The organism is Sphingomonas soli NBRC 100801, assembly GCF_001591025.1.
GTDB classification, from domain to species: Bacteria; Pseudomonadota; Alphaproteobacteria; order Sphingomonadales; family Sphingomonadaceae; genus Sphingomonas; species Sphingomonas soli.
In genome coordinates, this window is the sequence record NZ_BCTZ01000007.1 from 1 (window position 1) to 93,118 (window position 93,118).

The window sequence follows — 93,118 nt, forward strand, 5'->3', positions numbered from 1 at the left end:
GGGGGGGGGGGGGGGCCGTTAAATCGGGAGCCCCCTCTCCCCGACCCTCTCCCGGCAAGCGGGGAGAGGGAGCAGAAGAGAGAAGCGCCCGCGCCGCCTCGTTCGTGTCCCATGCGACGACGCTGGCTCCGCCCGCCAGCAGCGCGCGCACCGTCGCCAGCCCCGAGCGCGCAAGCCCAAGCACCGCATAGCGTTTCCCGCTCCAGGACCGGGAGACGATCACCGCAGCTTCAGCGTCGCGAGCCCCGCCAGCGCCAGCACGAACGCGATGATCCAGAAGCGGATCACGACGGTGGGCTCGGACCAGCCGAGCTGCTCGAAATGATGGTGGATGGGGGCCATCTTGAAGACGCGCTTGCCGGTGCGCTTGAAGAAGAAGACCTGGATAATGACGCTCAGCGCCTCCATCACGAACAGGCCGCCGACAATGCCGAGCACCAGCTCATGGTGCGCGGTGACGGCGATCGCGCCGAGCGCGCCGCCAAGCGCGAGGCTGCCGGTATCGCCCATGAACACCGCAGCGGGCGGCGCATTGAACCACAGGAACGCCAGCCCCCCGCCGATCATCGCGCCGCAGAAGATGGCGAGATCGCCCGCGCCGGGAATGTGCGGAATGCCCAGATAGGTAGCGTAGATCTTGTTGCCGGCCAGATAGACGATCAGCATGAACGCCATGCTGGCGATCACCACCGGCATCGTCGCCAGACCGTCGAGCCCGTCGGTCAGGTTCACGGCATTGCCGAACGCAACGATCGTGAAGGCGGCGAAGGGGATGTAGAGATAGCCGAGATCCGGGTGGATCCAGCTGAAGAAGGGCACGTAGAGCGTCGTGTCCCCCGTCTGCATGATGATGATCCAGCTCGCGATGCCCGCGATGATGAATTCACCCAGCAGGCGCACCTTGCCCGATACGCCCGCAGTGCTGGCCTTTCGCACCTTGTCGTAATCGTCGAGGAATCCGATCATGCCGAACCCGAAGGTCACGAACATGCAGGCCCAGACATAGGGGTTGCGCAGATCCATCCATAGCAACACCGACAGCATCAGGCTGGTGAGGATCATCAGCCCGCCCATCGTGGGCGTGCCGCGCTTGGCGAGGTGGCTTTGCGGGCCGTCGTCGCGGATCGGCTGCCCCTTGCCCTGACGGACGCGCAGCCAGCCGATAAAGCGCGGCCCGATGATCAGCCCGATCAGCAAAGCCGTGGCCACCGCGCCGCCGGAGCGGAAGGAGAGATAACGGAAGAGATTGAAAATGCCCGGAAAACCCAGCCATTCTGCAATAAGATACAGCATCAGGCAGGAGCCCTTTCCGTGAGCGCCGCAACGACTGCCGAGAGCCGCACGCCATTCGAACCTTTGACAAGAACCGCGTCGCCAGGAGCGAGCACTGCTTCCAGTCGCTCGCGGGCGGTCGCCGCGTCGGGCACATGGACGAAATCCACGCGCCCCTCAAGCGCTTGTGCGAGGGGAGCCATCGCCTCGCCGACAAGGATTGCATAATCGACCGCAGCCGCTTCGACCGGCCCGGAAAGCTCCGCGTGAAATGCGTCCGAATGTTCGCCCAGCTCGCGCATTTCGCCCAGCACCGCGATCTTGCGGCCGGGCTCGCGCGCCAGCACCTGGAGCGTGGCGCGCATCGAAGCCGGATTGGCGTTGTAGCTCTCGTCGATCACCAGCGCGTCGCCGCCACCCGCAGGCACATTGATCCGCGCGCCACGCCCGGTGAGACCGCCCAGCTCGGCCAGCGCAAGGCCGGCGAGTTCAAGATCGCCGCCCACCGCCTGGACCGCCGCGAGGATAGCCATCGCGTTCGAGACCCAATGATCCCCCGGCTGCGACAAAGTGAAGCTGAGTTCGCGATCGCGCACCCGGGCGGTGATGAAGGTGCCCCCGCCCCGCGCACGCATCGATTCCAGCACATGCACATCGGCGCCCTTGCCGATCCCGAAGGTCACGATCGTGGCGGCATGAGGCTTTGCCGCAGCGACCAGCCGGTCGCGGTGCGGACTGTCATAGGGAATGATCGCCGTACCGCCCGGCTCCAGCCCCCGGAAAATCTCGCCCTTGGCGTCGGCAATCGCCTCCTCGCCGGAAAAGAAGCCCATATGGGCCGGCGCGATCGTGGTGACGATCGCGACATGAGGGCGCACCAGCCGGGTCAGCGCAGCCAATTCGCCGGCATGGTTCATCCCCATCTCGAACACGCCGAAGCGCGCCGTGGCGGGCATGCGCGATAGGCTCAGCGGCACGCCGACATGGTTGTTGTACGATTTCACCGAACGATGTGCATAGCCGGGCTCGATCCGGTCCAGCGCAGCGAACAGAGCTTCCTTGGTTCCGGTCTTGCCCGCAGAGCCGGTGACGCCGATCACCTTGCCGGACATCCGGGCGCGCGCGGCCCTGCCCAGGGCGTCGAGGGCGGCGGTGGTGTCCGCCACCAGGATATGCGGATGCGGCGCCGGCGCGTGAACGACGGCACCCGCCGCCCCCTGGCCGAATGCCTGGTCCAGGAAGCGATGACCGTCGCTGGTCTCTCCCTTGAGCGCCAGGAACAGATCGCCGGGGCCAACCTCGCGAGAATCGAACGTGACTCCCGAAACCTGGAAGTCTTCGCTCGCCGTGCCGCCGGTGGCGGTGGCGATCTCGGCGGAGGTCCATAGCCTCATGCCGCGCACTCCCGCGCCACGCCGACATCGTCGAACGGCAATATGCGGTCGCCGACGATCTGGCCCTGTTCGTGGCCCTTGCCGGCGAGCAGCACGATATCGCCCGCTTCCGCCATCGCGATGGCCGCAGCAATCGCCTCGCGGCGCCCGCCGATCTCGATCGCATCCGGCGCGCCCTTCAGAACTTCGGCGCGGATCGCGGCAGGATCTTCCGAGCGGGGATTGTCGTCGCTGACGATCACGACGTCCGCACCGGCCGCAGCAGCCCGCCCCATCGGCTCGCGCTTGCCGGTGTCTCGATCGCCGCCCGCGCCGAACATCAGGATCAGCCGCCCCTGGGTATGCGGCTTGAGCGCGGCGATCGCCGCCTCAAGCGCATCGGGGGTATGGGCGTAATCGACATAGACCGGCGCGCCGCTCTTTGTGATTACCGCGCGCTCCAGGCGCCCGCGCACCGGCTGGAGCCGGGCAAGATTGGCGATGGTCGCAGCGACGTCGCCGCCGGTGGCGATGACCAGGCCGGCAGCGGTGAGCGCGTTGGCGGCCTGATAGGCGCCGATCAGCGGCAGCATAACCTGATAGGTCGAGCCGCCCGCTTCGATCGTGAGCTTCTGCCCCAACAGGCTGGGATCGCGGCCTACCAGCCGGAGCGTTTCGCCATGCTCGCCCACGGTGATCAACCTGTTGCCGCGCGCGCGCGCCAGTTCCTCGACACGGGGGGAATTGGGATCGTCGGCCCAGACCACCGCCGTGCCATCCGCTGCCAGCACATCGGCGAAGAGCCGCAGCTTGGCGTGGAAATAGGCGGCCATGTCGCCGTGATAATCGAGATGATCGCGGCTGAGATTGGTGAAGGCCGCCGCCCTGACCGGCAGCCCTTCGGTACGGTATTGCGACAGCCCGTGCGACGATGCTTCGAACGCGACATGCGTCACGCCCTCCCGCGCTAGGCCCGCCACATTCGACAGGAAGGTCACGACATCCGGCGTGGTCAGGCCGGTCGAGACGCTTTCGTCGGACGTGGTGACGCCCAGCGTTCCGATCGATGCGGCGTGATACCCGGCCATGCGCCACAATTGGCGCGTCATCTCCACGGTCGAGGTCTTGCCGTTGGTTCCGGTCACCGCGACGGCGGTTCCGGGGAAAGGCGCGAAGAATTTGGCGGCCAGCGCGGCGAAGGCCTCGCGAGGATTGTCGTCGGCGATGTGCAGCGCACCCTCGACCACGACCTCGGGCCGGGCGACGATCGCCACCGCGCCTGCCTTTACCGCCGCGGGAATAAAGTCCTCGCCATTCACCCGCGCACCCTGGAATGCGCCGAAGATCGTGCCTGGCGCGACCTTGCGGTGATCGATCGCGAACCCCGTTACAACTGCGCTCTCCCCGCCCCCGGTCAGCGCCCCCAGTCTCATTCGGCGGCCTTCTTCGCTTCGGGCTTCGTGCCCTTGGGCCCGGTCCAGATCAGCGGAATCAGTTCGCTCACGTCGATGTCGCGCGTTTCGTCGGGCGTCACGCCCAGGATGGTGCCCGTGCGGGCGATAACGCGCGCGACGACGGGCGCGGCGGTCCATGCCGCAGTCGTGCGGCGAACCTGGGCAGTGGGCTTCGGAGAATCGAGCATCGCCAACATCACATAGCGCGGTGCATCGATGGGGAAAGCCACCGCGAAGGTCGAAACGTTCCTGCTCTTGTCGTAACCACCGCCCGCAGCCGCTTCCGCAGTACCGGTCTTGCCACCCAGGCGATAGCCCTTCGCCTCGCCATTGCGCCCGGTGCCCCGCAGCACGATCAGGCGCAGAAGCTGGCGCATCCGGTAGCTGGTCTCTTCGCTCAGCACGCGCTTGCCCGGGACAGCCTTGCCCGGCTCAACCTTGAACAGGGTCGCCGGGCGGGCAATGCCGCCATTCACCATCGTCGCATAGGCGCTTGCGAGGTGCAGCGGGGTCACTGCGATGCCGTGTCCATAGGCCGTGGTCATCACCGTGGTCCGCGCCCAGAAGCTCGGCCAAAGCGGCCGCGCATTATCCATCAGCTCGATCGCCGGACGCTCGCCAAAGCCCAGTTGCTTGAAGATATCCTGCAGCCGCGCAGCGCCGATCTCGTCGGCGATGCGCGCGGTGGCGATGTTCGACGAATAGATCAGCGTTTCCGGGATGTTGAGCCAGCGAAACTGCTCATCGCCGGGATCGTCGCGAATCTTGAAGCGGCCCACCTGGATCGGCTGCGTCGCATCGAACCGGCGCGACATCGAGGTTATCACCCCGCTCTCGATCGCCGCGGCTACCGCGATCGGCTTAAAGGTGGAGCCAAGCTCATAGACGCTCTGCGTCACGTTGTTGCGCGGCGGGATCGCGCCCAGCTTGTTGGGATTGAAGCTTGGCAGCGAGACCATCGCCATCACTTCGCCCGTGGAAACGTCAAGGATCACCCCCGCCGCGCCGCGCGCTTGAAACACGGTCATGGCATTGCCCAACTCGTTTTCGAGCGCAGCCTGCACGCGGGAATCGATCGAAAGCACGGCAGGCTTGCCGCGTTGCTCCGGATCCATCAACTGCGCGTCGAGCACCTTCTCCATGCCCGAGACGCCGCGTCCCTTGTCGTTCAAATAGCCCAGGATGTGCGCGGCCATATCCGATTGCGGGTAAAGCCGCTCGGGTTCGCGCTGGAATTCGATCGCCGGCTCACCCAGCGCATTGACCGCATTCACTTCCTCGGGAAGCGCGCGGCGCTTGATCCATGCGAAGTTACTGCCCGAGTTGAGCAGCGCATAATAGGAGCCGGCAGTCTTTTCGGGGAACATCTCGGCCAGCTTCTGCGCCAGCGCGCCCCTGTCCCCGATCACCTGATTGGGATGCACCGCGATCGCCCAGGCATCGATCGAACGCGCCAGCGGCGAGCCGTTGCGATCCACAATGTCGCCACGCGGGGGAACGAGCGTGGCGGCAAAGTCGCGCGCCCGCGCAGGTTCCGCCCACAATGCTAGCAATGCCAGCTTGCCGATCACCACCAGCGATCCAAAACCGAACAAAAGCGACAGGATCATCAGCCGCACCTGCGCGGTGGCGACGAGCGCCTGCCGGGCACCGCCCGAGCCGCGCGCACGCGCGGGCGGGGCGACGACGACGATCAACGCAGAGACTTCTTCTCGCGCGCCGCCAACTGCTGAAGATCGCTCATCGTCGACGCGCTCAGAATGTTCTTGTCAGCCATCGCCACGACAGTCTTGTCGGCCTTCTTCATCAGGTTGCGCAGTTCCTTGTCCTGCTGCGCGGCGCTCTTTTCCTTGCCGGGGCTACGCACGGGCTCGACAGCGGCAGTGTGCACCACCGCAGGCGCCGGCTCCACGCGCGCACCCGCCGGAACCACCAGCGACGCCATCTGTACTTCGGCCGGACGATCGAGATCCGCAAGCGCTTCCTCGCCCGCCAGATATTGCTGCGGCGCAGGGGCGGCCATCGCAAGCACATCGCCATTCCAGCGCTGGAGCTGGGCGAGATTGGCGCGCGTATCAAATTCGGTCTCCAGCCCGCGAATATCCTTCTGCGCCTGTACGATCGCGGCCTTCACCGCTTGAAGCTTCGAGCGCTCAGCCGCGCCGTGCGAGTTCACCATGTAGCAGGTCGGCGCCACGACGACGCCGAGCAGGAACCAGCCTAGCCCCTTGAACCCCTGGCCAACCATCAGCTTACTCCTTCACTCGCCCACGCCGCAGCCGAGGTCCGCCGCGCGACGCGGAGGGTGGCCGAACGTGCGCGGGGGTTACGCGCTACTTCCTCGTCGCTGGGGCGGATCGCCTTCGCGGGAGCTTCAAAACTGGGCTCGGCCTTGGCGGCCTTTGCCGGAAGATGGCGCGAACCGGCCGGCTCGCCGCCGCTGCGCTCCCGGAGGAAGCGCTTGACCAACCGGTCCTCAAGGCTGTGGAACGTCACCACCGCGAGGCGCCCGCCTGGCCTCAACACGCGCTCTGCCGCCGCCAGCCCTTCGGCCAGCTCGTCCAGCTCACGGTTGATAAAAATACGCACAGCCTGGAAGGTCCTGGTCGCCGGGTCCTTCTTGTCGTGCGCCTTATGTCCTAACGCTTTCCTAACCACGTTTGCGAGTTCGGAAGTGCGCGTAAGGGGTCTTGCGGAGACGATCGCACGGGCCACCCTGCGCGAACGCGGCTCGTCGCCGTAATTATAGAGGACGTCTGCAATTTCGCCTTCGTCGGCCTCGTTCAACCACTCGGCCGCGCTAACGCCCTCGCCCGACATACGCATGTCGAGCGGGCCATCCTGCTGGAAGGAGAAGCCACGCTCCGCCTGATCGAGCTGCATCGACGAGACACCGATATCCATTGTGACGCCGTCCACGGGAACGAGATCGCGCGCAGCGAGCTCGCTCTCCATCTGGCTGAACGGCGCCTCGATCAGGATAAGACGCCCGTCCGCAGCGGACACGAGGGTTTGGCCGCTCCCGATCGCATGGGGGTCGCGATCGAAAGCGGCCACCTCGGCACCCCGCTCGAGGATGGCGTTGGCGTAGCCGCCCGCGCCGAAAGTGGCGTCGACATGACGCTCGCCGGGCACAATGGCGAGCGCGTCGATCACTTCCGCGAGCAGTACGGGGACATGTGGTTCGGAAGGCGAGCTCACAGCTTCACCCCCTTGGTTTCGCAAAGATATTCGCAGACTTCGCGCAGCTCGGGATCGATATCCGGCGTCGACATCAGCCGCTCCGGCGACCAGATTTCGAAGCTCTCGCCCGATCCGTAGAAGAGCGCCCATTTGTCGATACCCGCCTTCTTCTTGAAGAAAGGCGGGATCACGAAGCGGCCGCTATCATCGAACGGCGCCTTTTCAACCAGACCGAATGCGCGGCGCTTGGCCTGGGCGTTAGCCTTCTGACCCTCGTCGCCGGGGGTGAGATCGGGATTGTCGATGCGCTGATACTTCTCGCGCGACCAGCCCAGATCATGGGCGGAAAGGCAAGGATCGAACGGGTGGGCGCTGATAACGATCTGGCGAATGTCGGAATTGCGTTCGGCGGCGGCGCGCAGGTCTGCGGGAATAGCGACGCGACCTTTCTGGTCGACCGCCTGAAGCGCAAATCCTTCGAAGAGCTCCCTTGTCGCCACCACACCACCCCAGTGCGGGCACAACTCCTCCGTCTCCGGAATCAGCCCTTTAGGCCGCCTCCAGGTGCATTCCCTGACGGTGAAAGGGTGTGCCCCCTCTTAAGCCTCTTGTTTAACACAAGCGCTCGGGGACACAACGGGTGAAACGGGGATTTGGTGGGAAATCACCCCACTTTTTACATGATCTGAAGGATGTTCTCAATAACCTCTTCGTATGTTCATGACACGTTCCAATCGCTCCAAACGACATTGTAGGTAAATCGGCAGGTTTGCTCGCGGTGGGGCAAAATCCCGGACCTGCCCGCAAATATCGCGCAAGTGGCGCTGAATCCCCGATTTCTCCGCGCCGAACCTAGCATGCCGCAGATTCGAGCGCACCCTCACCAAACTTCAAAGAATCGCAGAAATGCAGCGAGTCGGCGCGACAGGCCGTTCGAGCCAGCCGCGGACCGCTCGGCGCGCGCTTCGATATCAGAAGGCAGTCAGGGTTGCTGGCGTCGCGCCTGCTCGCGGAGCTTGGCCGCGGCAGCCGCTTCGGTCGAGGTCGTGCTTGGCGTCACGCCCATTTCGGCGAGCGGCTCGTCCTTACCCTTTTCGACGATCGTGTTGGCTCCGGTTCCATCGCTGATATTGGCGACAACCGATGCGTTGGGCGCGCCGATGGCGGCCACCGGCACGTCCCGGTTTGCCGAAGAGAAGATCGCGCTCGCAAGCCCGATCAGCACCAATACGATGAGCAAGCCGGTCATGCCGACACGGACCCGCTGCATCGCCTGGGCAGATTCCTGATGAGATCCCGGCTTCATAACTGTGGCATAAAAGTAACGTGTTAACGGTAGCTTGTCGAGGCTCAGCCTCGGTTCGCCGCGAGCCATGATGGCACAGGCAGTCCCTTCGCCTCCAGCCACTCGCCATTATACAACGTTGAAAGATAACGAAATCCCGTGTCGCAAAGGATCGTCGCGATGCGCTTGCCCGGCCCCAGTTGCCGCGCAAGGCGGACTGCGCCGGCCACGTTGATCCCGGAAGACAGGCCCAGGCATAGCCCCTCCTCGCTCAACAGGCGGGCGACCCATTCCATCCCCTCGGCATCCGAGACGCGGAATTGCGTATCGATCGGCGCGCCTTCCAGATTGGCGGTGATCCGCCCCTGCCCGATCCCTTCGGCCACCGAACTTCCTTCGGCGCGAAGCTCGCCGCACGCATAATATTCGTAGAGCGCCGCGCCATGCGGGTCCGTCAGCGCGATGCAGATATTCTCGTCCCGGGCCTTGAGCCCCAGCCCCACGCCAGCGATCGTGCCCCCTGTGCCAGCCGAGCAGGTGAAGCCATGGATTCGGCCCTCCATCTGCTCCCATATCTCTTCCGCCGTGCCCAGGATATGCGCGCGGCGATTGGCGATATTGTCGAACTGGTTGGCCCAAACGGCATTGGGCGTCTCCTCGGCGATGCGGCGCGAGGTGTGAACGAAATGGCCGGGGTTCGAATAAGGCGCGGCCGGCACCAGCACGAGTTCGGCGCCCAGCGCGCGCAGCGTATCCATCTTCTCGCGCGATTGCGTTTCGGGCATCACGATGATGGTCTTGTAGCCCTTGGCGTTCGCAACCAGTGCCAGCCCGATGCCGGTATTGCCCGCGGTTCCTTCGACGATCGTCCCACCCGGTTCGATCTGCCCTCGCGCCTCCGCATCCTCGACGATCGAGAGCGCCGCGCGATCCTTTACCGAAGCGCCCGGGTTCGCGAACTCGCATTTGCCGTAAATGTCGCAGCCTGTGGCTTCGCTCGGGCCCTTCAGGCGCACCAGCGGAGTGTTGCCGATCAGTGCGAGCGTGTCGGATGTCGTGTGCATGCCGCCTAGATGGAGCGCATCGCCCCCGGGAGCAAGCAAGCGATGCTTATCGCAAGCCAATCGGATTTCTGTGCGATCCGGGCGACCAGGCAAGCGCTCAAAAGGTTCGGAAGCAGTTGGCCGACTAGCGCGTGACGCCCGCCGCCTTCAGGTGCTTGTCGAGCCCGCCGAACAGCCACAGGAAGAACATCCGGTAATCGCTGAACAGTGACCAGAGCGGATAGGTGAATGTCGCCGGGCGGTTTTTCTCCACACCGAAATGCGCCGCCCAGGCGAATCCGTATCCCGAAAGCGGGACCAGCGCCCACCACCATCCGCCCGCTCCCAGCGCGATGAACAGGAACCACAGGCTGAGCACGGTGCCCACATAGTGAATCGCCCGTGTCTGCGGCTTGGCATGCTCGCGCAGATAAAAGGGCCAGAATTCGCGATAGGTGGTGATGGTGCGGGCCATGTGCGCACGCTATCTCAGCCCTATGGAGCCGCGCAAGCACAGCTTTCCGCCCGTCGTCGATCCCGCCGTCCGCCTGCTCGTGCTCGGCTCGCTTCCCGGCGAGCGCTCGCTGGCCGAGCAGCGCTATTACGCGCATCCGCAAAACCAGTTCTGGCGGCTCATCTCGCACGCCGCGGGCCGCGATCTCGCTCCCATTCCCTATGATGCGCGCCTGGACGCATTGCTGGCGGCGCGCATTGGGCTATGGGACGCGGTCGCCAGCGCCACCCGTCCGGGCAGCACCGATGCCGCGCTCCGCGATATCGAGGGTCATGATATTGCCGCGCTCGCCGTGTCCCTGCCCGATCTGCGCGCCATCGCGTTCAACGGCGGAACGGCGCTCCGCCACGGCCTGAAGCAGTTGGGTGAAACCGCCGCGCGCTACGAAATTGTGGCGCTTCCTTCCAGCAGCCCGCTTCACACGATCGGCCTTGCCGCCAAGCTCCCCGCCTGGGAGGGGCTTCGCCGATTCCTGTAAATTGGGGCGCGCGGATCGCGCCGCGATGCAGCGGATTGGCGATCGCCGGATTAGCCGGCCGCGCGCGTCCGTCCGGCCAAATCACCGCCGGGCCAGCCTCAGGGAATGTCCGGACTCCGCCGATTCATCTTCGCGCAACAAAAGCTAAGCTATAACGCACCGCACAAAATAATGTGACTTTATATCACGAATCGCTTGACGATACTTGCCCTGTCGGAGAAACCGGTCCCGCTATGAACAAACTGCCTCTTATCGCCGCCGCCGCTGCGCTTCTGTCGCTTGCGGCTTGTGAAAACAAACCCGAAGAAGTCAGCAGCATCTCGCCGGATCCGATGAAGACGGAACTCGCCAACCGCGCGCCGGTCGTGCTTCCGCCGTCGATCAGCGCGAGCAAGCAGATGCGCTGCGGCGACAACAGCCTTGTGTTCGTCGATTTCTTCCAGGGCGACACTCAGGTTCAGGTCCGCACCGCCAAGGACGGCGCAGGCACGATCCTGAAGGCCCCCGCGGCTGGCGAACCCTATGTGGCGGAGGGCGGCTACAAGCTGACCGGTACGCCCAAGAGCGCCACGGTAGTCACGCCGAACGAAGGCACGCGCACCTGCAAGGCGTAAGCTCTTCGCTTTCTCACCAATTTCAGGGCCGGCGGAGATTTCCGCCGGCCCTTTTTCATGCCAGCTTGGCTGTTGATGCAGATCCGGGCATGAAGCGATGAGCCGTCCCCTCCCCCCCAAATTCGAGCTCGATCCCGATCTCGTGCTGCGCGCCTATGCGATGGGCGTGTTCCCGATGGCGGATCACCGGCAGGCCCCCAATGTCTATTGGGTCGAGCCCAAACTGCGCGGCATCCTTCCGCTCGATCGCTTCCGTCTTTCGCGCTCGCTCAGGAAGACGATCCTCGCCGACCGCTTTCGCGTCACGGTCGATCAGGCGTTCCAGCAGATCATGCAACTCTGCGCCGAATCCACCAGCGATCGCCCGGATACCTGGATCAACGGGCCGATCGAGCGGGCATTTGTCGAGCTGCACCGCCGCGGCTTCGCACATTCGATCGAATGCTGGGACGGAGATCGCCTGGCCGGCGGGCTATACGGACTGGCGCTCGGCCGCGCATTCTTCGGCGAATCGATGGTGACGCGCGTCCGCGACGCATCGAAGGTCGCGTTCGCCCACCTGGTCGCGCGGCTGAAGGCGGGCGGCTTCACCTTGCTCGATTGCCAGTTCCAGACCGATCATCTCGCCACGCTGGGCGCGATCGAAGTGCCGCGCGACGATTATGTCGCGTTGCTGGTGTCCGCCTTGGGCGAAGATTCGGCGGGGCTCGCAGCGGGCTCGCCATCCGTCTCCGGCGACTTTTTCTCGCTCGACCGCGCGCCCGATCCGGCAGAAGGCGCCGAAACCGTATCCGGCCCGCTATCCTTGAAAGTCATCGCGCAGCTCTTGGGCCACACATCGTAGATTCCGTGCTGGACCACGTTGAGCGCCGGACGCTCCTTGAACAGCCAGCCCGAAAAGACACGGATCCATTTCTTGTCGAGCTGCTCGACATCGACCTGGACGAACGCGCCGGTCAGCTGGTCTTGCTCCCAGGGCGCGGTCTTGTCGCATGCGCGCAGGCGCACGATCACATTGTCGATCCGCACTGCCTGGCCCGGCTTGAGCTTGAACTCGCGGGTTACCCCGTTGCGCTTGTTGAGGATGCCGAGCACGGCCTCACGCTCCGCCATCGGAGTCGCGGCTGCATCTTCCACGCTGCCATCGGCGCGTACGCTGATGACCTCCGCATCGTCGGTGCGGCCGGCACCGGTGGTGACCACCTCATCGGTCGCCGCATTGTTTCCCGCGCCGCCGCCGGTGCACGCAGCCGTTGCAAGCGCCAGCAACGCGGCTGCATGCGGGCCGCGAAAATTCATGCGCCGGGGGTCCAGGCCTCGTAATCGCCGGTGGCCGCGGCGCGGCGTGCGCCCTTTTCCAGCGCGCCGGGCGGGCGATAGGCCAGCTCAGTGCCGGTGAGGTTGGCTTCGGCCTGCTTCTCCCACGCGCGCGGTGCGGGAAGCGCCGCGTCGGGCGCTTCATCGATCTGGTGATGGAGCCAGCTGAACCATTCGGGCGGGACACGGCTGGCGTCGTTCGCGCCGCTATAGATCACCCAGCGGCGAGGCAGACCGTTCGCATCGCTTCCGCCCTGCCAATAGACGTTGCCGAGCGCGTCTTCGCCAATCCTGTCCTTGCCGCGCAGGCCCATCCAGGTGCCGAAGGTGGCGCCTTCCCACCAAGTGAACGCGTTCTTGAAGATACCCATGCCTGCGCGATTAGCGGCGCGCGCAACGTGAGGCAATGCAGAAGCGCGCGCGTGCCAAATCCCTATCCAGTCACCGGCCCTACCAGGTCACCTTGTCGCCGGGCGCGATGCCAAGCTCAGCCGCCTTGCCGCCATTGATCTCGAGCACAGCGCTCACTGGCTCGCCCGATTTCACCGGCTCTTCCGAATAGGGGACGGTATTATCCGCGATCGAGGCGATCGTGCCGTCGGGGCGGATAAAGATGATGTCGAGCGGGCTCGGCGTGTTCTTCATCCAGAAGCTCGCCTCGCGCGGGCCGCCGCCTTCCGCGGGATAAGGGGTGAAGATCATGCCGCCATCGGCCGGGATGCCGGTGCGGAACATCAGCCCGCGCTCCTGCTCGGCAGCAGTGCGCGCGACATCGACGTTGAAGACCCGGTCACCGCTTTTGGTTTGCACCGTCACGGTCAGCCGGGCCGCATTGGCCTCAACACCGGCACTGGCCCCCGCATCGCTCTTACATGCCGCGTTGCCGAGCAAAGCCAATGCGGCAAGCGCCGCTGCAATCCCACGCTTCGGAATCATGATACTCTAACCGGTCCTTTCGACCGCCACAGCGAGCGGCCCCTTATCGCCATCGACGATACGTGCCCGAAGGGGCTGACCGGCCTCGATCTCATCGATTCCGGCGCGGCGCAGCGTCTCCATATGGACAAATATATCCGCCGAGTCGCTTCCACGCACCAGAAATCCGTAACCTTTCAGCCGATTGAACCATTTTACCGTGACCGGCTCGAATTCTCCGGCGGAGGCAATCATCTCGAGCCGGTCCGATCGTTCCGGCGCGCGCTTCGGCACCTCTACGGCTTCGCTCAGGTCGATCGACCGAATCTCGCGCGCCTGCAGACCGCGATTGCGCTGCACTGCGGTGCATTGCACCCGCGCCCCTTCGGGCAGGCTGCGGCGGCCATGCTCCTGCAGCACGGTGAAATGAATCAGGATGTCGCCGACGCCCTCGTCGTCAGCAACAAGAAAACCAAATCCCCTCGTGACATCGAACCATTTGACTACGCCAGAGTAAACCTGCCCCCCGGATGCCGCATCGGCATCGAACGCATTATTTACCGGCGACTCAACGGCGAAGTCTCTCGACGCAAGCTGCGGGTCAGCACGCATTATCATTGTCCCCCAGCGGAGAACTTTAACACAAGATTTTCCATAAATGGAATTGCTTTGTATCAATCGGGCCTAACCGGCCTCCAGCAAAGCTTCCGGATCGTCTCCCGGCATCATTTTTACAATTTTCCAGACCAGCGCGGGCGCGTGCCCCGCCCGCATCATCGCAGCGACCTGCTTTTCCTGTTGCGGGCGGTCCGCAACCTCGCGGGCATAGGGTCCGATCCGCTTTCGCCGGGCAAAGGCGATGGCGCTGGCAGCCGTGTTTTCCTCGATGATCGGCGCGACCGCCTCGGCATCCTCGGCCTCTATCCCGTCGAAATGCAGCGCCTGGATCACGCGGCGCGCGCCCAGCCCGCGCCGCCCCATCGCCCCGGCCCTGGATTCGGCAAAGGCGCGATCGTCGACATAGCCGAGATCGGCCATGCGCTGGGCGAGCGCGACCACATCCGGAGGCGTCTCCCCACCCCACCCCCGCTCGCGGATCTTTCGGCGCAGATAATCGCTCAGCTTGCCGCGCGTGGTGGCGTAGCGCTCGACATAGCGGAGCGCGAACCACTCCAGATCAGAGGGGCTTAAAGGGGCAAGAGGGCGTCTGCTCCGTTGCATGCGCCATGATTGTGCCACAGTGGCAACGGATTTTGAACGCCAGTGCATTGCAGAGGCTATTGTAATTTTTTACGTCGTGGGGGCACGGCGAGCCTTCAGACAGGGCCACGGACAAAAGCATGAATTTGGAAGTTTCGGGATCGCACGAGACCAGCGCGGACCAGGCAAAGCCGGTACCGACCCCTACGGATGACACTCTGCCGCGCCGTCTGGCCGACTTCCCCACGCTGGGCGAAGCGCTGGATTATGCCGCGCAAGGCGTTCGCGGACTCAATTTTCACGACGCACGCGGTACGCTCGTGCGCCCCTATCCCTATTCGGAGCTGCGCGCCGATGCGCTGGATCAGGCGCGCCGCCTGATCGCTGCCGGTGTAAAGCCGCAGGACCGTATCGCGCTGATCGCCGAGACGGGTCCCGAATTCGCCTCGCTGTTCTTCGGCGCGGTATATGCGGGCGCATGGCCGGTGCCGCTGCCTTTGCCCACCAGTTTCGGCGGCGCGCAAAGCTATATCGATCAGCTCTCGGTCCAGTTGCAGAGCAGCGATCCGCGCATGCTCATCTATCCGCCCGAAATCGGCGCTATGTGTGCTGAGGCCGCTCGCCAGTGCAATGTCGAGGGCATCGCATGGGACGAATTTGCGACTCGCGAAGCACCGGGGGTCGAACTGCCCAAGGCGGAGCCGTCGGACATCGCCTATCTGCAATATTCGAGCGGCTCGACCCGTTTTCCGCATGGCGTGGCGATCACGCACAAGGCGCTGCTCCACAATCTCTCCGCGCATTCGCACGGCATGCATCTGGGCGAAGGCGACCGCGTCGTATCGTGGCTGCCCTGGTATCACGACATGGGGCTGGTGGGCTGCCTGCTCGGCCTCATCGCCAATCAGGTATCGTGCGACTATCTGAAGACAGAGGATTTCGCCCGCCGTCCGCTGGCCTGGCTCGATCTGATCAGCCGCAATCCCGGCACTTCGATGAGCTATTCGCCCACATTCGGCTACGATATCTGCGCGCGCCGCATGTCGAGCCAGACCAAGGCGAGCGACCGCTTCGATCTCAGTCGCTGGCGCGTCGCAGGCAACGGTGCCGACATGATCCGTCCGGATGTGATGCAGGCGTTCGTCGATGCCTTCGCCGATGCCGGGTTCAAGGCCAGCGCCTTCGTTCCCAGCTACGGCCTCGCCGAAGCGACGCTCGCCGTCTCGATCATGCCTCCGGGAGAGGGCATCCAGGTCGAGCTGGTCGAGGAAACCCAGCTTTCGGGCGGCGTCTCGCGAGAGGATCGCCCACAGCGCTACCGCGCCATCGTCAATTGCGGCAAGGCCGCGCGCGACATGGAAATCCAGGTGCGCGAGGAAGACGGCACGCCGCTGCCCGACAAGGCGATCGGCAAGGTCTGGTGCCGTGGCCCCAGCGTTATGGTCGGCTATTTCCGCGATCAGGAAGCGACCGATGCCTGCCTGGTTGATGGCTGGCTCGATACCGGCGACATGGGCTATCTCTCTGACGGCTATATCTACATCGTCGGCCGGGCGAAGGACATGATCATCATCAACGGCAAGAACCACTGGCCCCAGGATATCGAATGGGCCGTGGAGCAGTTGCCGGCGTTCAAGCAGGGCGATGTCGCCGCCTTCGCGATCACCACGCCGGGCGGCGAGGAAACCCCCGCCGTGCTCGTCCAGTGTCGCACCTCGGACGAGAAGGAGCGCGTTCGCCTGCGCGACGAGATCCGCGAGCGCGTCCGCACCGTCACCGGCATGAATTGCGTAATCGAACTGGTGCCTCCGCGCACCCTGCCGCGCACCAGCTCGGGCAAGCTTTCGCGGGCAAAGGCGCGCAACCTCTACCTCAACGGCGAGATTAAGCCCTACGATTTGGCGGCGTAGGAACCGCAGCGCTCTCCCCACAAAGCGCGCACTCAAAAATATCCTTCCCCGCACCCGAACCTAACCTCTCGCTAACCTCCCCTCCGGTACATTCCGGAGTGTGACACGCCAGACGACCTCACAATTCGCCAGGCCGCGCATCGACGCGCGCGCATTGCTGGGCCTGTACGATCCGGCCGACACCACCGATTGGGGGCCGATTCGCGCCGCGCAGATGCACGCCGGCAGCCAGCTTGCCTTGTTCATGCTCGCGGCCAATCTGATCGGCGCTGCGCTGGTTACCGTGATACTCGCGCCGCTAGTGCCCGAATGGCAGCTCGCAAGCTGGGGGGCGCTGGTCGCCGCCGTCGGCGTCGCCGTGGCGTTTCGCCGCCTTGCCTCGCGTCACCGTTCAGCTGTCACCGCAACCCTGCGCGACGTGCGCGACACTGTGCTGGACGGGATCGCGCTGGGCGCCGTCTGGTCGATCCCCCCCCTCGCCTTCGGCCACTCGGTCGATGCCGGTACGGCGCTGGGCCTTTGGATCATCCTATCGCTGCTGATGTCCGCATCGGCAGTCGCAATGGCGGCGCTGCCACTGGCGACGATCGCGTTCGTTTCGATCGTCGGCGCCTCGATCGTTGCCACGCTCGCCATCATCGCCACACCCATGCTGGCGGCGGCGGCGGCGCTGTTCACCGTGCTGCTCATCATGGCAACGTTCAGCCGGGGCATGTCGCTAGTGGTGATCCGGGCGGGTGAGATCGCCATTTCGGAGCGCGACGAGACGCTCAGCTTGCTTTTGCGTGAGACCGAAACCGAAGAAGTCGGCGCAGGTGCCGACTGGCTCTGGGAGATCGACGCGCAACGCCGCGTCGTCCGCGCCAATCCGCGCTTCTCCGTATCGCTGGGTGCCGATCCCAAGACGATCAACGGCACGCCGTTTCTCCAATTGCTTGCCGGATCGACATGGGAAGCGGGGAATTTCGCCGCGGGCCTGCGCGAACTGGCGGAGAAGCTGAAGGCGCGCGAGGCCTTTCACGACATCTTGCTCCCCGTCGAGGTGCATGGCGAAGAGCGCTGGTGGGAGATATCGGCATCGCCCCGCTTCGATGATGGCGGCAGCTTCTGCGGGTTCCGCGGCGTCGGCTCGGACGTGACGGAGCGGCGCAAGTCTGCCGACAAGATAAACCGCATGGCGCGCTTCGACACGTTGACCGGTCTGCCCAACCGTCTGCTGATCAACGAGACTCTGGCACACGCGATGAGCGAGGCGGAAAAATGGGGTTCGCGCTGCGCTTTCATGATGATCGACCTTGATCGCTTCAAGGCGGTCAACGACACGCTGGGCCATCCGATGGGCGACAGGCTGCTCGGCCGGGTGTCCGAGCGGCTGAAGCAGCTTATGACCCAGAACGAGATGATTGGCCGTCTGGGCGGCGACGAATTCGCCGTAGTCGTCCGCGACGCCAACGACACGGCGCGCGTGGAGCGGCTGGCCCAGGCAATCGTCGATGCGCTTTCGCATCCCTATGAGGTCGATGCCCATACGCTCTATATCGGCTGCTCGATCGGCCTGGCCACCGGCCCGCGCGACGGGCGCACCGCCGAGATGCTGATCCGCTCGGCCGATCTCGCCCTTTATCGATCGAAGGACGCCGGCGGCGGCGTCTTCCATGCCTATGAGCCCCAGCTTCACATGGCGGCCGAGGAACGCCGCGTGCTCGAGATCGCGCTGCGCAACGCCGTCGACAATGGCGAGATGCACCTCAATTACCAGCCGGTCGTCAGCGCCGAAACCGGCCAGCTGACCGGCTTTGAAGCGCTTCTCCGCTGGGTCCACCCCGAATTTGGCAACATTTCCCCCGCCAAGTTCGTGCCCCTCGCCGAGGAAGCCCGACTGATCGCGCCGATCGGCGAATGGGTTTTGCGCACCGCGTGCGACGAGGCCGCGCGATGGGACCTCCCCGTACGCGTTGCGGTCAATGTCAGCCCCGAGCAGCTCCACAACCCGGCCTTTGTAGGCATCGTCACGCAAGCGCTGGCGCAATCGGGCCTGCCGCCCGAACGGCTCGAACTGGAAGTGACCGAAGGCGTGTTCATGCGCGAGGGCACCATGGCGATCCAAGTGCTGGAAAAAATCCTCGATCTCGGCATTCGCCTGAGCCTCGACGATTTCGGCACGGGCTTTTCCTCGCTCGGCTATCTCGCACGCACCCGGTTCAGCTCGATCAAGATCGACCGCAGCTTCGTCCAGGGCGCATCTCAGGGCACTAAGGAAGCGATCGCGATCATCCGCGCAGTGGTGGCGCTTGCAGACAGCCTGGGCATGGCGACCACGGCGGAGGGCGTCGAGACGGAGGAGGAGCACCACATGGTTCAGGCGCTCGGCTGCACCAAGGTTCAGGGCTATTATTTCGGGCGCCCCCTCCCCACCCATGAGGCGCGCGCACTCGCAATGCGGCCAACCGGTGGCAGCGTTGCTGCGTGAGGCCTTGCGGGTGCCGCGCCACCCCGCTAAAGGCCCTCACCGCACAGGGGCGTAGCTCAGCTGGTTAGAGCGTCGGTCTCCAAAACCGAAGGCCCTCGGTTCGAATCCGAGCGCCCCTGCCACGATCGTCCGATGATCCCGACCAACCCCCAGCGGGATTTATGCCGGAGTATAAAGGACTTATGGGTACGCTGTCTTAAGCCCCCGTCCCGAATCAATCTAACAGCCGGCCATGCTGCCCCCGTCAGCAAGTTAAGGTTGTCAATCGGCTCATTGTAAGCCTGGCTTCATCCATGCATCCCGAACCCGGCATTGGTGAGGGGATAGGAATGGCTTGGTCGATACGCATCGCTGCGCTCATCTCGATATTTGTCGCAGGCACGGCTTCCGCGCAAACAGCGCCCATTACGGCATGGGATCTTTTCCGATCGCAGCATCCGGTCCTGACGCCCTCGCAGGACCGCGATATCGATGATCCGATTCTGCGGGGCGCGATTGATCTCCACGCCCATTTCGGGCCCGATGCCTACCCGCGCCAATGGGACGCATTCGAAATCGCGCGCCGGATGGCGGCGCGCGGGATGCGCGGGGTGGTGCTCAAGAACCATTTCACCGAGTCCGCGGGCACGGCTTACCTGGTGCGCAAGCACGCTGGTGTGCCCGGCCTGGAAGTATTTGGCGGACTCTCGCTCAACTCCGAAGTGGGCGGGATCAATCCCGAGGCGGTACGCTATTTCGCGGCGGTGACGGGCGGCTATGCCAGGGTTGTCTGGTTGCCGACCCACGAATCCGAGCACGAGGTCAATCATGAGAAAGCGAGCTACCCTTCGGTCAGCGTCTCCAAGAACGGCGTCCTCCTGCCCGAGGTGCTCGAGGTGCTCGACGTCATCAAGGAAAAGCGCCTAACGCTGGCGACCGGACACGTCACGCCCGCTGAGATGCTGGCCATCATGACCGAGGCGAAGAAGCGCGACTTGGGTCCGGTCATCATCACCCATCCGAATATGGGTCCGAAATTCACCAACCCGACGATGGGGGAGTTGCAGGAAGCGGTGGCGCTGGGTGGCTATGTCGAGTTCGTCGCCAGCGAGCTGCTCGGCAAGCGAAGCGACGAGTTCATCGCGATGATCCGGACCATCGGTCCGGCTCGTTCCTTCGTCGCGTCGGACAGCGGGCTGGTCGGTCTGCCCAACCATACGGACGCGCTCGGACTCACGATAAGGGTGCTGCGCACGGCAGGGTTCACCGAGGATGAACTCGATCTGATGTTCCGCAAGAATCCGGCGATCCTGCTTCGCCTGAATTCATGATCTCGCGAAAGGAACCGTGATGAGTGACCTGCGCCCAGACCCCAGCACCTTCCGGACCCGCCTGTTGGCACGTGAACCGATGATCGGGACGTTCATGAAAGTCCCGGCGTCGCAGAATACGGAAATCCTCGGCCTCGAGGGTTTCGACTTCGTGGTCCTCGACGAGGAGCACGCGCCTTGGACACGCGGCACGCTCGACGCGGCGCTGCTGGCGGCACGCGCTTATGGCACAGCGGGAATCGTCCGCATCGCCCGGCCCGATGCAAACAGCATCCTGTCCGTGCTCGATGACGGCGCGATCGGGATCATGGTGCCGCATGTCGATACCGCGCAAAAGGTCCGCGATGTCGTGTCCTGGGCGCGCTATCTGGGTGGCACGCGGGGCTCGGGCGCCAGCCGGGGCGGTGAATATGGCAAGCGCGGCGGAGACAATTATCGCATCTCCGATGCCATCACGACGGTTATCTGCATGATCGAGGACAGGCACGCGCTCGACGAGATCGATGAGATCGCGGCGGTAGAGGGCGTGGACGCATTGTTCCTCGGGCGCGCCGATCTCGCCCTGTCACTGCGCAACGCCGAAGGTTCGGCACCCGGCATCCAGGAGGCGGTCGAGCGGATCGTGGAGGCGGCGAACCGCGCCGGAAAGCCCGTCGCCGCGGTCGTGCAGTCCATGCAGAGCGACGAGACCACATGGCTTCGCGGCCTCGGCATCACCGCGCTCATGGTTGCGTCCGACATCGGCTTGCTGCGCCAGGCCGCCAGCAGCGCCCTGCGCGAGTTCAATGCATTGATGAGGCCCGGCGAATGAGCAACGGCTTGCGCCGCGAAGCGTGCCTGATCGATGGGGCATGGATCGCAGGCGATCGCTGGATCGAGGTAGACAATCCCGCCACCTGCGACACGATCGGTCGCGTCCCGTCGCTGGGCGCCAGCGAGACCGAGCATGCCATCGCCGCGGCGGCCCGCGCGATGCCGGCATGGGCCGCCCGCCCCGCGCGCGAGCGCGCGGCGATGCTCCGCCGCATCGCCGATCTCATGGCGGAGCATGCGGAACCGCTCGCACGCCTGCTCACCGAGGAACAGGGCAAACCGCTGGCCGAGGCACGCGGTGAAATCGCGTATGCCGCCTCCTTCTTTGAATGGTTCGGTGAGGAAGCGAAGCGCGCGTACGGCGACGTTATCCCCGGCCACATGGAGGACAAGCGTCTGCTCGTGCTCAAGCAGCCGGTAGGTGTGGTTGCCGCGATCACGCCCTGGAACTTCCCCAGCGCGATGATCGCTCGAAAGGTAGCGCCAGCCCTTGCCGCCGGCTGCGGCGTGGTGGTCAAGCCATCCGAACTGACGCCGTTCAGCGCGCTTGCGATCGGCGTCCTGGCCGAGGCGGCGGGTCTGCCGGCAGGCCTGCTCAATATCGTCACGGGCAACGCGCAGGAAATCGGCGCGGTGCTGCTGGCCAGCCCGGTCGTGCGCAAGATCAGCTTCACCGGATCGACGGCTGTCGGCATCAAGCTGATGGAAGGCGCCGCGCCCACGGTGAAGAAGATGAGCCTAGAGCTTGGCGGCAACGCGCCGTTCATCGTGTTCGGCGACGCCGATGTCGATGCGGCGGTGGATGGGGCGATCCTCTCGAAGTTCCGTAACGCGGGGCAAACCTGCGTGTGTGCGAACCGGATCTATGTTCAGTCGGGAGTATATGATCACTTCGTCGACAAGCTTGCCGCCAAAGTGTCGAGGCTGGAGGTCGGAGCGGGTGACGAGGACGGCGCATCTATCGGCCCGCTGATCAACGCTGCGGCCGTCGAGAAGGTCGAACGTCACGTCGCCGATGCGGTGTCGCTCGGCGCGAGCATTGTCACCGGAGGAGCCCGGCATGGCAGAGGCCCGCGATTCTTTACCCCCACCGTGTTGCGTGATGTCACGGCTGCGATGCTCGTCCAGCGCGAAGAGACCTTCGGCCCGCTCGCGCCCGTCATCCGCTTCGAGCGCGACGAGGAGGCGATCGAACTCGCCAACGCCAGCGAATTCGGCCTCGCCGCCTATTTCTACGCGCGCGATCTGAGCCGCGTCTGGCGCATAGCCGAAGCGATCGAGGCCGGCATCGTCGGGGTCAACACCGGTCTCATTTCTACCGAGGTGGCGCCGTTCGGCGGCGTAAAGTCATCGGGCCTTGGGCGCGAAGGCTCGCGCTATGGGCTCGAGGACTATCAGGAGCTGAAATATGTCTGCCTGTCTATCTGACCGGCGCGAGCGTCAGCCCGCGAGATAGCCACCATCCACCGGGATGATCGCGCCGGTGACGAAACGTGCCGCGTCCGATGCGAGATAGACTGCAAGTCCGCTGATCTCTTCGGGCCGTCCCTGCCTGCGCATCGGCGTTCGCGCCACGATCACAGCTTCGCGCTCGGGGGTCTTCTCTTCCGCCGCGAGCAGCGTCGTCTCGACAAACCCCGGTGCGATGGCATTTACCCGGATGCCCTCTGCGGCCCATTCCACCGCCAGCGCCTTGGTCAATTGCATCACCGCGCCCTTCGATGTGGCATAAGCGGCAGCGTTGGCCGGCGCGACGAAGGACCGGATCGAAGCGAGGTTAATCACCGTGCCCTGCGTCTCGCTAAGTTGCGCATGGAAAGCGTGACAAAGGTTGAACGGTCCATCCACGTTGGTAGAAATCGTGCGTCGCCATCGCGTCAGTGCGCCTTCCGTATCGATCCTGCCCTGAAGCAGGATGCCTGCGCTGTTGACCAGGATCGATACCGCGCCGAACTCGGCCCGCACTCTCTCGGCCAGCGCCTCGCAGGCGTCGTGATCCGAAACATCGAGCGCGAATGCGTGCGCGAATCGTCCACCGCGCGTAATGCTGGCGGCGGCATCATCGACCTCGTCGGCCTGGATGTCGGTGAGCACCACCACTGCACCGGCCTCTGCCAGCCCTTCGGCGATCGCCCGTCCGATCCCACGCGCCGCGCCGGTGACCAGGGCCACCCGCCCTTCCAAAAGGCTCATATGCTTGCATCCCTCATAAGCGGTTCGGCATCCAGCCGGACGATCCCATCCAGTCCCGGTTGCGACGCCGGATAACGGCGCAGGACCAGCGGATCGTGGCCGGGGATGATATGCGCCGGAGAACTCGCGAGTGCGCGCATCCGGTCATATCCTTCGAGCATCTCGACCACGTTCTGAACAATCGGAAACGGCCGGGCCTGCTCGAAATTGGCGTAGAAATGCGCGGCGTCCGAGCCGAGAACCACCCAGCCCCGCCGCGTCTTCACGCGCGTCACCTGCAAACCGCCGGTATGCCCGCCCACCCGGTGAACCGAGAGGCCGGGCGCGATCTCGCTATCGCCATCATGGAAGTTCACCCGCCCATCGAACACGCGCCGGACCAGGGCCGTCACATCCTCCACGTCGAAGGCATGTCGCAGGAAGGGATGGCACATGCACCGTCCGGTACAGAACGCCATCTCGCTATCCTGCACATGGTATCGGGCATGGCCGAACATGTCGGAATTGCCAGCATGATCGAAATGCATGTGTGAGATGATGACGTCGGTGATCGATTGTGGATCGATGCCGATCGCCTGCAGTCCCTGGTCCACGGGGCGTAGCAATGCGCGATTGCGCTTTCGTCCGGTGGCCGCGTCGAACCCGGTGTCGAGCAGAAAGGTCCGCTCCGCGCCCACGATCGCCCAGACGAAATAGTCGAGCGGCATCGGCCCGTCATGCTCGTCCCCGCCGATGAAGTTCGCGGCGGCGTTGCGGTCGAAATGGCCATAGCGGATCGCGTGGATCTCATATTCGTCGCTCATGCGGATACTCCGGGCATGCAGCCTCAGGCGATTTCCACGCCCGCCCATTGTTCGACGATCTGGGAGAGGTGCGTGAAATCCGATTGCGGGCCATGCCGCGCCTGCGTGATCGTCAGCATGTCGCGCACCACGCTGCCGATCAGCATCGGCACGTCATTGGCCTGCGCTTCATTCAGGCACATGCGCACATCCTTGAGCGCCAGACCCGTCGCGAAGCCAAAATCGAACGTTCGCGGCAGCACCGCTCGGGGGAATTTGTCCGCAGTCGCGCTGTTCGCCCCGCTCGATGCGTTGAGGACATCGATCATCGTCTTCGGATTGAGCCCGGCCTTGACGCCAAGGGCCACGCCTTCCGAGGTCACGACCAGGGCGGCGGCGGACAGCATGTTGTTGACGAGCTTCATCATCTGACCCTGCCCGGCAGCGTCGCCGACACGGAACACCCTGCCAAACGTCAGCAACAGGGGCTCGATCTCACCCCAATATTCAGCCTTGCACGCCGCCATAAGCGAGAGACGCCCCGCAAGTGCCCCCGCCCGTCCGCCGCTGACCGGCGCGTCGACAAACGCGATTCCGGCCTCCTCCAGCCTTGTGGCGACATCGGCGGAGGCCTGAGGTCCCGATGTTGACAGATCGACGATCATCCGTGGCCTGCCATGGACCAGCCCTTCAGCGCCCAGCGCCACTTCGCGCATAACCTCCGGCATGGGCAGGCTGAGAAACACGACGTCGCAGCTTTCGCCGACTTCCCTGACAGACTGCGCCATCCGGCCGCCGGCTTCGATCAGCGAGGCTCCGGCCCCCTGAGCCCGATCGAATCCCATCACCGCATTGCCAGCGGCAGCCAGCCGGGGAGCCATCGCGCTTCCCATGCTACCGAGTCCGACAAAGCCGATCATTTCGCGTCGCGCCATTTCCGATTCACTTTCTTGCTCGAACCCCGCGACACCCGCGCTGGCGCTCGTTGTTTTCCGTTCTGCTCCCGCTCAGTCCTGCGCTGGAGGCATGGGATATTCGTCAGCGTTGAGCACCCAGCCGGGCTTGCTCGAGAAATCCAGGCGCGGGGGCGAGAAGATATCCACCAGCTGACTTTCACCCTCGCCATATGCCGATGTGTGCAGCACCGGCGGGGGGATCACGGTGATCGATGGAGAGCCGACCACCGCGTGCTCATCCTCGCGCCAATCGTGATAATTAATCGTCCACGGCCAACGCATATGGTGAGTCCAGGTCCCGGACAGCGCCAAGGAGCATTGCTCGAAATCGTCGTGCGAATGTGGCGAAAGCTTGGTCAGGTCCCGCGCCGCGAACCGCGCGCCGGGCATGTTCACCATCATCGTCGTGCAACGCCAGATTTTGCCGGCACGTCCCTCCTGCTTGGGCACGTCGAGCGAATAGACGCGGATCCTGAAGCCATCGACCGGATCCGGCCAAGGCTCGAACGGGGGAATGTTCGGGTGCGGCTCTGCATAAGACCCGGCGTTCGCGCACTTCGCGGCCAGATCCTCCGAACGTGCGGAGAACAGGCGTACGACCCGCCCGCCCTTCGGAAAGACCAGCCGGCTCGATCCGGGCGGCACGATGAACAAGGCATAGCCGTCGCTGCATTCTTCCTGCGCACCCGCCGTCGCGATGACCGGCGTGTCAGGATAGGGCAACAGGAGCATGAACTCGTCGATCTGACCGACACGGTCGAACACCGCCCCCGGCTCGAGTTCGCTATAAGCGACGATGAAGTTCTGCCCGCGCGCAAACCAGGTCTTGCCGTTCGCATCATCCTCGGTCGGTGGATCGCGATAGAAAAGGCCATATTCCGCCGCCGCGGCAGGAAGCGCTGGCGGCGCTGCGCGCTTGGGCGCCGACATAAGCGCCGAACGGGGATCACTCGGATCGTACATGGGACTCCTCGATTTTGGCGTCAGGCGGCGATGCCGGGGCCTGGGTTGCATCGCTGCCCGCAAGCGAACCGGCCGCCCAGGCGCCGGCCTCGCGCACAACCTGCTCCGCCTGCGCGATCATCCCGATCATCGAGGCGAAGCCGTGACTCATGGAATCGTACCGACGCAGCTCGACGGGTACTCCCGCCCCCTCCAGGCGCTCCGCGTAGGCAAGACCTTCGTCATGCAGCGGATCATGTCCGGCGATGACAATGAAGGTCGGGGGCATTCCTGTGAGATGCTTCGCACGCAGCGGCGATGCATGTGGATGCGCGCGCTGTTCCTGCGTGGCGTAATGGTCCCAGAACCAGCGCATGTCCCGGGTCGTCAGCGAATATCCGTGCGCCTCGCTGCGCCGATAGGAAGCCGTCTCGAAATCGTGATCGGTCACCGGATAGAAAAGGATCTGCCCGCGAAGTTCGGGCCCTCCGACCTCGCCGGCGCGCAGCGCGCACGCCGTGGCTAGGTTCGCCCCGGCACTGTCGCCGGCGACCATGACCGGCAGCGCGAATGTGCCCGCAGCCCATGCCACCGCAGCCCAGGCATCATCGAGCGGCGCTGGAAACGGATGCTCGGGCGCGAGCCGATAATCGACGTTGAGCACCGCGCAGCCCGATGCATCGACCAGGACCTGGGAGACAGCATCAGCGCTCTCGAGATCGCCAAGCACCCAGCCGCCGCCATGAAGATAGACAATAACGCCCATTGGCCGGCAGCGCGGGACATACAGGCGCGCCATGATGGCGCCGCGCGGACCTGCAAACGACACGTCATCGACCCGCCCATTCTTCGGGCCGCTCGCCAATGCGCCAGCCGCGCGACGGGCGGCCGCGAGCTCACGCGCCACGGCGGGAGTGCAATCGGCGATCGCCGGCAACCCGGCCTTCGCAACCTGCGCGAGCAACTTCCTTAGAACAGGATCAAGCGGCTCCACCACTAGCCTCCCCACGGCGCGAGCCGGATATGGCTTCCGAAATGCGCCGTGAGGATGCGGCGTTCCATACATTTCATCGAGTTGCCGCCTCCTTCCGACGCGTTCTTTCGCGGTCGCTCCGCGTTGGCATCGGGGGCTGCGGGACTCCGAAATGCTATGGCATCCCCGGACCCCCAGCCCCCGACGATCGAGACGGCCTAGAACTTCGCGCGGACGCCAAGGCGATAGGCGCGCCCGACCACATCGTAGTGGAGCGGGTTGCCGAAGAGGCGGAGCTGGCCGGGGGGATATTTATCGAAGACGTTGCTTACGCTGCCATAGACCTCAACGCCCTCGATTCCGGGGCGAATTGTCGCCGAGAGATTGAGGTAGAAGCGCGAATCGACCGTGTTGATGTTCACGCTGTTCGCCGCGTTCACATTATATCCGGCCTGCTCCGGCCCGACCTTGGTCGGATCGAGGATCGCCTCCGGAATATAGCGCGCATGCGCGGTGAGCGACCAGCTCGGCCGCGAATAGGTGATCACCCCATCCAGCTTGTACCGCGGCACACCCAGCACGTTGCCGAGCGCCCCGGAATTGCCCGTGACGCCATCAAACTTGGTCTCCACGCCCGTGGCGCTGATCGAGACCAGGCGGAAGACGTAATTGGCGTTCAACTGGAAATCCAGATTGCCACCCAGCACGTCCGGCACGCGATAGTCGCTGACAATTTCCAGACCCCGCGCCTCAAGCTTGCTCAGGTTTTGGAAGTTGGTGAGCACCGTCGTCACGGCGCTGGCCTTGTGCGCGCCGCTGAAGGTGATCAGGTTGCACGCCAGGTTCTGCGAGAAGCAGGCCGTGAGGATGTTGGGTGCGGTCAGCGCATCGATCGCCCCGTCCACGTCGATCTTGTAATAATCGACCGCAACGCGCAGCCGCGGGATGAAGCCGGGACGCAGCACGACGCCCGCCGTCATGGTCTCAGCCGTTTCGAGGCCCAGATTCGGGTTGCCGCCCGACACGATATTGACCGGATGCGATCCCCCGCCGAACGGATCGGCAAGCGGCGACAGCAGCGTGATCGTGTTGGGGTTCGATTCCGCGGCGGTTGGCGCGCGAATATCATGCGAGCGCGTCACGCGGAACATGATCGCATCGCTGGGCTCATAGACGCCGCCCAGCTTCCAGGTGGTAGCGTTGCCCGCCGTGTTATAATGGGTGCGGCGCACCGAACCGTCGATCGTGAGCGACTTCGCCAGCGGCTTGTCTGCCAGAAGCGGCAGGCTTGCCTCGACATATCCTTCGATCACCTTGCGATCGACCATAGGCAGCGCATTGACCTGTGGCGTCACAAAGGCGTTGGCGGCGGTCAGCGCATCGGTGGTGCCCACCGCAGTATCGCGCCGCCACTCAAAGCCCAGCGCGACCTGCGCCGGACCCGCGCCCAGATCGAACAGCGAGCCGCGAACGTTCGCCGCGATCGAATCCTGCTTGATCGTGCGCGTCTGGAATTCGGTGAGGAAGTATTTCGACAGCACTTCCGGGGTCATGCTGTTCGTGCCCAGGAAGTTGATCGGGATGCAGCCATCGGCGGGGTTCGCCACCGAGGAGGAGCAGATCACCGGAGCGCCCGAAGGCGTGCGGTAGATCGTGCCGGTATATCCCGCCGGCGGCGTGATCGCGGCAGCCGCCTGCCCGTCCACCGCCTTCAGGCGCACATTGCTCACATCGACCCGGCTATGGGTTTCGCCATGGATGTAGGATGCATCCCAGTCCCAATCGCCGAACAGGCCGCCCTTGAGCGCCAGCACCGCGCGGAAGACATCGTTGCTGCTAACTGCCTTGAGCTGCTTGCCGGCCTCTTCCTTCGCCGCGAACACGTTGATCGCCGTGATGTTCGGATTGGCTGCCAGGAGCTGCGCACGGACGGCAGGCGTGATGAACGGGTTGTCGATCGAAATGCCGACCGATCCGCCCACCGGCGTCTGGACCAGACCCGAAGCCTGGACCGGGCCGCCATGGACGCGGCTGAACATGACCTCGGCCGATACCTTCAGATCATCGGTGAGTTCATAATCGACATGCGCGAGACCCGATGCGTGCCAGGTGGGTGCCCGCAGCGGCGCGCCGTTGAAGCCGTAATTCGGGCGAACGCTGGGATCACCGCCCTGCATGAACGTGCCGCTGAGCAGATTGCCGAACTGGAACGGCACAAGCGCGGTACCCGCTTCATTGAACTGCAGATTGCGGAGCGCAGTCGGCAGCGAATTGGCGCCGGTATTGTTGACCTGCTGACCCAGCGTCGTGCGCACGCCGCCCACGGTCTGCACCACGCTGGCGAGAACACCGCTGGGGTTCATGACGAAATAGACGTCCGGAAGCACCAGCGTCGCCGGCAGGCCGTTCGTGCTGACGCCGCCGATATAGCCCGGGTTCGGAATGTAATTGACTGCACGACGGCAGAATTCGCGCGCAAGACAGCCGCCGATGCCGTAATTCTTCTGGAATTCACCGCCCACGATGAAGTGGCCGCGATCGTTCGCGAAGGACGAGCCGTAAGCGAGCGAAGCCGACACGCTCTTATTATCGCCCTGCTCGCTGATTCCGGCGCTGAAATTTGCCTTGAGCCCGGTCATCTTGACGTCGAGGATCAGGTTGACGACGCCCGCCACCGCGTCCGCGCCATAGGCGGCAGAGGCACCGCCGGTGACGACTTCGGTCCGCTGGATCAGCGCCGAGGGGATGCCGTTCAGATCGACCGCGCCGTTATCGGTGCTTGGCACGAAGCGGCGGCCGTCGAGCAGCGTCAGCGTGCGGGTGCCGCCAAGGCCGCGAAGATCGACCGAGTTCGCGCCGATCGCGCCGCTCACGCGGAAAAGATTGGATGTCGGCGTGGTCGATGCGCGGAACGACGGGATCTGGTTGAGCGCTTCCGAAACGGAGGGCAGCGCAAGATTCTCCATGCGCTCGCTGCTGATCTGGTTGACCGGGGTGGGCGAATCGAAGCTGTTGCGCCCGATGCGCGACCCGGTGACGATGATCTCGCCTCCGCTACCCGCTTCCGGATCCTGCGCGCTGCTGGCTTCTACCGGCTCTGCGGGCGCCGTCTGCGCGATAGCCGGACTTGCGAACGCCGCGATCGCGAACGCGATGGTCGAGCCACCCCGCGCCAGATACTGGTTGAACTTCTTCATCGCTCCCCTCCCCTTTAGGATGCAGACCTCCATCATTTGGATTGGTCCTAATTGGCCCGATCTAGGTACCAGCCCGGGCAGGCGTGACGTAGCCGGGTTTTTGCGAATTCGTTGTTGCCGTTACGCGAAGGTTGATCGGCGACGCCCCGCGATCGGTGGCCGGGCAGGCACTTGCCGTGCCCGGCCCCGTGCTCAGCCCGTGTACAGAGGCCGGCCCGCAGTTTCCTCGGTTCGCATTCTCCACACGAGCATTGCCCCGAGCGCGCTGAAGCCGAACACCGCCAGCACAATCCCGATCGACGCGCCTTCATTCAGGATGAAGCCCACGAACAGCGGCATCAGCATGGAGGCCGCGCGACCGACCGAACTTCCATAGCCCAGCGCGAGCGCACGGACGTTGGTGGGGTAGCTCTCTGCGGTGTAGGGCCAGAGGGCAAAGGTGCCGTAGAACATCGTGACCTGCGCGACGAAGAACAGCGCGAAGATGTGATACGGCTGTGTCGGGGCGAACGTCGCCATGATCAGCAGAGGCGTTGCAGCGCAGATCAGGCCACCCATTGCCATCGGGCGACGCCCGAACCGATCGATCAACACGCCGCCGAGCACCAGCGCGATCCAGTGGAACACGCTCGTCGTGGCCGTGAAGGTGAGCGCCTGCGCGACCGGAATATGGAATACCTTCACATAGATGGACGGCACCCAGGTCGTCATCCCGAAGCTCGTCGCCATGGTCATGAACCACAGCAAGGTGATCGTGAGCGTCTTGCGCCGGTACGGCGCGGAGAAGAGCGTGAACAGATTTGCGCTGCGGGGCCTGCGTGCCGCCTCACGGGGAGTCTCCTCGACGAAATCGACCGGCTCCGCGCCCAGCTTGCGCAGCGCGTTGTTCGCCGCATCGAGCTTCCCGCGGCGCATGAGCCAGCGGGGCGATTCCGGAAGGGTCAGCCAGACCAGCGGGATCAGGATCAGCGGCAACGCGCCCAGCCCGAGCATCCAGCGCCACCCCAGATAGCCGATGACGAAGGGGCTGGAGATCGAGGCGACGCCATAGCCCGAAAGCGCGAGCGTCTGGAAAATGCCGAAATAGCGGCCACGCGTCCTGGTTGGTGCGATTTCGTTGATGTAGCTCACGGCAACGGGCAACGCGCCACCGATCATGATCCCCTGGATCAGGCGGAAGATGAGCAAAGTCACATAATCCTGCGCGAAGGCGCATGCGACCGCCAAGAAGGTCATCCCCACCGCGGCGCAGGTATAGACGGGCAAGCGGCCCAGCCTTTCCGCGATACCGCCCAGCGTGACGGCCCCAAGGAATTGCCCGGCGTAACAGGCCGAGATCAAAATACCCATGACAAGCGGATTGAGCTGCCACTCGATGGAGAGCGTGGGCATCACATACGCCATCGCGATGCTGTCCCACGAATTGAACAGCGTGATGACGCCCAGCAAGATCGGTGCCCACCAATTGTGGCGGAAGGTCTTCAGATTATCCAGGGTCGCGGTGATCACCGCTTCATTGGCGGAATCGCTGCTGGCCGCTTCAACAGGCGTCCCATGATGCGCGCCTGCGCTGCCGGACGGACCCGGTGCATCGCCGCTCGAACTCATTCTCCCCTCCACCTCAGCTTTTCCAGCCCGTCTAATCACGCGGGGATGGCAAACGAAAATGGGCGGACGGGAGCGGATATGGCCGCTGCGATGCGCCGATCGCGGCGGGCCTGGCACCGGGCCAACTAGTCCCTGACCGGCGGACGCGTCCGATCGAATGATTCAAGCGGGATGGGCGCAGCAATTATTGGACAAATTCGATAATTCAGGGAAATTCCCAGAATAAGCCAGAACATCTCTGCGCGTGATTTTACATGTATTGAGTGCGTCACTGAATTTTGACTTGACACATATTTATGTCTCCGGAAGACAATGCAGCGCATTTTTCAAATTATTCCGCAAATAACGATCGCATGCGATATTTACTTAGATTTGCGACGCCATATTCGTGCGCGCCGCAAATTCTATGCTTCGCAATTTAGCAACGTGAAAAGGGTCAGACGGGACATTGCCCCGCCTGACCCTCCCCCCCGCCTCCCTAGCGGAGGCATCGGCGCAGCGCTTCAGCCCGCCGTATCGAGTTGATCCAGGCTGCGGCGCGCCATTTCCCGGCTGGTGAACACCCAGAGCAGCAGCACGATGAGCGTCGACACCGCGAGCGCCAGGAATACGCCGCTGACCGATCCGGTGAACGAGAGCACGCCCGCCACCATCAGCGGCGTGAGCGACGAAGCCGCGCGCGCCACGGCACTCGCCAGCCCCAGCGCCGTCGAGCGGACATGGGTCGGGAACACCTCCGCAGTGTAGGGCCAGAGCAAGGTGAAGCTCGATCCCGACGTGACCCAGCCCAGGCCGATCAGGAAGATCGACAGCATCGCCCCGTGATTGCCCAGGAACGAAAGCGCGAGCGTGGTGATGAGCGTGGCCGACGCGATCGCGACCCCGGTCGGACGGCGGCCGACGCGATCGAGGATGAAGGCGAACACGATCGGCGTGCAGCCATAAGCGACTCCGATCCAGGCCGCGATGTTCAGCGACTGGGGCACGGTGAGGCCGAACACGTCCACATAGAGCGTGGGCGTCCAGGTCGCGAAGGACTTCGACACCAGCGCCGTGCAGAACCACATCAGGCAGGTGAACAAGGTGAGCATCCGGATGCCCGGAGCGAACAGCGCCGCGAGCGGCGCGCGCGGCGGCTGCGCGGTGGGGCGCAGATCGACGTTTGCGCCGTGGATCGGCCGCGCGCCGAGCTTGACGAGCGCCCGGTTGGTTTCCTCCAATCGGCCCATGCGCGCCAGCCAGCGCGGCGATTCCGGCAGGGTCAGCAGCACGAACGGCGTCAACAGCGCCGGGAACGCGCCGATGAAGAACATCATGCGCCAGCCCAGGGTGGGGATGATGAAGGCGCTGGCGATCGCGCAGAGCGAGAAGCCCGAGATCATCAGGAACTGGAAGGTCGAGAAATAGCGTCCGCGCGACGCGGTGGGCGCCATCTCGTTGATATAGGAAGCGACGACCGGCGTAGCGCCGCCAAAGCCCACCCCCTGCATGAAGCGCAGCGCCGCAAACCACATCGGATCATTGACCAGCCCGCAGGCGACCGAAAGCACGCTCATCAGCACGACCGCGATGTTGAACACCGGCATGCGGCCAAAGCGCTCGGCCAGCGGCCCGAACAGGAGCGCGCCGAGCATCTGGCCCGCAAAGCCGGCCGAGAAGATCAGCCCGATCTGCCCCGCCGACAGGCCCCATTCCTCGCGCAGCGAAGGCATGACGAAGCCGGCGACCGTCAGATCCCAGCTATCGCCCATCATCATCAGGCCGAGCGCGATCGGCGTCCAGTAGCGGACCTTCCAGCTCTTCGCCTCATCGAGCCGTTCGGTGACGGCTTCGGGCAGGCTCTGCTGCTCGCTGGTGGAACCTTCGCTCATCCTGTCCTCCCCGGCCCGCGGCCGTTATGTTTATCGTGCCGGCATCGCCTATCGCCCGGTGCGGGCGTAAAGGCGATGCGCGGTGCCGTGTAGAAACTGCCGCCGCTCAGCGGGAGACAGCAATGCAGCCGATTCGCGCGCGGCCTGTGTCATCTCGGCATAGGTCTGCAACGTGTTGCCGAAATCGGACCCCCACATCATGCGCTCCGCACCCACCAGATCGGCAAATCGCCGGACGAAGCGGGCCGCGTCCACCCCCTGCTGCCCGAACAGGCGGTAGTTGATCGACGTCGCCTTGAAGAACACGTTGGGGATGTCGAACAGCGGTCGCAGCGCCGGGGACGGGCCCTCGCCCGCTTCGTCCATGCCCGGCCAGCCGAGATGATCGAGCCCGAGGATGACATCGGGGAAGCGGCGGGCGAGCGCGGCGATGCGATCGATCGCCGCGAGCGCGGGGCCCTGGGGCGTGTACATCAGCGCGACCGGCAGCCATTGCTCCGATGCAACCTCCCAGGTGCGGATCGCGGCGTCGGAACAGAGCCAGGGATAATCCCCCTCCGGCCCCGCGCCGCCGGTCAGCCGCAAGCCGACGATGTTGCGCTCCAGGATGAACTGGCGGAGCTTGCCCGGGGTCGCCGGATCGGCCGCGTCGAGGATGACGACGGCCGACAGCCGGTCCGGAAAGCGATCCGACGAATCGAGCAGGAAGCTGTTATCGGTCTTGTAGATGCTGCTGTACTGGACGCCTGCGCCCGCCTCGACGCCCTGCGCGTCCCACTCCGCGAGCAGGCGCTCGGGCGTGATCGGGTTGGTCGCGATGCGGCGGTGCAGCTCCTCCTCAGAGTGGAAGGAATTGCGCGTGTTCACCGGATACCGCGCGACATCGCCAGTATAGACATGGGCGTGCGCGTCAAAGAGCATGTCGTCCGCGAAGGGCGAAGCCGGCTGGGATGCGATGGACCGCATCGCGCTCAGCGGATCAGCGCCGCGGCGGGCGCGGGCTCGGAATCGGGTTCTGCCCCGCACACGACAAAGCCGCGATAGCCATCCCGCGTCACATCGTCGCAGATCTCCCTGTAGCGATTGAACCCGCCGACATAGGGCATGAACACCCGCGCCTTTCCGGGCACGTTCGAGCCGGTGTACCAGGACTCGGCCAAGGGATAGAGCGTCGCGTCGGCGGTTTCGTTGACATGCTCGACCCAATCGTCCTCCGCCCCCGGCTCGGGCTCGATCAGGCCCAGCCTCTCGCCGGCCAGCATGCCGATACAGCCCGTGATCCAGTTCACATGCTGCTCGATCGCGCAGACCATGTTCGCCTTCACCGAAGGGCTGCCGGGCCCGGTGACGATGAAGAAATTGGGAAAGCCGGTGGTCATCAGCCCCAGATAGGTGCGCGGCCCGTTCGCCCATTTCTCCCTGAGCGGCATCGCCTCGCGCCCGCGAATGTCGATGTCCATGAGCGCCCCGGTGATCGCATCGAAGCCGGTGGCGAAGACGATCGCGTCGAGCGGATATTCCGCACCCTCGGTCCGCAGCCCCGTTGGGGTCAGCGTCTCGATGGGATCGGACTTCACGTCGACGAGCGTCACGTTCGGCCGGTTATAGGTCTCGTAATAGCCGGTATCGAGGCACAGGCGGCGTGCGCCGATCGGATAGTCGCGCGGCGTCAGCAGCTCGGCGGTGGCCGGGTCCTTCACCGTCTCGCGAATCTTCCTGCGGACGAAATCGGCGGCGGTATCGTTGGCCGCCTTGTCGGTCAGCAAATCCTTGTACGAATAGAGGAAGCTGACGCTGCCGCCCTTGCGCCACTTCGCCTCATAGACCGCGTTCCGCACCTCCTCGCTATCGTCGAGGGCGTTCTTCGTGGGAGCTGCGTGGCCCGCAATGCCGAATGGCGTATCCTGCGCCTGCTCGCGCCAATAGCCGTAGCGGCTTTTGTGCGCCTGCAGATCCTCCGCCGCGAGCGGATGATTGCGCGCCGGCACCGAGAAATTCGGAGTCCGCTGGAATACGAAAAGCTCGCGCGCCTCCTGGGCGATCAGCGGAATGATCTGGATCCCCGATGATCCCGTGCCGATCACACCGACGCGAAGGCCGGTGAAATCCACCGGCTCTTCGGGCCACAGCCCGGTATGATACCATTTGCCTTCGAAGTCCTTCAGCCCGGCGAAATCGGGCAGACGGGGCAGTGACAGGTTTCCCGTCGCCATGATGCAGAAGCGCGCGGTGCAGGAATTGCCATCGCTCGTCTCGACGGCCCAAAGCCCGGCTTCTTCATCCAGGATCGCGGACAGCACCCGCGTGTTCGTCTGGATATCGCGGCGCAGATCGAAGCGATCGGCGACATGTTGGATATAGCGCAGGATATCGCCCTGCGCCGAATAGCGCTCGGGCCAGTTCCACTCCTGTTGAAGCTCGTCCGAGAAGGAGAAGGAATATTCGACGCTGTCGACATCGCAGCGCGCGCCGGGATAGCGATTCCAGAACCAGGTTCCCCCGACATCGCTGCCCGCTTCGAACACGCGCACCCGCAATCCCAGCGCCCGCAACCGGTGCAACGCGTAAACCCCAGCGAAACCGGCCCCAACGATGACGACATCATAATCGGATGCGGCATGCTCTTGCCCGCCATCGACCTCGCTATCCGTCACTTGCTCTCTCTCCATCATGATTGGCACCCCGCCGCCCTGCTGCGGCGGTAGAGAAATCCGAATGCCGCCTTGCGAGACCGGCGCACACATGAGCGCCCCGGCGCGGGCAGCGCCCCGCCCCCGGGCGATGCGAACGGGCACCCCGTATCCGGACCGGGCAAGCCCGCCATGAAATGCGCCGCCCGTCCATGCACCCTGGCGTCCCGAGGCTCAGAAACGATCATGCGCGCCTGCCAACGCAAAAAACGAATTCGGTTATCGAAATCGGCGGTAATATGGATTCGACATATCGTAAATATAGATCGATCGTACCAAGCAATGCTGAGCACATCTCAATCGAGTTGGCGGGAAACCTTCCAAAAGCATCTTTGAAAGTATAGTGGCAAATGCACAGCTTATTTTCACAGCACACTTATTGTATTTGCAATATGCCCGAACAATATAGTATAGATGTGTAAATTGCTCCCTGCGCAAGCAGCTATTCGTGATTTAGCAACATCGCGCTGACGCCCTTGTGCTATCAGGCTGCCACGCGGCCGTGATGGCCCCGCGCAGGCCGGACAACCGGCCTCGCTTCGATAAGGCTTGGTGGAGTGCGCATGTCCCAAAACGATGTCGTTCTGGTGATCGGCGGTGCGAACGGCATCGGCGCAGCCTGCTGCGAAGTGATGCATGCGCATGGCTGGTCGATTCTCGTCGCGGACAAGGACGAGGCAGGAGCCGAGGCCACCGCAGCCAGGCTGGATGGACGATCATTCGCGCTCGACGTGACCGATATCGCCGCGATCGAGAGCCTGGCGGATCGGATCGATCGCGACATAGGCCGTCTCGCGGCGCTGGTCGTGTCGTCGGGCATCTTCCAGCCCAATGTTCCGGTGGAACAGGCTCCGGCGGACCTGTTCGACACCATCACCGCCGTGAACCTGCGCGGCACCTATCATGCCAACCGCATATTCGGGGCGCGGATGGCGGCGCAGGGAGGGGGCGCCATCGTCAACATGGCCTCGGCAACGGCGCACGCCTCGAGTCCGAACAACATCTACGGGCCGGGCAAGGCCGCGATCATCAACATGACCAAATGCTTCGCCGGAGAATGGGGCGGCCGCGGAGTGCGCGTGAACAGCGTTTCGCCCGGCATCGTGCTGGTTCCGCGCATCCGCGGACTGAAGGCAAAGGGCGACCGCTATCCCCCGGACCTGGACGAGCAGATGGCGCTGCGCCGCTGCGTGGAGCCGCGCGAAGTCGCCGAGACTGTCGAGTTCCTCGCATCGTCCCGCGCTTCCGGCATCACCGGCACCGACATCGTCGTCGATTGCGGCTGGGCGACCGGCGCACTGTGGAACGCATATCTTGGCGGGCTTCGCTGACCGGGCAGTTCGCCCGAACGAGATTTCAAACAGGGAACCGAACACTATGGACCGGACGGCGCAACTTCTCGCCATTATGGAATTGCAGCGCGGAATCGCCGATTTCTGGCATGACGTGGACACCGAATGGGGCCGGAAGGCCGCACAATTCTACGCCGAGGACGCCGTCTATGAAGCCGAGCCGCTGAAGCTGGTGGGACGCGAGGCGATCCAGCGCTTCTATAGCTGGCGCGAAGATCGGGGAGACCGGACGGCCGTGCACGGCGTGCTGAACTTCCGCGCCGATTTCGAGGACGAGCACCATGCCGTCGCGACCTGGTACATGTTGCTATATGCCTGTGACGGCACACCGCCCCACCCCGCCGAACCCCCGACGCGGATCAGCCGCGTGACCGAGAATTACCGCTGGGACGCAGGCGAAGACCGCTGGCTGTGCACACGCCGCTATGTCGAGAATCTGTTCCGGGGAGGCTCGCAGCTCAACGCGCCCGCAGCGTTGAACAAGGGAGCCGTCCTGCCCTGACCCGAAGAGCCGGGAGCGGCGCTTCAGCCGCCGCTCACGGCGTCCAACTGCTGCGTGAGCTGGAGCAGCTTGCGCGCGGCGATCCCCGCATTGGGCCAGGACGTATAGAAAGCGAGATGGGTGATCATTTCGCCCAGCTCCTCACGCGTGATGCCGTTTTCAAGCCCGGTCTGCATATGGCCGATCATCTGATCGGGGCGGTGCATCGCGATCAGCGCCGCGATCGTGATCATCGACCGGTCGCGCTGCGAAAGCCCGCCGCGCTCCCAAAGATCGTCGTAGAGCACCGACTGGGTATATTGGTTGAAGTCCGGAGCTACCTTGGCGAGCTCCGCGCCCTTCCCGCCATAAGGCCGCATCATGCCGGCTGCTCCGCCGCGCGATCGCGCGCTTCGAGCACTTCCATCAGCTTCGCGACCGCAGAATTGGCGGAGGGCCAGGCGGCGTAGAAAGCGAGATGCGTCATCGCCTCCGCGATTTCCTCCCGGCTCAGCCCGTTATCCAAGCCGTGGTTGAGCTGGGCGGCGAGTTCGTCCGGCCGATACATGGCGAGCAGCGCTGCGATGGTAATCAGGCTGCGATCCCGCTTGGAAAGCCCCGGACGTTCCCAGATCTCGTCGATCAGCAAATGCTGGGTATAATCGCAAAATGCCGGGATCACCGCGCGCAGCGCTTCGTCGTCCGCATCAAGCTGTTTCTGCAATTCCCGCTCCTTCGTTCGGCTCGACCGGCGGCGCATCCTTGATGAGCTCGCGCAGCATTTTCTCCACCACATCAGCAACCAGATCGACGGCGCGGCGGCGGTTGCTGCCGATGCTCACCACCAGCTTGATCGGAATTGCGGGATCGACGATCCGCGAGGCGCGCAGGCGCTCGGCATGCACGTCGCCGGCGATCCAGCCGAGCCGGGCGGCGGCGCTTCCCGCCAGCATCGGCAGGATCAGATAACCCACCCCGTCCTGCACCATCGCGGCGCGGCTGCCAGGCGTGTTCGCCTCTGCCACCACCGTCAGGCTCACGCGCTTGCGCGCTGCGGTGGCGTCCAGCGAACGCCGCCATTCGGTGTGCTGAGACGGCAGCAGCAACGGAAGGCCCGCCAGGCTGGAAAAGGATATCGTCTTGCGCGCGGTCGCTTCGCTTGTCGGCAGACCGACAAGGTAGGTGTCTCCCGACCCGATCTCGCGATCGTCATGGCCGAGCGCCCGCCCGCTGCGCATGAAGATGGCGAGATCCGTGCGCCCTTCCTTCAGATCGGTGCGGATATTGTCGCTGACCGCGTCGCCGATGGTGAGGCGGATATTGGGGTGTATCCGCCTGATTTCATTCACCAGCGGCCCCGACAGATAGCTTGCGATCTGCGGGCCGACGGCGATCTTGACCTCTTCGTCGGCCTCGATGACCTGCCGCTTTCCGCTCCCGATCATTTCCTGTGCGGCCGCGATGATCGTCTCGACATGCGGCATCAGCTGCTCGCCAAGTTCGGTAAGCCGAACCCCGCGCGCATTGCGATGAAACAGGCGTCCGCCACATTCATATTCCAGCGCGGCGAGCTGGCGGCTGACCACCGATTGCGCACAATTGAGGCGCAGCGCAGTCTGATAAAGACTGCCGGTTTCGAGAATGAGCTTCACCATACGAAGTTGGACAAGTTCCACGCTACGACATCCAGATCGTTGTTAATTTCCCGCGGGGAACATCGCACATCGGCAGCCAGCGTCCTACCCCGGCTCCTCGCCGGGCGGCGCAAGAGCGCGCCGCGCCGGCAAAGGCGCCGAACGGGAAGCTAGCCCTTGGCGGCATCCAGCTCGGCAAAAGTCTCCCGGGCGATGCGCGTGGAATCGATGCCTGCGGGCACGCCGCAATAGACCGCCACCTGCAGCAACGCCTCGCGAATTTGCTCGCGCGTCAGCCCGTTGTTGAGTGCCGCCTTGACGTGGAGCTTGAGCTCGTGCGGCCGATTCAGCGCGCTGATCATCCCGAGATTCAGGATGCTGCGTTCCTGGAGCGTCAGCCCTTCCCGGGACCAGACATGCCCCCAGCAATATTCGGTCGACAGCTCCTGCATCGGCATCGAGAAATCGTCTGCGCCCGCCATGGACTTCTCGACGAAATCCGCGCCGAGCACCTGCTTGCGCAGGGCCAGGCCGCGATCGAACTTTTCACTCTTCATGGTCTTCTTCCTCCATTCAATCGTTAGACACGCCGCCAGTCGAGCCAGCGAGAGAGCGTGACGCCGCGTTCCTCGACGGGCGGCACATGCAGCCTGAGCAGATCGCCATGGCATTCGATGCCACGCATCAGATCGGTGCCCACGTGGTTCTGATGGGTCGAAACCTCCACATGGTGGACGATGCGATCCGGGCCGGTCAGCGTGAAGCGGCCGGCATAGGCATCGAAGGTGCGCGCGGATTCCGCGAGCTCCTCAAGCGTCGCGCCACGGCGATCCTCGCTGATCGTGCGGCGGCGTTCGCCGAGCGGGATGGCCACCGCCATGCGGCCGCCGGCCAGATAATGCAGAAAGCCGTTGGGGCTCGTGCCATATAGCGGATTGGGACGAACGACTCCGCCGCGGTCTTCGAACGCCCGGGTAAGCTGCCAGCAGCCAAGGATATCGGCCATGCGCACGGCGCGGTCGCCCGCCGCACTCATCGCGCGGCCATCCGGGTTTCGCGTATCACCGCGTCATCCAAACACATAATCGGCGGGACTGAACGAGCCGACATGCCGGTAATATCGCTCTGCCCGCCACGGCATGTTGACGCTCGTCCGACCGAACCGGTTCACATAATAGGAGCTCTTGCCGGCGCTGGCCCAGATCAAGGCATCGGCGGCCGCATCGATATCCCGGTTATAGGCGTCGAACTTGTCCTGCTGCACCTCGACACTTCGGGCACCGCGTTCCAGCATGGTGGCGATACCCTGGGCGGCGTACCGGCCCCAGATCTCAAGCCATTTGGGCATGGATCCGGAGCGCGGCTGGCTGTTGGGGCCGTACAGCATGAACAGGTTGGGAAAACCGGGCATGGCGAGCCCGAGATAGGCCCGGGCACCGTCATGCTGCCATGCCGCGGAGATCGCCGTGCCCCCCCGCCCGACATAGTCGACCGGCCAGAGATAGTCCTCGGTAACGAACCCGGTGGAGAGGACCACGATATCCACCGGATGCCGCGTGCCGTCATCCGCGATCACCGCATCCGCCTCGACCCGCGCGACCCGCGACGCCACCAGCTCGACATTGGGCCGCAGCAACGCCTCGTACCAGCCATTGTCCTTGACCATCCGGCGGGTCCAGGGCGCGTGATCGGGAATACACTTGGCGAGCAGTTCCTCATTGCCGCCCAGCCGATCGCGGATGGTGCCCACCAGATATTCGCGGAGCCGGGCGTTGCGTTCGTTCACGCCTCCCCGCGCGGTCCATTCGGGATCGAGCTCCTGCAATCCCGGCAGATCCTGGGTCGAATGCCAGTGGAAGCCGAAGCACGCCCAATTCGCGTAATAGGGGACGGTCTCGAGCAGCCATTGCTCGCCGTCTGGCACCCTGTCGTGATAGCCCACCGCCGGCTGGACCCAGTTCGGCGAGCGCTGGAACACCACCACCTGCCCCGCGGTTTCCGCGATCCGGGGCACGAGCTGGCAGCCCGTGGAGCCGGTGCCTATCACGGCGATGCGCTTGTCCGCGAGATCCAGGCGGGCCGGCCAGGCGGTCGTGTGGAATTTCGGACCCTTGAAATCGTCCAGACCCGGAATGTCGGGGATGAGCGGCTTGTTGAACAGGCCCGCCGCGCTGATGATGGCGCTCGCCCGCATCGTCCGCGGCATGCCCTTCTCACGATATTCGACGTCCCAGCATTTGCCCTGCTCGTCCCATACGGCGCGGCGGACCTCGACACCCATGCGGAGGCGATCGGCAACGCCGAACTTTCTCGCGACATGCTCGATATAGTCGCGCACTTCCGCCCCCGGCGCGAAGAGATGCTTCCAGGGATAGGTCTGCTCGAAGGTATATTGGTAGAAGCGGTTGGGGATATCGACGCGGACATCGGGATATTGGTTGGCCTCCCAGGTCCCCCCGGCCCGCTGCTGACGATCGAAAATCGTGAACGGAATGCCGAGCTGCTTCAGATATATCGCGCTGGCGATCCCCCCGAAGCCTGCGCCGATGACCAGGACGTGGAAGCCTTCGGGAAGCGCCGCCCGGATCGACGCAGCGCGCCCCGCGAACGCATCGATCGCGCTGGAGAAAGCGAGCTGCTCCGAGCTGAGGGCGAATTCATCGTCATTTACCTGCCTTCCGGCAAACATCTCGACGAGCTGCCGGACCTCATCGGGTTGGGGTGCCGCAGGCTGGGCAAGCCGCTTGCCCAGATGCTCGACCGCAAGCTCGACCAGCGCCGCGCGGTCGCTGGCGCGAACCATGGTCGCGGAAGAGGCCCCGCCGTTCATCGGCACCTGCTCGACGCCGATTGCCGCAAAGGCCGGGTCGCCCGTCGCCTGAAACAGCGCAAGCCGCAGTGCATTCAGATTGCACGCCTCGACTGCCTGCCGGACGAACTCCGCAGACGTGCCGACAATCGCAGTCTCGGAAAGGCGCGTGACCATTCAGGCCGAGCCCAGGCGCTTGGCGATTTCTTCGGACGATGCATGCGTGCCCTTCACCCCGCCCCGGAACAGCGGGTTCCACGTCCGGCGTTTGATCAGCCAATCGCCATCCTGAAGTACATAGACGTCCTCCAGCCTCGATATCGCGATCGGCGGCGCGCTGACCTGAGGCGGCTCGCCGTCATGGGCATAGATCATGCAAATCCAGGACGACTGCACGCACGTGTCGCTTTCGAAGGTGCACATGAAATTGCTGATCGCGTGGACCACGACGCGCGGCCCGCGGTCATGGCGAAAGGCGTAGAAGGCCGCGATCTCGGCTCGACCGTTATAGGGGGTGCTGCCGTTCCGGATCTCGAAAACCGCGTCTTCGGTATAATATTCCGCAGCATTGCGGCCCCAGTTGAAATCCACGTCATGCCAATATGCCACGAGCTTGTGGTGCAGATCGGCGATCACGTCGCGCTTCTCGGCGGGGGTCACGCGGGCTCCTCTCTTCATTCCGCTCACTACGGATCCAAGGATAATTAGAAACCAGCGCACAGAATTGTCAATTCGCGTATCGGCAACTTATAATTTGCGCAGAACAACATACCAATTTACTTAAAGCATCTGTACCACTCTCGAGGCTCGCACGAAAACATCTCTTTGATTACTTATTTAAGTATTTCGCGCAACATCGAAGATATCAACTTCAATCAGATCACATAATACAATAGAGTACTTTATTTATTCATATGCAGGAGGGGCATGATGGCAGGCTCGAAAAACACTCGATCCCCGGTAAGCCGCTTTTCGCCGGCCGCGCTACTGGCGCTGATTGCATCAGCCTTCCCTGCCGCAGGCGCCTTCGCTCAGGACAAGCATGCCCCCGCCCCGCTATCGATCGCCCGGCAGGGCGCGTTCGAGGCCGGCGGGAGCGAGCTGGGAGAGGGCGCGAACTCCACGTCTTGCGATCACGGCCATGTCGAATATCAGATTCCCGTCCGCCCGCGCGCGACGGCATTGTTCCTATGGCACAGCTCCACCGCAGCGATGTGGCAACGCCGCTGGGATGGTGGCGAAGGCTATCAAAGCATCTTCCTGCGCCGCGGCTTCCCGACCTATATCTGGGATGGGCCTCGCGTCGGGCGCGCGAATTATGGCTGCGAGGCCTACGCGTACACGCCCCTGCCCGGTCGTGATGCGGAGAGCTTTGTCGGCTGGCGCCTCGGCCCGACCTTCGGGAAATGGTTCCCGGGCGTGCAGTTCCCGACCGGCGACACCGATGCGTGGAACCAGGCGGCGCGCGCTCGATACGCCGAGTTCGACACCGTCGCCAACGCTCAGCTTGAGGCGGCGGCAGCCGCAAACGCGCTGGAGCGGATCGGCAAGGCGGTGCTCGTCACCAATTCGGCAGGCGGACTACGCGCGATGCTAACGGCTTTGCGGAGCGACAATGTTGCGGCGATCGTCGCGTACGAGACGCCCGGCTTCGTCTTCCCCGAAGGCGAAGGGCCGCAGCTCGCGCCCGGAAAATTCGGACCCGTCTATGTCTCCGCAGGAGAGTTTCGCAAGCTGACGCGGTTCCCGATCCAGCTCGTCTGGGGCGACAATCTGGATCGATCGCCGCTCTGGAAGAATAACTTCGAGATAGCCCGTTCATGGGTGGAGATCGTCAACAGGCATGGCGGCAAGGCCGAGATTCTGCATCTCCCGGACCGAGGCCTGAAGGGGAACACCCACATTCCCTTTGCCGACATGAACAATGTCGCGGTTGCCGATCTGCTCAGCGAATTCCTGCGCAGGCATCGCCTTGATGGGCGTGTACACGCACCGCACCGGCGTTGACGGTCGCAGTCGGGGCGGACTCCAAGCCGAAGCGTGCTTCGAGCAAGTAGTACGATTTCCTGCCCCAGCACCTCGGACCACCCGAGTGCCGGTTGCGGATGATTTCAACGCCCTGCCCCGCAAAACCGACTGGGCGCGGGGCGATGCGCCGCTTCTCTGTTTCCTGATTTCGCGATCCCGCCGCGCTTTTTCGCGCTGGCGGAGCTGTTCGAAAAATTTTCCGACCAAATTAATGACTTCTGACAATCTTCGGAAAGACCATCTCAAGTTGCTGGTGCAAGCTTGTGCGCTGCTGGCTACAGGGTCTTTCCGCAAGCAAAAGGAGCCGGATCGGCGTCACGACGCCTCTCCAGCTCCTTTCTGTCTTCTGCTCCCGATCGCGGGACGGACTCGCCTCGTCAGCCAGCCTTAGCGCAGCTTGTGGATCTCATCGTCATTGCCGGTCATTTCCCAGCGGATCAGCGAGATCGGGATCGAGCCAGCCGCCCGGAAACGATCGTGGAACGACTTGATGTCGAACTTGTCGCCTTCCTGCATCGCGACATCGGCCATCAGCTTCTCGAGCTCGACCTTGCCCATATAATAGCCGATGCCATAGCCCGGCTGGCGCAGATACAGCTCGATATCGAACTGCGCGACCGCGTCGCCCGGCTTCATCCATTTGGGCGTGCGCTCGATCAGCGATGCATTGGCCTGCGCCCAGGTCCACTCGTTCGCCTGCATCTTGATCTCGGGGATCACCCGCGCCGCACGCTTGGCGCCCAGGATATAGTCCATCTCGCGCGTCTTGGGTCGGTCATCCAGCAGCCCCGCCTGCAGGATGAATTCCTCCAGATAAAAGGCCCAGCCTTCGTTGCGCAGGCCGTTGACGAAGAACAATCGCTGGCCGCCTCGAATCGGGCGCGTGTCGCGCGCCGCCTGCAGCCCGTCAAAGGCGTGCCCCGGCAGGTTATGCGCGCGCAGCGGCAGACCGTCGCGGAATTCGGACTGGAAGAAGAAGTGCAGGTTCAGCGGCTTATCGAACAGCCCCGGCTTGGACGGGTCCTTCTCGAACGGGAACTGATACGGCCCCTCTTCCGGATTATGCTTCACATAATCGGGGATCGTCACCCAATCGCCGTCGCGCAGGAAGCGCAGCAGCTCGCCATCCTCCGCCATGCGCTTGGCATCGAATTCCTCGCGCGTCTGCACCGGCTCGGGCATGGGGATATCGCGGTTGCGATGCTCCTCGATCTTCAGGAACGCGACCTGACGCTGATATTCGCGCTCGCCGATCACGGCGACCTCTTCAGGCGTGTAAGGCAGCAGCAGCACGTTCTTGAGGTACCAGGCGTAGTTGTCACGGCCTACGCCGCCATGCGCGGGCAACCCGGCCTCGATGCTCTCCAGCCACTTCTTGAATTCGGCAGCGGCTGCCTGCGCAAGCTTGGCAGGAGCCACAAGCGAGGGTTGCAGCTTCGCCGCTTTCTCCGCCAGCTCGCCATAGACGTTCACTTCCACCTGCTTTTGCAGGATGCCAAGGCGGGCGAGATCGCCGCGCGGCGCGGTCAGGTTCACGCGCGCCTGACGCAGCGCTTCCGGTACCGCGTTCAGCTGTGCGGCCAGCGTCTTCGCTTTGTCAGCCGCAATCGGCAGCTTGGGGATGCCGATCGCGCCGTGCATCTTCGGGCCAAAGCCGAGATTGGTGGTCGAGTAAAAGGCCGGGTCGCGCTTCCAAGGTTCGACGACGCGGAACTGGAACTCCATGCCGTTCATCTCGGCGCGCAGCACCATATAATCGACGCGCTGTGCGACCGGCCAGGCGCTGTCATCGATCGCAGCAAGCCGCGATTGGTACTGGCGCAGCTCTGCAAACTGCTTTGCAACCGCTGCCGGCGAATAGTCCGGCACGCCCTTCACCATCGCTGGCGGCACGAAAGCGCGGAATTCCTTCGCCAGCGCGACCAGCGCTTCATAGCCCTGTGCGGGTGCCTCGGCCTGCGCCATGGCCGGTGCCACGAACGACACCGGCGCAATCGGCAGAGCCATCAGAACGGCAGCAAGACCCAGTTTCTTCTTCATTACGCGAACTCCCCGAATTTACTGCCGTTTCGCTCGATCAGAGCTTGTTGAAAAAGCGCGAGAGCCGATCCATCGCCTCGCGCACGCGCTCTTCGGATTCCGATCCGAAGCACACCCGCAGATGCCCTTCCCCGCCCGGGCCATAGAAGCTGCCCGATTCCACCACGACATGTGCTTCGTGGAGGATCGCGCTGGCGAGTTCCTGTGAGGAACGGCCGGTGCCGCTGATATCGGGGAAGGCGTAGATTGTCGCTTCAGGCTCGGCGCAGGTCACGCCGGGCATCTGGTTCAGCGCCTGCACGACGATATCGCGCTTGCGGCGATCCGCCTCGACCAGCGCGTGCATCGCATCCTGCGGCCCCTCAACTGCCGCGCGCGCACCTTCCTGGATGAAGACGTTGACGTGTGTCACGTCGGTCATGGTGATGCGCAGGATCGCGGGCATCAGCTTCGCATCGGCGGTCAGATAGCCGATCCGCCAGCCGTCCATCGAATAGGCCTTGGTGAAGGCGAAGCAGGTGATCGTCCGCTCGCGCATCCCCGGCAGGCTGGCGATGCTGACATGCTTCGCCTGACCATAAGTGATGTACTCATACACCTCGTCCGACAGAACCAGCAGGTCATGTTCGATCGCCAGATCGGCGACGTGCTGCAACTCCTCGCGCGTGTAGACGCGGCCAGTCGGGTTCGCCGGATTGACCAGCACGATCATCCGGGTGCGATCGGTGATCTTCGCGGCGATCTTCTCTTTCGAGATGGCGTAGCCATTGGCCTTGTCCAGATCGGCGAACACCACCTTGCCGCCAGCTAGCTCGGTCTTGCCGACATGCTGCGGGTAATAGGGATCGAGCAGGATCACTTCGTCGCCCGGATCGATCGCGGCCATGAATGCGGCGAAGGATGCGTGCGTCAGCCCGTTGCAGACGAGCACTTCGTCCACCCCGTAATCCAGCCCGTTAAACTCGGTGAGCTTCTTGACCAGCGCCTGACGGAAGGAGAGCGTGCCGCGGAAATCGCCATAATGGACGATGCCCGCGTCCAGCGCGGCCTTGGTCGCTTCCTTGATATGTTCGGGCGTATCCGAATGCGGTCGACCAAACTCCAGGTGGATGAGGTCTACCCCCGACGCCTCGAGCTTCGAGGCCTCCTCGTACATCCCGAAACTCTTCTTCGAACCGCCCGTAAGGCGCTGCGCCGGCCACTTCATTTCAAGACCCTTTCACGACTCTCATACACGTGATTAATTATGTGATATAGGATATTTCAAGCTTGAAATTTTAGACTTGAAATAATTATGTTCCGGGCGTTAGGTGAGACAGAGGGAGTCGCCGCGGTGGAGTTTGGTAAGTGAAAATCGCATGCGTTGGCGGCGGTCCAGCAGGCCTCTATTTCGCAATCTCGATGAAGGTTCGCGACAGCGGCCACGAAGTGCACGTGTTCGAACGCAACCGCGCGGACGACACATTTGGCTGGGGCGTGGTTTTTTCGGACCAGACGGTCGAAAACCTCATGGCCAACGATCCGGTCAGCGGCGAGACGATCCGCAACGAATTCGCCCATTGGGACGACATCGCCGTCCATATCCACGGTGAGACCATCCGATCCTCCGGGCACGGGTTTATCGGCATCGGCCGCAAGCGGATGCTCGCGATCCTTCAGGAGCGCGCGCGTGATCTGGGCGTGCAGCTACATTTCGAGCACGAAGCGAGCAGCGATCTTGCCGACTGGGCGGACTATGACCTGGTCATCGTTGCCGATGGTGCGAACAGCCGCCTTCGCGATCGCTACGCCGAGCATTTCGACATCGATATCCAGCCGCGCCGCAACAAATATATCTGGCTCGGCACGCACAAGGTGTTCGACGCCTTCACCTTCGCCTTTGAACAACTGCCCGAGGGCTGGGTCTGGGCGCACGCCTATCGTTTCGATGACAACCTCTCGACCTTCATCGTCGAGATGGCACCCGAAACCTGGGAAGCGCTGGGCCTCGACAAGGCGGGACAGGACGAAGCGATTGCGTTCAGCGAGCGCGTCTTCGGGAAGCATCTCGACGGCAACAAGCTGATGTCCAATGCCAGCCATCTGCGCGGATCGGCGGCATGGCTCAACTTCCGCCGGATCGTCACCGGCCAATGGTCGTACGACAAACTCATCCTGCTCGGCGACGCGGCGCACACTGCGCATTTCTCGATCGGATCGGGCACCAAGCTCGCGCTCGAAGACGCGATCAAGCTCGCCGAAGTGCTCAACCGCCCCGGCCTGGGCCGCGAACAGGCGCTGGCTGAATATCAGGCGGAGCGCAGCGTCGAAGTGCTCAAGCTCCAGAACAGCGCGCGCAACTCCACCGAATGGTTCGAGACGCTCGACCGCTATCTCCCGTTCGAGCCGATGCAGTTCGCCTATTCGCTGCTCACCCGCTCGCAGCGCGTGAGCCATGAGAATCTGCGCCTGCGCGACCGTGCATGGCTGGAAAGTGTGGAGCGCTGGTTCCAGGCCCAGGCCCCCGGCGGCAAAGGCGAAAAGGCGGTGCCGCCCATGTTCGCGCCTTACAAGCTGCGCGAAATGTCGCTCCAGAACCGCGTCGTCGTATCGCCCATGGCGACCTATTCGGCGAAGAACGGCATGCCGAACGACTTCCACCTCGTCCATTACGGCGCGCGCGCTCAGGGCGGCGCGGGACTCGTCTATACCGAGATGACCTGCGTCTCCCCCGACGCGCGGATCACGCCCGGATGCCCCGGAATGTACGCGCCCGAGCATGTCGCGGCATGGCGGCGGATCACCGATTTCGCCCATACGAACAGCGGCGCGAAACTCTGCCTCCAGCTCGGCCATGCCGGTTCCAAGGGTTCGACCAATATCGGCTGGCAGGGCATGGATCAGCCGCTTGCCGAGGGGAACTGGCCACTGATCGCCGCGTCGGACGTGCCGTGGAGCCCGACCAACGCCGCGCCCCGCCCGATGACGCGCGCCGACATGGACGAAGTCCGCGATCAATTCGTCGCCTCGGCACGCATGGCGATCGACGCCGGCTTCGACATGATCGAGCTGCACGCAGCCCACGGCTATCTACTCTCCAGCTTCATCACACCGCTGCAGAACAAGCGGACCGACGAATATGGCGGCGGCCTGGAGAACCGCCTGCGCTATCCGCTCGAGGTATTCGAAGCGATGCGCGCCGTCTGGCCGGCCGAACGGCCGATGTCGGTCCGTATCTCGGCAAACGACTGGATGGGCGATCTGGGCGTTACCCCTGACGAGGCAGTGGAAATCGCCCGTGCCTTCGCGGCAGCAGGCGCCGACCTGATCGACGTCTCCGCAGGCCAGACCTGGGCCGAGTGCAAGCCCGTCTACGGCCGCATGTTTCAGACGCCCTTCGCCGATCAGATCCGCAACGAGGCAAAGGTTTCGACCATGGCGGTGGGCAACATCTTCGAGACCGACCATGCCAATTCGATCCTCGCCGCTGGCCGCGCGGATCTGGTCGCGATCGGTCGCCCGCACATGATCGATCCGATGTGGACGCTGCGCGCCGCCGCCCAGCACGGCTATCGCGGCGCGCCTGTGCCGCCTCCGTATCTGAGCGGCATGAGCCAGCTTGCCCGCAATCTGGAGCGCGCCGCCGAGACCGGCGCGGCATTACGGAGCTGAGCCATGCGGCTGTCTAACGTCCATGCGATCGTCACCGGCGGTGGGTCTGGCATCGGCACAGCCATCGCCCGCGCGCTGGCCGCGGAGGGGGCGTGGCTCACGCTGATCGGGCGCCGGCAGGAAGCGCTCGATGCAGTCGCCGCGACGATCCCCGGCGCGATCGGCGTGACTGCGGACGTGACCGACCGCGCCTCGATCGACACCGCCTTTGCAGCCGCCCGCGCGGCGCACGGCCCGATCGGCATCCTCGTCAACAACGCCGGCATCGCACCCACCGCCCCCTTCGCCAAGGTGACCGCCGAAAGCTGGCGCGCTACGATGGCGACCAACCTGGATGCGTTGTTCCATTGCTGTCAGGCCGCGCTTCCCGATCTGCTCGCCGCCCCGGCGGGACGCATCGTCACCGTGGCGTCGACCGCCGGGCTCAAGGGTTACGGCTATACCGCCCCTTACGTGGCATCGAAGCATGGCGCGATCGGGCTGATGCGTGCGCTCGCCACCGAATTCGCCGCCACCCCGCTCACCGCCAACGCGCTCTGCCCCGGCTTCACCGATACCGATATCGTCGCTACGGCGATCCAGACGATCACCAGCCGAACCGGTCGCACCGAGGCTGAGGCACTGGCCGAACTGACGCGCCACAACCCCCAGAAGCGGCTAATCACTCCGGACGAAGTCGCCGAAGCAGCGCTCTGGCTCTGCCTGCCGGGCAGCGGATCGGTGACCGGTCAGGCGATCCCGATCGCAGGTGGAGAAGTGATGTGACAGCACCCCAGGTAAACGCGCACGAAGGATTGCCCGATGATCGCGACAATGTGCGCCTCTGGCTGCGCCTGCTCACCTGCACCCGGATCATCGAAAAGAGCGTGAAGCGCGGCTTCGCGGACGAATATAACAGCACCCTCCCCCGCTTCGACGTGATGGCCGCGCTGGAGCGCCGACCCGAGGGGATGACTATGGGCCAGCTGTCCAAGGCGCTGCTCGTTTCCAACGGGAATGTCACCGGCGTCGTCCAGGTGCTTGTGCGCGATCGCTATGTCAGCCTCACGCCCTCGCCCACCGATGGCCGCTCGTCGGTTGCGCGGCTCACCCGATTGGGCCGCGATCATTTCGCGGTGCTCGCAGAGGCGCATCGCAACTGGGTTGAAACGATGCTCGCCGGGCTGGGCCGCGAAGACCGCAGCCAACTCTATCAAAGCCTGGGCGTGCTCAAGGACCTGCTCGCCGACAACGGGGAAACAGAATGACCTTTGATCCAACCAGCTTCGCGCCCGAACATTTCGGCTGGGCCTTTGCCAACGGCGTCGCAACCGTCACGCTCAACCGGCCCGAGCGCAAGAACCCGCTCACCTTCGATAGCTATGCCGAGCTCCGCGATACCTTCCGCGCGCTCGTCTATGTGCCGGAGGTTAAGGCCGTGGTCGTCACCGGCGCGGGCGGCAATTTCTCCTCGGGCGGCGACGTGCATGAGATCATCGGCCCGCTCACCGAAATGGCGATGCCCGAACTGCTCGCCTTCACCCGCATGACCGGCGATCTGGTAAAGGCGATGCGCGCCTGCCCGCAGCCGATCATCGCCGCGATCGACGGCATCTGCGTGGGCGCGGGCGCGATCATGGCGATGGCATCCGATATGCGCCTCGCCACCCCGGCGACCAAGACCGCATTCCTGTTCACGCGCGTCGGCCTGGCGGGTTGCGATATGGGCGCGTGCGCGATCCTGCCCCGCATCATCGGTCAGGGCCGCGCGTCGGACCTGCTCTACACCGGCCGGGTCATGACCGCTGAGGAGGGCGAGCGCTGGGGCTTCCACAACCGCCTCGTATCGGCGGATGCGCTGCTCGACGAAGCGCTGGCGCTGGCGCAGAGCCTCGCTACCGGCCCCACCTTCGCGCATGGCATCACCAAGACCCAGCTCAACGTCGAATGGGCCGTCAGCGTCGAAACGGCGATCGAGATGGAAGCGCAGGCTCAGGCAATCTGCATGGCGACCAAGGACTTCCGCCGCGCCTTTGAAGCCTTTGCTGAAAAGCGCTCTCCGGTGTTCGAGGGCAACTGATGGCAGACCGCAGCTTCCTCGACTGGCCCTTCCTCGACGATGGCCACCGCGCGCTGGCCGCCGATCTGGAGGCGTGGTGCGTTGCCAGTCTCTCCGCGCATCACGGTGCGGACGTGGATGCCGAATGCCGCCGGCTGGTTCGCGCACTCGGGGATGGAGGTTGGCTGCGTTACTGCGTTCCGGCAGCCTGGGGCGGCATCCGTGAGACGCTCGATATCCGCTCGCTCGCGCTGATCCGCGAAACGCTCGCGCGCCATTCCGGCCTCGCCGATTTCGCCTTCGCGATGCAGGGCCTCGGCTCGGGCACGATCTCGCTATTCGGCACCGAAGCGCAGAAGCAGGCCTATCTCCCCGCGGTCGCGCGCGGCGAAAAGATCGCCGCCTTCGCGCTTACCGAGCCGGGCTCGGGCTCCGACGTTGCCTCCATGTCGACCTCCGCCGATCGCACCGCGGATGGCTGGCGGGTCAATGGCGCAAAGACCTATATCTCGAACGGCGGCATCGCTGATTATTACGTGCTGTTCGCCCGCACCGGCGAAGCGCCGGGTGCCAAGGGCGTCTCCGCATTCCTCGTCGACGCGGATACACCCGGCCTCAACGTCACCGAGCGGATCGACGTGATCGCCCCCCACCCTCTCGCCACCCTCGAATTCACCGATATGGCGCTGCCCGCAGACGCGCTCCTCGGAGAGGCCGGGCGCGGCTTTGCCGAAGCGATGGCGACGCTCGATATCTTCCGCACCACGGTGGGTGCCGCCGCGCTGGGCTTTGCTCGCCGCGCGCTCGACGAAGCCACCGCCCGCGCCCGCGTGCGCAAGCTTGGCGAGGGCACGCTAGCCGACAACCCGGTCACCCAGTCCAAGCTCGCCGAGATGGTGCTCGATATCGATACCTCCGCGCTGCTCATCTACCGCGCGGGCTGGCTCCGCGACGTGCAGGGTCAGCGCAACACGCGCGAAGCCGCGCTCGCCAAGCTGCACGCGACTGACAGCGCGCAGCAGGTGATCGACAAGGCAGTCCAGATCTTCGGTGGCCTAGGCGTCACCGTCGGTGCACCGGTCGAGGCGCTTTACCGCGAGGTCCGCGCGCTCCGCATCTATGAGGGTGCGTCGGAGGTGCAGAAGATCGTCATTGCCCGCCAGCATCTGGCGCAGAGCGCCGACTGATGTTCCGCGTGACCTTTCCGCTGCGCTTCGCACACTGCGATCCGGCGGGCATCGCTTATTATCCGCGCTGCCTGGAGCTGTGCGACGCCGCGATCGAGGATTGGACGCCCGCGATCCTCGGCGACGATCGGCGCAGGATGCACATGGAACGCGGGCTTGGCCTCCCCACCGTCAGCCTCACCTCAACCTTCATCGCGCCCAGCATATTGGGCGATCTGCTCGAATTCGCCGTCCGCCTCGTCCGGGTCGGGCGGAGCTCGATCGAGCTTGAAGTAGAGGTCACGTGCGGCGGTGCGCCGCGCTTCAATGTCCGGCTCACCCAGGTCCTGATCGAGCTTGCCGGGGGCACATCGCAGCCCTGGCCATCCGAATATCGCCAACGCCTTGAAATGGAATGCCAATGACCGTCCACCAGACCCTCCTCCCCCCCGGCTGGAAGCGCCCGCGCGGCTATGCCAACGGCATCTCCGCCAGCGGCCGCACGATATACACCGCCGGCGTGGTCGGCTGGGATGCGGAGGAGCGCTTTGTCGCATCCAGCCTTTCCGGCCAGTTTCGCCAGGTGCTGATCAACACGCTGGCGATCCTCGCCGAAGCGGGTGCCGGGCCCGAGCATATCGTGCGGATGACCTGGTACATCACGAGCCGCGATGAGTATCTGGACGAGATCGCCGAGATCGGTGCCGCATGGCGCGAACTGATCGGCCGCAACTATCCGGCGATGGCCGTGGTTGAGGTTGCGGCTCTGGTCGAGATCGAAGCAAAGCTAGAGATCGAAACAATTGCGGTCGTCCCCACCGCAGCCTGAGGAATGGAAATGCAGAAATTTGACTGGGCCGATCCCCTCCTGCTCGATGCGCAGCTGGAGGATGAGGAGCGGATGATCCGCGACACCGCACGCGACTATGCGCAGGCGCAGCTCGCGCCGCGCGTGATCGAAGCGTTCGACAAGGAAATCACCGATCGCGAGATATTCCGCGAGATGGGAGAGCTGGGGCTTCTCGGCCCGACGGTTTCCGAAAAATATGGCGGCGTCGGCGCTTCCTATGTCGCTTATGGCCTCGTGGCGCGCGAGGTTGAGCGCGTCGATTCCGGCTATCGCTCGATGATGAGCGTGCAGTCGAGCCTCGTCATGTACCCGATCTACGCCTTCGGCTCGGAAGAGCAGAAGCTCAAGTACCTGCCGAAGCTCGCCAGCGGCGAATGGGTCGGCTGTTTCGGCCTTACCGAGCCGGATGCGGGCTCCGATCCGGGCGGGATGCGCACCCGCGCCACAAAGATTGACGGCGGCTATCGTCTCAACGGGGCAAAGACCTGGATCTCCAACGCCCCGATCGCCGACGTCTTCGTGGTCTGGGCCAAGTCGGATGCACATGGCGGCGCGATCCGCGGCTTCGTGCTGGAAAAGGGCATGAAGGGCCTTTCCGCGCCGAAGATCGAAGGCAAATTGAGCCTGCGTGCCTCGATCACCGGCATGATCAATCTCGACGAAGTCGAAGTCGGCGAAGATGCGCTGCTTCCCGAAGTAGAAGGCCTCAAAGGCCCCTTCTCGTGCTTGAACCGCGCGCGCTACGGGATCAGCTGGGGCGCACTCGGTGCTGCCGAATTCTGTTTCCACGCCGCCCGCCAATATGGCCTCGATCGTCACCAGTTCGGTCGCCCTCTCGCCGCTACCCAGCTCTTCCAGAAGAAGCTGGCGGATATGGAAACCGAGATCACTCTCGGCCTCCAGGCGTCGCTCCGTGTCGGCCGCCTGATCGACAGCGGCAATTTCGCGCCCGAGATGATCTCGATCGTCAAGCGCAACAATGTCGGCAAGGCGCTCGATATCGCGCGGGCCGCGCGCGACATGCATGGCGGCAACGGCATCTCGGGCGAGTTCCAGGTGATGCGTCACCTGATGAACCTCGAAACCGTGAACACTTATGAGGGCACGCACGACGTCCATGCCCTGATCCTTGGCCGCGCGATCACCGGGATCGCCGCCTTCTAGGAATGATGGGCGGCCGGATCATCCGGCCGCCCGCTTTCTCACTTCACCAGCAGGATCCGGTTGCCCGGCGGATAGGCCCATTCGAAGCCGCGCTCGGTGACCACGCCATTATCCTCCAGCGGAATCTTGATCTTGCGCCCGCCCCATTCCGGCACCGGAGTGTAGAGGAACGATTCGATCGACAGGAAATTGCCGGCACGCAGCGTGTAGGTCATGCGTAGCGGGTTGAAATCGGCCATGGACGGGCCCGAACCATGGCCCAGATCGCCCACCGAATGGCTGCCGATCACCACATCCGAAACCTTGAGATCCTTGCTCGGATCGTCGTAGCGGCCCAGCACGAAGCCCGGCGTTTCCGCCACACGCTTGTTCACCGCAGCCAGTGCTTCTCCGGCGGTAATGCCCGGACGGATTACGTCCAGGATCATCTGGCGTATCTCGCGCGCTTTGTCATAGGCACGCTGCAGCCCCAGCGGCGGAGCATTCTCGCCCGGCTTCAGCACATAGCTCATGCGCTTCATATCGGTGTAATAGAACAGATAATTGGCGCCCCAATCGACCGTGATCAGGTCGCCGGGCTTGATCACATGATCGCCCGAAGTCGGGCCACGCTCACCCGGCCCAAGGATATAGACGCTCGGCAGCCCGAAGCTGCTTCCCAGCCCTTCCTTGTGAAGCTGTTCCATCATCCACCATGCGACATCGCCGGTGGTGGTGTGCCCCGGCACGATCACTTCGTTTGAAAGCGCACGCTCCAGGATCGTCCGCGAATACTCGCCCGCCTTGGCGAAGGCCGCGATCTCGTTGACCGAATGCCGGGCGCGGAAATCCGAGACCAGTTTTTCGGCTGAAACCAGCCGCTCCGCCAGGGTTGGCCCCAAAGTCTGGGCCAGCCTGGTCCGAAGCGAATGGCTCAGCCCATCCGCAGCACCGATCTCGGTCGCGACATTGATCCCGATCCGCTTCGGATTGCGCGCCTCGACGAACTTCCTCAGCTCCGCCGGCGAGAGCTTGAGATCATAAAGCGGGCATTGGTCGAACGCCGCCCCGCCAATGCCCATCGCCGCGCGCTCGATCCGCCCGCTGCCGCTACGATCGGTGAACACATAATAGCCGACATCGCCGATATAGCCGCCGCCGAGCAGCGCGGCGTTGGGATCGTCATGCCCCTCGCGCCCCGCAACGATCCACATGTCCACGCCGTTTTCGCGCATCACCTCAGGGAGGATCAGGTCGAGCTTGTCCTTGCGGATCTGGCACATCTGGTCCCAGCGCCGCTTCGCCTCCTGGCCCTGGGCCGGCGTCGCCGCGAGCAGGGGCAAGATGGCGAGCGGGAGGGCAAGCCGGCTCAAACGCTTCGACGACACGCTGTTTCTCCCATGGTGTTTCTCAGCGGCGAAGCTGACAGAAGCGCCGCCCCAATGAAACAATAATCACGCGATTTTCGTTGATATATGCCCGCTCGCCCGGCAATGGGCATCGGCATCGAGACGCTCGGATGCGAAGTCAGCGTGCCGGAACAAGATGGGGGAAGCCGAAGTCGAGCATCGGGCGCGACGGCGGACCGATAGGTGTGAATGCACATGCTATCGGCCAAATCGCGTCCCCCGATCTGTCTGATCCGGCGCAATGTCTTGATCCTGGCGAATGATTGGGTGAAATATGGCTATTAGCGCAACGAAGAACGCGGCAGGAACGGCAGAGGAACTGATGGACAATCGCACTGTCTATGACCCCAGCAGCGCGAATTTCCGCCTGGAAAACTCGCCATTCTATCTAATGGCGCACGCCGATTTCAAATATCACGAGGATATGGATGTCGTGCTGCACAAGCATGGCGTGTCCAAGCCGATCTACCGTGTCATGACGGTGTTGCGCGAGCGCCAGCCCGCCAGCATCGGCGCGATCGCAGAGGCGGCGCTGACCAAGCGCTCGACGATCAGCCGGATCATCGATCGGATGGTCGAACAGGGCCTCGTCACCACCGAACCCAATCCGGAAGACCACCGCATCACCGAGGTAACGCTGACCCCCGCCGGCCAGCAGACCCTGCGCAAGCTGACCCCGATCGTCGGCCGCCAGTTCAGCCGGGCGATGAACGGCGTGAGCGACCGTGACATCGCGCATCTGCTGCGCACGCTGCAAAAGATCAGCGGGAATCTGAGCAAGCTCCCCATCGAATAAAAAAGCCCGGCTCGATCGCTCGAGCCGGGCTTTTCCTACACGTCGCCACCCACGAGGGAGGGATAGGAGGGTGGCGCGTGCTTATCGGGACTTGCCGTCCACAACCACTTTGCCGTCGGCGATCACATAGCGAACGTCGCGGAGATTCTTCAGCGAATCGAGCGGGTTGCCGCCGATGATCAGGATATCGGCGATCTTGCCCGCCTCGATCGTGCCCAGCTTGTCGCCGATCCGCATGATCTTCGCGCCAACGCTGGTCGCAGAGGCGAGGATATCGGCGTTGCTCATGCCCGCCTCGCGCAGATACTCCAGCTCGCGGAAATAGGCGTCGGGATAGCGCCATTCATTCTCGAACGGGATATCGGTGCCCACGCCGATCGGCACGCCGGCGCGATATGCCTCGTTCACGCGCTTCAGGTGATGCTTCTGGTCCATCACGAAGCGGCGCGAATGGGTATGGTAGAAATTGCCGGACGGGATACCCGCGGTCGGATAGCCGCCCTGCAGCAGATTATCGAAGGCGATGATCGTCGGCACGAATGCAGTGCCATGCTTCTTCATCAGTGGCACCGCCTTGTCGCTGATCAACAGCGGATGCTCGAGCGTATCCACGCCCGCCTCGATCGCCCAATCGGTATAGACGCCATAGCTGTCGATCGCGACCGGCACGCCGGCCTCGTGCGCCTCGTCGATCGCCGCTGCGATCTCTTCCTTGGTGCCCGGCGCGCCAAGCTTGATCCAGTCTGCCAGCATGCGGATCTGCTCGCGCACGGCCTTGCGCCATTCCCACGGGCCGTTGGCACCCTTGGATTCGCCGCCCAGATTCGGCTTCTGGCGGCCGGTCGCGGTGGAGGTAACCTCATCGCCATGGCCGCTGGTGCTGGAAATGATCCGGCCGCTCCAGAAAACCCGCGGGCCGCGAATGATCCCGCGGTCCACACCTTCCTTGATGCGCAATGCAACGTCGCCCATCGTGCCAACGTCGCGCGCGGCCGTGATGCCGGCGGTGATCAATTGCTCCGCCAGCGCCGTGCCGCGGATCGCCGCTGCCGCCGGGCTGTCCGAATATTGCCCCATGTCGGGGCCGCGCTGCTGGGTGAAATGGATGTGCAGGTCGATCAGACCGGGCATGATGTACATGCCGCTCGCGTCGATCGTGCGTGAGACATTCGCCGGGATCCGCGTTCCCGCCGGACCCGCCGATACGATGCGATCGCCCTGGAGCACGACCACCGCATTCGGGATCGCGCCGCCCCAGCGGCCGTCGAGCAGCGTGCCGCCGGTCACCACGATGATCGGCTCCTTGCTGCGATCCACCGGAGGGATCGGCACGCGCCGCATATCGTCGCTGGTGTCCGGGATCGCCCTGCGCTGCTCCTCCGTCACGGCGCGCTGGGCATGTGCGAGATGCGGCGTCACCGCGCCCAGCATGAACGCCGCCGAGATCGCCACACCTTGTAACAGCCGGGTCCGCAAACCGGATTTTGCCACCGAATCAGCCACGCCGCGCTCCCCAATTATTCCCATTTACATATGATTTAAAGCGTGATTCTCTTGACGAAACAAGAGGCATTTGCAACCTTTCGGTTTCGGCGCCCCTCCTGAAACGGGTCGTCAGGGGAATGTGCTCGATGAGGCAGATACGGCTAGATCAAGGCCCGCCATCGCGCCCGTCGGGGCAGCCGCGCATCAGTGCGGTCGAGCTTGGCGACGCGCTTCAGCACGCAATGGCGCTCGCCCGCGAAGGCCGCACCGGCCCCGCCGAGACGATCTTGCAGCGCCTGCTCGAAATCTCCCCGGAAAACCCCGATGCGCTTCAATTGCTGGGGATGATCGCGCGCAAGACGGGGAGAAACGTCGATGCCGCTTCCCTCTTCCGGCGATCCCTCGCAGCGTTCCCCGCGCAACCGCATGTGCACAACAATCTCGGTAACGCGCTTGTCGATCTGGGCGAGCCGGGCGACGCGGTACACGCCTATCGTCAGGCGCTGCGCCTTGCTCCCCAATATGATGAAGCACGAGTCAATCTCGCGATCGCATTGCTTGCGGCCGCAGACGCTGCCGCCGCTTGCGCCGCGCTGATCCCTCTCGTTGCACGCGATCCACGCAATGCCCGCGCCTGGGCGACTTTGGGCCAGGCGCGGCGTGAGAATGGGCAGTTGCCGGAAGCGATCCTCGCGCTGCGCACCGCGCTTTCGCTCCGCCCCGATCATGTGCCGACAATGCACAATCTCGGCGTCGCACTTCGTATGGCCGGTCAGCCGGAAGAAGCCCTCCCCCTCCTGAACCGCGCGTGCCAGGGCGATCCTTCAAGCGCTGAGATCGCGTACAATCTCGGCCACTGCCTTCAGGATCTGGAGCAGGTCGATTCGGCGATCCGCGCGTATGAGCGGGCGATCGTGCTTCGCCCCACCGATCGTGCGGCCCATCAGTCGCTGAACGGCCTTTTATGGCGACAGGGCCGCACCGATCACTGGCTGGCCAGCTACCGCACCGCCCTCGCGCAACATCCCGGCGATCACGGGCTTCTGTACGATCTCGCCGACCAGCTTCTTCTCGCTGGAGACGCCAAATCGGCGGCCGCCCTCCTCGCGCCCCACAGCACGTCCGCCAGCCCTTCGCTGCACTACCAATACGGTCGCGCGCTCTGGTCCTCGGGCGCGCCCGATGCCGCGCTCGCCCAGTTCGACGCTGCCGGGGATTTCGTCCCCGCACTTCGTGAAGGCGCCCGCTCCCGCATCATCCTCGATCGCCCCGAAGAATCGCTTCCCCGCATCGAGGCGGTTCTCGCCGCCGATCGCTACGATCAGCAGGCGCTCGCGCTTCAGGGCATTGCATGGCGCTTCACCGCAGATCCGCGCGAGACGTGGCTCAATGATGTCGAGCAGTTCGTCTCCGCTGATCTGCTGACGCCCACGGACGGCGATGTCTCCTCCTTCAACGCCCGGCTCGACGCCGCGCTGACCGCGCATCACCGCGATCATCAGCACCCGCTCGATCAGACGCTGCGCGGCGGCACCCAGACCAGCGACGATCTGTTCGCCCGTCCCGATCCGCTGATCGCCGAGGTGCGCGCGATGATCGAGGCGCGCATCCGCGCATGGCTCGCCGCCCTTCCCCGCGATGCCAACCATCCCTTCCTGTCCCGCAACACCGGCCGCTTTGCTTTCTCCGGTTCATGGTCGGTCCGGCTGCGCAGCACCGGTTTCCACGAGAACCACATCCATCCCGAGGGCTGGATCAGCGCCTGCTATTATGTCGCTTTGCCCGAAGCCGTGACGCGCGATCAGCAGGGCTGGCTCAAGTTCGGCGAGTCCGGCCTGCGCCTTGGCCAGCGCGAGCGCATCGCCCGGATGATCCGCCCGGAACCCGGCCTGCTCGTGCTGTTCCCCTCCTATTTTTACCACGGAACGGTGCCGTTCGAAGACGCCGGCCACCGAACCACAATCGCTTTCGACATCGTGCCCGCATGACCGCGCACACCCATCCACAGGGAGAGAAATGATGACCAGTCAAACGCTTGCCAATTTCGCGGCAGACATCGCATCCGGCGCTATCCGCACAATCGATCTCACCCAGACGCTTTCGCCGGAAACCCCCACGCTGGTGCTCCCGCCCGAATTCGGCCAGTGCGCCGGTTTCAGCCAGGAGGAAATCTCGCGCTATGACGAGCGCGGCGTCGCCTGGTATTGGAACAACTTCACCGTCAGCGAGCATACCGGCACCCATTTCGACGCGCCGATCCACTGGATCACCGGCAAGGATCTGGCGAACAACGCTGTCGATACCGTCCCGCCTGCCGACTTCATCGCACCCGCCGTGGTGATCGATATCTCGGCAAAGTCGGCGGAAGACCCCGATTACCTCCTCACCGTCGCCGATATCGAGGCCTTTGAGGCCGAACATGGCCGCATCCCGCCGCGTAGCTGGATCATGCTGCGCACCGATTGGTCGAAGCGCGACGTGGATGCCTATACCAATCGTCGCGAGGACGGCGCGCACACCCCCGGACCGTCGGCCGAGGCGGTCAAGTTCCTGATCGACGAGCGCGACGCCCACGGCCTCGGCGTCGAGACGATCGGCACCGATGCGGGCCAGGCCCATCTGCTCGATCCCGCCTATCCGGCGCACACCCTGTTCCACGCGGCGGGACGCTACGGGCTCCAGTGCCTCGAAAATCTGGATCTGCTTCCGCCGGCGGGTGCGGTGGTCATTGCCACCCCGCTCAAGATCAAGGGCGGCTCGGGCAGTCCGCTCCGTGTCCTCGCGCTGGTGGCTGGCTGAACACATGGCTGAGCGCTCGTTTAAAGCAGAAGTCGAACAGCTCCGGCTGGGAGAAGGCCAAGTCTTCCACGGTGAGGGCATCCTTGCCGTCACCAAGGCCTTGCTCCAGGCCGGCGTGGCCTATGTCGGCGGCTATCAGGGTTCGCCGATCAGCCATTTGATGGACGTGTTCGCCGATGCGAACGAACTGATGGGCGAATTGGGCGTCCATTTCGAGAGCTCAGCCAGCGAAGCGACCGCCGCCGCAATGCTCGCGGCGTCGGTCAATTATCCCCTGCGCGGCGCCGTCGCTTGGAAATCGGTGGTCGGCACCAACGTGGCGTCCGATGCACTCTCCAACGTCGCATCGGGCGGCGTGACCGGCGGCGCGCTCGTCATCCTTGGTGAGGATTATGGCGAGGGCTCCTCGATCATGCAGGAGCGCACGCATGCCTTTGCGATGAAGTCGCAGATGTGGCTGCTCGATCCGCGCCCCAGCCTGCCGCTGATCGTCGATATGGTCGAAAAGGGGTTCGAGCTTTCCGAAGCGTCGAACACCCCCGTCATGCTCGAACTGCGCATCCGCGCCTGCCACGTCACGGGCAGCTTCGTGGCCAAGGACAACCAGCGCCCGAAGCTCACCGTCGGCGAAGCGGCGGAATCCCCGGTGCGCGATACCGATCGCATCGTGCTCCCGCCCGCCAACTTCCTCCACGAAGTCGAGAAGATCGAACAGCGCTGGCCCGCAGCGATTCGGTTCATTCAGGAGCATCAGCTCAACGAGCATTTCGGCACCGATCAGGACGAGATCGGCATCATCGTCCAGGGCGGCCTGTTCAACTCGGCGAACCGCGCGCTCGAACTGCTCGGCCTGTCAGACGCCTATGGGAACGCCGCGCTCCCCATCTACGTCCTCAACGTCGCCTACCCGCTGATCCCTGATGAGGTCGTGGAGTTCTGCGCGGGCAAGAAGGCAGTGCTCATTGTCGAGGAGGGCCAGCCCGAATTCGTCGAGCACGAACTCAACACGCTCATCCGCCGGGCCGATCTGCAAACACGCATCGTCGGCAAGGACGTGCTGCCGCGCGCGGGCGAATATAGCGGCGCCGTGATCCGGGACGGCATCGCCAAGTTCCTCCGCGCTTATGCGCCGGATCGTGCACCCGCTGAAGAACCCGCGCCGCCCCCCGCTCTCCCGCCCAGCGCGATCCCGCAGCGTCCCGCCGGATTCTGCACCGGCTGTCCGGAGCGTCCGATCTTCTCGGCGATGAAGCTGGTGCAGAAGGAACTCGGCGACTTCCACGTCTCCGCCGATATCGGCTGCCACCTCTTCTCGATCCTGCCGCCCTTCCATATCGGCAACACGACGATGGGCTATGGCCTGGGTACCGCGGGCGCTTCCGCGTTCAAGACGCGGGAGAAGCGTACGGTCGCGATCATGGGCGATGGCGGTTTCTGGCATAACGGCCTTACATCGGGCATCGGCAACGCCGTCTTCAACCAGGACGATAACCTCACGATCATCGTCGATAACGGCTATTCGGCCGCGACGGGTGGGCAGGACATCCTCTCCTCCCGCGCCAAGCCGCCGGGGCGCAAGACCAACAACCCGATCGAAAAGGCCGTGCGCGGCATCGGCATCGGCTGGGCGCGGACCATGACACGCACCTATGACGTTGCCGCTATGCGCGACGCAATCCGCGAAGCGCTCACGAGCAAACAAAAAGGTCCGAAAGTTCTCGTTGCCCAGTCCGAATGTCAGCTCAACCGCCAGCGCCGCATAAAGCCCCTGATGGCAGAGGCCATCAAATCCGGCCAGCGCGTGGTGCGGGAACGCTTCGGCGTCGATCCCGACACCTGCACCGGCGATCATAGCTGCATCCGGCTTTCCGGCTGCCCCTCGCTCACGATCAAGCCCAATCCCGATCCGCTGCGGCAGGATCCGATCGCCCATGTCGAAAACAGCTGTGTCGGCTGCGGCGTGTGCGGCGAGGTCAGCCATGCCGCCGTCCTCTGCCCCTCTTTCTACAAGGCCCAGATCATTACCAATCCCGATCGACGCGATCGCTTCCGTCAACGCGTGCGTAGCTGGGTGATCGGCGCGCTTCAGCGCCGCTCGGCGCGCGCCATCGCCGCGAGGGCCTTCTGATGGCCCAGCGCAATCGCTTCACCATCGCCGTGCTCGGCTTGGGCGGTCAAGGCGGCGGGGTGCTTGCCGACTGGATCGTCCAGCTTGGCGAAAAGAACGGCTATATCGCACAGGGCACCTCGGTGCCCGGCGTCGCCCAGCGCACCGGCGCGACGACCTATTATATCGAAATGATCCCAGCGGGCGGCCCGGCCCAGCCTGTGCTGGCGCTCACGCCCGTCCCCGGCGACGTCGATGTCGTCATCGCCTCCGAACTGATGGAAACCGGGCGCGCGATCCTGCGCGGCTTCGTGTCGAAGGATACGACGCTGATTGGCTCCACCCACCGCGTCTACGCCATCTCGGAAAAGTCGGCGATGGGCGATGGCCGCGCCAGCAACGATCGCATCCTTGCCGCCGCAGCCGAGCGCTCGAAACGATTCGTCGGCTTCGACATGGAAGCTGCGTCCGAACGCGTAGGCACCGTGATCAGCTCGGTGCTGTTCGGCGCGCTCGCGGGCAGCGGCGCCCTCCCCTTCGCGCGCGAAGCCTATGAGGCTGCGATCCGCGCGGGTGGCAAGGGCGTCGACGCCAGCCTGAAGGGATTCGCCGCCGGGTACGACGCCGCACAGGGCAAGCTTGTCGAAGCCGTCGATGCGCCTACCGCGCCCGAGCCGACGACCGAAGCGGGCCGCACCCTCGCCGCCCGCGTGCGTGCGAGGCTCCCCACCGCTGCGCACGGCTTCGCGATCGAAGGCGTCCGCCGCCTGATGGACTATCAGGACGCGGCCTATGCCAGCCTCTACCTTGATCGGCTGGAGCACTTGGGCAGCGACCCGGTTCTGCTGACCGAGGCTGCTCGCCACCTCGCTTTGTGGATGTCCTATGAGGATACGATCCGCGTCGCCGATCTGAAGGTGCGCGCCAGCCGTTTTGCCCGCGTCCGTGGTGAGGTGAAGGCAAAGGACGATCAGATCGTCCAGCTCACCGAATATATGCACCCGCGCCTCGAAGAGATTTGCGAGACGCTGCCCGCTGGCATCGGTCGCCGCATCCTCGCCAGCCAGAGCTGGTCGCACCGCCTCGAGCGCTTCTTCACCAAGGGACGGCATGTCGAAACTACCAGCCTGCGCTGGTTCATGATGCTCTCGATCCTCGCCGGATGGCGGCGTTTCCGTCGTGGCACTTTGCGCTACGAACTTGAACAGGCGCGCATCGAGGATTGGCTCACGCTCGTCCGCGCGGCAGAGCCTGCAACCGCGCTCGAGCTCGTAAAGTGCCAGCGCCTGATCAAAGGCTATGGGGACACGTTCGCACGTGGCCTCGCCAATTATGGCCGCATCACCGATCGCTATCGCACCGCATCGCTCAGCGCAGCGCAGCTCCGCGCCCTTCGCGAAGCGGCGCTTGCCGATGAAGAGGGCGTAGCGCTCGAACAGGCGCTCGCCTCCTGATCAAAAAAAGGCCCCATCACTCCGGCCTATGGCGCGGGGTGATGGGGCGGATCAGCAAGCGGCGATGCCGGCGGGCGTTAGCGCCGCGCTTCGATCCAATTGTTCACCGTCACATCCAGCAGCGTCATCGGCAGCTGGCCCTGCGCCAGGATCAGGTCGTGAAAGGCACGGATGTCGAACTTGTCGCCCAGCGCCTTTTCGGCCCGCGCGCGCAACTCGACGATCTTCAACTCGCCGACCTTATAGGCCACCGCCCCTGCCGGAGCGCCGATATAGCGGTCCAGCTCGGTATCGATGTTGATGTCGGCCAGCGCGGTGTTCTCTGTGAAGCAGGCACGCGCCTTTTCGTAGCTCCAGCCCATCACATGGATGCCGGTGTCGACCACCATGCGGCACGCACGCCACATCTCGGTCGATAGGCTTCCGAACTTCTCATAGGCATCGCGGTACACGCCCATCTCATGCCCCAGCCGCTCGGCATAAAGCGCCCAGCCCTCGCGGAAGGCGAGCAGATCGCGCGCGCGGCGGAACGAAGGCAGCGATAGGTTCTCGTTGTTCAGCGCTCCATGCGTGTGATGGCCAGGCGCAGACTCATGCAGGCTGAGCGCAGACACCTCATACAGCGGGCGTTGATCGAGATGCGAGGTGTTCACCACAAAATGCCCGGGAAATCCCTTTGAAAAGTCGCCCCCGCCCCCGCCGCGTGCGGTTGTGTAGCCCTCTTCCAGCTCGCGCGGCACCGGCACGATCGTGAAGGGCTGGCGCGGCAATACGGAGAAATAGCGCGGCAGCACGCCATCGATCCGCTTGGTCGCCGCCGCATATTTCTCGATCAGCCCCTCGCGGGTCGTCGCATAGAATTGCGGATCCGTGCGCAGGAACTTGAGCCAGTCGGCAAAGCTGCCTTTGAAGCCAGTGGACGCGATCACCTTGTCCATCTCGGCGCGAATGCGCTTCACTTCGGACAGGCCCGTCTCGTGGATCTGCTCGGCGGTCAGGTCGGTAGTGGTGTAATAGCGGACGAGGAAGTCGTAATATGCGCGCCCGCCCGGCAGCGATCCGATGCCCAGCCCCGGCCGGGCCTTGGCCCGATAGGGACCGTCGATGAAGCCCATCACCGCGCGTTGCGCGGGGCGGATCTCGCGCTCGACCACCGTCTTCGCCTCGGCGAACAACACCGGATAGTTCCGCAGCGGCGCGACGAGCGGATCGTCCGCCACGGGCGTAGCGATCTGCTTGCGTAGCACGGCCACGGCCACGTCGATCACGCGGCCTGGGTTGGTCCATCCCGTCTTCATGCCGCGTTCCAGATTGGTCCGCTGCTCGGCAAAATAGCCGGGGATCCCGCGCATCCGCGCAATCCACGCCCGCCCTTCGGCTTCGTTCTTCACCACCGTCGCCCGCGCGACCGAATAGGGCGTGTTGTAAAAGCCCTCATGCGCCACAAACGCGAAGCGGCGTTCGTCGAAATCGATGCCCTCGATCCGCCACGCGATCAGCTGGCGAAGATAGTCGCGGTTCATCCGGTCGTCGCCAGCCAGCTGTCCCTCGGGCAGCCCCGCCAGCGCATGATCGATGCGCACCAGCTCCGCGCGACGCGTCGCCATCGCCCGTGGCGTCTCGACGGGCCAGCTATCGCGCGCGAAGGCGGGATCGGAACGCCCCGCTTCCATCGGAAAGTCCCTGGAGAAGCGCTCGTAGCGCGTGACCAGCTCGCTGAAATCCGGTGCAGGTGCGCCGGGATCGGGCAAGGCCGCCCCGGCCAGGAGAGTGGCCCCGAGGGGCAGCAACAGCATACACAGGACGCGCTTCATCGAACAAACTCCGAAATCACGCAGGCACGCGGCGCCTGCTCAGTTGGAAAGCCGGGCGATCGACATCAGAAGCTTGGGCAGCATCGCCGCGCCGGCGTGAAGCCGGATTGGCTGCGGCACGCGCGGCGTGACCGAAAGCGCCTCGCGGCTGTTCGTCGCGATCGCGGCGGCCATTTCGATGCCGAGTTGCGTGTTGATGCCGATCCCGCGGCCATTGTCTGCCTGGATCGCGAGCGCGCCATCGCCAAGATCGTATAATTCGGGCAGGAACGACGGGTTGACCTGCGCCACGCCTTCCCAGATATAATCGATCCTTGGCTCCGCGATCGCGGCGAAATGCTGCTTCAGCCTGCGCGCGGCTTCACGCAAATGCGCTTTTTCGCCCCTGACCAGGAACGAATTCGGAAATGCCGAGATCAGGTGCCCCTGCGCATCCAGCCGCGCCGTGAACAGATAGGGCACCTTGTCGGTAAACGCCCCGCCATTGGGCAGGATCGCCTCGCGCTGCCGCGTGTCGAGCGGCGCGGTGGCGAACTGGACGACGTGCAGCGGCAGCACGGTCCGCTCGAGCGCCGGGTGCAGGCGCGCATTGCCACCATTGGCGGCCAGCACCACGCGCCGCGCCGAGACCGCACCGGAAGGTGTGCGAGCGACCCAGCGGCCGCCCTCGCGTGCAAGCGTCTGGACCGGACTTTCGGCGAACAGCCATGCCCCTTGCCCCTGCGCCGCACGGGCGATGCCACGAACATAGCCCAGCGGATTGATACTCCCGCCGTCGCCAAAGCGCAGCGCGCCGCAATAGCGATCCACGCCGAACTGCTCCCGGGCCTCGCGCGCTTCTACGAAGCGCACGTCATAGCCGCGTACCTGCCATTGATTGGCATAGGCGCGCTGGCTGTGCGCCAGCTGCTCTGTGTGCGCGGGCGTGAAAAATCCCTCTGGCCGGGCATCACAATCCAGGCCGTGGCGCTCGATCAGATCGAACACCGCACGGGCGGAGCCGCCGATCATCCGGGTCAGCCGCTCGCCCTGCTGGCGGCCAATCACCGCGCCGATCGTTTCCGGCGTGTGGCGGATATAGTCGGGGGCAACGAGCCCGCCGCTCCATCCAGTCGCCTGGCTGCCCGGCTGCCCCCCCTCAAGCAACACCGTATCGATACCGGCCTCCGCCAGGTGCAGCGCCGTGGTCATCCCGGCGATGCCGCCCCCAATGACCAGCACGTCCGCCTCGACCTCCGCCGTCAGCGGCGCGAGTTCGGGGCCGGGAGCCGCGGTTGCGGCCCAGACCGGCATGGTGGAAGCGCCCTCGCCATGGCGGCGGGCAATCGTCTGATGTTGCATCACCGCGCCTCCCCCATAGTGACGTTGAGAGCCGGCGCGTAGGGCACGAATGCCCCGGCGACGCCCGCTATACGGAACGTTTGCATGTACTTCTGAACTCTCTGTACGCCCGGCTAGGAGCGGTGTCTGTACGCCCCGGAGGGGTGGTATTCGTAAGCGATCAAGCGGCGGACACGGAACTCCCGCCGCGCTGGAAGCGGCGCGCGAGAGCGACGAACGCCAGCACGAAGCAAAGCGCGACCGGCGTGTTCATGATCATCGGAAGCGACATCTCGTTGCTGCCTACGATCGTCACCGCGATGAAGATCGCCGTGCCTTCCTGCCGCATCAGATGCTCGATCCCGATTGCGACATTCTCGCGCCGGGTGAAGCCGGCGAAGCGCACGATCGTCATCACCACGCACACCATGATCAGGTTGAGCGCCACCGTGATCCAGAACAGCGCGCCCAGATTCTCGCGCAGCACCGGCACCTGGTCGAACAGGATCACGCCAAAGGCAGAGAACAGGACGACCATCGCGATGTTCTTGAGATACTTCTTGAACGCCAGCGCGAATTCGGGGCGAAGCGCCCGGATCGCGAAGCCGACTGCTGCGGGCAACACCGTGATCGAGAAGATATCCCAGAAGAAGGACGCCAATGGCACCTTCACCTCGGCTTCGAGGCCCATGAAATAAGAGAGCGCGAAATGCGCGTAGAACGGCACGACCAGAATGTAGATCATGCTGAGCAGCAGGGTCATCGACATCGACAGCGCCAGATCGCCGTCTGCCATGTCGGTGAACAGGTTCGAGAGCATGCCGCCGGGCGTCGTCGCGAGCAGGACGAAGCCAACCGCCAGCGCCGGCGTAGGCGCAACGGTGAGCGCCAGCGTCAGCCCGATAAGCGGCGGGATAATCAGCATCGAGCAGACGCCAAAGATCAGCGCGCGCTTGTTACGGAATACCTCGCGGAAGTCATGGGCGGTCAGCGAAAGGCCCATCGAAGCCATGATCGCGACGAGCGAGCCCGGCAGAACCCAGTTGCCCAGGAAGGACATCAGATCGGCATAGGTCATTTCCGGTTACCTCAGGCAGGCTCTACAGTGATGGTGCAGGCACCGTTCCGGCGGATCGTGCGGCAATCGGCGACTGCCTTGGCCAGATCCTCATCGATGATGCGCGCGCAGACATTCGCCTGGATCCAGCCGAACGGCATGAGCAGCCGCCCGCCAGCGCCATAGAAAATGCCGATGTCGTAAAAGGGTCCGGGCGGCAGGCCCAGCGTGCTGCCCGCGGCGAGATAAGCGAGCACGATATCCCCCGCTGCCGGGTAGGAAGTCGCGCTTTCCGCCGGGATCGCCGGCTGCGCCATGCCTTCCGGCAAGGCTGCCGAAGGCATCGGCACCGAGATTTCGGGTCCCGTCCAGATCGCGTGCATCGCCTCGAACGACGCGCGTCGCGTGGCAAGATCGCGCAGGAATTCGCACGATTGCGGGGCTGCCTCAGGCAGCAGGCGGCAGCGTGCCGAAAGTCCCGACACCGGCTCTGTGAAACGCACCAGATCCATCGAAAGCATGCCCCTTATTTGCCCGTCACCATCGACAGATACTCTTCCTTCTGCAGCGCGATCGGCACATTGCCATTGGCCCAGAGATAATCGTGGAAGCGCTTGAGATCGAAAGACTTGCCTTCTCTCGCGCGCGCCTCCGCCAGGAACTCGGTCGTCTGCATCTTGCCGATCTGGTAGCTGATCGCCTGTCCGGGCGCGGCGGCGAAGAAGGTTGCTTCCTCATGCGCCGTGGTCCGGTCCATCGGCACCATCGTCTCCAGATAGTCGGCGGCCTGTTCGATGCTGAACTCACCCAGCGCCAGCTTCACGTCCACTTCGACGCGAAGCGCGCGCAGTCTCGCGAAATTATAGATGATCTCGCGCGTCTTCGGTGCATCCGCCCACAGGCCAGCCTGGAGCATCATCTCCTCGGCGTAGAAGCCGGTCCCCTCGTTCGCGCCACTGTCGTAATAGCGGCGGCGAAGCGGGTTGGGATGTCGCCAGCCCAGTGTGAGCTGGAAGAAGTGCCCGGGCACCCCTTCATGCACGATGATCGGCCGCGGATCGCGGGTGATCGAAAGATTGAAATAACCGAGCTTGGGCGACGGTTCGGGCAGATAGACGGTCGCGTTCTGGCCCACCCGATCGATGTCGGTCAGATCGAAGGTCCGCCCCAGCCAGCCGATCGGCGCCAGATAAGCCGGGAATGGCTGCGCCTTGTAATGCCCGGCCCAGTCCGGAAGGGTCAGCAGATTCTTTTCGGTGAGGAATGTACGAACCTTGAGTTCGTCGGCATCCAGTTTCGCCGTCACGGCCTCGATCGAGGATCCGATGGGGAGTTCGGGCACGTCGGCATTACGATTGCGCTCCAGTTCCTCGAACAGCACCGATCGCGCCCATTCCTGACTCCCCATGATCAGCAGATCTGTCGGCGAATAGGGATAGAGGGCCACATTGCTCAGGAAGTAGCGATAGCTGGCGTCACCCACCGCGGTCTGTTCGGACAGGCCCGCGCGCTTGGATTTCAGGAAGTTGGTATAGGCAGAAAACGCGGCGATCGCCTTGTTGACCGCCGCATCGAGCCGCTTGCGCTGTCCGGCATTGGCGTAGGGCGCGAGCCCCGCCGCCATACCGCGCAGGCTATCGGGCACGTCGGCGATCTGGCTCAATGCCACGTCGACGAACGGCCCGCGCATGTCGTTCAGGTTGACCTGCCCCGCCAGCAACACTGCAGGCGCGGTGCCGAGCAGGCGGATCACGTCTTCCACGCGGCGCGTGGAAACGGGCGGCGGTGGCAGCAGCACCTCGAAGATCGGATTGAGCGCCTGCGCCGTGTAGAAATGCGGCTGGCGGCGCCAGCCCGCGACATGGTCCATTTCCCAATGGACCCGCGCCAGCGCCGACCCGATCAGGCGGTAGTCCACCTTTTCGCTCACCGTCTCGGGAGCGCCTTCCAGCGCCTTCCAGCGCGCATCGAACTCGGCAAGCTTGGAACGCTGCGTCGCGACAGCGGCGGCCGACCAATCGGGCACCCATCCGGCCGGGCGGACGATGCGCGGGATGTCGTCGCTGCTCGCCGGCTGCGTTGCGCTGCGCCACGCCCAGAAATCGGCACCCAATTGCTGGACGGCGGGCTGCGCCGACGCAACCTGCGCCACCATCAACGTGGCGCCGCCCAGCCAGGCCGCGATGCCTCGGGCCAGCATCTTACTTCCGGTTCTTCACATTGCGATCGAAGAAATCGACCATCTTCTTGAACGCAAACCGGGCCTGCGGGAGATTATCGCTCGCCCAGGCATGGTTTCCGCCCGGGATGGTGACCAGCTCGAACATCTGCTCCCGCTGGATCATCTTCTCCGCCAGCGCAATCGTGTCCGAATAGAGCACCACCGGGTCGCGCGTGCCGTGGATAATCATCAGAGGATCTTTGATCCCGTGGCTCTGATACAGCGCCGACTGTGCTTCATAGCGCGCAGGCATATCCGGGCCCTCAGGACGCCCCATGATCCACATCTGCCCCGGATAGGCGTGCCAAACGTTCGTCGCGGGCGCACCCGCAATGCCCGCAGCGTAGACGCCCGGCTTCTTCGACAGCGACATGATCGTCATCAGGCCACCATAGCTCGATCCCCAGATGCCTACGCGCTTGGGATCGACATAACCCTTCGCGACGAGATGGCGAACGCCGCTCTCCAGATCGTTGATGTCGGTCTCGCCATAAGAATAATGCTGGCTCTGATTGTGCTCGCGCCCCTGCCCCCATGATCCGCGGATGTTGACGTTGAGAACGATATAGCCCTGCGAGACGAAATACTGGTCGATACCCCAGGTCGGATGCGCGCGTCGGCCGCCCCACTGGTTGTGCACCGAGTCCGAATAGACCGAGCCGACGATCAGCGGATAGCGCTTCGAAGGATCGTAATTGGCCGGCAGGCTCACGCGAGCGAGCAGATTGGTCCCGTCCACATGGCTCGGGAATTCCATATAGGTGATGTTGGCCCAGGTCTGGGTGTAGAAGTCAGGCTGGGGTGACTTGGTGACCTGGGTCGCCTTGCCCGGCTTCGTCGTGTCGACGACGAACAGCTCGGGCGGCGTCGTATCGTTCGAGAACCAGTCCGCGACGTAGCGGAAGTTCGGCGAATAAACTGCGTCGTGGGTGCCCGCGGTCGGCGCGCTCACCCGCTCGATCTTCCCGCCCGCCAGCGGCACGCGATAGATCTGGCGCTCGGCCAGATGCGCTTCGTTGGCTAGGAAATAGAGCTGCTTCTTCGCGGCATCGACCGAGAAGGAAGCGATTTCCCAATTGCCCTTGGTGATCTGGCGCGGAGCCTCTCCCGCCTTGCGCTGGTGATAGAGGTGCAGCCAGCCATCGCGATCGGTCAGGATGACAAGGCCGTCATCGCCCGGCGCCCAGGCGACCTTCCAGTCGGGGCGCAGATGCTTGGGCTCGCGAAGCTGGTAGAAGGTCTCGCGCTGGCCGCTCGCCACGTCGAACACATAGATCGTGTGCTCCTTGGCTTCCATGTCGGAGCCGCTGACGAACAGGCGCTTGCGATCGCGCGACACGCCAAAGTCCCAGATGTGGTGCTTGGCGTCCGGCCGCTCGAAGAAACGGGCCTCGCCGCCAGCAGCACTGACGATGCCGATCCGCGCCTTGGTCGTCTCGTCGCCCGGGAAAGCGCGAACCACTCGGTTATTCTGCAGCTCACCACCTTTGGCGTAATAATAAATATCCCGCTCGGGCATCGCGCGATCGTCATTCTCCTCGAATGCGATCGAGCGGCTATCAGCCGACCACTGATAGTCGGCGACATAGACCTTGGCATCGTCCGATCCGACCACGCGGCGCGCGGCGACATCGCCCGTCGCGGCCAGATCGCGGACCCACAACACCCCGCCCGGCGTGACGCGATTGCGCGGATCGACCGGGTTGCCGGATACGAAAGCGAGTTGGCGCCCGTCAGGCGACAGGACAAGCTTGCGGATCGCCTCCTTGTCGGTCTCGACCTGCACAATCCTGCCGTCAGCCTCACGAATGGAGAGTTTGCCGCCGATGGTGAACGCAACGCGCCCCTTGTCCAGGAACACCGCCTGCGCGATGCCCTTCTCTTCGGCTTCGGGCTTAGAATTCTTGCCCAGGAAAGTGAGCCGGGTCTTCTTCCCCGTCTTGGGCGAGTAGGACCAGATATCGCGGAAACTATACCCTTCCTCGTTCCACAGGAAGAGAACGCTGCTCTCGTCGCGCGACCAGCTATATCCGATCGGCTCGTTCCCCACGAGGCTCTTGTAGCGATAGAGTTCATCGAGCGAGAAGCTGGTGCCGGGCACCTGGACCACCCCCGCTGCGGGACTCTGGGCATATGTCGGGGAAGCCACGCTCAGCGATGCGACCAAGAGGACCGCAGACATTGCGCGAACAGAAACGCTGAACTTCATCATCTTCCCCAACACCTTAATCCATATTCGACGTCACCGGCCAAAAGGGCCGGCTGCCGGCGGCGACGGCAAGCGCCGCCGCCGGACTTAGGGCATCAGAACTGCTTACGGAAACCGATGGTGAACCGGCGACCGATCGCGTCAAAGGTATCCCGCTCATAGAGCTGGAACGGCGGGTTGTGATCGCCGAGATTGTCGATCGTGCCGTAGATGCTCAGCGTCTTGTCGATGGCGTACGACGCGCTCAGATCGAAATAGCTGATCTGACCGGTCGACGGCACCGCGAGCAGCGGCGTTGCCGCGCCCGAAGCCTTGGCGGCCGCAATACGCCCATCCTTGGTCGAACCGATGAAGCGATGACGGAGCGAGAGCTGGAGCGCGTCGTTCACGTCCCAGGTCAGACGCTGCGTGAAGCGCCAGACCGGGTTTGCATTACCGCAGCTGCCGCCACCGATATAGCCCGCGCAGTCCACCGCCGCGACGATCGGGCTGCTCTGCACCACGCTCTTGATGAGGTAGCTGCCAGCCAGATAGTAGCTGAAAGAGCCGAACGTGTTGGTCTGGTAGCGATAGTCGAGGCGGAAATCGACGCCCGACGTCTCCATCGACGCGATGTTCGCGTTGAGCAGCGGCACGTCATACAACTGACCGTCCGACGAGCGCTTGGTGAGCGGCTGACAGAAGATGTTGCTCATCGAGAGGTTGGCGCGGCAGGCGGTGATCACCGACTGGAGGCCACCACCGAATGCTGCAATCGCGCCATCGATCTTGATGTTGTAATAATCGATGGTGAACTGCAGGTTCGGCACCGCAGCGGGACGGAACACCGCACCAATCGACCAGGTGTCGGAGGTTTCTTCCTGAAGGGCCGGGTTGCCGCCGGTGATCGCGCGGATCTGCACGTTCTCCTGCTGGAAGACGTCGATCACGCTGGAGGGCACGCCCAGCGAGGTCATGCAGAACGTGCGCTCGGCAGCGGTGCGGTTAGCACCAGATGCGTTACAGAAGTCGGTCGCCTGCGGTGCAGTGTTGGTCGCACCGGAGAAGAGCTCGACCACGTTCGGTGCACGCACCGCACGCTGGTAAAGGCCGCGGAACTTGACGCCCTTGACCGGCGAATATTCGCCGCCAGCCTTCCAAGAGGTCACGCCGCCTGCGGTCGAATAGTCCGAATAGCGGATGCCGCCTTCGAACGTGAGGAGCTGGGCGAACGGCATGTCGGCCAGGATCGGCACGACGAGCTCGCCGTACAGCTCCTTGACGTCGAAGCTGCCGCCGGTCCGCTGGATGCCAGCCGAACGCGAGAGCGCCTTGCCCTGGATGTAGAGCTGATCCGGCGTGAAGGTCGAGCTTTCCTTGCGGTATTCCGCACCCACCGAGATGCCCACATTGCCCGCCGGCAGCGAGAAGAGCGTGCCGGTGATGCTGGCGCCTGCCTGCTTCTGATCAAGGACGGTGATGTTGGTCAGGTCGGTATAGATATAGTCCCGCATCTCCTTCGTCATCGACATGAAGCCAAAGGGATTGATCGTGACGCACCGGACATCGGTGGTCAGGCAGTCATACGGGTTGTTGGGGTTGGTCAGGAACGCGTTGGCGAAGTTGTCGATCAGCACGCCGCCGCCCTGGACATCGGTGATCCGCACGTGGCCCTGGTTGTAGAAGACTTCCCAGTTCAGCTTGTCGGTCAGTCCGCCCTTCAAGCCCGCCACGAAGCGGCCGAATTCACGGGTCTGGTCGTCCGTGCGCGAGCCGAAGTCGAGCAGGCGACGATTGATGTTGATCGAGATCAGGTTGTCGCCATCACCGTCGAGATGGGTGCTCAGGAAGGTGCGCAGCGACGGCGCCAGATAGGGATTGCGCAGATCGAACTGGAAGTTGGGCAGGAAGCCCGAGCTGCTCATCGGCACTGCGCCCAGCGTCGAGTTGAGCTCGCTGCGAACGTAATTGCCTTCGAAGAACGCGGTGATGTTGTCGGTCACATCATAGTGACTCGTCAGCGCCGCCGACCAGCGCTTCAGCGGCATCTGCAGGTTGGTGTACGGACGGTCGTTGAAGCCGTCGCTCGTCTTATACGCGCGCCATCCTTCCTGCGCGAAGAAGATGCCGGCGGTGCCGATGGTGTTGCCGAACTGATCAACCTTGCCGACCAGCGCAGGCGAGAAGATCGTGCCCTGCGGGGTAACGCCGTTGCCACCCGGCACCAGCACACCCTTGCCGTTCTGCACGGCGTCTACCAGGAAGAGCGACGCATGGTCGCGCGCGGCGCCCTTGACCATCTCACGGTCATAATAGTTGCCGTTGAACACGATGTTGCCGCGGCCGTCGGCGAAATTGCCGCCAACGGTGAAGTCGATGTTGTAGCGGTTGGCGTCGCCTTCATCGCTGATGCCGTACTGCGCGCCAATTTCCATGCCCTGGAAGTTTGTCTTGGTGACGAAGTTCACCACGCCGGCCATCGCGTCCGAACCATACACCGCCGAAGCGCCGCCGGTGACGACTTCGATGCGCTCGATCATCGCAGTCGGGATCATGTTGATGTCGACAACGCCGTCCTGGCTGGCGCCGACGATGCGGCGGCCATTCTGCAGCACCAGGGTACGAGCCGCACCCAGGTTGCGCAGGTTGACCGTGGCGGAGCCGTTGCCGCTGTTCGATTGGGCGCCAGCGCCAGCAACCGCCTGCGGGAGCGAGTTGAGCAGCTGCTCGGTCTCGACGGTGCCGGTCTGCTTGATTTCGTCGACGCCGATCACATTGACCGGGCTGTTCGAATCAACGTCCGGGCGCGGAATGCGCGATCCCGTAACGACGATCCCTTCGCCGCCATCGATGGCTTCCGGTTCGTCGGTCTGCGCCATGGCGGTGCCCATCACCATCATCATGGCAGCGAGTGCGGAACCGCCCCGCAGCCCCGCCCGCATCACTGAAACTCGCTTACTCAACATCTTCGTGTCTCCCCGAATGGATACGCCCGCCTGCCTTGCCCCGCCACGACGTCTATCGATCGTGATATTTCGGTGAACAAGTGCGTGATTTTGAGCATAACCTAACCGGACGGTCAATTCGGACGAACAAAAAAATGTGAAAAGTGTCGCTTCTCGGTAACAAAAATGCCCGAGAAGCGGCGATCCGGCGCAGCATCCGGTCGCGATCGCGCGGTTGCGGCGGGCACGGAAAGAGCCTGCAAGGCCCCCGGAAATTTCCGGAAATTCGTCTACTAATCCGCAGATTTCCTTCGATTCGCGCCATTTTGGACGGACCCAGAGGCTCTCACCAGCTCCTAGCTTGGGGCGCTCACAGCGCCACTTGACCAGCGCTCGATCTGCAATCATCGTATTACAAATCACATGTTTTTTGTTTTATTTGTGCCTTGAATCGCGGTTCAGCGCCGCGTGACCGGGAATGGCAAGGGAGATCGATATGCGCGCAAAGGGACTGATGATCGCACTGCTTCTGGCTGGAGCGGCCGCCCCGGGAGTGCTCGGGATCGCGCCGGCCAATGCGCAAAGTGTAGCCGCGCAACCAGACGGCCCTCCCCAGGGCAGCCAGAGCTATGCTGAGTTCGTCAGTCTGTTCACCGCATTCGATGGCTGGCGCACGCCTGTGGCTGTCAACGGAGTCGTCGATTTCAGCTCCGCCGCAGTCGAAAAGCGCCGCGCAGAGCTGCGTGATTTCCAGGCGAAGCTCCCCGATTTCGCGGTTGCAAGCTGGGATCAGCACCAGCAGGTCGATTATCTCGCGGTCCGCGCGCAGATGGATCTGGAGGATTTCAACCTCAACATTCTGAAGCCCTGGGCTCGCGATCCCGGGATGTATGTCGATGAGCTGCAGCGCCTCACCTATGCCGATCTGCCACTGAAGGGCGCGGCGCTGGCCACGCTCCGGGCTCGGTTGAAGACTATCCCCGCCTATCTCGCCCAGGCCCGCGTCAATCTCGATTCGGTCGCCGCCGATTATGCCGATCTTGCGCTGCACAGCATTTCGCACGGGGACGGCGTCGGCCATGGCATGCCGTATCGCGCGGTGGAGCCCGAGGGCCTGCTCGGCTGGTTCGCCGATCTGCGCGGACGCGCGGAAAAGCAGCAACCCGCAATCGTCGCCGATATCAAGGCGGCAGAGGCTGCCATCCGGAGCTTCCGTGACTGGCTGACCGCCGCACGCCCAACGATGACGGCGCGCGCCGGCGTGGGCAAGCCTGCCTATGACTGGTTCCTCACCAATGTCCGCTTGATGCCCTATGATTCTGATCAGATCGTGTCGCTGGCCGATCGCGAGCTCACCCGCTTCTGGGCCAATTACACCACCGAACGGCACCGCAACCGCAACCTGCCCGAGCTGGAACTGCCCAAGTCGGGCGAAGAATATGAAGCGCAACTCGCAGGCACCGACGCCAAGATCCGCAAATGGCTGACGGACGAAGAAATCATCACGATCCCGGACTATATTCCGGGCAGCTACAAGGAAGTAGGCTATAACGCCCCGTGGATCGTCCGCCCGACGGGGCCGATGTTCTGGGAGCAGGTGCAGTTCCGCGACGCCTCGCCCGATCACCTCCACGCAACCTTCCCCGGCCACAAGTTTGACGGGCTCACCGGCAAGCGCGTGACGCACCCGATCCGCAGCCGTGTGCGTGACAGCGGCCGCACCGAAGGCTGGGGCTTCTATCTGGAAGAAGCAGCGCTCCAGCTCGGCCTGTTCGACGATCGCCCGCGCACGCGCGAGTTGATCTATATCTTCGGCCTGTTCCGCGCCGCCCGCACGATCGGTGACGTGAAGATGCAGCGCAACGAGATGAATGTCGGCGAGACCATGAAGTTCTGGAAGGAATGGACACCCTATCTCGACGACAATGTCGCTCGCGTCGACGCCGGCATCTATATCCGCCGCCCGCCAGGCTACGGCATGACCTACACGATCGGCGCTATGCAGCTTCAGAAGTTGCTGGTCGACCGCAAGCGCCAGCTCGGCGAGAAATTCTCGCTGCGGGATTATCACGATTATCTGATGAACACCGGCCGCCTGCCCGTGTCTTTGCTGCGCTACGACCTCACCGGCTATGACGATGAGATTAAAAACTTCTGGCACCACGTCCCGCTGTCAGAAGTTGCGCGCTGAATAGGATCCGCGCCAATCCGATTATGGCCCTGTCTTAGAGACCCTCGCTGGGCCTCTGAGACACGTCGTGGTGCAAAATTCGCGACTAGAATCTTCTCCAGGAGAATTGAGTCGTCATCCCCGCGCGAGCGGGGGTGACGCCCTCTCAATGATACGCAAATCCTCTATTTGCGGCATCATGATATTGCTCGTCCGCTTCGTAATCAAAGTCCGCATATGTGAACCGTGCGCGCCGTTCGGTGCGCCATTTGCGGTTTCGGTATCAATATACGAGAATTTCGCATCATAATCTTGCGACACCGATTCGACATTGATCGAAAAGTTCACTTAAGAAATCGGCCACCCCAAACTGGAATATTGCTACGTGTCCTCCGACGAAAGCAATTCATGCCATCGCAGCAGCATCACGTTGGACGCCTGACTTTAAGCATCGACACCCCGGGTCTCGATCTGGCGATACGGCTGCGTGGCCGCGCGGAGGATATAGCGCGCGATCTATTGCCAGGCGTGATCGAGCGGACGTTCGAGGCGCTGGCGCCCGAGGGGCGGCGCGTCGAACTCAGCCGGCTCGAACTCGATTTGGGCACGATCGCTGCCGAGCGGCTGGAGGAGGAACTACCCCTCGCGCTCGAACGCACACTGGCCGGGGCGCTGACCCAAGCACTCGCCGCGGCGCGCAACGCCCCCACCCGCGACGCGCGGGAGCTACCGCATCAGGCAGCGGCGCTCGAAGATTTCGAGGTGTATCTGACGCATGGCGCACCGCGCCATCATGCACCGCAGGGCTATCGTCCCGCCGAGAGCTTCACGCAACTGCTCCGAAACCAGCCGGACGCGCTGGTGGCGATGCTTCGCCGGAGGGCGCGGGACCGGCACGCGCTCGACCGGCTTGTGCTCCAGCTCGATGAAGCTGCCCTGCGCGCGTTGCTGAACGTCCTGGCACCCGCGGATGCCGCGCTTATCCTTGCCTATCACGCAGACCTGTTGCGGGTGAGGCTCGACCCGCCCTTGCCGGCGGCCGCACCGCTTCGTCACGCCATCTGGGTGCTGACGCTTGAGTTCATCCTTCGAGAAGCCGGGACCCAGTTCAACCGCCGCAGCTTCGTCGCGCATCTGCTGCACGGCATCGCCGCGGCCCAGGGGATCGCTTACTCGCTGCTGCTGGCGCAGGTTCGCGATGCGCTGGCGCTGACCCGGCAACGCCGGCCCGCGACGGCATCGCTGCCGGGCGTGCTCGACGCGCTGGCGGCAGATGAGAAGGCCGGAGACCGCGGCACCATCACGGCGGATGAACCCGACGCACCGCCCGAACGCACTGCCGAGGCGCTGCTACAGCAATTCCGCGACGCCGCCGAGGATCCAGCCACGCTGGAATCGCTGGTGCGGCAACTCAGCGCCGCACAATTTGCATGGCTGATCGCGCGACTGGAGCCGGCGCAGGCGGCGCAGATCCTCGCTTATGTCGCCGGGCTGAGCGCCTTGCACCGCGAGAGCACACTGCTCGCACTCTCGCTTGCCGGGTTCGAAAACCAGCTGCGGCTGACCGTGCTGCGCTTTCTGCTGCGCGACGCAGGATCGCAATTCAACCGGCGTAGCTGGCTGCGTCGCCTGCTGAACCGCCTGGCCGCAATCGGCGGGGTTTCCCAGCAGTTCCTTCTGGAATCGCTCATGACCGCGCTGGCGGCCGTTCGCCGCCGGTTGCCCGCGGGAAGCTCGCTGCCCGCTGCGGTTTCGGCGCTGGCGGCAGACCTGCCTGCACCCGACAGCGTGCCGCCGGAGGATGCCGATCCGATCGACGCCTGGATAGTAAGGCTGCGCCAGTACCAGGACGACGAAGCCGCGCTGGCTACGCTGGCGCTGGGCATGTCTGCGGACCTGTTCGCAGCTGTGGCGGCTCGCCTCCGCCCACGCCCGGCAGCACAGTTGCTGGGAAGCATTGCTGAACTGACCGCGCTGCAGCAGCGGCACGGCCTGATCGCCTTGTCCGAGCGGGCCTTTGCCGCAAAGATGCGTACGCTCGCGCTCCGCTGGCTGATGCGCGCGCCGAGATCCCCGTTCCGGGAAAAGAGCTGGCTGGCTTTTGCCGCAAATGGGCTGGCGGCTGCGGCAAGGCTGGACCCGGCATGGCTCGCCGCGCGCCTCGCGGAAATCCGGGACGCTGCCCCGCCCCCTGACCTTCCGCGCGATGCCGCGATGCTCGCCCGAGAGATCGAGCGGACAGATGGTGGTGCAAAAGCCGAACTGATCCGGAGCCTGACGTCCGATCCCGCGCGGCTTCAACGCGTGATCGCGGCATTGGACGAGGGCGGGGTCCTTGCCATCTTGGCGCAATTCGGCGCGGTGGGAGATGCCGCCGCGGCGGACCTTGCAATGCTGGAGCGCCGCCACGCGGAACGCGCATTGGCCGCGCTCGACGCCACCGGGTTCCGCAACCTGATCACCGCCCTCGCTATCGGCGCGCTCGCCAGGGGTGGAGCGTTTCGCCGCGCCGAACTGCGCCGCCATCTGCTCGATGGAATTGCGGGCCATCAGGGCCTTTCGCCGCGCGAGACCGGCAATTGGCGGTGGCTCGAGCGCGCCACGAAGCCCGCGCCGCAAGCAAGCGGGCCAGATCTGGATCCGCTGTGCCACGCCGAACGTTTTCTGCGCAGCGGCGGTCCGCCAGCCTCCGCCGCATATCTGACGCGCGCCGCAACGAGGAACCCGGCCGCCTTCGCTGCCCTGCTTCGCAAGTTGCTGGCTGGAGCGTCGGGCGAGAGCGGACTGCTCATCGAACGGCTGCTCGCCTGGATGCTGCCCGAGGAAATCCTGGTCGCGCTGCAGCCCGATGGCGTGGACCGCGCGGCCGCCTGGGCGGCACATCTGGCCGATCTGCCCGGCGGGAGCATGACTGCGGCGTGGACGCGCATCCTCGACGCAGCCCTGCGCGGCGAGATCCTCGACATGGCCGATCCGCCGCCGCCGGGCGAGCGCCAGGATCGGTTGGCGCTGCTTCGCCACTGGCTCGAACATGGCACGCTGGCGTGGTGGGCGCCGCCCGGCGCGCGGATCGAGTCGCTGCTCGCGGAGTTCGCCGGGCTGCAGATGCCCGAAATGCATCGGCTCTTTGGCGATGCCGATCCCGAAACGGTCGCGATCCGCCTGCACCGCGCCGTCGGTTTTATGAAGGCCGAAGATGCGGCCGCCCTGATCGAGCGGCTAGCGCCATGGATGCCGAATGTCATGAAGCCCCTCGCGGCGCTTTCCGGCGACACAGCCCCGGACCTGCTTGCCAGCGCCCAGCTTCGCGCCGCCGCCGCAGCGATCACGGGCGCGCCGGTCGATCTGCACAGGCTGGGCTCTCCGATCCCGCCGCCGCCCATCGGTGCCGCGCAGCCGCCGCCCTCCGCCACCGCGGACAGAACCGCGCTGTTCGCCTGGCTATCGGGCGACGCGCCGGCAAGTGCCGCGCAAGACGCACTCCCGATGCGCCTGCTAGCGGATCTAGCCGATCGCGGCGATCCCGATCTCGACAGCGCATTGCGCGCGGGGCTGGCAAGCCCCGGCGCCAGGGCGCGCTGGGCGGCGGAAATGCCGGAAGAGCTGTTCTCCCGCACCATTTCCCGCCTCGCTCCGGCGCAGGCGCGGTTCCTGCTCGACACCACCACGATCCTGGCTGCCGCTTGGCGACAGGTCGCTCCCGAAGCGCTGCGGGCAGGTATCGGCGAAACGCTACGGGCCCGCTTGCTGGCGATGCTGGCCGAAGCCCCTCTGCCCGCGCGCCGCGCCGCGCTTGGGCGCCTGATCGCCGGGCTGCCCGAGGCCTCTCCCGAAATCCTGGAGCGTGCGCGCGCGCGCGCGATTGAACTTGCGCAGCGCGGCGGGCACGCGAATATACTCGCCGCAATGAGCCAGTCGCCTGCTGCGACCCCGCCTTCTCCAATGCGCGCATCCGAGCCCGTCCGCCCGCCCGAACCAGAGAATGGCGACCGGATCTATATCGCGAACGCCGGGCTGGTATTGTTCAATCCGTTCCTGCCCCGCTTCTTCGAGCGCATCGGCGTGCTGACCCCTGACGCAGAGGGAGTCCCGCGCATCGCCGGTATCGAAGCTGCGTCACGCGCGGTGCACCTGCTGCAATATCTGATCGACGAACGCTGCGACGCGCCAGAGACTGCGCTGGCGCTTAACAAGCTGCTCGCCGGGGTTTCCGTCACCGCGCCCGTCGCGCGCGAGATCGAGCCGGGCGCAGCGGATCGGGCGATTTGCGCCGAGCTGATTGATGCGGTGATCGCCAACTGGGCGATCATCCAAAACACATCCCCTGCCGGACTGCGCGAAACCTTCCTGCAACGCGAGGGCAGGCTCCGCCGCGAGGCTGACCGCTGGACGCTCGATGTAGAGCGCAAGACGCTCGACATATTGGTCGATCAAATTCCCTGGAACAGGGCGGTGCTCTATCACCGCTGGATGGCGGAGCCAGTTCATGTCAATTGGTGAACCGAAATCCCAACACTCCGCGATCAATCGCGAACTCGCCTGGCTGCGGGCGGCGCTGCAACATCGCTTTGCCGTGTATCTGGAGCAAGGGGGAGGCACGCAGGATCCGCTTCCCGCTCCGCCCGATCTGACACCCGGTCCCCACGGCGAGCGCGACCCCTTCGCGGATGCGCTGCGCAAGCTGGCGCTGGACCCGAGAGAGCGTCTTGTACTGGCGCTCGCGCTCGCCCCGCATGTTTCGCCGGAATTGCTCGATCCGTTCCTGCTCCAGAACCAGGCTACGGGACGCCGGTTCACCGAGTTTGGCGGCGCCCCCGGCCAATCGCATGCCGGCTTCCTGCCCAGCGTGGAAACCGCGCTCTTCCTGCTCGCAGGGGGCGAAATCGAGGCACGCATTCGTGCCCGTGCGCTGTTCGCCCCCCAGCACCGGCTCATTGCTTCCGGCATGCTGTCGCTCGACCATCTGCATCGCGAGGAACCCGCTACATCCGCGCTGCTTCGGCTTTCGCGCGAATATCTCGAGCTGCTGCTGACCGGGGAGGAATATGCGTTCTCGACCGGCGAGCATTTTCCCGCAGAGTTGATCACGACGCCGCTCGATTGGGGCGATCTGGTGATCGACACCATAACGCGGGCGCAGATCGACATGATCAGCGCATGGATCCACCATGCGAACACCCTGTTGCACGATTGGGGCCTCGCCCATCGGCTGAAGCCCGGATATCGCTGCCTGTTCTATGGTGGCCCGGGCACCGGCAAGACGCTTACCGCGTCGTTGCTCGGCAAGCATCACGGCCTTCCGGTCTATCGCGTCGATCTCTCCCGCATCGTCTCCAAATGGATCGGGGAGACCGAGAAGAACCTCGCCGGCCTGTTCGATCTCGCCCAGAACCGCAATTGGATCCTCTTCTTCGACGAAGCGGAAGCATTGTTCGGCAAGCGCACCGAAGCGAGCAGCGCGAATGACCGGGCAGCGAACCAGCAGATCGCCTATCTGCTCCAGCGGCTGGAGGATTTTCCCGGCCTGGTCATCCTTTCCACCAATGTCCGCAGCCATATGGACGAAGCGTTCGCGCGCCGTTTCCAATCCGCGATCCTCTTCCCCATGCCCGACGCCGCTTCCCGGCTCCGGCTCTGGCGAGACATGTTCGAGACCGGGCGGTTCCCGCTGGCCGACGACGTGGACTTCCAGAAGCTCGCCGTCGAGCATGAGCTGGCGGGCGGTGCGATCGTCAATGTGCTGCGCCATGCCTGCCTGCTGGCCGTCACGCGCACGCCCGCCCGCGTCGAGCTGGCGGACATCATGAGCGGGATCCGCGAGGAATTGCGCAAGGAGGGGCATTATCTTGCCCGCTGACCCGTCAAGGATCCTGTAAATAACGGAATCGGACGATTCTTACATTGATTCGGACAATTGCCACCGATTCGGTTAGTTCTTGAAAATCCCTATGCATTTATCTTGCACGGCATTATCGACCGTGTAAGAAATGTCGACATGTCTAGCATACGTCGAGTCTTAGAGACGATTCGTAAGCTAGCCAACGAATATATGCAGAACCTTGATCGTAGGAATGACGATTGGGTTGCGCTAACTAGTTCGATTTATCACGACGGAACCGTAAACGAATCTATCAGAGATAGAGTCGTGATGACGCTTTATAATATAACGCGTGAGAATATTATTAGTTCATATTCACCAGCAAAAGGTGGAGGGGATAGTTTTGCTATTGTCAGTCCGCCAATCTACATCGATCTGCATCTGATGTTCATGGCGAACTTCTCGTCGAACAATTACGCGGATGGCCTGTCCGCGATTTCGAACATAATCTCGTATTTTCAACAAAATCCCTGGTTCAATCAATCGAACGCGCCCGATCTCGGTCCGCAGATCGACAAGATAACCTTGGAGATGTCCAGTCTGGACCCGGTTGAAGTAAATTATGTGATGGGAATGCTCGGGACGAAATATTTCCCGTGCGTCTTCTACAAGCTGCGGATGCTGCCTTTCGGATCGACGGCCATGCAGGCGCGGGCCTATCCGGTCAGCGGCGGCGGCATTTCCGAAGCATCAGGATCGGGAGCGCCACAATGAGCGGCGCGGGCATCGGTCACGCGTCGCGTTCCTTCACCTACGCCCCGCCGCACCGCGCCAACCTGTACAAGCGGCTGCTCACCGTCACCTTCACCCATACCTATTATACGCAGGATCGCGGCCTTTGCGGCGATTTCCGGGCCACGCCTAGCGATGCGACATCGCAGTTGATGGCGTCGCTAGGCCTTGCCTTCAAAAACGAAGGCACGGGCTTTGCGGTCTTCTACCAGCCCGACAAGCTCAGCAATCTGATCGAATATCTGCGGCGCGAGGCGCGCCAACCAGGGGCGTCCGGCTTCTGGACACGGATGACGTTCCTGCTGGAGCTTACCAATCCCGAGTTCGTCGGGATCACGTCGCTCCCGATCCAGACCAAGCTGTCTCGGGTCAATCTCTTCGGCTGCAATCTCGATGCGCACCCGCGCGAGGCCAGGGCAAGGGACACCGGGCCCGGCGTGGCGTTGCTGGCGCCCGGCAACTATATGGGCGGCGAAGCGCTGCACGAGATTGTTGGCGCCTCCGTGGCCCTGACCGTCCCGCCGGAGACGCGGCGCGTGGTGGTCACCGATCTTTCGGGCGCGGTCGTCCTGCCGGCGCCCGGCACCAAGGACGTCGCGATCTTCGACGGCAGCACGCCGGACGATCCGAAGCATGCGTCGCTCGACTTCTCCTCGCTCCCGCACGACTTCTACACGATCTCGCTGCAGGGCGCGAACCGCGAGCCGATCGACGCGCCCGGTTATCCGCGCGAAGTGCTCTATGTTCCCCCGGATGGGGGGAACATGGTGCTTCTCGACCTGCTCTTCACCCAGCCCGAGCCGGAAAGCGGCGGCATCTATCCGCTCCCTTCCCTCTTCGGCGCGGTTCCGCGGCCTGCAGATTGCGGCGGCATTGCCTATGAACTCGCGTTCGAGGCGCGCCGCACCTATTGGCAATATTATGTCGTGTCCCAGATCCCCGGCTCACAGCTGCAGGATGTGGAGATTGCCGGGCCGGGCGCCGAATTCGAAGCGGATGCGCAGCCGGTGCGACTGCCCGATGGCTCGCTCGCGACCTTGTTCAACGCCGATACGCCGCTCCCGCTTCGCCAGAAATCGGGCCAGCACTTCCATCTGAAGGGCACCCGGCGCGACGCCAGCGGACACAAGAACCGGATCGCCCTCTCCCGCCTGCCCGTCGCGCCCGCAGCGCCGGTCTGGCCCGGACCCGCCGATGAGAGCGCGACCGGCACCTCGGAAATCTTCGTTTATGTCTGAACTGGTGGCCCACGCCGCCTAACCGCGAAGGAAGCAGATAATGGCAACCGCGTTGACCAAAGACCGCAAGACACCCGGTGTTTATGTCACCGAATTCTCGGCTTTCCCGCCCTCCGTCGTGGGCGTGGCCACTGCGGTGCCGATCTTCATCGGCTATACCGAAACCGCAAAGGATCCGTCGAACAATAAGCAGATGTACCTGCAGGCGGTGCCGGTCAGCTCGATGGCCGATTATTACAGCTATTTCGGCTATGGCTACACTGCGAACGGCATAGTCGAACCGCAGCCGACCGCGCCCGCGCCTACTCCCTCGCCGACCCCTTCTCCCACCCCCTCGCCGACTCCCTCTCCCACGCCCTCGCCTACCCCCACTCCCACGCCAGTCCCGACGATGGCCTATGATTTCCAGGCCCCGTCGAACAGCGGCACGGCCACGTCGATCGGTTCCTATGTCGTGGGCACTTCTGAATCCATTTCGGGCTCGGTGACGTTCGTCTCGCAGTTCAACCTGTTTCAGGCGCTGCAGCTGTTCTACGCAAATGGCGGCGGCGATTGCTTCGTGATCTCGGTCGCCAATTACTGGGGCAAGCAGGACGTCGCCCCGCCGACCACCCCCACCCAGCCGACATCCGTGTCAAAGGACGATCTGCTGGCCGGGCTTTCGGTGGCGCACGATACGCGCGGCGGCACGATGCTGGTGATCCCCGATGCGTGCATGCTGTTCAACAGCACGACCACCAACGGCGTCACGACCTATACCTATGACGATTATGCCACCGTTGCCGTCGAGATGATCAACCAGGCGGGAGCGCTGCAGGATCGCGTGGCGATCCTGGACATGCCGGGTGCACTGATCCCCACCAACTGGAACTATAAGGGGATGCAGGAAACGGCGAACGCATTCTACACCGCGATTGCGCCCGCTGCGGCCAATTTCAGCTACGGCGTCTGCTATGGCCCGGCGATCGAATCTTCGCTGCTCGGCAAGGCCGATGTGACCTACGCGAATCTGAACGGTGCCACGGCAAGCACCACGCTGATGAACAACCTGCTGACGACGCAGGCGCTGAGCCTCTATCCGTCCAGCACGGACGGCACAACGACCACCTACAGCGACACCTTCGTCGCCGTGGCCGCGCATATCGCCGCAGCCTTCCCCATCGCCGCTGCGGACGTCACCGCCACCGCCAACACTTCACCGGCGGCCACCACGGGCACGACTACTGCTGCGCCGACACTGCTGGTCTCGATGACGCCCACGACCACGCCGCCCGCGATCGCGGTTCCGACCACCGACGCGGACATCAAATCGCTCGACCAGTATCTGCTCAACGCGGTCCCGCTGCTCGGCAACATCCAGCAGATCCTTGCCGACAAGCTCAGCGTTGCGCCGCCCAGCGGAGCCATGGCGGGGATCTGGTCGCTCAACGACGCGCAGCGCGGCGTCTGGAATGCACCGGCCAACTTCTCGATCAACGAAGCCATCGCGCCGATGGTACCGCTGACCGACACGCAGCAGGGCAATTTCAACATGCCGCTCAACGGCAATGCGATCGATATCCTGCGGGCGATGGTCAATCGCGGAACGGTTGTGTGGGGGGCGCGGACGCTCGATGGCAACAGCCTCGATTATCGCTACATCCAGGTCCGCCGCACGCTCATCTATATCGAGCAGTCGATCAAGAACGCGCTCGAGCAGTTCGTGTTCGCGGCCAACGATGGCGGCACCTGGGCCACCGTCGTCGCGACGATCTCGAACTTCCTCACCCAATTGTGGCAGGCCGGCGGGCTCATGGGTGACAAGGCCAGCGACGCCTTCACCGTCAAGTGCGGCGTGCCGACCACGATGAGCGGGCTCGACGTGCTCAACGGCTATATGATCGTCAACGTCACCGTCCAGATGATCCATCCGGCCGAATTCATCGAGCTGACCTTCACCCAGACGATGCAGGGCGCCTGATCGCGGCGCCCGGCGCACGCTCAGGCGGATTTTTCGAAACTCTCAAACCATAGGAGCGCAAGATGGCAGGCGAAACAGAAGACGCTGTATGGCCGCTTCCCAAATTCTATTTCACGGTCGCCGGCTTCCCCAGCGGCACCGTGAGCTTCCAGGAAGTGACCGGTCTCAGCACCGAAACCACCCCAATTGAATATCGCCACGGCGACAGCCCCAGCTTCTATCCGATCAAGATGCCCGGGCTCGGCAAGGTCGGCAACGTGACGCTGCGCAAGGGCATTTTCGTAAACGATACAACGCTGTGGGACTGGTTCAACCAGATCAAGATGAACACGATCGCGCGACAGACCGTGGTCGTCAGCCTGCTGGATGAGACGGCTGCACCCAAGATGGTGTGGACGCTGAACAATGCCTTCCCGATCAAGGTCACCGGCACGGACCTCAAGTCCGAAGGCAATGAAGTCGCCGTCGAAAGCCTCGATATCGCGTTCGAGACGATGGTCATCTCGGCGCCCTAGTGAGTGCGAACGGCTACACTCCACCCCCGGCATTCTCGTTCACGGTGGCGGTGGCGGGAAGCGGCACAGCGCTGCAACTGCTGAGCGGCACCGATGCGAGCTTCCAGGAAGTTTCGGGGGTGGAGGCGCAGATCGAGATCGAGACGGTGAAGGAAGGCGGCGAAAACCGTTACGACCATCACCTTCCCGGTGCGACCAAATCGCCCAACCTCGTGCTCAAGCGCGGATATGTCACGGCGCCGTCGTTCCTTTCGGAATGGGCGGCGCAAACCGTGGGGTCGACGCTCAACGAGCCGATCCTGACACAAACCATCGTGGTCATGCTGATCGGGGCGAACCGCATCCCGCTGGTGGCATGGAGCTTCGACCGGGCATGGCCGGTGCGCTGGGTTACCGGACCGTTCGATTCGCTCAAGAACCAATATCTGACCGAGGTGCTCGAATTCTCATATGCTACGGTCACGCGCATGCCGATGAACGAAGCCGTGTCCATGGTGCCGGCCGTGTCGATGCTGATCGGCAGTTAGGGGGAGGGACGCACCATGACGCTGCACATCAGCGAGATCGGCGTTCGAATGGCCATCAGCGAAGGCTCCGGGCCGGGGGCAGGCGGCGAAGGTGGCCCCGCCGCATCGCCCGGGCAGCCCGCGATAACCGCCGCGCAACGCGAGGCGCTGGTGGAAGAATGCGTGCGCAACGTGCTGGCGACTCTGCGGCTGGCCGAAAGGCGCTGAGATGACGTCGGGAAGCCTGGAGCGGCTGGTAATCACCGCATTTTCGGATCCGCAATATAACAGCCAGACGGGCGATCCCTTCACGGTGTGGATCAATCCCGCGAGCTACACGCACGATTACACCATCACCTATGCCGATCGTCAGGCCCCCGGGAGCCCGGGCGCCTCGCCCGAATATGATCGCGTCGGGCAAGAAGTCATCGCATTCGATCTGGTATTCGACGCGACCGGCGTGATCCCCCCGCCCATCCCCGGCATGCCGCTGCCCAGCGACGGCGTGGCCGGACTGATCGATACGTTCGTGAAGCTGGTGGCCACGGTGAACGGCGTCATCCACCGGCCCAATTATCTCAAGCTCTCCTGGGCGCAGCTTCAATTCCAGTGCGTGCTGAGCAAGCTCAAGATCACCTACACTTTGTTCAAGCCCAACGGCACGCCGATCCGCGCCAAGGTCGCCGCGACTTTCCTGTCCTATGCGAGCGAAAAGCAATTGGCGGCGGAAGCCAATATGACCTCGCCCGATCTGAGCCATCTGGTTACGGTGATGGCGGGCGATACGCTTCCCGATCTGTGCCATCGCATCTATGGCAGCAGCACCTATTATCTGCGCGTCGCCGCGTTCAACGGTCTGCCGGGCTTCCGCGATCTGGCCCCCGGCACGCAGCTGGTATTCCCGCCGATGACGCGAACGGAGGCAGCGGCATGACCGCGCCCTCTCCCAACCAGACAGCCGGCGCGCTGGTCGCGATCAAGATCACCGCGAACGGCAGCGAACTCGATCACGCCTATCAGGTCATTTCGATCGACATCTGGACGGGGGTCAACAAGCTTCCCCAGGCGCGGATCGTGATCTCCGACGGAAGCCCTTCCGACGCGACCTTCCCGATCAGCGAGACCGAGCAACTGATCCCGGGCAAGCTGGTGAAGATCGCGCTCGGCTACGATAATCAGGACGTGGAGGTCTTCTCCGGCGTTATCTACCGCCAGGGCCTCCAGGTCACCCAGGACGGGCCGTCCCGCCTCGTCGTCGAAGCCACGGACAAGGCGATGGCGATGACGCTCGCGCGCAAGAACGCGATCTTCGAGAAGATGACGGACAGCGACGTCATCAAGAAGCTGATCAGCGAGGCGAACCTGACCGCCGACGTGACCGCCACGTCTCCCGCCCAGCCTTCGATCGTCCAATATTATGCCAGCGACTGGGATCTGATGCTGATCCGCGCGCAGCTCAATGGCCTGGTGGTGATAGTCAGCGATGGAAAGGTGACGGTCGCGCCGCCTGACCCGAGCAAGGCGCCGGTGCTGACGCTTGCTTATGGCGATTCGATCCTCGACTTCCGCGCGGCGATAGATGCCTCGACGCAGTACACGGCGGGCGCGATCCAGAGCTATGCGTGGGACCCGGCCACCCAGAAGCTCGCAGTTTCCGGCCAGGCCAGCGCCAGCGAGAACGATCTCGGCAACATGACCTCCGACGAGCTCGCGAAGGTGTTCGGCATCGCGCAATATCCCCAGCAGACAGCGGGAACGCTGCAAGAAGCCGATCTTACCGACTGGTCTTCCGCCGAGCTACTCAAGGCCCGCCTTGCCAAGATACGCGGCGAAATCCGCTTTCAGGGAAGCGCGCTCGCCACGCCGGGCTGCACGGTCGAGCTGGAAGGGCTCGGCGATCGCTTCAACGGCACCGCCTATATCTCTGCCGTGCATCAACAGGTCACGAACGGCACCTGGATGACGCACGCCGAGATCGGGCTTTCGCCGCAATGGTTCGCGGCGGTAGCGCCGGAAATCGCAGCGCCGGGCGCGGGCGGACTTCTGCCCCCGGTCGCCAATCTGCAGACCGGGATCGTGCTCAAGACCGACGGTGATCCCGATGGCGAGTTCCGCGTCCAGATCCAGTTGCCGTTGCTTCAGGCCGGCACGCTCGGCGTGTGGGCGCGGCTTGGCAGCTTCTATGCCTCGAACAAGGTCGGCGCCGAATTCTATCCCGAGATCAACGATGAGGTGGTGGTCGCCTTCATGAACGGCGATCCGCGCTTTCCGGTGATCGTCGGCAGCCTCTTCAGCAAGAAGAACCCGCCGCCCGTGACTCCCGACGCGAAGAACGACCAGAAGGCGATCGTCACCAAATCCGGGCTGCGCATCGATTTCTTCGAGACCGACAAGATCGTCGAAATCTCCACCCCGGCCAAGCAAAGCGTTCGGCTGGACGACAAGGCTGGCGAGATTATCATCACAGACAAGGCGGGCAGCAAGATCACGATGGCAAGCAGCGGCGTCACCGTGGACAGCGCCGCGAAGATCACGCTGAACGCGAAGACCGACATCGCCCTCACCGCCCAGGGCAAGGTCGCGATCAAGGGCACAGCCGGCGTGGACATCAGCGGCCTCACGATCAAGGCCAACGCCGATACCAGCTTCGCGGCGCAGGGGTCTGCCGAGGCCAAGCTGACCTCCAGCGGCATGGTCACCGTCCAGGGCAGCCTGGTGAAGATCAATTGACCCCCGCGCAGGAGCCCTTCTGATGCCCCCCGCCGCCCGCGTAACCGATTTCCATGCCTGTCCGATGGTCACGCCGGGCGTGCCGCCCGTGCCGCATGTCGGCGGCCCGATCACCGGGCCCGGCATGCCGAATGTGCTGATCGGCGGCATGCCCGCCGCCTGCCTGGGCGACATCTGCGTATGCGTCGGTCCGCCCGATTCGATCGTCAAGGGATCGGCGACCGTACAGATCGGCGGGC

At 64.1% G+C, this 93,118-nt stretch carries 78 protein-coding genes, 1 tRNA gene and 3 pseudogenes; 37 read left to right on the plus strand and 45 right to left on the minus strand.

Annotation, left to right across the window (positions count from 1 at the left end; all coding sequences use genetic code 11):
- From SSO01S_RS18115 to SSO01S_RS05705, 11 genes and pseudogenes are all read right to left on the minus strand, one after another.
- Nucleotides 1-223 (minus strand): annotated as a pseudogene (locus tag SSO01S_RS18115) (UDP-N-acetylmuramoyl-L-alanine--D-glutamate ligase); the annotation flags it as partial.
- Nucleotides 220-1,293, minus strand: coding sequence for a phospho-N-acetylmuramoyl-pentapeptide-transferase (gene mraY, locus SSO01S_RS05660; protein ID WP_066796536.1), 1,074 nt, complete (start codon nucleotides 1,291-1,293; stop codon nucleotides 220-222). The pseudogene SSO01S_RS18115 and the gene mraY, both read right to left, overlap by 4 nt.
- Complete coding sequence (locus SSO01S_RS05665; protein ID WP_066796762.1) at nucleotides 1,293-2,666, minus strand: UDP-N-acetylmuramoyl-tripeptide--D-alanyl-D-alanine ligase; 1,374 nt, start codon at nucleotides 2,664-2,666, stop codon at nucleotides 1,293-1,295. Before SSO01S_RS05665 ends, mraY begins: the two co-directional genes overlap by 1 nt.
- Complete coding sequence (locus SSO01S_RS05670) at nucleotides 2,663-4,078, minus strand: UDP-N-acetylmuramoyl-L-alanyl-D-glutamate--2,6-diaminopimelate ligase (protein ID WP_066796538.1); 1,416 nt, start codon at nucleotides 4,076-4,078, stop codon at nucleotides 2,663-2,665. The genes SSO01S_RS05665 and SSO01S_RS05670 overlap by 4 nt, the downstream gene beginning before the upstream one ends.
- Nucleotides 4,075-5,796, minus strand: a complete 1,722-nt coding sequence (locus SSO01S_RS05675; RefSeq protein WP_066796541.1) for a peptidoglycan D,D-transpeptidase FtsI family protein — start codon at nucleotides 5,794-5,796, stop codon at nucleotides 4,075-4,077. Before SSO01S_RS05675 ends, SSO01S_RS05670 begins: the two co-directional genes overlap by 4 nt.
- The gene (locus SSO01S_RS05680; RefSeq protein ID WP_066796544.1) at nucleotides 5,793-6,347 is read right to left on the minus strand and encodes a hypothetical protein; all 555 of its coding nucleotides are present in this window, start codon (nucleotides 6,345-6,347) and stop codon (nucleotides 5,793-5,795) included. The genes SSO01S_RS05675 and SSO01S_RS05680 overlap by 4 nt, the downstream gene beginning before the upstream one ends.
- Nucleotides 6,347-7,300: a 16S rRNA (cytosine(1402)-N(4))-methyltransferase RsmH gene (gene rsmH / locus SSO01S_RS05685; RefSeq protein WP_157073662.1), complete on the minus strand. Its 954-nt coding sequence runs from the start codon at nucleotides 7,298-7,300 to the stop codon at nucleotides 6,347-6,349. Before rsmH ends, SSO01S_RS05680 begins: the two co-directional genes overlap by 1 nt.
- Nucleotides 7,297-7,782 (minus strand): division/cell wall cluster transcriptional repressor MraZ, encoded by a 486-nt coding sequence (locus SSO01S_RS17530; protein WP_066796765.1) that lies wholly within the window; start codon nucleotides 7,780-7,782, stop codon nucleotides 7,297-7,299. The genes rsmH and SSO01S_RS17530 overlap by 4 nt, the downstream gene beginning before the upstream one ends.
- 482 nt (nucleotides 7,783-8,264) lie before the next feature.
- A complete protein-coding gene (locus SSO01S_RS05695) occupies nucleotides 8,265-8,552 on the minus strand; it encodes a hypothetical protein (RefSeq protein WP_157073667.1) in 288 nt (95 codons plus the stop codon).
- 80 nt (nucleotides 8,553-8,632) lie between these two features.
- Nucleotides 8,633-9,631, minus strand: coding sequence for a cysteine synthase A (locus SSO01S_RS05700; protein ID WP_066796768.1), 999 nt, complete (start codon nucleotides 9,629-9,631; stop codon nucleotides 8,633-8,635).
- A gap of 124 nt (nucleotides 9,632-9,755) precedes the next feature.
- Nucleotides 9,756-10,085 (minus strand): Mpo1-like protein, encoded by a 330-nt coding sequence (locus SSO01S_RS05705; RefSeq protein ID WP_066796554.1) that lies wholly within the window; start codon nucleotides 10,083-10,085, stop codon nucleotides 9,756-9,758.
- Nucleotides 10,086-10,107: 22 nt separating this feature from the next.
- On the opposite strand from SSO01S_RS05705, the gene SSO01S_RS05710 reads away from it, so the two are divergent.
- The 3 genes from SSO01S_RS05710 (at nucleotide 10,108) to aat (ending at nucleotide 12,060) form a co-directional block, all read left to right on the plus strand.
- Entirely contained in the window at nucleotides 10,108-10,602 is a 495-nt protein-coding gene (locus tag SSO01S_RS05710) for a DNA-deoxyinosine glycosylase (protein WP_066796557.1), read from the plus strand.
- 332 nt (nucleotides 10,603-10,934) lie between these two features.
- Entirely contained in the window at nucleotides 10,935-11,216 is a 282-nt protein-coding gene (locus SSO01S_RS05715) for a hypothetical protein (protein ID WP_369404241.1), read from the plus strand.
- A 97-nt stretch (nucleotides 11,217-11,313) separates the two neighbouring features.
- The gene (aat, locus tag SSO01S_RS05720; protein ID WP_066796563.1) at nucleotides 11,314-12,060 is read left to right on the plus strand and encodes a leucyl/phenylalanyl-tRNA--protein transferase; all 747 of its coding nucleotides are present in this window, start codon (nucleotides 11,314-11,316) and stop codon (nucleotides 12,058-12,060) included.
- A gap of 35 nt (nucleotides 12,061-12,095) precedes the next feature.
- Here aat and SSO01S_RS18070 read toward each other — a convergent pair.
- The 5 genes and pseudogenes from SSO01S_RS18070 to SSO01S_RS05745 all read right to left on the minus strand — a co-directional run.
- Nucleotides 12,096-12,515 (minus strand): annotated as a pseudogene (locus SSO01S_RS18070) (DUF2155 domain-containing protein); the annotation flags it as partial.
- Nucleotides 12,512-12,904 (minus strand): NADH:ubiquinone oxidoreductase subunit NDUFA12, encoded by a 393-nt coding sequence (locus SSO01S_RS05730; RefSeq protein ID WP_066796569.1) that lies wholly within the window; start codon nucleotides 12,902-12,904, stop codon nucleotides 12,512-12,514. The pseudogene SSO01S_RS18070 and the gene SSO01S_RS05730, both read right to left, overlap by 4 nt.
- Nucleotides 12,905-12,983: 79 nt before the next feature.
- On the minus strand, nucleotides 12,984-13,469 hold the full coding sequence (locus SSO01S_RS05735) for a DUF192 domain-containing protein (RefSeq protein WP_066796572.1): 486 nt from the start codon (nucleotides 13,467-13,469) through the stop codon (nucleotides 12,984-12,986).
- Between the two features lie 6 nt (nucleotides 13,470-13,475).
- Complete coding sequence (locus tag SSO01S_RS05740; protein ID WP_066796575.1) at nucleotides 13,476-14,060, minus strand: cold-shock protein; 585 nt, start codon at nucleotides 14,058-14,060, stop codon at nucleotides 13,476-13,478.
- 72 nt (nucleotides 14,061-14,132) lie between these two features.
- Nucleotides 14,133-14,669 (minus strand): regulatory protein RecX, encoded by a 537-nt coding sequence (locus SSO01S_RS05745; RefSeq protein WP_083942869.1) that lies wholly within the window; start codon nucleotides 14,667-14,669, stop codon nucleotides 14,133-14,135.
- Nucleotides 14,670-14,788: 119 nt separating this feature from the next.
- Between SSO01S_RS05745 and SSO01S_RS05750 the strand changes: the two genes are divergently transcribed.
- The 6 genes from SSO01S_RS05750 (at nucleotide 14,789) to SSO01S_RS05775 (ending at nucleotide 22,579) form a co-directional block, all read left to right on the plus strand.
- Nucleotides 14,789-16,558 (plus strand): fatty acyl-AMP ligase, encoded by a 1,770-nt coding sequence (locus SSO01S_RS05750; RefSeq protein WP_066796581.1) that lies wholly within the window; start codon nucleotides 14,789-14,791, stop codon nucleotides 16,556-16,558.
- Between the two features lie 214 nt (nucleotides 16,559-16,772).
- A complete protein-coding gene (locus SSO01S_RS05755) occupies nucleotides 16,773-19,028 on the plus strand; it encodes a putative bifunctional diguanylate cyclase/phosphodiesterase (protein ID WP_439646555.1) in 2,256 nt (751 codons plus the stop codon).
- 45 nt (nucleotides 19,029-19,073) lie between these two features.
- Nucleotides 19,074-19,150 (plus strand) — tRNA-Trp (locus tag SSO01S_RS05760).
- Nucleotides 19,151-19,321: 171 nt separating this feature from the next.
- Nucleotides 19,322-20,338, plus strand: a complete 1,017-nt coding sequence (locus SSO01S_RS05765) for a DUF6282 family protein (RefSeq protein WP_157073663.1) — start codon at nucleotides 19,322-19,324, stop codon at nucleotides 20,336-20,338.
- Between the two features lie 19 nt (nucleotides 20,339-20,357).
- Entirely contained in the window at nucleotides 20,358-21,149 is a 792-nt protein-coding gene (locus tag SSO01S_RS05770; protein WP_066796600.1) for an HpcH/HpaI aldolase family protein, read from the plus strand.
- Nucleotides 21,146-22,579: an NAD-dependent succinate-semialdehyde dehydrogenase gene (locus tag SSO01S_RS05775; RefSeq protein WP_066796603.1), complete on the plus strand. Its 1,434-nt coding sequence runs from the start codon at nucleotides 21,146-21,148 to the stop codon at nucleotides 22,577-22,579. Before SSO01S_RS05770 ends, SSO01S_RS05775 begins: the two co-directional genes overlap by 4 nt.
- A 12-nt stretch (nucleotides 22,580-22,591) precedes the next feature.
- Here SSO01S_RS05775 and SSO01S_RS05780 read toward each other — a convergent pair whose 3' ends face one another.
- From SSO01S_RS05780 to SSO01S_RS05825, 11 genes and pseudogenes are all read right to left on the minus strand, one after another.
- Entirely contained in the window at nucleotides 22,592-23,344 is a 753-nt protein-coding gene (locus SSO01S_RS05780; protein WP_066796606.1) for an SDR family NAD(P)-dependent oxidoreductase, read from the minus strand.
- Nucleotides 23,341-24,147 (minus strand): N-acyl homoserine lactonase family protein, encoded by an 807-nt coding sequence (locus tag SSO01S_RS05785; RefSeq protein WP_066796609.1) that lies wholly within the window; start codon nucleotides 24,145-24,147, stop codon nucleotides 23,341-23,343. The genes SSO01S_RS05780 and SSO01S_RS05785 overlap by 4 nt, the downstream gene beginning before the upstream one ends.
- A 23-nt stretch (nucleotides 24,148-24,170) precedes the next feature.
- Nucleotides 24,171-24,554, minus strand: a complete 384-nt coding sequence (locus tag SSO01S_RS17970) for an NAD-binding protein (RefSeq protein WP_281178680.1) — start codon at nucleotides 24,552-24,554, stop codon at nucleotides 24,171-24,173.
- A gap of 45 nt (nucleotides 24,555-24,599) precedes the next feature.
- Nucleotides 24,600-25,064 (minus strand): annotated as a pseudogene (locus SSO01S_RS17975) (NAD(P)-dependent oxidoreductase); the annotation flags it as partial.
- Between the two features lie 69 nt (nucleotides 25,065-25,133).
- Nucleotides 25,134-26,045, minus strand: a complete 912-nt coding sequence (locus SSO01S_RS05795; RefSeq protein ID WP_066796615.1) for a cupin domain-containing protein — start codon at nucleotides 26,043-26,045, stop codon at nucleotides 25,134-25,136.
- The gene (locus tag SSO01S_RS05800; RefSeq protein ID WP_169798323.1) at nucleotides 26,029-27,018 is read right to left on the minus strand and encodes an alpha/beta hydrolase; all 990 of its coding nucleotides are present in this window, start codon (nucleotides 27,016-27,018) and stop codon (nucleotides 26,029-26,031) included. The genes SSO01S_RS05795 and SSO01S_RS05800 overlap by 17 nt, the downstream gene beginning before the upstream one ends.
- A gap of 197 nt (nucleotides 27,019-27,215) precedes the next feature.
- Entirely contained in the window at nucleotides 27,216-30,194 is a 2,979-nt protein-coding gene (locus tag SSO01S_RS05805; RefSeq protein WP_066796621.1) for a TonB-dependent receptor domain-containing protein, read from the minus strand.
- A gap of 192 nt (nucleotides 30,195-30,386) precedes the next feature.
- The gene (locus tag SSO01S_RS05810) at nucleotides 30,387-31,802 is read right to left on the minus strand and encodes an MFS transporter (protein ID WP_066796624.1); all 1,416 of its coding nucleotides are present in this window, start codon (nucleotides 31,800-31,802) and stop codon (nucleotides 30,387-30,389) included.
- 503 nt (nucleotides 31,803-32,305) lie between these two features.
- On the minus strand, nucleotides 32,306-33,673 hold the full coding sequence (locus SSO01S_RS05815; protein ID WP_066796627.1) for an MFS transporter: 1,368 nt from the start codon (nucleotides 33,671-33,673) through the stop codon (nucleotides 32,306-32,308).
- Between the two features lie 48 nt (nucleotides 33,674-33,721).
- Entirely contained in the window at nucleotides 33,722-34,594 is an 873-nt protein-coding gene (locus SSO01S_RS05820; protein ID WP_169798324.1) for an amidohydrolase family protein, read from the minus strand.
- A 50-nt stretch (nucleotides 34,595-34,644) separates the two neighbouring features.
- Nucleotides 34,645-36,327 (minus strand): flavin-containing monooxygenase, encoded by a 1,683-nt coding sequence (locus tag SSO01S_RS05825; protein ID WP_245646615.1) that lies wholly within the window; start codon nucleotides 36,325-36,327, stop codon nucleotides 34,645-34,647.
- A 599-nt stretch (nucleotides 36,328-36,926) separates the two neighbouring features.
- Here SSO01S_RS05825 and SSO01S_RS05830 point away from each other — a divergent pair.
- Together SSO01S_RS05830 and SSO01S_RS05835 are read left to right on the plus strand one after the other, a co-directional pair.
- Nucleotides 36,927-37,694, plus strand: a complete 768-nt coding sequence (locus SSO01S_RS05830) for an SDR family NAD(P)-dependent oxidoreductase (RefSeq protein WP_083942871.1) — start codon at nucleotides 36,927-36,929, stop codon at nucleotides 37,692-37,694.
- Nucleotides 37,695-37,740: 46 nt separating this feature from the next.
- A complete protein-coding gene (locus SSO01S_RS05835; protein WP_066796632.1) occupies nucleotides 37,741-38,217 on the plus strand; it encodes a nuclear transport factor 2 family protein in 477 nt (158 codons plus the stop codon).
- A gap of 23 nt (nucleotides 38,218-38,240) precedes the next feature.
- On the opposite strand, the gene SSO01S_RS05840 is transcribed toward SSO01S_RS05835, so the two are convergent.
- The 7 genes from SSO01S_RS05840 to SSO01S_RS05870 all read right to left on the minus strand — a co-directional run bounded on the left by SSO01S_RS05840 (nucleotide 38,241) and on the right by SSO01S_RS05870 (nucleotide 43,317).
- Nucleotides 38,241-38,579, minus strand: a complete 339-nt coding sequence (locus tag SSO01S_RS05840) for a carboxymuconolactone decarboxylase family protein (protein WP_066796634.1) — start codon at nucleotides 38,577-38,579, stop codon at nucleotides 38,241-38,243.
- Entirely contained in the window at nucleotides 38,576-38,920 is a 345-nt protein-coding gene (locus SSO01S_RS05845; RefSeq protein ID WP_066796636.1) for a carboxymuconolactone decarboxylase family protein, read from the minus strand. Before SSO01S_RS05845 ends, SSO01S_RS05840 begins: the two co-directional genes overlap by 4 nt.
- Nucleotides 38,904-39,851: a LysR family transcriptional regulator gene (locus SSO01S_RS05850; RefSeq protein ID WP_066796639.1), complete on the minus strand. Its 948-nt coding sequence runs from the start codon at nucleotides 39,849-39,851 to the stop codon at nucleotides 38,904-38,906. The genes SSO01S_RS05845 and SSO01S_RS05850 overlap by 17 nt, the downstream gene beginning before the upstream one ends.
- 149 nt (nucleotides 39,852-40,000) lie before the next feature.
- Entirely contained in the window at nucleotides 40,001-40,387 is a 387-nt protein-coding gene (locus tag SSO01S_RS05855; RefSeq protein ID WP_066796641.1) for a carboxymuconolactone decarboxylase family protein, read from the minus strand.
- A gap of 23 nt (nucleotides 40,388-40,410) precedes the next feature.
- Complete coding sequence (locus tag SSO01S_RS05860) at nucleotides 40,411-40,866, minus strand: lipocalin-like domain-containing protein (RefSeq protein ID WP_066796644.1); 456 nt, start codon at nucleotides 40,864-40,866, stop codon at nucleotides 40,411-40,413.
- Between the two features lie 33 nt (nucleotides 40,867-40,899).
- On the minus strand, nucleotides 40,900-42,816 hold the full coding sequence (locus tag SSO01S_RS05865) for a flavin-containing monooxygenase (protein WP_066796647.1): 1,917 nt from the start codon (nucleotides 42,814-42,816) through the stop codon (nucleotides 40,900-40,902).
- The gene (locus SSO01S_RS05870; protein WP_083942873.1) at nucleotides 42,817-43,317 is read right to left on the minus strand and encodes a nuclear transport factor 2 family protein; all 501 of its coding nucleotides are present in this window, start codon (nucleotides 43,315-43,317) and stop codon (nucleotides 42,817-42,819) included. It lies immediately after the preceding gene.
- Nucleotides 43,318-43,569: 252 nt separating this feature from the next.
- Between SSO01S_RS05870 and SSO01S_RS05875 the strand changes: the two genes are divergently transcribed.
- Nucleotides 43,570-44,646, plus strand: coding sequence for an alpha/beta hydrolase (locus tag SSO01S_RS05875; RefSeq protein ID WP_066796652.1), 1,077 nt, complete (start codon nucleotides 43,570-43,572; stop codon nucleotides 44,644-44,646).
- Nucleotides 44,647-45,054: 408 nt separating this feature from the next.
- Here SSO01S_RS05875 and SSO01S_RS05880 read toward each other — a convergent pair whose 3' ends face one another.
- Both SSO01S_RS05880 and SSO01S_RS05885 read right to left on the minus strand, forming a co-directional pair.
- Nucleotides 45,055-46,707: a DUF885 family protein gene (locus SSO01S_RS05880; protein WP_066796654.1), complete on the minus strand. Its 1,653-nt coding sequence runs from the start codon at nucleotides 46,705-46,707 to the stop codon at nucleotides 45,055-45,057.
- 37 nt (nucleotides 46,708-46,744) lie between these two features.
- Nucleotides 46,745-47,914 carry a pyridoxal phosphate-dependent aminotransferase gene (locus SSO01S_RS05885; protein WP_066796657.1) on the minus strand — a complete coding sequence of 390 codons (1,170 nt, stop codon included), beginning with the start codon at nucleotides 47,912-47,914 and terminating at the stop codon, nucleotides 46,745-46,747.
- A gap of 140 nt (nucleotides 47,915-48,054) precedes the next feature.
- Here SSO01S_RS05885 and SSO01S_RS05890 point away from each other — a divergent pair, with 140 nt between their 5' ends.
- From SSO01S_RS05890 to SSO01S_RS05925, 8 genes are read left to right on the plus strand one after another with little or no spacing between them, the layout of a single operon-like run.
- On the plus strand, nucleotides 48,055-50,358 hold the full coding sequence (locus SSO01S_RS05890) for a bifunctional salicylyl-CoA 5-hydroxylase/oxidoreductase (protein ID WP_066796660.1): 2,304 nt from the start codon (nucleotides 48,055-48,057) through the stop codon (nucleotides 50,356-50,358).
- Between the two features lie 3 nt (nucleotides 50,359-50,361).
- Nucleotides 50,362-51,123 (plus strand): SDR family NAD(P)-dependent oxidoreductase, encoded by a 762-nt coding sequence (locus SSO01S_RS05895; protein ID WP_066796663.1) that lies wholly within the window; start codon nucleotides 50,362-50,364, stop codon nucleotides 51,121-51,123.
- Complete coding sequence (locus SSO01S_RS05900; RefSeq protein WP_066796666.1) at nucleotides 51,120-51,605, plus strand: MarR family winged helix-turn-helix transcriptional regulator; 486 nt, start codon at nucleotides 51,120-51,122, stop codon at nucleotides 51,603-51,605. Before SSO01S_RS05895 ends, SSO01S_RS05900 begins: the two co-directional genes overlap by 4 nt.
- A complete protein-coding gene (locus SSO01S_RS05905; protein ID WP_066796669.1) occupies nucleotides 51,602-52,417 on the plus strand; it encodes an enoyl-CoA hydratase family protein in 816 nt (271 codons plus the stop codon). Before SSO01S_RS05900 ends, SSO01S_RS05905 begins: the two co-directional genes overlap by 4 nt.
- A complete protein-coding gene (locus SSO01S_RS05910) occupies nucleotides 52,417-53,583 on the plus strand; it encodes an acyl-CoA dehydrogenase family protein (RefSeq protein WP_066796677.1) in 1,167 nt (388 codons plus the stop codon). The genes SSO01S_RS05905 and SSO01S_RS05910 overlap by 1 nt, the downstream gene beginning before the upstream one ends.
- Complete coding sequence (locus tag SSO01S_RS05915) at nucleotides 53,583-53,987, plus strand: acyl-CoA thioesterase (protein ID WP_066796679.1); 405 nt, start codon at nucleotides 53,583-53,585, stop codon at nucleotides 53,985-53,987. Before SSO01S_RS05910 ends, SSO01S_RS05915 begins: the two co-directional genes overlap by 1 nt.
- Complete coding sequence (locus SSO01S_RS05920) at nucleotides 53,984-54,391, plus strand: RidA family protein (protein ID WP_066796682.1); 408 nt, start codon at nucleotides 53,984-53,986, stop codon at nucleotides 54,389-54,391. Before SSO01S_RS05915 ends, SSO01S_RS05920 begins: the two co-directional genes overlap by 4 nt.
- Nucleotides 54,392-54,400: 9 nt before the next feature.
- A complete protein-coding gene (locus tag SSO01S_RS05925; RefSeq protein ID WP_174520759.1) occupies nucleotides 54,401-55,576 on the plus strand; it encodes an acyl-CoA dehydrogenase in 1,176 nt (391 codons plus the stop codon).
- A 38-nt stretch (nucleotides 55,577-55,614) separates the two neighbouring features.
- Here SSO01S_RS05925 and SSO01S_RS05930 read toward each other — a convergent pair whose 3' ends face one another.
- The gene (locus SSO01S_RS05930; protein WP_066796688.1) at nucleotides 55,615-56,943 is read right to left on the minus strand and encodes a M24 family metallopeptidase; all 1,329 of its coding nucleotides are present in this window, start codon (nucleotides 56,941-56,943) and stop codon (nucleotides 55,615-55,617) included.
- Between the two features lie 295 nt (nucleotides 56,944-57,238).
- On the opposite strand from SSO01S_RS05930, the gene SSO01S_RS05935 reads away from it, so the two are divergent.
- Nucleotides 57,239-57,760 (plus strand): MarR family winged helix-turn-helix transcriptional regulator, encoded by a 522-nt coding sequence (locus SSO01S_RS05935; protein WP_083942874.1) that lies wholly within the window; start codon nucleotides 57,239-57,241, stop codon nucleotides 57,758-57,760.
- Between the two features lie 81 nt (nucleotides 57,761-57,841).
- Here SSO01S_RS05935 and SSO01S_RS05940 read toward each other — a convergent pair whose 3' ends face one another.
- Nucleotides 57,842-59,263 carry an amidohydrolase family protein gene (locus SSO01S_RS05940; RefSeq protein ID WP_169798326.1) on the minus strand — a complete coding sequence of 474 codons (1,422 nt, stop codon included), beginning with the start codon at nucleotides 59,261-59,263 and terminating at the stop codon, nucleotides 57,842-57,844.
- A 128-nt stretch (nucleotides 59,264-59,391) separates the two neighbouring features.
- Between SSO01S_RS05940 and SSO01S_RS05945 the strand changes: the two genes are divergently transcribed.
- The 4 genes from SSO01S_RS05945 to SSO01S_RS05960 are packed head-to-tail and all read left to right on the plus strand — an operon-like array spanning nucleotide 59,392 to nucleotide 65,605.
- Nucleotides 59,392-61,233 carry a tetratricopeptide repeat protein gene (locus SSO01S_RS05945; RefSeq protein ID WP_169798327.1) on the plus strand — a complete coding sequence of 614 codons (1,842 nt, stop codon included), beginning with the start codon at nucleotides 59,392-59,394 and terminating at the stop codon, nucleotides 61,231-61,233.
- Nucleotides 61,234-61,264: 31 nt separating this feature from the next.
- Nucleotides 61,265-62,044 (plus strand): cyclase family protein, encoded by a 780-nt coding sequence (locus SSO01S_RS05950; RefSeq protein ID WP_066796777.1) that lies wholly within the window; start codon nucleotides 61,265-61,267, stop codon nucleotides 62,042-62,044.
- 4 nt (nucleotides 62,045-62,048) lie between these two features.
- Nucleotides 62,049-64,172: a ferredoxin family protein gene (locus SSO01S_RS05955; RefSeq protein ID WP_066796778.1), complete on the plus strand. Its 2,124-nt coding sequence runs from the start codon at nucleotides 62,049-62,051 to the stop codon at nucleotides 64,170-64,172.
- Nucleotides 64,172-65,605, plus strand: coding sequence for an indolepyruvate oxidoreductase subunit beta family protein (locus SSO01S_RS05960; RefSeq protein WP_066796699.1), 1,434 nt, complete (start codon nucleotides 64,172-64,174; stop codon nucleotides 65,603-65,605). The genes SSO01S_RS05955 and SSO01S_RS05960 overlap by 1 nt, the downstream gene beginning before the upstream one ends.
- A 77-nt stretch (nucleotides 65,606-65,682) precedes the next feature.
- Here the strand turns inward: SSO01S_RS05960 and SSO01S_RS05965 are convergent, their stop codons facing one another.
- The 7 genes from SSO01S_RS05965 to SSO01S_RS05995 form a co-directional block, all read right to left on the minus strand.
- Nucleotides 65,683-67,419 carry a DUF885 domain-containing protein gene (locus SSO01S_RS05965; RefSeq protein ID WP_083942877.1) on the minus strand — a complete coding sequence of 579 codons (1,737 nt, stop codon included), beginning with the start codon at nucleotides 67,417-67,419 and terminating at the stop codon, nucleotides 65,683-65,685.
- Between the two features lie 39 nt (nucleotides 67,420-67,458).
- Nucleotides 67,459-68,760, minus strand: coding sequence for an NAD(P)/FAD-dependent oxidoreductase (locus tag SSO01S_RS05970; RefSeq protein ID WP_083942878.1), 1,302 nt, complete (start codon nucleotides 68,758-68,760; stop codon nucleotides 67,459-67,461).
- A 160-nt stretch (nucleotides 68,761-68,920) separates the two neighbouring features.
- On the minus strand, nucleotides 68,921-69,817 hold the full coding sequence (locus tag SSO01S_RS05975) for a bile acid:sodium symporter family protein (protein ID WP_066796708.1): 897 nt from the start codon (nucleotides 69,815-69,817) through the stop codon (nucleotides 68,921-68,923).
- An 11-nt stretch (nucleotides 69,818-69,828) separates the two neighbouring features.
- Nucleotides 69,829-70,317 carry a DUF3830 family protein gene (locus SSO01S_RS05980; RefSeq protein ID WP_066796711.1) on the minus strand — a complete coding sequence of 163 codons (489 nt, stop codon included), beginning with the start codon at nucleotides 70,315-70,317 and terminating at the stop codon, nucleotides 69,829-69,831.
- A 5-nt stretch (nucleotides 70,318-70,322) separates the two neighbouring features.
- Nucleotides 70,323-71,996 carry a DUF885 family protein gene (locus SSO01S_RS05985; RefSeq protein ID WP_066796714.1) on the minus strand — a complete coding sequence of 558 codons (1,674 nt, stop codon included), beginning with the start codon at nucleotides 71,994-71,996 and terminating at the stop codon, nucleotides 70,323-70,325.
- A 1-nt stretch (nucleotide 71,997) separates the two neighbouring features.
- Complete coding sequence (locus tag SSO01S_RS05990; RefSeq protein WP_169798329.1) at nucleotides 71,998-74,199, minus strand: S9 family peptidase; 2,202 nt, start codon at nucleotides 74,197-74,199, stop codon at nucleotides 71,998-72,000.
- A 122-nt stretch (nucleotides 74,200-74,321) separates the two neighbouring features.
- Nucleotides 74,322-77,171 (minus strand): TonB-dependent receptor plug domain-containing protein, encoded by a 2,850-nt coding sequence (locus SSO01S_RS05995; protein ID WP_157073666.1) that lies wholly within the window; start codon nucleotides 77,169-77,171, stop codon nucleotides 74,322-74,324.
- Nucleotides 77,172-77,664: 493 nt separating this feature from the next.
- On the opposite strand from SSO01S_RS05995, the gene SSO01S_RS06000 reads away from it, so the two are divergent.
- The 12 genes from SSO01S_RS06000 to SSO01S_RS06060 form a co-directional block, all read left to right on the plus strand.
- Complete coding sequence (locus SSO01S_RS06000; protein WP_169798330.1) at nucleotides 77,665-79,341, plus strand: DUF885 family protein; 1,677 nt, start codon at nucleotides 77,665-77,667, stop codon at nucleotides 79,339-79,341.
- 387 nt (nucleotides 79,342-79,728) lie between these two features.
- Nucleotides 79,729-83,820, plus strand: a complete 4,092-nt coding sequence (locus tag SSO01S_RS06010; RefSeq protein WP_066796728.1) for a contractile injection system tape measure protein — start codon at nucleotides 79,729-79,731, stop codon at nucleotides 83,818-83,820.
- Entirely contained in the window at nucleotides 83,807-85,177 is a 1,371-nt protein-coding gene (locus SSO01S_RS06015; protein WP_066796730.1) for an ATP-binding protein, read from the plus strand. Before SSO01S_RS06010 ends, SSO01S_RS06015 begins: the two co-directional genes overlap by 14 nt.
- A gap of 138 nt (nucleotides 85,178-85,315) precedes the next feature.
- Nucleotides 85,316-85,912, plus strand: coding sequence for a Pvc16 family protein (locus tag SSO01S_RS17180; protein ID WP_083942880.1), 597 nt, complete (start codon nucleotides 85,316-85,318; stop codon nucleotides 85,910-85,912).
- Nucleotides 85,909-87,168, plus strand: coding sequence for a hypothetical protein (locus SSO01S_RS06025; RefSeq protein ID WP_066796736.1), 1,260 nt, complete (start codon nucleotides 85,909-85,911; stop codon nucleotides 87,166-87,168). The genes SSO01S_RS17180 and SSO01S_RS06025 overlap by 4 nt, the downstream gene beginning before the upstream one ends.
- Before the next feature lie 40 nt (nucleotides 87,169-87,208).
- Nucleotides 87,209-89,128, plus strand: coding sequence for a phage tail sheath family protein (locus SSO01S_RS17725; RefSeq protein ID WP_066796744.1), 1,920 nt, complete (start codon nucleotides 87,209-87,211; stop codon nucleotides 89,126-89,128).
- Between the two features lie 62 nt (nucleotides 89,129-89,190).
- Complete coding sequence (locus tag SSO01S_RS06035; protein ID WP_066796747.1) at nucleotides 89,191-89,643, plus strand: phage tail protein; 453 nt, start codon at nucleotides 89,191-89,193, stop codon at nucleotides 89,641-89,643.
- Nucleotides 89,643-90,170 (plus strand): phage tail protein, encoded by a 528-nt coding sequence (locus SSO01S_RS06040; protein ID WP_083942882.1) that lies wholly within the window; start codon nucleotides 89,643-89,645, stop codon nucleotides 90,168-90,170. The genes SSO01S_RS06035 and SSO01S_RS06040 overlap by 1 nt, the downstream gene beginning before the upstream one ends.
- Before the next feature lie 15 nt (nucleotides 90,171-90,185).
- The gene (locus tag SSO01S_RS06045; RefSeq protein WP_066796754.1) at nucleotides 90,186-90,377 is read left to right on the plus strand and encodes a DUF5908 family protein; all 192 of its coding nucleotides are present in this window, start codon (nucleotides 90,186-90,188) and stop codon (nucleotides 90,375-90,377) included.
- 1 nt (nucleotide 90,378) lies between these two features.
- On the plus strand, nucleotides 90,379-91,083 hold the full coding sequence (locus tag SSO01S_RS06050; RefSeq protein WP_066796756.1) for a CIS tube protein: 705 nt from the start codon (nucleotides 90,379-90,381) through the stop codon (nucleotides 91,081-91,083).
- Nucleotides 91,080-92,879 (plus strand): type VI secretion system tip protein VgrG, encoded by a 1,800-nt coding sequence (gene vgrG / locus SSO01S_RS06055; protein ID WP_066796759.1) that lies wholly within the window; start codon nucleotides 91,080-91,082, stop codon nucleotides 92,877-92,879. The genes SSO01S_RS06050 and vgrG overlap by 4 nt, the downstream gene beginning before the upstream one ends.
- A gap of 22 nt (nucleotides 92,880-92,901) precedes the next feature.
- The coding region (locus SSO01S_RS06060; protein ID WP_066796780.1) for a PAAR domain-containing protein at nucleotides 92,902-93,118 on the plus strand (217 nt) is incomplete at its 3' end.

Coding starts and splice junctions, on each gene's coding strand:
- SSO01S_RS06035 (WP_066796747.1), top strand. CDS start 89,191: ATGGCAGGCGAAACAGAAGACGCTGTATGGCCGCTTCCCAAATTCTAT.
- SSO01S_RS05670 (WP_066796538.1), bottom strand. CDS start 4,078: ATGAGACTGGGGGCGCTGACCGGGGGCGGGGAGAGCGCAGTTGTAACG.
- SSO01S_RS05995 (WP_157073666.1), bottom strand. CDS start 77,171: ATGTTGAGTAAGCGAGTTTCAGTGATGCGGGCGGGGCTGCGGGGCGGT.
- SSO01S_RS05910 (WP_066796677.1), top strand. CDS start 52,417: ATGGCAGACCGCAGCTTCCTCGACTGGCCCTTCCTCGACGATGGCCAC.
- vgrG (WP_066796759.1), top strand. CDS start 91,080: ATGACCGCGCCCTCTCCCAACCAGACAGCCGGCGCGCTGGTCGCGATC.
- SSO01S_RS05710 (WP_066796557.1), top strand. CDS start 10,108: ATGGAGCCGCGCAAGCACAGCTTTCCGCCCGTCGTCGATCCCGCCGTC.
- SSO01S_RS05770 (WP_066796600.1), top strand. CDS start 20,358: ATGAGTGACCTGCGCCCAGACCCCAGCACCTTCCGGACCCGCCTGTTG.
- SSO01S_RS05805 (WP_066796621.1), bottom strand. CDS start 30,194: ATGAAGAAGTTCAACCAGTATCTGGCGCGGGGTGGCTCGACCATCGCG.
- SSO01S_RS05870 (WP_083942873.1), bottom strand. CDS start 43,317: ATGAAGAGAGGAGCCCGCGTGACCCCCGCCGAGAAGCGCGACGTGATC.
- SSO01S_RS05715 (WP_369404241.1), top strand. CDS start 10,935: ATGAAGACGGAACTCGCCAACCGCGCGCCGGTCGTGCTTCCGCCGTCG.
- aat (WP_066796563.1), top strand. CDS start 11,314: ATGAGCCGTCCCCTCCCCCCCAAATTCGAGCTCGATCCCGATCTCGTG.
- SSO01S_RS05950 (WP_066796777.1), top strand. CDS start 61,265: ATGACCAGTCAAACGCTTGCCAATTTCGCGGCAGACATCGCATCCGGC.
- SSO01S_RS05695 (WP_157073667.1), bottom strand. CDS start 8,552: ATGCAGCGGGTCCGTGTCGGCATGACCGGCTTGCTCATCGTATTGGTG.
- SSO01S_RS05705 (WP_066796554.1), bottom strand. CDS start 10,085: ATGGCCCGCACCATCACCACCTATCGCGAATTCTGGCCCTTTTATCTG.
- SSO01S_RS05815 (WP_066796627.1), bottom strand. CDS start 33,673: ATGAGCGAAGGTTCCACCAGCGAGCAGCAGAGCCTGCCCGAAGCCGTC.
- SSO01S_RS05750 (WP_066796581.1), top strand. CDS start 14,789: ATGAATTTGGAAGTTTCGGGATCGCACGAGACCAGCGCGGACCAGGCA.
- SSO01S_RS05970 (WP_083942878.1), bottom strand. CDS start 68,760: ATGCAACATCAGACGATTGCCCGCCGCCATGGCGAGGGCGCTTCCACC.
- SSO01S_RS06050 (WP_066796756.1), top strand. CDS start 90,379: ATGACGTCGGGAAGCCTGGAGCGGCTGGTAATCACCGCATTTTCGGAT.
- mraY (WP_066796536.1), bottom strand. CDS start 1,293: ATGCTGTATCTTATTGCAGAATGGCTGGGTTTTCCGGGCATTTTCAAT.
- SSO01S_RS06015 (WP_066796730.1), top strand. CDS start 83,807: ATGTCAATTGGTGAACCGAAATCCCAACACTCCGCGATCAATCGCGAA.
- SSO01S_RS05785 (WP_066796609.1), bottom strand. CDS start 24,147: ATGAGCGACGAATATGAGATCCACGCGATCCGCTATGGCCATTTCGAC.
- SSO01S_RS05860 (WP_066796644.1), bottom strand. CDS start 40,866: ATGAGTGCGGCGGGCGACCGCGCCGTGCGCATGGCCGATATCCTTGGC.
- SSO01S_RS05810 (WP_066796624.1), bottom strand. CDS start 31,802: ATGAGTTCGAGCGGCGATGCACCGGGTCCGTCCGGCAGCGCAGGCGCG.
- SSO01S_RS05765 (WP_157073663.1), top strand. CDS start 19,322: ATGCATCCCGAACCCGGCATTGGTGAGGGGATAGGAATGGCTTGGTCG.
- SSO01S_RS06010 (WP_066796728.1), top strand. CDS start 79,729: ATGCCATCGCAGCAGCATCACGTTGGACGCCTGACTTTAAGCATCGAC.
- SSO01S_RS05730 (WP_066796569.1), bottom strand. CDS start 12,904: ATGGGTATCTTCAAGAACGCGTTCACTTGGTGGGAAGGCGCCACCTTC.
- SSO01S_RS05665 (WP_066796762.1), bottom strand. CDS start 2,666: ATGAGGCTATGGACCTCCGCCGAGATCGCCACCGCCACCGGCGGCACG.
- SSO01S_RS05840 (WP_066796634.1), bottom strand. CDS start 38,579: ATGATGCGGCCTTATGGCGGGAAGGGCGCGGAGCTCGCCAAGGTAGCT.
- SSO01S_RS17180 (WP_083942880.1), top strand. CDS start 85,316: ATGTCTAGCATACGTCGAGTCTTAGAGACGATTCGTAAGCTAGCCAAC.
- SSO01S_RS05880 (WP_066796654.1), bottom strand. CDS start 46,707: ATGAAGAAGAAACTGGGTCTTGCTGCCGTTCTGATGGCTCTGCCGATT.
- SSO01S_RS05830 (WP_083942871.1), top strand. CDS start 36,927: ATGTCCCAAAACGATGTCGTTCTGGTGATCGGCGGTGCGAACGGCATC.
- SSO01S_RS05795 (WP_066796615.1), bottom strand. CDS start 26,045: ATGTACGATCCGAGTGATCCCCGTTCGGCGCTTATGTCGGCGCCCAAG.
- SSO01S_RS06000 (WP_169798330.1), top strand. CDS start 77,665: ATGATCGCACTGCTTCTGGCTGGAGCGGCCGCCCCGGGAGTGCTCGGG.
- SSO01S_RS17725 (WP_066796744.1), top strand. CDS start 87,209: ATGGCAACCGCGTTGACCAAAGACCGCAAGACACCCGGTGTTTATGTC.
- SSO01S_RS05755 (WP_439646555.1), top strand. CDS start 16,773: ATGCACGCCGGCAGCCAGCTTGCCTTGTTCATGCTCGCGGCCAATCTG.
- SSO01S_RS05820 (WP_169798324.1), bottom strand. CDS start 34,594: ATGCTCTTTGACGCGCACGCCCATGTCTATACTGGCGATGTCGCGCGG.
- SSO01S_RS05985 (WP_066796714.1), bottom strand. CDS start 71,996: ATGCTGGCCCGAGGCATCGCGGCCTGGCTGGGCGGCGCCACGTTGATG.
- SSO01S_RS05945 (WP_169798327.1), top strand. CDS start 59,392: ATGAGGCAGATACGGCTAGATCAAGGCCCGCCATCGCGCCCGTCGGGG.
- SSO01S_RS05740 (WP_066796575.1), bottom strand. CDS start 14,060: ATGCGTGCTGACCCGCAGCTTGCGTCGAGAGACTTCGCCGTTGAGTCG.
- SSO01S_RS05980 (WP_066796711.1), bottom strand. CDS start 70,317: ATGCTTTCGATGGATCTGGTGCGTTTCACAGAGCCGGTGTCGGGACTT.
- SSO01S_RS05965 (WP_083942877.1), bottom strand. CDS start 67,419: ATGAAGCGCGTCCTGTGTATGCTGTTGCTGCCCCTCGGGGCCACTCTC.
- SSO01S_RS05925 (WP_174520759.1), top strand. CDS start 54,401: ATGCAGAAATTTGACTGGGCCGATCCCCTCCTGCTCGATGCGCAGCTG.
- SSO01S_RS05780 (WP_066796606.1), bottom strand. CDS start 23,344: ATGAGCCTTTTGGAAGGGCGGGTGGCCCTGGTCACCGGCGCGGCGCGT.
- SSO01S_RS05775 (WP_066796603.1), top strand. CDS start 21,146: ATGAGCAACGGCTTGCGCCGCGAAGCGTGCCTGATCGATGGGGCATGG.
- SSO01S_RS05885 (WP_066796657.1), bottom strand. CDS start 47,914: ATGAAGTGGCCGGCGCAGCGCCTTACGGGCGGTTCGAAGAAGAGTTTC.
- SSO01S_RS05975 (WP_066796708.1), bottom strand. CDS start 69,817: ATGACCTATGCCGATCTGATGTCCTTCCTGGGCAACTGGGTTCTGCCG.
- SSO01S_RS05920 (WP_066796682.1), top strand. CDS start 53,984: ATGACCGTCCACCAGACCCTCCTCCCCCCCGGCTGGAAGCGCCCGCGC.
- SSO01S_RS05865 (WP_066796647.1), bottom strand. CDS start 42,816: ATGGTCACGCGCCTTTCCGAGACTGCGATTGTCGGCACGTCTGCGGAG.
- SSO01S_RS05935 (WP_083942874.1), top strand. CDS start 57,239: ATGGCTATTAGCGCAACGAAGAACGCGGCAGGAACGGCAGAGGAACTG.
- SSO01S_RS05835 (WP_066796632.1), top strand. CDS start 37,741: ATGGACCGGACGGCGCAACTTCTCGCCATTATGGAATTGCAGCGCGGA.
- SSO01S_RS17970 (WP_281178680.1), bottom strand. CDS start 24,554: ATGATGAAGCTCGTCAACAACATGCTGTCCGCCGCCGCCCTGGTCGTG.
- SSO01S_RS06025 (WP_066796736.1), top strand. CDS start 85,909: ATGAGCGGCGCGGGCATCGGTCACGCGTCGCGTTCCTTCACCTACGCC.
- SSO01S_RS05960 (WP_066796699.1), top strand. CDS start 64,172: ATGGCCCAGCGCAATCGCTTCACCATCGCCGTGCTCGGCTTGGGCGGT.
- SSO01S_RS05735 (WP_066796572.1), bottom strand. CDS start 13,469: ATGATTCCGAAGCGTGGGATTGCAGCGGCGCTTGCCGCATTGGCTTTG.
- SSO01S_RS05850 (WP_066796639.1), bottom strand. CDS start 39,851: ATGGTGAAGCTCATTCTCGAAACCGGCAGTCTTTATCAGACTGCGCTG.
- SSO01S_RS05990 (WP_169798329.1), bottom strand. CDS start 74,199: ATGTCTGCGGTCCTCTTGGTCGCATCGCTGAGCGTGGCTTCCCCGACA.
- SSO01S_RS05700 (WP_066796768.1), bottom strand. CDS start 9,631: ATGCACACGACATCCGACACGCTCGCACTGATCGGCAACACTCCGCTG.
- SSO01S_RS05895 (WP_066796663.1), top strand. CDS start 50,362: ATGCGGCTGTCTAACGTCCATGCGATCGTCACCGGCGGTGGGTCTGGC.
- SSO01S_RS06045 (WP_066796754.1), top strand. CDS start 90,186: ATGACGCTGCACATCAGCGAGATCGGCGTTCGAATGGCCATCAGCGAA.
- SSO01S_RS05905 (WP_066796669.1), top strand. CDS start 51,602: ATGACCTTTGATCCAACCAGCTTCGCGCCCGAACATTTCGGCTGGGCC.
- SSO01S_RS05745 (WP_083942869.1), bottom strand. CDS start 14,669: ATGCAACGGAGCAGACGCCCTCTTGCCCCTTTAAGCCCCTCTGATCTG.
- SSO01S_RS05855 (WP_066796641.1), bottom strand. CDS start 40,387: ATGAAGAGTGAAAAGTTCGATCGCGGCCTGGCCCTGCGCAAGCAGGTG.
- SSO01S_RS05915 (WP_066796679.1), top strand. CDS start 53,583: ATGTTCCGCGTGACCTTTCCGCTGCGCTTCGCACACTGCGATCCGGCG.
- SSO01S_RS05875 (WP_066796652.1), top strand. CDS start 43,570: ATGGCAGGCTCGAAAAACACTCGATCCCCGGTAAGCCGCTTTTCGCCG.
- SSO01S_RS05955 (WP_066796778.1), top strand. CDS start 62,049: ATGGCTGAGCGCTCGTTTAAAGCAGAAGTCGAACAGCTCCGGCTGGGA.
- SSO01S_RS05680 (WP_066796544.1), bottom strand. CDS start 6,347: ATGGTTGGCCAGGGGTTCAAGGGGCTAGGCTGGTTCCTGCTCGGCGTC.